General features: G+C 64.3%; 100 protein-coding genes and 1 pseudogene (2 of these 101 only partly in view). 52 read left to right on the top strand and 49 right to left on the bottom strand.

All coding sequences use genetic code 11. The features are described from left to right. The 5 genes and pseudogenes from PCA31118_RS04175 to PCA31118_RS04155 all read right to left on the bottom strand — a co-directional run. Window positions 1-612, bottom strand: the 5' portion of a protein-coding gene (locus PCA31118_RS04175) for a glycosyltransferase family 9 protein (protein WP_150623180.1). The gene continues 579 nt to the left of window position 1, outside the view; the window shows 612 of its 1,191 coding nt (coding positions 1-612); its start codon is at window positions 610-612; the stop codon falls past the left edge of the window. After that, a complete protein-coding gene (locus tag PCA31118_RS04170) occupies window positions 609-1,235 on the bottom strand; it encodes a D-glycero-alpha-D-manno-heptose-1,7-bisphosphate 7-phosphatase (protein ID WP_246190044.1) in 627 nt (208 codons plus the stop codon). Before PCA31118_RS04170 ends, PCA31118_RS04175 begins: the two co-directional genes overlap by 4 nt. Continuing rightward, window positions 1,226-1,999 carry an SDR family oxidoreductase gene (locus PCA31118_RS04165; RefSeq protein ID WP_150623178.1) on the bottom strand — a complete coding sequence of 258 codons (774 nt, stop codon included), beginning with the start codon at window positions 1,997-1,999 and terminating at the stop codon, window positions 1,226-1,228. The genes PCA31118_RS04170 and PCA31118_RS04165 overlap by 10 nt, the downstream gene beginning before the upstream one ends. Before the next feature lie 277 nt (window positions 2,000-2,276). Next, a complete protein-coding gene (locus PCA31118_RS04160) occupies window positions 2,277-2,774 on the bottom strand; it encodes a hypothetical protein (RefSeq protein ID WP_150623176.1) in 498 nt (165 codons plus the stop codon). Between the two features lie 46 nt (window positions 2,775-2,820). Further along, window positions 2,821-5,052 (bottom strand): annotated as a pseudogene (locus tag PCA31118_RS04155) (ABCB family ABC transporter ATP-binding protein/permease); the annotation flags it as partial. A gap of 300 nt (window positions 5,053-5,352) precedes the next feature. On the opposite strand from PCA31118_RS04155, the gene galE reads away from it, so the two are divergent. After that, the gene (galE, locus tag PCA31118_RS04150; protein WP_150623172.1) at window positions 5,353-6,372 is read left to right on the top strand and encodes a UDP-glucose 4-epimerase GalE; all 1,020 of its coding nucleotides are present in this window, start codon (window positions 5,353-5,355) and stop codon (window positions 6,370-6,372) included. Window positions 6,373-6,410: 38 nt separating this feature from the next. On the opposite strand, the gene mqo is transcribed toward galE, so the two are convergent. Beyond that, window positions 6,411-8,123, bottom strand: coding sequence for a malate dehydrogenase (quinone) (gene mqo / locus PCA31118_RS04145; RefSeq protein WP_150623170.1), 1,713 nt, complete (start codon window positions 8,121-8,123; stop codon window positions 6,411-6,413). Window positions 8,124-8,490: 367 nt separating this feature from the next. Then, window positions 8,491-9,393 carry a LysR family transcriptional regulator gene (locus PCA31118_RS04140; protein WP_150623167.1) on the bottom strand — a complete coding sequence of 301 codons (903 nt, stop codon included), beginning with the start codon at window positions 9,391-9,393 and terminating at the stop codon, window positions 8,491-8,493. Between the two features lie 99 nt (window positions 9,394-9,492). On the opposite strand from PCA31118_RS04140, the gene PCA31118_RS04135 reads away from it, so the two are divergent. From PCA31118_RS04135 to PCA31118_RS04125, 3 genes are all read left to right on the top strand, one after another. Continuing rightward, a complete protein-coding gene (locus PCA31118_RS04135; RefSeq protein WP_150623165.1) occupies window positions 9,493-10,797 on the top strand; it encodes a CitMHS family transporter in 1,305 nt (434 codons plus the stop codon). A gap of 89 nt (window positions 10,798-10,886) precedes the next feature. Continuing rightward, the gene (locus tag PCA31118_RS04130; RefSeq protein ID WP_150623163.1) at window positions 10,887-12,284 is read left to right on the top strand and encodes an acyclic terpene utilization AtuA family protein; all 1,398 of its coding nucleotides are present in this window, start codon (window positions 10,887-10,889) and stop codon (window positions 12,282-12,284) included. Further along, complete coding sequence (locus PCA31118_RS04125; protein ID WP_150623161.1) at window positions 12,271-12,627, top strand: AtuA-related protein; 357 nt, start codon at window positions 12,271-12,273, stop codon at window positions 12,625-12,627. Before PCA31118_RS04130 ends, PCA31118_RS04125 begins: the two co-directional genes overlap by 14 nt. Window positions 12,628-12,706: 79 nt before the next feature. On the opposite strand, the gene PCA31118_RS04120 is transcribed toward PCA31118_RS04125, so the two are convergent. The 3 genes from PCA31118_RS04120 to PCA31118_RS04110 form a co-directional block, all read right to left on the bottom strand. Continuing rightward, complete coding sequence (locus PCA31118_RS04120; RefSeq protein WP_246190042.1) at window positions 12,707-13,807, bottom strand: asparaginase; 1,101 nt, start codon at window positions 13,805-13,807, stop codon at window positions 12,707-12,709. Between the two features lie 90 nt (window positions 13,808-13,897). Beyond that, entirely contained in the window at window positions 13,898-15,343 is a 1,446-nt protein-coding gene (locus tag PCA31118_RS04115; RefSeq protein WP_150623159.1) for an NAD-dependent succinate-semialdehyde dehydrogenase, read from the bottom strand. 60 nt (window positions 15,344-15,403) lie between these two features. Further along, window positions 15,404-16,549 carry an iron-containing alcohol dehydrogenase gene (locus PCA31118_RS04110; RefSeq protein WP_150623157.1) on the bottom strand — a complete coding sequence of 382 codons (1,146 nt, stop codon included), beginning with the start codon at window positions 16,547-16,549 and terminating at the stop codon, window positions 15,404-15,406. Window positions 16,550-16,668: 119 nt separating this feature from the next. Between PCA31118_RS04110 and PCA31118_RS04105 the strand changes: the two genes are divergently transcribed. Further along, window positions 16,669-17,613 carry a LysR family transcriptional regulator gene (locus tag PCA31118_RS04105; RefSeq protein ID WP_150623154.1) on the top strand — a complete coding sequence of 315 codons (945 nt, stop codon included), beginning with the start codon at window positions 16,669-16,671 and terminating at the stop codon, window positions 17,611-17,613. Window positions 17,614-17,780: 167 nt separating this feature from the next. Then, entirely contained in the window at window positions 17,781-19,133 is a 1,353-nt protein-coding gene (locus PCA31118_RS04100; protein WP_150623152.1) for an MFS transporter, read from the top strand. 92 nt (window positions 19,134-19,225) lie between these two features. Here PCA31118_RS04100 and PCA31118_RS04095 read toward each other — a convergent pair whose 3' ends face one another. Further along, on the bottom strand, window positions 19,226-19,912 hold the full coding sequence (locus tag PCA31118_RS04095; RefSeq protein WP_150623150.1) for a hydrolase: 687 nt from the start codon (window positions 19,910-19,912) through the stop codon (window positions 19,226-19,228). Between the two features lie 158 nt (window positions 19,913-20,070). Then, the gene (locus tag PCA31118_RS04090) at window positions 20,071-21,303 is read right to left on the bottom strand and encodes a GGDEF domain-containing protein (protein ID WP_150623148.1); all 1,233 of its coding nucleotides are present in this window, start codon (window positions 21,301-21,303) and stop codon (window positions 20,071-20,073) included. Between the two features lie 200 nt (window positions 21,304-21,503). Between PCA31118_RS04090 and PCA31118_RS04085 the strand changes: the two genes are divergently transcribed. Further along, window positions 21,504-21,947 carry a MarR family winged helix-turn-helix transcriptional regulator gene (locus tag PCA31118_RS04085; RefSeq protein ID WP_044455816.1) on the top strand — a complete coding sequence of 148 codons (444 nt, stop codon included), beginning with the start codon at window positions 21,504-21,506 and terminating at the stop codon, window positions 21,945-21,947. A gap of 37 nt (window positions 21,948-21,984) precedes the next feature. Here the strand turns inward: PCA31118_RS04085 and PCA31118_RS04080 are convergent, their stop codons facing one another. The 5 genes from PCA31118_RS04080 to PCA31118_RS04060 all read right to left on the bottom strand — a co-directional run bounded on the left by PCA31118_RS04080 (window position 21,985) and on the right by PCA31118_RS04060 (window position 27,871). Further along, window positions 21,985-24,264 carry a xanthine dehydrogenase family protein molybdopterin-binding subunit gene (locus tag PCA31118_RS04080; RefSeq protein WP_150623146.1) on the bottom strand — a complete coding sequence of 760 codons (2,280 nt, stop codon included), beginning with the start codon at window positions 24,262-24,264 and terminating at the stop codon, window positions 21,985-21,987. 121 nt (window positions 24,265-24,385) lie between these two features. After that, window positions 24,386-25,030, bottom strand: coding sequence for an isochorismatase family protein (locus PCA31118_RS04075; protein WP_150623144.1), 645 nt, complete (start codon window positions 25,028-25,030; stop codon window positions 24,386-24,388). A gap of 72 nt (window positions 25,031-25,102) precedes the next feature. Then, window positions 25,103-26,137, bottom strand: coding sequence for a 2,5-dihydroxypyridine 5,6-dioxygenase NicX family protein (locus tag PCA31118_RS04070; RefSeq protein ID WP_150623142.1), 1,035 nt, complete (start codon window positions 26,135-26,137; stop codon window positions 25,103-25,105). Window positions 26,138-26,232: 95 nt separating this feature from the next. Further along, window positions 26,233-27,075: an alpha/beta fold hydrolase gene (locus PCA31118_RS04065; RefSeq protein WP_150623140.1), complete on the bottom strand. Its 843-nt coding sequence runs from the start codon at window positions 27,073-27,075 to the stop codon at window positions 26,233-26,235. A gap of 43 nt (window positions 27,076-27,118) precedes the next feature. Further along, window positions 27,119-27,871, bottom strand: coding sequence for a maleate cis-trans isomerase family protein (locus tag PCA31118_RS04060; protein WP_150623138.1), 753 nt, complete (start codon window positions 27,869-27,871; stop codon window positions 27,119-27,121). A 289-nt stretch (window positions 27,872-28,160) separates the two neighbouring features. On the opposite strand from PCA31118_RS04060, the gene PCA31118_RS04055 reads away from it, so the two are divergent. The 3 genes from PCA31118_RS04055 (at window position 28,161) to PCA31118_RS04045 (ending at window position 32,392) form a co-directional block, all read left to right on the top strand. Further along, entirely contained in the window at window positions 28,161-29,330 is a 1,170-nt protein-coding gene (locus tag PCA31118_RS04055; protein WP_150623136.1) for an FAD-dependent monooxygenase, read from the top strand. Window positions 29,331-29,409: 79 nt separating this feature from the next. Further along, complete coding sequence (locus tag PCA31118_RS04050) at window positions 29,410-29,913, top strand: (2Fe-2S)-binding protein (RefSeq protein WP_150623134.1); 504 nt, start codon at window positions 29,410-29,412, stop codon at window positions 29,911-29,913. Between the two features lie 121 nt (window positions 29,914-30,034). Further along, window positions 30,035-32,392: a c-type cytochrome gene (locus PCA31118_RS04045; RefSeq protein ID WP_150623132.1), complete on the top strand. Its 2,358-nt coding sequence runs from the start codon at window positions 30,035-30,037 to the stop codon at window positions 32,390-32,392. Window positions 32,393-32,577: 185 nt separating this feature from the next. Here PCA31118_RS04045 and PCA31118_RS04040 read toward each other — a convergent pair whose 3' ends face one another. The 3 genes from PCA31118_RS04040 to PCA31118_RS04030 all read right to left on the bottom strand — a co-directional run bounded on the left by PCA31118_RS04040 (window position 32,578) and on the right by PCA31118_RS04030 (window position 39,260). Beyond that, window positions 32,578-33,894 carry an MFS transporter gene (locus tag PCA31118_RS04040; RefSeq protein ID WP_150623130.1) on the bottom strand — a complete coding sequence of 439 codons (1,317 nt, stop codon included), beginning with the start codon at window positions 33,892-33,894 and terminating at the stop codon, window positions 32,578-32,580. A 333-nt stretch (window positions 33,895-34,227) separates the two neighbouring features. Further along, a complete protein-coding gene (locus PCA31118_RS04035) occupies window positions 34,228-35,973 on the bottom strand; it encodes an ABC transporter ATP-binding protein (RefSeq protein WP_150623128.1) in 1,746 nt (581 codons plus the stop codon). 197 nt (window positions 35,974-36,170) lie between these two features. Next, window positions 36,171-39,260 (bottom strand): hypothetical protein, encoded by a 3,090-nt coding sequence (locus tag PCA31118_RS04030; protein WP_150623126.1) that lies wholly within the window; start codon window positions 39,258-39,260, stop codon window positions 36,171-36,173. A 453-nt stretch (window positions 39,261-39,713) separates the two neighbouring features. Here PCA31118_RS04030 and PCA31118_RS04025 point away from each other — a divergent pair, with 453 nt between their 5' ends. Then, the gene (locus tag PCA31118_RS04025) at window positions 39,714-39,905 is read left to right on the top strand and encodes a hypothetical protein (protein WP_150623124.1); all 192 of its coding nucleotides are present in this window, start codon (window positions 39,714-39,716) and stop codon (window positions 39,903-39,905) included. Next, window positions 39,902-41,158, top strand: a complete 1,257-nt coding sequence (gene chrA, locus PCA31118_RS04020) for a chromate efflux transporter (protein WP_425495313.1) — start codon at window positions 39,902-39,904, stop codon at window positions 41,156-41,158. The genes PCA31118_RS04025 and chrA overlap by 4 nt, the downstream gene beginning before the upstream one ends. A 20-nt stretch (window positions 41,159-41,178) precedes the next feature. Here the strand turns inward: chrA and PCA31118_RS04015 are convergent, their stop codons facing one another. Continuing rightward, on the bottom strand, window positions 41,179-43,842 hold the full coding sequence (locus PCA31118_RS04015) for a penicillin acylase family protein (protein WP_246190041.1): 2,664 nt from the start codon (window positions 43,840-43,842) through the stop codon (window positions 41,179-41,181). 246 nt (window positions 43,843-44,088) lie between these two features. Here PCA31118_RS04015 and PCA31118_RS04010 point away from each other — a divergent pair, with 246 nt between their 5' ends. Then, entirely contained in the window at window positions 44,089-45,132 is a 1,044-nt protein-coding gene (locus PCA31118_RS04010; RefSeq protein ID WP_150623120.1) for a MerR family transcriptional regulator, read from the top strand. A 55-nt stretch (window positions 45,133-45,187) separates the two neighbouring features. Here the strand turns inward: PCA31118_RS04010 and epsC are convergent, their stop codons facing one another. Next, on the bottom strand, window positions 45,188-46,129 hold the full coding sequence (gene epsC, locus PCA31118_RS04005) for a serine O-acetyltransferase EpsC (protein ID WP_150623118.1): 942 nt from the start codon (window positions 46,127-46,129) through the stop codon (window positions 45,188-45,190). A 155-nt stretch (window positions 46,130-46,284) separates the two neighbouring features. After that, window positions 46,285-47,745, bottom strand: a complete 1,461-nt coding sequence (gene pdxR / locus PCA31118_RS04000) for a MocR-like pyridoxine biosynthesis transcription factor PdxR (protein WP_150623116.1) — start codon at window positions 47,743-47,745, stop codon at window positions 46,285-46,287. A 128-nt stretch (window positions 47,746-47,873) separates the two neighbouring features. Here pdxR and PCA31118_RS03995 point away from each other — a divergent pair, with 128 nt between their 5' ends. Beyond that, window positions 47,874-48,305 (top strand): carboxymuconolactone decarboxylase family protein, encoded by a 432-nt coding sequence (locus PCA31118_RS03995; RefSeq protein ID WP_150623114.1) that lies wholly within the window; start codon window positions 47,874-47,876, stop codon window positions 48,303-48,305. Between the two features lie 67 nt (window positions 48,306-48,372). Here PCA31118_RS03995 and PCA31118_RS03990 read toward each other — a convergent pair whose 3' ends face one another. Then, window positions 48,373-49,335, bottom strand: a complete 963-nt coding sequence (locus tag PCA31118_RS03990) for a LysR substrate-binding domain-containing protein (RefSeq protein ID WP_150623112.1) — start codon at window positions 49,333-49,335, stop codon at window positions 48,373-48,375. A 267-nt stretch (window positions 49,336-49,602) separates the two neighbouring features. On the opposite strand from PCA31118_RS03990, the gene PCA31118_RS03985 reads away from it, so the two are divergent. From PCA31118_RS03985 to PCA31118_RS03975, 3 genes are read left to right on the top strand one after another with little or no spacing between them, the layout of a single operon-like run. Next, window positions 49,603-51,021 carry a 2-hydroxycarboxylate transporter family protein gene (locus PCA31118_RS03985; protein WP_150623110.1) on the top strand — a complete coding sequence of 473 codons (1,419 nt, stop codon included), beginning with the start codon at window positions 49,603-49,605 and terminating at the stop codon, window positions 51,019-51,021. Between the two features lie 51 nt (window positions 51,022-51,072). Beyond that, window positions 51,073-52,260, top strand: a complete 1,188-nt coding sequence (locus tag PCA31118_RS03980) for a CaiB/BaiF CoA transferase family protein (protein ID WP_150623108.1) — start codon at window positions 51,073-51,075, stop codon at window positions 52,258-52,260. Between the two features lie 3 nt (window positions 52,261-52,263). Next, window positions 52,264-53,088: an HpcH/HpaI aldolase/citrate lyase family protein gene (locus PCA31118_RS03975; protein ID WP_150623106.1), complete on the top strand. Its 825-nt coding sequence runs from the start codon at window positions 52,264-52,266 to the stop codon at window positions 53,086-53,088. A 68-nt stretch (window positions 53,089-53,156) separates the two neighbouring features. On the opposite strand, the gene PCA31118_RS03970 is transcribed toward PCA31118_RS03975, so the two are convergent. Continuing rightward, complete coding sequence (locus PCA31118_RS03970; protein WP_150623104.1) at window positions 53,157-53,633, bottom strand: MerR family transcriptional regulator; 477 nt, start codon at window positions 53,631-53,633, stop codon at window positions 53,157-53,159. Between the two features lie 92 nt (window positions 53,634-53,725). Between PCA31118_RS03970 and PCA31118_RS03965 the strand changes: the two genes are divergently transcribed. Then, window positions 53,726-55,012, top strand: a complete 1,287-nt coding sequence (locus tag PCA31118_RS03965) for an NADH:flavin oxidoreductase/NADH oxidase family protein (RefSeq protein WP_150623742.1) — start codon at window positions 53,726-53,728, stop codon at window positions 55,010-55,012. A gap of 76 nt (window positions 55,013-55,088) precedes the next feature. On the opposite strand, the gene PCA31118_RS03960 is transcribed toward PCA31118_RS03965, so the two are convergent. Together PCA31118_RS03960 and PCA31118_RS27485 are read right to left on the bottom strand one after the other, a co-directional pair. Continuing rightward, window positions 55,089-55,481 (bottom strand): carboxymuconolactone decarboxylase family protein, encoded by a 393-nt coding sequence (locus tag PCA31118_RS03960; protein ID WP_150623102.1) that lies wholly within the window; start codon window positions 55,479-55,481, stop codon window positions 55,089-55,091. Window positions 55,482-55,544: 63 nt separating this feature from the next. Beyond that, complete coding sequence (locus tag PCA31118_RS27485) at window positions 55,545-57,158, bottom strand: methyl-accepting chemotaxis protein (RefSeq protein ID WP_150623100.1); 1,614 nt, start codon at window positions 57,156-57,158, stop codon at window positions 55,545-55,547. A 537-nt stretch (window positions 57,159-57,695) separates the two neighbouring features. On the opposite strand from PCA31118_RS27485, the gene PCA31118_RS03950 reads away from it, so the two are divergent. Further along, window positions 57,696-58,964 (top strand): phosphatidylserine decarboxylase family protein, encoded by a 1,269-nt coding sequence (locus PCA31118_RS03950; RefSeq protein WP_150623098.1) that lies wholly within the window; start codon window positions 57,696-57,698, stop codon window positions 58,962-58,964. Further along, window positions 58,965-59,240, top strand: a complete 276-nt coding sequence (locus PCA31118_RS26950; protein WP_174990317.1) for a hypothetical protein — start codon at window positions 58,965-58,967, stop codon at window positions 59,238-59,240. 139 nt (window positions 59,241-59,379) lie between these two features. On the opposite strand, the gene PCA31118_RS03945 is transcribed toward PCA31118_RS26950, so the two are convergent. Next, window positions 59,380-60,270, bottom strand: a complete 891-nt coding sequence (locus tag PCA31118_RS03945) for a LysR family transcriptional regulator (RefSeq protein ID WP_150623096.1) — start codon at window positions 60,268-60,270, stop codon at window positions 59,380-59,382. Window positions 60,271-60,392: 122 nt separating this feature from the next. Here PCA31118_RS03945 and PCA31118_RS03940 point away from each other — a divergent pair, with 122 nt between their 5' ends. Next, complete coding sequence (locus tag PCA31118_RS03940) at window positions 60,393-61,694, top strand: aspartate aminotransferase family protein (RefSeq protein ID WP_150623094.1); 1,302 nt, start codon at window positions 60,393-60,395, stop codon at window positions 61,692-61,694. A 78-nt stretch (window positions 61,695-61,772) separates the two neighbouring features. Here the strand turns inward: PCA31118_RS03940 and PCA31118_RS03935 are convergent, their stop codons facing one another. Next, window positions 61,773-62,633 carry an alpha/beta hydrolase gene (locus PCA31118_RS03935; RefSeq protein ID WP_150623740.1) on the bottom strand — a complete coding sequence of 287 codons (861 nt, stop codon included), beginning with the start codon at window positions 62,631-62,633 and terminating at the stop codon, window positions 61,773-61,775. Between the two features lie 415 nt (window positions 62,634-63,048). On the opposite strand from PCA31118_RS03935, the gene PCA31118_RS03930 reads away from it, so the two are divergent. From PCA31118_RS03930 to PCA31118_RS03910, 4 genes are all read left to right on the top strand, one after another. Then, window positions 63,049-63,465, top strand: coding sequence for a hypothetical protein (locus PCA31118_RS03930; protein ID WP_150623092.1), 417 nt, complete (start codon window positions 63,049-63,051; stop codon window positions 63,463-63,465). A gap of 227 nt (window positions 63,466-63,692) precedes the next feature. Then, complete coding sequence (locus PCA31118_RS03925) at window positions 63,693-65,228, top strand: glycosyltransferase family 39 protein (RefSeq protein ID WP_150623090.1); 1,536 nt, start codon at window positions 63,693-63,695, stop codon at window positions 65,226-65,228. Window positions 65,229-65,340: 112 nt separating this feature from the next. After that, a complete protein-coding gene (locus PCA31118_RS03920; RefSeq protein ID WP_150623088.1) occupies window positions 65,341-66,318 on the top strand; it encodes an aliphatic sulfonate ABC transporter substrate-binding protein in 978 nt (325 codons plus the stop codon). Window positions 66,319-66,645: 327 nt separating this feature from the next. Beyond that, complete coding sequence (locus PCA31118_RS03910; RefSeq protein WP_150623086.1) at window positions 66,646-67,938, top strand: MFS transporter; 1,293 nt, start codon at window positions 66,646-66,648, stop codon at window positions 67,936-67,938. Window positions 67,939-67,959: 21 nt separating this feature from the next. Here PCA31118_RS03910 and PCA31118_RS03905 read toward each other — a convergent pair whose 3' ends face one another. Then, window positions 67,960-68,913, bottom strand: coding sequence for a LysR family transcriptional regulator (locus tag PCA31118_RS03905; RefSeq protein WP_150623084.1), 954 nt, complete (start codon window positions 68,911-68,913; stop codon window positions 67,960-67,962). Between the two features lie 121 nt (window positions 68,914-69,034). Here PCA31118_RS03905 and PCA31118_RS03900 point away from each other — a divergent pair, with 121 nt between their 5' ends. From PCA31118_RS03900 to PCA31118_RS03885, 4 genes are all read left to right on the top strand, one after another. After that, the gene (locus PCA31118_RS03900) at window positions 69,035-69,715 is read left to right on the top strand and encodes an HAD-IA family hydrolase (RefSeq protein WP_150623082.1); all 681 of its coding nucleotides are present in this window, start codon (window positions 69,035-69,037) and stop codon (window positions 69,713-69,715) included. Window positions 69,716-69,726: 11 nt separating this feature from the next. Beyond that, complete coding sequence (locus tag PCA31118_RS03895; RefSeq protein WP_150623080.1) at window positions 69,727-70,884, top strand: DSD1 family PLP-dependent enzyme; 1,158 nt, start codon at window positions 69,727-69,729, stop codon at window positions 70,882-70,884. 182 nt (window positions 70,885-71,066) lie between these two features. Beyond that, window positions 71,067-72,155: an LLM class flavin-dependent oxidoreductase gene (locus PCA31118_RS03890; RefSeq protein WP_150623078.1), complete on the top strand. Its 1,089-nt coding sequence runs from the start codon at window positions 71,067-71,069 to the stop codon at window positions 72,153-72,155. An 88-nt stretch (window positions 72,156-72,243) separates the two neighbouring features. Beyond that, the gene (locus PCA31118_RS03885; RefSeq protein WP_246190040.1) at window positions 72,244-73,299 is read left to right on the top strand and encodes an ABC transporter substrate-binding protein; all 1,056 of its coding nucleotides are present in this window, start codon (window positions 72,244-72,246) and stop codon (window positions 73,297-73,299) included. 20 nt (window positions 73,300-73,319) lie between these two features. On the opposite strand, the gene PCA31118_RS03880 is transcribed toward PCA31118_RS03885, so the two are convergent. Both PCA31118_RS03880 and PCA31118_RS03875 read right to left on the bottom strand, forming a co-directional pair. Beyond that, window positions 73,320-74,216 (bottom strand): LysR substrate-binding domain-containing protein, encoded by an 897-nt coding sequence (locus PCA31118_RS03880; protein WP_150623076.1) that lies wholly within the window; start codon window positions 74,214-74,216, stop codon window positions 73,320-73,322. Window positions 74,217-74,224: 8 nt separating this feature from the next. Then, window positions 74,225-74,524 (bottom strand): hypothetical protein, encoded by a 300-nt coding sequence (locus PCA31118_RS03875; protein WP_150623074.1) that lies wholly within the window; start codon window positions 74,522-74,524, stop codon window positions 74,225-74,227. Between PCA31118_RS03875 and PCA31118_RS03870 the strand changes: the two genes are divergently transcribed. From PCA31118_RS03870 to PCA31118_RS03790, 17 genes are all read left to right on the top strand, one after another. After that, the gene (locus PCA31118_RS03870) at window positions 74,492-75,418 is read left to right on the top strand and encodes an ABC transporter permease (RefSeq protein ID WP_150623073.1); all 927 of its coding nucleotides are present in this window, start codon (window positions 74,492-74,494) and stop codon (window positions 75,416-75,418) included. The two genes, PCA31118_RS03875 and PCA31118_RS03870, sit on opposite strands and share 33 nt — an antisense overlap. Further along, window positions 75,415-76,452, top strand: a complete 1,038-nt coding sequence (locus PCA31118_RS03865) for an ABC transporter ATP-binding protein (protein WP_150623071.1) — start codon at window positions 75,415-75,417, stop codon at window positions 76,450-76,452. The genes PCA31118_RS03870 and PCA31118_RS03865 overlap by 4 nt, the downstream gene beginning before the upstream one ends. Window positions 76,453-76,511: 59 nt before the next feature. Then, the gene (locus PCA31118_RS03860) at window positions 76,512-77,675 is read left to right on the top strand and encodes an extracellular solute-binding protein (RefSeq protein WP_150623070.1); all 1,164 of its coding nucleotides are present in this window, start codon (window positions 76,512-76,514) and stop codon (window positions 77,673-77,675) included. 47 nt (window positions 77,676-77,722) lie between these two features. Continuing rightward, on the top strand, window positions 77,723-78,628 hold the full coding sequence (locus PCA31118_RS03855) for an ABC transporter permease (RefSeq protein ID WP_150623068.1): 906 nt from the start codon (window positions 77,723-77,725) through the stop codon (window positions 78,626-78,628). Further along, window positions 78,606-79,181 carry a TIGR00725 family protein gene (locus tag PCA31118_RS03850; protein ID WP_246190039.1) on the top strand — a complete coding sequence of 192 codons (576 nt, stop codon included), beginning with the start codon at window positions 78,606-78,608 and terminating at the stop codon, window positions 79,179-79,181. The genes PCA31118_RS03855 and PCA31118_RS03850 overlap by 23 nt, the downstream gene beginning before the upstream one ends. 93 nt (window positions 79,182-79,274) lie before the next feature. Further along, on the top strand, window positions 79,275-80,480 hold the full coding sequence (locus PCA31118_RS03845; protein WP_150623066.1) for a porin: 1,206 nt from the start codon (window positions 79,275-79,277) through the stop codon (window positions 80,478-80,480). Window positions 80,481-80,797: 317 nt separating this feature from the next. Further along, window positions 80,798-81,553 carry a histidine utilization transcriptional repressor HutC gene (gene hutC, locus PCA31118_RS03840; RefSeq protein ID WP_150623064.1) on the top strand — a complete coding sequence of 252 codons (756 nt, stop codon included), beginning with the start codon at window positions 80,798-80,800 and terminating at the stop codon, window positions 81,551-81,553. Between the two features lie 117 nt (window positions 81,554-81,670). Continuing rightward, entirely contained in the window at window positions 81,671-83,350 is a 1,680-nt protein-coding gene (hutU, locus tag PCA31118_RS03835) for a urocanate hydratase (protein WP_150623062.1), read from the top strand. Between the two features lie 59 nt (window positions 83,351-83,409). Then, complete coding sequence (gene hutH, locus PCA31118_RS03830; RefSeq protein ID WP_150623060.1) at window positions 83,410-84,942, top strand: histidine ammonia-lyase; 1,533 nt, start codon at window positions 83,410-83,412, stop codon at window positions 84,940-84,942. 209 nt (window positions 84,943-85,151) lie between these two features. After that, window positions 85,152-86,531 (top strand): amino acid permease, encoded by a 1,380-nt coding sequence (locus PCA31118_RS03825; protein ID WP_150623058.1) that lies wholly within the window; start codon window positions 85,152-85,154, stop codon window positions 86,529-86,531. 7 nt (window positions 86,532-86,538) lie between these two features. Then, window positions 86,539-87,756 carry an imidazolonepropionase gene (gene hutI / locus PCA31118_RS03820; protein WP_150623055.1) on the top strand — a complete coding sequence of 406 codons (1,218 nt, stop codon included), beginning with the start codon at window positions 86,539-86,541 and terminating at the stop codon, window positions 87,754-87,756. A gap of 25 nt (window positions 87,757-87,781) precedes the next feature. Then, window positions 87,782-88,780, top strand: coding sequence for a formimidoylglutamase (hutG, locus tag PCA31118_RS03815; protein WP_150623053.1), 999 nt, complete (start codon window positions 87,782-87,784; stop codon window positions 88,778-88,780). Between the two features lie 182 nt (window positions 88,781-88,962). Then, on the top strand, window positions 88,963-89,925 hold the full coding sequence (locus PCA31118_RS03810) for a LysR family transcriptional regulator (RefSeq protein WP_044455851.1): 963 nt from the start codon (window positions 88,963-88,965) through the stop codon (window positions 89,923-89,925). Window positions 89,926-90,017: 92 nt separating this feature from the next. Continuing rightward, window positions 90,018-91,022 (top strand): ABC transporter substrate-binding protein, encoded by a 1,005-nt coding sequence (locus PCA31118_RS03805; RefSeq protein WP_150623051.1) that lies wholly within the window; start codon window positions 90,018-90,020, stop codon window positions 91,020-91,022. A gap of 68 nt (window positions 91,023-91,090) precedes the next feature. After that, window positions 91,091-91,858, top strand: coding sequence for an ABC transporter permease (locus PCA31118_RS03800; protein ID WP_174990316.1), 768 nt, complete (start codon window positions 91,091-91,093; stop codon window positions 91,856-91,858). Between the two features lie 98 nt (window positions 91,859-91,956). Continuing rightward, on the top strand, window positions 91,957-92,724 hold the full coding sequence (locus PCA31118_RS03795) for an ABC transporter ATP-binding protein (RefSeq protein ID WP_150623732.1): 768 nt from the start codon (window positions 91,957-91,959) through the stop codon (window positions 92,722-92,724). A 71-nt stretch (window positions 92,725-92,795) separates the two neighbouring features. After that, window positions 92,796-94,124, top strand: a complete 1,329-nt coding sequence (locus PCA31118_RS03790; protein ID WP_150623049.1) for an NAD(P)/FAD-dependent oxidoreductase — start codon at window positions 92,796-92,798, stop codon at window positions 94,122-94,124. A 107-nt stretch (window positions 94,125-94,231) separates the two neighbouring features. On the opposite strand, the gene PCA31118_RS03785 is transcribed toward PCA31118_RS03790, so the two are convergent. Beyond that, window positions 94,232-95,074, bottom strand: a complete 843-nt coding sequence (locus PCA31118_RS03785) for an oxidoreductase (RefSeq protein WP_150623047.1) — start codon at window positions 95,072-95,074, stop codon at window positions 94,232-94,234. Between the two features lie 93 nt (window positions 95,075-95,167). Here PCA31118_RS03785 and PCA31118_RS03780 point away from each other — a divergent pair, with 93 nt between their 5' ends. Further along, window positions 95,168-96,151: an AraC family transcriptional regulator gene (locus PCA31118_RS03780; protein WP_150623045.1), complete on the top strand. Its 984-nt coding sequence runs from the start codon at window positions 95,168-95,170 to the stop codon at window positions 96,149-96,151. Between the two features lie 52 nt (window positions 96,152-96,203). On the opposite strand, the gene PCA31118_RS03775 is transcribed toward PCA31118_RS03780, so the two are convergent. The 5 genes from PCA31118_RS03775 to PCA31118_RS03755 form a co-directional block, all read right to left on the bottom strand. Further along, the gene (locus tag PCA31118_RS03775) at window positions 96,204-96,437 is read right to left on the bottom strand and encodes a hypothetical protein (protein ID WP_150623043.1); all 234 of its coding nucleotides are present in this window, start codon (window positions 96,435-96,437) and stop codon (window positions 96,204-96,206) included. Between the two features lie 295 nt (window positions 96,438-96,732). After that, window positions 96,733-98,079 carry an ATP-binding protein gene (locus PCA31118_RS03770; RefSeq protein ID WP_150623041.1) on the bottom strand — a complete coding sequence of 449 codons (1,347 nt, stop codon included), beginning with the start codon at window positions 98,077-98,079 and terminating at the stop codon, window positions 96,733-96,735. Continuing rightward, window positions 98,076-98,816, bottom strand: coding sequence for a response regulator (locus tag PCA31118_RS03765; protein ID WP_150623039.1), 741 nt, complete (start codon window positions 98,814-98,816; stop codon window positions 98,076-98,078). Before PCA31118_RS03765 ends, PCA31118_RS03770 begins: the two co-directional genes overlap by 4 nt. An 8-nt stretch (window positions 98,817-98,824) precedes the next feature. Further along, on the bottom strand, window positions 98,825-99,022 hold the full coding sequence (locus tag PCA31118_RS03760; RefSeq protein WP_150623037.1) for a hypothetical protein: 198 nt from the start codon (window positions 99,020-99,022) through the stop codon (window positions 98,825-98,827). Then, window positions 99,019-99,453 (bottom strand): GFA family protein, encoded by a 435-nt coding sequence (locus tag PCA31118_RS03755; protein ID WP_484549323.1) that lies wholly within the window; start codon window positions 99,451-99,453, stop codon window positions 99,019-99,021. Before PCA31118_RS03755 ends, PCA31118_RS03760 begins: the two co-directional genes overlap by 4 nt. Window positions 99,454-99,688: 235 nt before the next feature. On the opposite strand from PCA31118_RS03755, the gene PCA31118_RS03750 reads away from it, so the two are divergent. Both PCA31118_RS03750 and PCA31118_RS03745 read left to right on the top strand, forming a co-directional pair. Beyond that, window positions 99,689-100,222: a thioredoxin family protein gene (locus PCA31118_RS03750; protein ID WP_150623033.1), complete on the top strand. Its 534-nt coding sequence runs from the start codon at window positions 99,689-99,691 to the stop codon at window positions 100,220-100,222. Between the two features lie 111 nt (window positions 100,223-100,333). Then, complete coding sequence (locus PCA31118_RS03745) at window positions 100,334-101,011, top strand: hypothetical protein (RefSeq protein ID WP_150623031.1); 678 nt, start codon at window positions 100,334-100,336, stop codon at window positions 101,009-101,011. 35 nt (window positions 101,012-101,046) lie between these two features. Here the strand turns inward: PCA31118_RS03745 and PCA31118_RS03740 are convergent, their stop codons facing one another. Continuing rightward, a complete protein-coding gene (locus PCA31118_RS03740; protein ID WP_150623029.1) occupies window positions 101,047-101,490 on the bottom strand; it encodes an Rrf2 family transcriptional regulator in 444 nt (147 codons plus the stop codon). A gap of 55 nt (window positions 101,491-101,545) precedes the next feature. After that, the gene (locus tag PCA31118_RS03735) at window positions 101,546-102,238 is read right to left on the bottom strand and encodes a class I SAM-dependent methyltransferase (protein WP_150623027.1); all 693 of its coding nucleotides are present in this window, start codon (window positions 102,236-102,238) and stop codon (window positions 101,546-101,548) included. Window positions 102,239-102,535: 297 nt separating this feature from the next. Between PCA31118_RS03735 and PCA31118_RS03730 the strand changes: the two genes are divergently transcribed. Both PCA31118_RS03730 and PCA31118_RS03725 read left to right on the top strand, forming a co-directional pair. Beyond that, window positions 102,536-104,140: a hypothetical protein gene (locus tag PCA31118_RS03730; RefSeq protein ID WP_150623025.1), complete on the top strand. Its 1,605-nt coding sequence runs from the start codon at window positions 102,536-102,538 to the stop codon at window positions 104,138-104,140. A gap of 129 nt (window positions 104,141-104,269) precedes the next feature. Further along, window positions 104,270-105,766: an MFS transporter gene (locus tag PCA31118_RS03725; protein ID WP_150623023.1), complete on the top strand. Its 1,497-nt coding sequence runs from the start codon at window positions 104,270-104,272 to the stop codon at window positions 105,764-105,766. A gap of 13 nt (window positions 105,767-105,779) precedes the next feature. Here the strand turns inward: PCA31118_RS03725 and PCA31118_RS03720 are convergent, their stop codons facing one another. The 9 genes from PCA31118_RS03720 to PCA31118_RS03680 all read right to left on the bottom strand — a co-directional run bounded on the left by PCA31118_RS03720 (window position 105,780) and on the right by PCA31118_RS03680 (window position 115,014). Next, on the bottom strand, window positions 105,780-107,189 hold the full coding sequence (locus PCA31118_RS03720) for an amino acid permease (protein ID WP_150623021.1): 1,410 nt from the start codon (window positions 107,187-107,189) through the stop codon (window positions 105,780-105,782). 39 nt (window positions 107,190-107,228) lie between these two features. Further along, a complete protein-coding gene (locus tag PCA31118_RS03715; protein ID WP_150623019.1) occupies window positions 107,229-108,605 on the bottom strand; it encodes a porin in 1,377 nt (458 codons plus the stop codon). 6 nt (window positions 108,606-108,611) lie between these two features. Beyond that, window positions 108,612-109,589, bottom strand: coding sequence for a dihydrodipicolinate synthase family protein (locus PCA31118_RS03710; protein ID WP_150623017.1), 978 nt, complete (start codon window positions 109,587-109,589; stop codon window positions 108,612-108,614). Window positions 109,590-109,699: 110 nt separating this feature from the next. Then, window positions 109,700-110,653, bottom strand: coding sequence for an alpha/beta hydrolase (locus PCA31118_RS03705; protein ID WP_150623015.1), 954 nt, complete (start codon window positions 110,651-110,653; stop codon window positions 109,700-109,702). Then, window positions 110,653-111,531 (bottom strand): ABC transporter ATP-binding protein, encoded by an 879-nt coding sequence (locus tag PCA31118_RS03700; RefSeq protein WP_246190037.1) that lies wholly within the window; start codon window positions 111,529-111,531, stop codon window positions 110,653-110,655. The genes PCA31118_RS03705 and PCA31118_RS03700 overlap by 1 nt, the downstream gene beginning before the upstream one ends. Then, complete coding sequence (locus PCA31118_RS03695; RefSeq protein WP_150623013.1) at window positions 111,528-112,271, bottom strand: ABC transporter permease; 744 nt, start codon at window positions 112,269-112,271, stop codon at window positions 111,528-111,530. Before PCA31118_RS03695 ends, PCA31118_RS03700 begins: the two co-directional genes overlap by 4 nt. A gap of 98 nt (window positions 112,272-112,369) precedes the next feature. Continuing rightward, window positions 112,370-112,945 carry a VOC family protein gene (locus tag PCA31118_RS03690; protein ID WP_150623011.1) on the bottom strand — a complete coding sequence of 192 codons (576 nt, stop codon included), beginning with the start codon at window positions 112,943-112,945 and terminating at the stop codon, window positions 112,370-112,372. Between the two features lie 49 nt (window positions 112,946-112,994). Beyond that, window positions 112,995-114,020, bottom strand: coding sequence for an ABC transporter substrate-binding protein (locus PCA31118_RS03685; protein ID WP_150623009.1), 1,026 nt, complete (start codon window positions 114,018-114,020; stop codon window positions 112,995-112,997). Window positions 114,021-114,057: 37 nt separating this feature from the next. Next, window positions 114,058-115,014, bottom strand: a complete 957-nt coding sequence (locus tag PCA31118_RS03680) for a fumarylacetoacetate hydrolase family protein (protein ID WP_150623007.1) — start codon at window positions 115,012-115,014, stop codon at window positions 114,058-114,060. 157 nt (window positions 115,015-115,171) lie between these two features. Here PCA31118_RS03680 and PCA31118_RS03675 point away from each other — a divergent pair, with 157 nt between their 5' ends. Further along, window positions 115,172-115,343, top strand: the beginning of a protein-coding gene (locus tag PCA31118_RS03675) for a 2-hydroxyacid dehydrogenase (RefSeq protein ID WP_150623005.1). The gene runs 842 nt beyond the window's last position; the window shows 172 of its 1,014 coding nt (coding positions 1-172); its start codon is at window positions 115,172-115,174; its stop codon lies beyond the right edge, outside the window.

Here is a 115,343-nt window from a genome sequence, read left to right as displayed (position 1 = left end):
CGCTCCCGGGTGAATGACCAGCCACCGCCCGCGGGCGTGGCGGTTGCCCGCCGTGGCAAGCAATTGCGATACGGCGCGTCTGTCCTGACGCTGCACGTCGAAGCCCAGTCGCTCGTCGGAGGCGAGCGCGCCGACCGACTGCACCAGCGCAAGCTGGCGAACGACCTCGTGCCGTGTGCCCGCGTGCGGCTCGCTCTCGACGATACGGTCGGTGAGCAAGGCGTATGGATTTTCCCGGCAATGCGCGAGCCGCAGCGGAATCCCGGCAAGACGACACATCATCGCGGCGGGCAACGGGCTTTGCGAGTAGACGGTGAAAATCACAGCCGCGTCGAAGTGCCCTGCCCTGAGCTTGTCGATCATCGAGAAATCCGCCTCCGATGTCGTTGTCAGCGCGTGTTTGACCCACGGCGCGTCATAGGCCCAGACATCGTCGACCATGTTCAGGTACGGCGCCAGCTTGGCGGCGGACGACGACGTCAGCAGCGTCAGATGCCGGTCGGTGCCGGATTGTTTGAGGGCTCGCATTGCGGGTGTCGTCATCAGGACGTCCCCCATGTTGTCGAGCCTCACGCACAGAATGCGTCGTGCCGCGCGCCAATAGCTCATCATGATTTCCCCAGAGGTAGCAGAGGTGACGGCGCCGCGTCGCGCACATAGGTCAACACCAGCCGGGCTGCGGCGTCGACACTGCCCACGGTGTGGTCCGGCGTTCGATGGGCGCCGCTGCGCCACATCGTTTCGTTGCCGCAATCGACGAGGATGGTCCGGCATCCCGCGACATTGCCCGCCTCGACATCGTCGAGAATGTCCCCGATCATCCAGCACGACGACAGCGGCACGCCGATGTGTCGCGCCGCGGCCTGCAACAGTCCCGGGGCAGGTTTTCGGCAGGTGCAGGCCGTCCGATAGGCGGCGTCGCGTCCTTCCGGATGGTGCGGACAGTAGAAGAAGCCGGCGAAGTCGACGCCGTAATACGTCATCGCGCGAGACAGGTAATCGCGCACGTCCCCGAGCGACGTTTCCGCGAAATAGCCGAACGCGACCCCCGGTTGATTGGAGACGACGGCAACGGGCCACCGGAGCGTCGCGAAATCGCGCAGCGCCTGCTCCGCGCCAGGCGCCAGACGGATTCGGTCGGCGTCGACGTTGAACGGCTCGTCGTCGATGAGCGTGCCGTCCTTGTCGATCAGAATGGCGCCGGTCATGGCGGGCGCCCCGCCGATCACGGCCATGAGGTTTCGCGCATGGGCAGCACCATCACCTCGGGGATGACCGTGCCTTCGGGTTGCGTGAGCACGAAGCGCACGGTATTCGCCACGTTCTCGGGTGGTTGCAGGGTCGACTCGTCGATGTCCGGAAAGCGATCGAGCAGGAACGGGGTGCGCATGCCGCCGGCGACGATGGCCGTCACCTTGATGCCGGCCTCACGCAATTCGGCGTGCAGCGCGTGCGAGAGGCCCAGCAGGCCCCACTTCGTCGCGTGATAGGCCGAAGCGTTGGGCCATGCACGTTTGGCTGCCGTCGAGGCGATATTGACGATATGTCCGCCCCCGCTTGCCCGCATCATCGGGACGGCCGCGTGGCACATCAGATACGGGCCGAACAGATTGGTCATGAGGACGTCGTGCCACGCGCTCGCGCCGACTTCATCGACCGGCGCGGTAATGTCGATGCCCGCGTTATTGACGATGACGTCGAGGCCGCCCATGCGCGTGCGGGCGTCGTGAACGGCCTCGGTCACGGATGCTTCGTGGCGCACGTCGAAGCACTGAAACGCAACGTCGAGCCCTCGCGCGGCGAGCGATTCGCACGTGTTCGATGCGCTGGCGCGATCGACGTCCGCAAGCGTCACGCGAGCGCCAGCGCTCGCGAGGTTTTCACAGATGGCCGCGCCCAACCCTCTCGCGCCGCCCGTCACGAGAACATGCTTTCCACGTAACGACGCGTCGAGGGGCGTTGCGACATGACTCGTGTCGCGGTTTTCCTTTGCTGACATGCTGGCTCCTGAGAGACATGAGATAGTGAGCGACGCTTGATTCGACAAGCGTATGTCTGTCATAGAGCGAATTACGTGCCACATCGCACAGGGGAGCCGCTGCACTAGGGAGCTACATGTGCAACTCGTTGTTTCATAACGCCTTACGACGAATGAGTCGTGAGCGGGGACGGGCTCGGCAATGGGCAACGTTGGCGGATCTGGCGGCGGTCCTCTGCCTTTCTGCCAGCCGCATGTAATTTGGCGTCGACGCGACAGCGTGCGGCGCACGCGCCCCTCAGTCTCCGTTCAGCGCCAAGGTCTCCACGGTTCCGTTGGCGCGGTGCTGCGCCATCGCGCGCAGACAATGGGCGACGCATCCGGCGAGCGCTTCGTCGAAATGCGGCAGCGCGCCGGAGACCCCCACGACGATGCCGTGCTGCGCGACACTGCCCCAGAGATTGGTGTCACCGCAGCGCAGGCGATAGGGCTCGCAAAGCTGCACCACCCGGCTGTCCTTGCCTGTCAGCCATGAGACGCGAGCCTTCGCGCGCGCATACGCACCGTAATCGGCATCCCACTGCTTCGGGTCCGGCAATGACAACTCATAGAGGATGGACTCCTCGAACGTCGCCACGTCGGGCCCCATGGCGGGGTCCATGACGACGATGTGCAGACAACCGCTTTGCCCGACGATGTCGTTTTGCATGGCATTGAGCAGCGTCGGCATCAGCAGTTCCAGGGCAGCGATGGCCGCTGCGCGATTGGCGAAGTGACTTCCTTGGTAGCGTGTCATATCAGCGTCGGTGAGGTTCAGTGGGATGTTGGGCAACAGAAGGTGGAGGTGGGCGTGCAGGCGCAGGCGCGTCGATGAGGGCGTCGGGACGAAGCGGCAGCGTGATGCGCAGGGCGACACCCACGTCGTCGTGCGAGCGGGTGAGATAGGCGCCGTGATGCTCGAGACTTGCCTGTATCGACGCAAAGTCGAGCAAGGAGAGCTCCGGCGCATCGAACAGCGGACTGGCGAACTCGATCAGTGCGTCGTCGGCGTCGCGCCGCACGCGAACATCGAGCTGGCCGCCCTGCCCCATCGTTTCCACGCCGAGCCGACAGAGTTCCCACAGCACGTGGTGCAGGCTCGGCGCATCGACGTTCACGACAAGGTCCTCGGTCGTCATTTCCCGGTGGACTTGCGTGCCGTGCGCGGCAATGGACTCACGCAAGGCGTCGAGCACGCCATCGACGAGCGGCACCAGCGACACCGGTCGCATGACGACACGGCGCTCGATTTGTTCAAGCGCACGTTGTTGCTCCTGAAGCTGCCACATCTGGGCGTAGACAGTGCCTCGCGCGAGCAGATCGTCGTGACGACCTTGTTCGACGACCCGGCCCCGCTCCATCACCAGTATCCAGTCGGCCCCCACGACCGTGGACAAGCGGTGGGCGATCAGCAGGCTCGTTCGCTGCGCCGCGAGTTGCATCATCTCGTCCTGGATGGCGCGCTCGGTTCGCGTGTCGAGGGCAGACGTCGCCTCGTCGAACACGATGATCGGCGGGCTCTTGAGCAGCGCGCGGGCAATGGCGATACGTTGTCGCTCGCCGCCGGAGAGCCGCATGCCCCGCTCCCCGACGCGTGTTTCGTACGCATCCGGCAGCGATTCGATGAACGGGGCGAGCTGCGCGCTGCGAGCGGCCTTGACGACATCGGCGCGGGTCGCGCCGGGGCGTCCGTAGGCAATGTTGTAGGCAAGCGTCTCGTTAAACAGGATGGTGTCTTGCGGCACGATGCCGATGGCGTCGCGCAGGCTCTGCTGTGTGACGTCACGCAGATTCTGGCCATCGATGCTCACGGTTCCCGCATCCGGTTGATAGAGGCGAAACAGCAGACGCGCGAGCGTCGATTTCCCCGAGCCGCTGCCGCCGACGATCGCGACCGTCTGACCGCTGCCTACGCGAAACGACACGTCGTGCAACAACTGGCGGCCCGGCTCGTAGCTGAAATCGACGCCCGCAAACTCGATGGCGCCCCCTTCGATCTTCAATGGATGCGCACCCGCTGCGTCGTTGTCCTCGTCGTCGCGCCCCTTCGCGAACAGCAGCGCGAAAAGGCGTTCGATGTTGGTAATGGCATCGTTGGTCTCGCGGAACACGAAACCCAGCGCGTTGAGCGGCAAGCTGACCTGAATGATGTAGGCGTTGATCAGCACGAGATCGCCGATGGTCATGGCGCGCGCCATGACATGTTGCCCCGCGAGCAGCATGACGGCCGCGATGCCCGCGCCGATGCAGGCGCTCTGTCCGATGTGCAGCGCGGAGAGCGCCGACTGGTTGGCAACGCCCGCTTTGGCCCAGTCGTCCGCGACAGTGCGAAGCCGCTCGGTCTCGAACGACTCCCTTGCGAAATACTTGACGGTATCGGCGTTGAGCAGACTGTCCACGATCCGGCTGCTTTGCGCGGCCTCCAGGGCATTGACCTGCATCTGCATGCGCATGCGGCGCCGGGTCGCATAGGCGGTCCAAGCCGCGTAAGACAGAAATGTCGCGGCGATGATGGTGAGGAAGCCCGCGCCGTAATTGCGCACGATGATGACCAGAATCAACCCGATCTCGACGAGCGTCGGCACGATCGCGAACAGCGATACACCGAGCAGAAAACCAACGGCAGTCGTCCCTTTTTCGATGTCGCGAATGACCGCACCGGTCTCGCGCTGCGCATGAAATCGGGCGCTCAGCCGATGCAGATGCGAAAAGGTGTTGACGGTGAGGTCGGCGACCGTGCGCTGCGTGACCTCCGAGAACGCCACGTCCCGGACTTCATTGAAGGCGTTCGAGAGAAACCGTACGACGGCATAGCCGAGGATAAGGAACACGGGGAGCATGGCAACCGTGGGCGCGCCCAGTTCGTCCACGATGCCTTTGAGCAGTACCGGGACCGACACCGACGCAAGCTTGGCCGCGACCAGCAGGCTCAGGGCGATGACCACACGCCAGCCGTGGGCGCGTACGGCCTGCCAGAGATAAGTGGCTATGCGCCATCTCGCGGTGGCGGAAGCGGGTTTCGTCGTCAAGCGCATGACCTCCCGGGTTGCCGGGCGTCGCCCCGCAGGTGCGGGATCGCGACGCGTGGCGAATGCTCTCGAAGCCAAGTGACCTGCAAGAGCCGTACCACGGCGCAATCCTCCCACCCTCAATACTCGCAGCCCTCCGACAGCCGCAAGGAACTGGCGGATTCTGCAAACGGATGCAAATTGGCAGTGCGCTGTGCCGCACGCGCCGTTCGATTGCACAGCGACGCGCGACTTGCGTGAGCGGCACGATATTTGCGAGACGGCTCGCAACGTGACGCCAGTCGTCCGCAGCCAGGGAAATCAGCGATGCGTCGACATACCGTTCTGGTGACGGGGGGTACCGGTTATATCGGCTCGCACACTTGTGTGGCGTTGCTTGAGCGCGGGTTCGACGTGGTCATCGTGGACAACCTCGTCAACAGCCGGCGTGGGGTCGTGGCCAGAATTGCCGAGATTGGCGGGCGCTCGCCGGTGTTCGTGGAGGCCGATGTGTGTTCGCCAGGGGCGCTCGACCGCATCTTTGCGACGTTCGACATCTCGGCGGTCATTCACTTTGCCGCGCTCAAAGCCGTCGGGGAGTCCGTCACGCGACCGGTCGATTACTACTGCAACAATGTCGGCGGCGTGTTGGCGCTGGTTCGCGCCATGCAGGCGCACCGCGTAAGGCATCTCGTCTTCAGCTCGTCCGCTGCGGTGTACGGCCAACCCGAGCGCGTGCCCATCGACGAATCATGTGCGCTGTGTGCCGCCAGTCCCTACGGACAAACGAAGCTGGTCGCAGAAGCGTTGCTTCGCGATGCGGCCCGAGCGGATCCCGCATGGCGCTTCGCCGTGCTTCGCTACTTCAATCCGGTGGGCGCACACGAGAGCGGGCGCATCGGTGAGGACAGTGTCGGGGCGCCGAATAACCTCATGCCGCGGGTAACACGCGTTGCGCTCGGTCAGGAACCGCGGCTGAAAGTGTACGGGAGCGACTGGCATACGGCGGACGGCACGGGTATGCGTGACTACGTGCATGTGATGGACGTTGCACACGGCCATGTGATGGCGCTTCGGGCATTGGACCGCCTCGATCGCGGCTTCACGGTCAACCTGGGGGCGGGACGCGGCTACACCGTTTTGGAGGTGATCCGGGCGTTCGAGGCGAGTTGCGGTCAGCGCGTGCCGTATGAACTCATGCCTCGGCGCGAAGGCGACGTCGCATGCTGTTACGCAGCCACGTCGCTCGCACGCGAACTGCTCGGCTGGGAAGCCAGCCGAAGTCTGGAGCGCATGTGTATCGATCACTGGCGCTGGCAGGTCCGAAATCCGAAGGGGTATGGATAGTCGGATCGTCGGACTTGCCGGCGCGATAAGATTCACTCTTAGAGCGCGATGTCCGGCACCTTCTTCACCACGCCGGGGGTCGCCACGGGAGCGGCGGGAACCACGCCATCGAGGCTCGGCGGCGCGATCGCCAGCTGCAGCGTCTCGGCCGTGCTTGCCCATTGCGCAGCAAGCAGTTCCGGATGCTCGTTGAGCTTCTTGCCATAGCTGGGCACGATCTCGCGGATCTTTTGCTGCCAGGCCGGCGTCTTCATCTGCTCGGGAAACACGCGCTCAAGCAGCGAGAGCATGATCGCCGGCGAGGTCGACCCGCCCGGCGACGCGCCGAGCAGTGCCGACACCGAACGATCGCTGGACACCACGACTTCGGTGCCAAGCTTCAGCACACCGCCCTTTTCGGGATCGTTCTTGATGATCTGGACGCGCTGTCCCGCTTCCCAGAGACGCCAGTCTTCGTCCTTTGCCTGCGGCATGTAGTGACGCAGCGCGGCCATCTTTTCCTCACGGGACAACGCCAACTGCTGCGCGAGATACTTCACCAACGCAAATTCATGGACGCCGACCTGCAATTGCGGAACGATGTTCGACGGCGTAGCCGCCTTGGCAAGATCGAAGTACGAGCCGTTCTTGAGAAACTTGCTCGACCAGGTGGCAAACGGCCCGAACAGAATGACCCGCTTGCCGTCGAGCACTCGCGTATCCAGATGGGGCACGGACATGGGGGGCGAGCCCGTATCGGCCAATCCGTATACCTTCGCTAGATGGCGCGAAGCGATCTCGGGGTTCTCCGTCACGAGGAATTCGCCGCCGACCGGGAACCCGCCGTACTGCTTCGCCTCGGGGATACCGGAGAGCTGAAGCAGCGGCAACGCCGCCCCACCCGCGCCGATGAACAGATTGCGCGCGTCCACCGTCTGGATCTTCGTGCTGTCGTTCATGTCGAAGGCCGACACGCGCCACGTGCCGTCTTCGTTGCGCGTGATCGAGCGGACTTCGTACCCGGTCGTGACCTTGACGCCCGAATTGCCGGTGAGATGCTTGTAGAACTGGCGCGTGATTTCGCCGAGATTCACGTCGGTGCCCAGGGGCGAACGCGTCGCGGTCACCACCTCGTCCGCCTTGCGCCCTTGCATCATGATCGGAATCCATTCGGCGATTTTCGCCGGGTCGGTCGTCATTTCCATACCGGCGAACAGCGGCGAAGCCTTGAGCGCCTCGACGCGCTTGCGGATGAATTCCCGATTCTCTTCGCCGAACACCAGATTCATGTGCGGCGTGGCGTTGATGAATTCGCGCGGATTGCCCAGAACGCCCTTGCGCACCTGATGCGCCCAGAACTGGCGGGAGATCTGGAAATTCTCGTTGATGTTGATCGCCTGCGTAATGTGGACGTTGCCCTTGTCGTCCATCGGCGTGTAATTCAGCTCGCAAAGCGCCGAGTGGCCGGTGCCGGCATTATTCCAGCCGTTGGAACTCTCTTCGGCGACCTTGTCCAGACGCTCGAACACCTCGCATGTCCAATTCGGTTCCAGTTCCTTCAGGTACACACCGAGCGTTGCACTCATGATGCCGCCGCCGATGAGGAGCACGTCGACGGTGCGATCGGCCTTTGCGGCGCGATACTGACTGCCGAAGAAATACGAATATCCGCCCCAGACGGCTGCGGCACCCACAGCGGTGGCCAGGAATTTGCGTCGGGTGAAAGGCTTGCGGCCGCGTCCGGGCGCCGTGTTCTTGTCCGTTTGGGTCATGAGAGTCACCCTAAAAAAATGGCGTTGGGCGTCACCGGATCGTTCAGAACCGGCCCGAGGGGCACTGGACCAGTCTCGGTCGACGCCATCGTGTCTGTGCGTCGGCGGTCGAGGTCCAAGCCGGTTGCCGAGCGATGCGAAGCGCGGATTGTAACGCAGACCGGCAAAAACGTAAGTGAAAACCCTAATGCCGACAGTCCCGAAATGGGGCACGCCGACACCGGGCAAGCGCGCTATCTCCGTTATCGCCGTTATCCTCGTCGTTGCAGGCCAACGCATTATGGATGGGGCTCCCGCACGACTTTTCGTCGTTCCCAAGACCTCGCGTGGCGGCGGCAAGGCTCCGCCAAATCAGGCACCTCGGGACTCAGGCGATCTCTTGCGCGGCCAGACGGTCCAACAACATTTCCACAAACGTCTGGGTCACCGGCGGCAGCGTCCGCCCACGCTTCTTGATCAGCGCGATTGGCCGCAGGAAGTCGTCGTGATGGATCGGACGCACGCGTAATTGCGGCTCTGCCCTGACCTCCCGGGCGGAGGCTGGCAGGATCGTCACGCCCAGTCCGGCACGGACCATCGCAACGGCCGTCATCATGTAGGTCGGCTCGCACGCGATATCCGGCACGACACCGCTGCGAGCCAGCGCGGCGTCCACCACGGCCCGAACGCTCGTGCCCTGCGCGGTCAGGACCAGGGGCACGTCGGCGAGGTCATGCAGCGTGAGGCGTTTGCGTCTCGCGAGCCGGTGAGCGGGCGGCAAGACAGCAACGAGATGGTCCGCACCGGTGTACAGAACATCGAAGTCGGCGGCGTTCACCTCGCCACCGGTCATCCCGATATCGACGTCTTCGTTGCGAACCAGTGCATCCACGACCCCGGCCACGGCATCGCGCACGTGAAAGCGCGCACGCGGCACCGCTGCGTTCATTTGCTGGATCAGCTCGGGCAGCACACTCGCGGCAAACGTCGGCAAACAGGCCACGCGTATGGTGCCGCTCGACCCATCGCCCAACGCACGCGCGTCGATCAGCACATGCTCCATGTCATGGAGCGACTTCTGGAGCAGCGGCAGCAATTCGCGACCCGTGGGCGTCAATGCCACGTTTCGACTGTTGCGGTCGAACAGGCGTACCCCCACGGTTTCCTCCAACCGCCTGATTTGCACTGTCAGCGCCGGTTGCGACAAATGCAGCCGCGCGGCCGCTCGCGTGAAGCTGCCGTTGTGCGCCACCGCGATGAACGCCCGAATGTCTCGTAAGTTCAGATCCATTATGGTTTGTGATCGCTGCAATCAAATCATTTCAATTGCGTTATCGAAAGTCAGAAATTACGCTCCATCGCATTAAAAAACAACATCGGAGACAAGCACATGCTTCCGCTATTGGGGCTGGCTACCATCGTCGTGCTGCTCGGCGCGATTCTGTCCAAGCGCATGTCGCCGCTCGTGGCGCTGATCCTCGTGCCGATTGCCGCATCGCTGATCGGCGGCTTCGGCTTCCAGACCAGCAAGTTCGTGCTCGACGGCCTCAGGGGCCTCGCGCCGGTCGTGGGCATGTTCGTATTTGCCATCCTGTACTTCGGCACGATTACCGACGCCGGCACGCTCGACCCGATCATCGACCGTATCCTCAAGGCAGTGGGAACGCGTCCAACGCGCATCGTCATGGGCACGACCCTGCTCGCCCTGCTGATCCATCTCGACGGGTCAGGTGCCGTCTGCTTCCTCGTGACGATTCCCGCCATGCTCCCGCTCTACGATCGTCTCGGCATGGACCGGCGCGTGCTGGCCGCCGCCGTGTCGATGGCCGCCGGCATCAACTTCCTGCCATGGACCGGCCCGATGATCCGCGCATCGGCGTCGCTGCACTTGCCGATCTCGAGTCTCTTCAATCCGTTGATTCCGGTGCAGGCCGTCGGCCTGGTGTTCGTCTTCGGCGTGGCTTACTGGCTGGGCCGACGCGAAGAAAAGCGGCTGGGACTGGCGTCGGTCGACGGCTCGATTCCCATGCCCCAGCGAGCGCTGTCGCCGGAGGAACAGGCGTTGCGACGCCCCAAGCACTTCTGGTTCAACATCGTGCTCACGCTGGTCGTGCTCGGCACCATGGTCGTGATGGGGGAAAAGATCCCGCCCGCGATTATGTTCATGGTCGGTCTGTGCGTCGCGTTGATGGTGAACTACCCGGACGTCGACATGCAGCGCAAGCGTATCGATGCGCATGCGCGCGCCGCCCTCATGATGGCCGGCATCCTGCTTGCTGCGGGTGTCTTCACCGGTGTCATGCAAGGTAGCGGCATGCTCAAGGCGATGGCGCAATCTGCCGTCGGCTTCGTGCCACCGGGCATGGCCGGCCACATCCCGGTCGCGCTCGGTCTGGTATCCATGCCGCTGAGCATGCTGTTCGATCCCGATTCGTTTTACTTCGGCGTCTTGCCGGTCATCGCGGAAGTCGCGGGACAACTCGGCGTGCCGGCGGTTCACGTCGGTCAGGCAGCGCTGCTGGGCCAGATGACGACCGGCTTCCCGGTCAGTCCGCTCACGCCGGCAACGTTCCTGGTGGTCGGTCTGTGCCGCATCGATCTCGCCGATCATCAGAAATTTACCTTCCCGCTGCTGTTCGGCGCGTCGGTCGTGATGACGATCGCCGCGGTCGCGCTCGGCGTATTCCCGCTTTAAGCCTTCACGAAACGGCGCGATTTGGAGCGCGTCTTCGACGCCCCATTGAACGCCTCGTTGAGTGCGATTTGGAAATCAAGGATGAACGTATGACAGGCACATCGACGCCGTCTACACCCACGACAGCCACGCCGCGCGCGATCCGTATCGGCGCAGGCGCCGGTTATTCCGGCGACCGGATCGAGCCCGCAGTCGAACTTGCCGAGCATGGCGCGCTCGACTATCTCGTCTTCGAATGCCTCGCCGAGCGCACGATCGCCATCGCACAGCAGACCCGCCGCCAGTCGCCGGAGCTCGGTTACGACCCACTGCTCGAAGCGCGTATGACGGCTGTGCTACCCGCAGCGATTCGCAACGGCGTGCGCATCATCTCCAACATGGGAGCGGCCAATCCACTGGCTGCGGCGCGCAAAACGGCGCAGATCGCGCATCGCCTGGGGCTTGGCGAGCTCAGAATCGCTGCCGTGACCGGCGACGACGTGCTCGATGTCGTACTGGCGTCGGACACGACCTTCGAAGAAACGGGGGATCCGGTGGCGTCGTATCGCGAGCGCATCGTTTCTGCGAACGCCTATCTTGGCGCAAGCGCCATCGTCGACGCGCTCGCCGCTGGCGCACACATCGTCCTGACGGGCCGCGTCGCCGACCCTTCGCTGTTCGCGGCGCCGTTGATTCACGAATTCGGCTGGCGGATGGACGATTGGGACACGCTCGGACAAGCGACCGTCGTGGGCCATTTGCTCGAATGCGCGGGCCAGGTCACCGGCGGCTACTTCGCTGACCCCGGTTACAAAGACGTCCCCGATCTGGCCCGGCTCGGTTTCCCGATTGGCGAGGTGTCGCCGGACGGATCGGTCGTGATCACCAAAGTCTCACACGCGGGCGGACACGTGACGCCGGCCACCTGCAAGGAGCAGTTGCTCTACGAAATCCATGATCCGCAACGCTATTTGCAGCCGGACGTCGTTGCCGATTTTTCGCAAGTGAGCGTGGCAGCCGATGGTCCGGATCGGGTGAAGGTTCAAGGTGGGCGCGGCACGCCTCACACCGGCAAACTGAAGGTCTCGGTCGGCTACATCGACGGGTTCATCGGCGAAGGCCAGATCTCTTACGGCGGCCCGGGCGCCGTGGCGCGTGCGCGCCTTGCCATCGACATCGTGCGCGAGCGACTCGCCTTGACTGGTGTACAAACGAGCGAGTTGCGCTGCGATCTGATCGGTATGAATTCCCTGCACGGTGAGACGGCCGGCGCACGTCACGGCGATCCGTACGAAGTGCGGGTGCGCGTGGCGGGGCGTACAGCCTCGGCGAGCGAGGCCCTGCGCATCGGAAACGAGGTCGAGACCTTGTACACCAATGGCCCGGCGGGCGGCGGCGGCGCGAGCAAATCGGTTCGCGAAGTGCTGGCTGTCCAGTCGGTCTTGCTCGCGCGCGAACACGCGCGACCATCGTTCACTTTTGTGGAGCGTGAGCATGAAGCTGCGTGAACTTGCGCACTCGCGTACGGGCGACAAGGGCAATACGCTCAATGTCTCGCTCATCTGCCATGACCCCCGCCATTACGAACGGCTTCGCCGGGAAGTCACCGCCGAGCGGGTCAAGGCGTTTCTCGGCGATGTCGTGCGAGGCGCCGTCGTGCGCTACGAACTGCCGCGCATTGCTGCCTTCAACTTCGTGTTGAGCGATGCACTGGGCGGCGGTGTCACTCGTTCGCTCGCGCTCGACGCCCATGGCAAATCGCTCAGTTCGGCGTTGATGGAACTCGAGATCGACGATAGTGCCAATATCGTCGAATCCAACGATAGTGACGATACTGCTGCCCCCGGCTAACGCGCAGCAGCCTGCGGATTGCTGGATGGCGCAATCCGCAGGCGGAGGCGACGCGTCGATCAGTGGATGACGCGGGGCATCAGTAAGTGGCGTCGAACGCCTTCTGCACCTTGTCCGGGGTCGTGACGCCGTTGCCGATCAGCAATTGCGTGAGCACCCGGGCTTTTTGCGGGTTCAGGTCGTAGGAGACGACAAAGCCGGTCTTGTCGTCGGAGACTTCGACGTTGCGATTGACGAAGCCGCTGCCCACGCGCGAGGCGCGAACGACGACGACCCCCCGTTTGGCTGCCGCCTCCAAGGCATCGAGCGCTGCCTTGGACGCGTTGCCGTCGCCAACGCCCGCAAGCACGATTCCCTTCGCGTTATGCCGCACGGCGTCGTCGATCTGTCCGGCGTCCATATCGGCGTGGGCATACACGATGTCCACGCGTGGCAAGCCGCCATTGGGCACGTTCAGGCGCGCGTTGCGCGCGGCGGCAGGCGGCGAGAGATAGCGGACCGACGCCGGATCGACGTAGCCCAGCGGCCCGCCATTGGGATTGCCGAACGTTTGCACCGACGTCGTGTTGGTCTTCGTAACCCAGCGCGGCGCGTGAATCGTATCGTTCATCACGACGAGCACACCGCGATGGCCCGACTGCGGGCTGGCGGCCACCTCCACCGCTTCGTAGAGATTGCCCGGACCGTCTGCGCTCACGGCGGTGCTCGGTCGCATGGAACCGACGAGCACCACTGGCTTGGGCGTGGAGAGCACGTTGTCCAGGAAAAAGGCCGTCTCCTCCATCGTGTCGGTACCGTGCGTAATCACCACGCCGTCGGCTTCATTGCGCTCGAATGCCTGCTTGATTCGGGCTGCCAACTGGTACCAGACCTTGCTGTTCATGTCCTGCGAGCCGATATTGGAGATCTGCTCGGCTTTGATGCTCGCGAGCTTGTCCAGTCCCGGCACGCTGGCCGTGAGCTGCTCGCCCGTCACACCGCCCGCGTTGTAGCCGATGGCCGATCGCGCATCGCCGGTGCTGGCAATGGTGCCGCCCGTGGCGAGCACGAGAATTCGCGGTTTGGCCGTACCGACGTCTGCTGCATTGGCTGTGAAGGCGTAGCCGCCCGCGCCCAGGGTGAGCGCGGCCACGGCCGTCGTATGCATTGCAACTTCACGAAGGGTCTTCGACGTTGTCATCGTTCGCTCCATTGTTGTCGTTTGTCGAACATCGCGCGTACGGCAGGCGCGATGTCCGACATATTGACAAACTTTGAAGCGAAGCGCCGATCAACTCGCCATCACGGACACCGCCTTCGTCACGAGATACGCTTCCATGGCCTCAGGCCCGCCTTCCGAACCGTAACCCGAGTCCTTCACGCCGCCGAACGGCATTTCCGGCGACGGCGCTGCCGGCTGGTTGATCCAGAGCATGCCGACTTCCATTTGCTGCGAGAGCAGATGCACGTTGCGGAACGACTGCGTGAACGCGTAGCCCGCCAGCCCGTACGGCAGGCGGTTGGCTTCGGCAATGGCGTCTTCGAGCTTGTCGAAGCCGCGAATCGCCGCGACCGGGCCAAACGGTTCATTGTTGAAGACGTCGGCATCGAGCGACACGTCGGTGAGCACCGTCGGCGCGAAGAAGTTGCCGGACGTGCCCACGCGCTCGCCGCCGGTGGCGACCGTCGCGCCCGTCTTGCGGGCGTCGTCGATCACACGGCTCATGGCCGTCAGACGACGCGCGTTCGCCAGCGGCCCGAGCGTCGTGCCCTCCGCGAGACCGTCACCCAGCTTGAGGCTTTCGGCGTGTTTCACAAGCGCCTTGGCGAACTCGTCCTTCACGCTGTTGTGCACAAGGAAACGCGTCGGCGAAATGCACACCTGACCGGCGTTACGGAACTTGGCGCCCCCCGCTGCCTTGACGGCGAGCGCGAGGTCGGCGTCTTCGGCGACGATCACCGGTGCGTGGCCACCGAGCTCCATCGTCGCGCGCTTCATATGCAGACCGGCGAGCGACGCGAGCTGCTTGCCGACCGGCGTCGAACCGGTAAACGTCACCTTGCGAATGATCGGGTGCGGAATCAGATAGCTCGAAATTTCCGCCGGGTCGCCGAAGACGAGACCGACCACGCCGGCGGGCACCCCCGCGTCGACGAACGCCTGGAGCAGCGCAGCGGGCGACGCCGGGGTTTCTTCCGGCGCCTTGACCAGGAACGAGCAGCCGCAGGCCAGCGCAGCGCTCAGCTTGCGCACCACCTGATTGACCGGGAAGTTCCACGGCGTGAATGCAGCGACCGGCCCGATCGGTTCCTTGAGGACCGTTTGCTGAGCGTTGAGATTGCGTGACGGGACAACGCGGCCATACACGCGCATCCCTTCGTCGGCGAACCATTCGATGATGCCGGCGCCCGAGAGCACTTCGATACGCGCCTCGGCGAACGGCTTGCCCTGCTCCTGCGTCATGAGACGCGCGATCGCGTCAGCGCGCTCGCGCACCAGCGCCGCCGCCTTGCGCATCGTCACGGCGCGCTCGGCGGCCGGCACCTTGCGCCAGGCAGCGAAACCGCGTTGCGCGGCCTCCAGGGCGCGGTCGAGATCGGCGATGCCCGCATGGGATACCTTGCCGATGACATTGCCCGTTGCCGGGTTGACGACGTCGAGCGTTTTGCCGCTGGCGGCATCGCACCACTCGCCGTTAATCAGAAGCCGGGTATCTGTATATCCTGATGTAACCATTTGAATTTCCTGAGAACGATTGGCAATGGGCGAGGCGCAGCCCCTGCGCCTCGCCGCGCTTTAGCTTGACATCGACGCTTCGAGCATCTCGCGATAGTCCTCTGCCGAGGCCTCCCGCGGATTGGTCTTGTGGCTGTGATCCTTGAGCGCACCCTCGATAATGCGCGGGAACTGCTCCCGAGTCACGCCCAGTTCCGCAAGACCGCCCGGAAGTCCGAGTTTCGCCGTCATATCGGCAATCGCCGGGCCGACGTCGTCGCCGTGCGCCAGGCCCATCGCCTGCGCGAGTCGGTCCAGCTTGGCCGCTTCCTGCATCGACGGCGCGCTGCGGTTAAAGGCGATCACCGCCGGCAACAGAATAGCGTTGAGCGTGCCATGGTGCAGCCGAGGATTGATGCCGCCGAGCGAGTGGCTCAGGCTGTGCACGCAGCCCAGCCCTTTCTGGAACGCGAGTGCGCCCTGCATCGATGCACTCATCATATTCAACCGCGCCTCCCGATCCGAAGGCTCGCGCGTGGCGCGCTCGATATGACGCCACGCGCGCCAGAGTCCGTCGAGCGCGATGCCGTCGGCCGGCGGGTTGAATGCCGGCGCCATGAACGTCTCCATGCAATGGGCGATGGCGTCCATGCCGGTGGCCGCCGTCAGACCTGCGGGCAGGCCAAGCGTCAAGGCAGGGTCGCAGATCGCCACGCGCGGCACCACATACGGCGAGATCACGCCAACCTTTCGCCCGTCGTCGAGGATGAGGATGGCACCGCGTCCGACTTCGCTGCCGGTTCCCGCCGTCGTGGGAATGGCGATGACCGGCGCGGTCGCTGCGGTAATGCGCGCGAGGCCGCCTTCGATGACCGCGAAGTGCTGAAGCGGGCCATCGTGCGTTGCGCACACCGCAACGCCCTTGGCCAGATCGATGGACGAGCCACCGCCCAGCGCGATCACGCCATCGCACACGTGGGACTTGTACATCGCCACCGCCTCGCGTACTACGGACTCGTTCGGGTTCGGGGGCGTCCGGTCGAACACCGGCACCGGTTGCGTTGCGCCCAGCGCGTCGAGCACAGTGTCGAGCAGCCCCGCCGCGCGAATACCGGCGTCCGTCACGATCAGCGGGCGGGAAATGCCGATCCGGTCGCATTCACCGGCGAGCAATCGAATCGCGTCGTAACCGAACTGGATCTGGGTGATGTAGTTGATGAGGGACATGGCAGATGACGAAAAGTTATAGGAAGGCTATGCTCACGCAGAGATTTCGCAGTGTATGGCCCATGCTGGCGCGGCGATATTGAGAGCATTTGATAGCGATATAACTTTTCATCAAGACAATGACGCCTCCCTCGCTCAATTCGATCATCTCCCGTCTGCATGTCAAACAGCTCCGGCTGTTGATTGCCATCGAGGAGCACGGCTCACTCCTGGGGGCGGCGACACAGTTGGCGATGACCCAGCCGGGCGCCAGCAAGGCGCTTCACGAAATCGAGACAACCTTCGGCACGGCGCTTTTCGAGCGCTCGAACCGGGGGTTGGCGCCCAATGCCGTCGGGCATTGCGTGATTCGCTACGCGCGGCTGATCCAGTCGGATCTTGCGCATCTTCGCGAAGAAATGGTCGGCATCATGCGCGGACATGGCGGACGTGTGTCCGTGGGCGTGATTATGGGCGCGGTGCCTTTGCTCACCGATGCCATCACCTCGGTGAGCGAGGCCCAGCCCGACATGTCGATAGAAATCGTGGAGGACACCAGTGCGGCACTCCTGAGTCAGATCGACGCCGGTCGTCTGGACCTCGCCATTTGCCGCACGAGCGTGAGCCAGACGCCCTATCTGTATGACAGCGTGTTCGTGCAGGACGAAACGCTGGCCGTGATCGCCAACGTCGCGCATCCACTGGCGAGCGCAGTGCGGGTCTCGCTAGGCGATCTCGCGCAATACCGCTGGGTGGTCTACCGGGCGAACATGCCGATGCGACGTCTGCTGGAGCGCGAATTCCACGACGCCGGGCTGCGATTCCCCGCCCATTTACTGGAAACGACGTCCGCGTTCGCGACCGTTTCCCTGTTGCAGAAGAATCCGTCGCTCGTCGCACTGGTCTCGATCGACGTCGCGCGCTTCTACACCGAGCACGGCGTGGCCTGCACACTGCCGCTCACGCTGTCGTCGCTGAGCGAGCCCTACGAACTGGTGACGCGCCGCAGCGCCCCGCTATCCCACGGCGCGCAGATGCTCATGCAGGCCATCGTTGCCCGTGGCGCCAACGACACGAAAGGGTGAGCCCCCCCCCTTGAGCGTCGCGGATATGCCTTTCGGAAATGACGATCGATTGCGCGAGCGCCATCTGGCTTGAGAAAAAGTTATAGCGCTAACGCCAACGTTCAGTGTACTGGCGCCCCCCACCTTTGTAGACTTCGTCCGGTCATCAAAAAAACAAGGTGGAGACAATGAGCGGAATAGCGCCCAATAGCGCGGGTAGCGCAGGCACCCCCGGCCTGACTTCGGCGATGAAAGAAACGATGGTTCCGGAGGCGGAGCGCCGACGCGCTCTGCTCGGCAGCGCCGTCGGCAGCACCATCGAGTGGTACGACTACTTCCTGTACGGCACGATGGCATCGATCATCTTCGCCAAACAGTTCTTCCCGAGTACCGACCCGCTCGTCAGTAATTTGCTTGCGCTGGCGACCTTTGCGCTGGCCTTTATCATTCGTCCGCTGGGCGGGGTGATCTTCGCCCACATCGGGGACCGGGTCGGTCGCAAAAAGACGCTGGCGATCACGCTCAGCATGATGGGGATGTCGACCGTCCTCATGGGATTGCTGCCCAATTACGACCAGATCGGCGTCTGGGCGCCCATTCTTCTGTCGTTGCTGCGTCTGATGCAGGGGCTGGCACTCGGTGGCGAATGGGGCGGTGGCGTGCTGCTCGCCGTGGAATACTCACCGCGCCATCGTCGCGGCTTTTACGGTGCGGTGCCGCAAACGGGTGCGGTGCTTGGGCTCGCGCTCGGCAACATCATCACTTCCGTGCTGAGCAACTCCATCAGCGACGCCGACTTCCAAAGCTGGGGGTGGCGCATTCCGTTCGTCGGCTCGATCGTGCTCGTGCTCGTCGGCATGTGGATTCGCAATGCGGTGGGCGAGACGCCATCGTTCAAGAAGATCATGGCGAACCGCACGGAAACCCGTATTCCGCTGAAGGAAACGTTGCAGGATCACTGGCGATCGGTCCTGATTGCCATCGGTGCAAAGGTGGTAGAGACGTCGACCTTCTTCCTGTACGCGACGTTCACGATCTCGTACATGATCGGTCACGGTTTCCAGCGCTCCGACATCCTGAATATCGTGCTGGTGTGCGCCCTGATCGCGTTCCCGTTCATGCTCTATTTCGGGCATCTGTCTGACAGGATCGGCCGCAAGAAGGTGTTCCTCTGGGGTACGTTTGCCTTCATCGTCTGGATCGGCCCGTACTTCTGGCTGTTGAATCAGAAGTCGATCCTCCTCGCGTCGGTGGCGGTGGGCGTGGGGCTGAGCGTGATCTGGACGACGTACGGTTCGATGATCGGCACGTTGCTTGCAGAGGCGTTCCCGCCGTCGATTCGATACACCGGCATGTCGCTCGGCTACCAGATCGGCGCGGCGCTCGTGGGCGGCCCGATGCCCCTCATTGCGACCGCCCTCGTCGCCTACTTTGGTGGCAGCTATGTGCCGGTCGTCTTCTTCATGATCGCCTGCGCGCTCGTCTCGGTGGTCGCCGTCGCACTCGTCAAGGATCGCAGCGGTCTGCCGCTCGACGATTGAATCTCGACGATTGAATCGACGGCGTCCCGCAGGCACGGGCGAAACATGCGACGAGGCGGCCACCGCCTCGTCGTGACATGCGCTTCCCTGCGTCAGCGTGCCGGCACCGGCGCCACCGATTCGTGCGGCGTGGCCGTGCGTTGGGCGGCCTTGTGAACCATGGTGTAGGCATAGTCGACCCCCATGCCGTAGGCACCGGCATGTTCCTTGACGAGCTTCATCACGGCGTCGTAGGTATCGCGGTGCGCCCAGTCGCGCTGCCATTCGAGCGTGACCTGCAACCAGGTCACTGGCACAGCGCCCGCCTGGACCATACGCTGCATCGCAAAGTCGTGGGCTTCCTTGCTGGTGCCGCCCGAAGCGTCGGCAACCATATAGATTTCGTAATCGCCTTCGAGCATGGCACACAGGGCGAAGGTCGTATTGCAGACTTCCGTCCAGAGGCCTGCGACCACGACCTTCTTGCGGCCGTTGGCCTTGAGGGCATCACGCACCTTCTGGTCGTCCCACGAGTTCATCGACGTGCGCTCAAGCGTCCTGGCGTTCGGAAAGACGTCGAGAAGTTCCGGATAGGTATAGCCGGAGAACGACTCGCTCTCGACCGTGGTGATCGTCGTGGGGATGCCGAAGACCTTTGCGGCCTTGGCCAGACCCACCACGTTGTTCTTCAGCGCCTGGCGATCCATCGACTGCACACCGAAGGCCATTTGCGGCTGATGGTCGATGATGATGAGCTGGCTGTTCTGAGGGGTCAAAACTTCAAGTTTGGGATTCGACATGGTCCGGGTCCTGAGGTCCTAGGGGCGTGAGGTACATGAGGTGCCTGATGGGTATTGGGGTATTGCGCTGCGCAACCCAATGAAAGACTAGTCGACCCGGTCCCCGCCGGAACATCACCTGATGGTATTAGTCGGCGCCCCCGGTCTTGCGAGACCGATTACCTCGCCGCCGCCGTGGCGCCAAGCGTTGGCACCTGCCATTCATCGCCCTGCCCCGTCGGCGTTTGCCGGTCGGGGGCGAGAACGACACAATTCCGGCCATTGGCTTTCGCGGCATAAAGAGCCGCATCGGCCCCTGCCATGACCGTCGCCAGGGTGTCGCCGGGCGCAAAGGTATCGACACCCGCGCTAAGCGTCGGCACAACGTCCCGGTTCGGCACGCAGGTGCCCGATTCCGCCACTGCGGCGCGCACGCGCTCGACGAGTCGGCCGGCTTCTGCCTTCGAGGCGTCCGGCAACAGCACGGCGAATTCCTCGCCACCGATCCGCCCGACAACGTCGCCCGCGCGCACCGAACGGGCAATCAGCGAGGCCACATGGGCAAGTGCGCGGTCGCCCGACGCATGGCCGTACCGATCGTTGACGCTCTTGAAATTATCGATGTCGAGAATCGCGACGGACAGCGGCGCGTTCAGCGGCGTCTTCAGCGGAGCGTTACCCGCCGTCCCCAGCGCGAGCGCTTCGGCACGCGCAATGAATGCGCGCCGCGCAAGTACCCCCGTCAGGTCGTCGTACGTTGCCAGACGCTCCATGCGATCCACCAGCCGGTCATGCGCGAGCAGCACCATGCCCACGGACAGGCAGGGCAACGTCAACGTCGCCATGCCGAGGAACAGAACATTGAGAGGCGTGGGCTGGAGAAACACGGTTTCGTGCGCGAATCCGAACGCGTAGGCGAACGAGCGCACTGCGTGAACGACCGCGCCCAGCGTCGCTGCGATCGAGACAAAGTAGTAGGCATATTTCGGGCGGCCCGGCGGCCGGTGCTTGAGCACCATCGCGCCGATGTAAAAGCGTGCGTAGGCAATGACGCCCGAAATCATCGCGCTGCGTGCGTCCACATGCGGTGAGACGAACGTCCAGTGAAGCAGCAGCGCGAGGATGCCGACGATCGCCACGTATTCCCATACGTAGCTCGTCCGGGTGTTCAGAAATTGCCGGAACCCCTGCACACCGAGGAGCGACGCGATGACGAGCAGACTGCTCGACGTTGCGACCACGGCGTCCGAGTTGCCAGTGAGCAGCAATGCCGATGTCACCGCCAACAGCCCGCTCGCCGCGCTCCATCGCCGAACCCCGGGGACATGCGCCTGAAACAGTGAGCCGAGAACGGCGACGCTCATGACGCACGAGAGAATCGCAATGCTGATGAAAACAGCCGGGATAGACATGGCGCGTGACGAGGTATCTGGTGCGTTTTTGAAGCCGCCAGCATAGCCGAATTCAAAGACCAGGCCGCAGCAATGTGTCCCGCCAGCCTGTCGCCGCGACAATGCCTTGATGTGGCTCACGCCGCGTGCATACCCGTCGCTCATTCCCGCCGCTTCCGATGCTATGCTCGTGGACATACTTCCATCGCTCATGCGCAGCCATGCCCAGTAAAACTGCTTACGACTTCCACGACCAGATTGGTCACCTGCTTCGCCGCGCCTACCAGCGTCACGTTTCGATCTTCCAGAGCGCCATTCCCGACTCCGACCTGACGGCCGCCCAATTCGTGGCGCTTTGCACCGTCAAGGAAAAGCGTTCGTGCTCGCTCAACGACATTGTGAAGACGACCGCGATCGATCAGGCCACCATACGCGGCGTGGTCGAGCGTCTCAAAGCGCGAAACCTGATCGAAGTCGAACCGGATCCGACCGATGGCCGCAAGCTGCTGGTGCGCGCCACGCCCGCCGGGCTGTCATTGATCGAGCGGACCGTGCCGTTCGCGGAGGAAGTCACCGAACGCACCTACGGCGCGCTCAACCCCGCGGAACGTGTGGCGCTGATGTTCCTGTTGCGCAAGATGATGGACACCGATTCGGCAGAATGAACGGGCAGTCCCCGAGCCAACGCCCGGCGTGTTCGCCTCACGCCGTTGTTGCTGCCTGTCGGAGCAAACGCCCCTGCCGCGCGAGCGCTGCGCGTACCGTCTCCGGCGTGAACGGCGGCGCGTAGAGCCGAACGCCCGTGGCATCGAAAATCGCATTAGCCAGTGCTGCCGGCCCGGGCACCGACGCCGACTCTCCTGCCCCCATGGGCGGCTCGCCCTGTCTCGGCATCAACACGACATCCAGTTTCGGTAATTCGGCGAAGGTCAGGATCGGGTAACCGCCCCACTCCCGGCTGGCGGGTCGGCCGTCGACGAACCGCACACGCTCCTTGAGCGAGCGACTGAGGACTTGAACCACGTTGCCGTGCAACTGGTGACGCACCCCGTCGGGATTGACCATCGTGCCGGTGTCTTGCCCCACGGTCACGCGCTCGACACGCACCTCGCCCGTGACCCGATCCACGACCACGTCCGCAATCCACGCCGACCAGGCCGCGCCGAACCCCGGGAAACGGCTATGCACATAACGCGCATAGGCAACGCCACGCCCCCGCGCGAAGCGTTCGTCGCCATCCCATCGGGCGGTGTCTTGCACGCGAGGCGTCCACCCGGCACGGGCGGCCACCGCATCGAGCAGTTCGACGGCACGCGCGTCGTCGAGATGCCGAAGCTTGAACGCCAGCGGATCGACGCCCGTCGACCATGCCATCTCGTCGGCGAAACTGTCATGGGCAAACGAGTTCGGTAACGCCGACACGCCCCGGAACCACGACGCGCGCACCAACGGCGCCATGTCGTCGCAGGCAAAGCGCCGGTGGCGGCTCACGTAGGGCGACACTGCCGTGCGGTCGCCCATCTCGAATACGCGCGCCTGGGGCGCCACCACGCCGATGAGCAGCGAGGCGAGTAACGGGGCGTCGTTGGACGGATAACGCGTGGAAAAATCGTATGCCAGGAGTTCGCCCGCCGGCGTGGCGGCCCCGCGTACGGTCATGACCTGCCCGGTGCCTTTCGGCTCCCACAGGTGTTCGTCGGCGCGCGACAACTGCACGCGCACCGGTGCGCCAACCGCCCGCGAGAGCAGCAAAGCGTCTCCACAAACGTCGTCTGCGCAATTGCGCCCATAGCAACCGGAGGCTTCCATGCGCACGATATCGATATCGGCTTCCTCCCTGCCGATCAGTTGCGCGAGGTCGAAGCGCAACGAGACAGGGTTTTGCGTGCCCGACCAGACGGTGATGCGTCCCTCGCCCTGCGCCCGGTAATCGGCAACGGCACACGACGGTCCGATCGAGCCGTGCATCTGATACGGCCATGCATAGGTTCTCGACAGCGTCACGACGTCGTCGCGAGCGAACACGGTATCGACGTCACCTTCGGTCAATAGCGGCCGTCTCACGGCGGGTGCCGCAGCGATGGTCGACGCAGGGTCGTCCATCGCGGGCAGCGACGGCAACGGCTTCCAGGTGACGCGCAACGCCTGGGCCGCGCGTATGGCCTGCTCCTCGCGTTGCGCCACAACACCGATGAAGTCGCCGATGACCACGACCGCCCGAACGCCAGGCAAGTCTTCAACGGACGCCTTGTCGACCGACGCCAGCAAATTGCCCACGAAACCGCCGGCGTCAATGCCGCTGTATGGGGGACGCACCACACGCGCATGCAGCATGCCCGGCACCCGCACGTCATGGACGAACGTCAGTGCGCCGGTCGCCTTGGCCGGCAGGTCCACGCGTCGTGTCGACTGGCCCACGACCCGGTAGGTCGACGGATCCTTGACCGGTGTGTCGAGATCCAGCGCAAGCGCAATCTTCTGTCCCCGCACCAGTTCGGCGAACGTCGCCTTGACGACTTCACCCTGCGGGCCGTTACCGAAGATTTGCCCGCCATCGCAGTGCAAATGGCTGACGTCGATACCGAAACGCCGCGACGCCAACGCCATCAACGCGGTGCGCGCCTGCGCCGCCGCACACCGCAACGGCGTCGCCGAGATCTGGATGGTGGCACTCGCAATCGTCGGCCCCTGATTTGGCGTCGCAGCCGTGTGCCCCAGTTCCATGCTCACGTCTTGCGCAAGCACGTCGAGCTCTTCCGCAACGATCTGCGCAAGCGAAGTCCGGATCCCCGTGCCCAGATCGACATGCCCGTTGAAACCCAGAATGCGGCCGTCATCGAGGATCGCAACGAAGATCTCGGCAACGTCGGGGACGAACGTCGAATGACTGCCCGGCTGACCGGGTGCCGGTTTCACTGGCGTGACGGGTTGCCGCACGACGGTCAGACAACCGTGGCGTGCAAGCAGAGCGGAGCGATTCACGAGAAGGAGTTCCTGAAGTTCCGGTGCGCCAGGCGCACCGCCAACGACCAACGATAGGAGGACAATTTCGGGGCGTCAACCGAGACCTGCCACGATGCACAACCCTCGCCTCCCGTCCTGCTCAGCGATGCCGGGCCTCGATGGCTTGCACCGCCTGCGCCAGCGGCATGACGGCGGCATACTTCTGCTGCATGTCGAACAGACTCGCCTCGTGCGGACCGATCGCGCGGTCCCCCACACAGTCGGACAACACGAGGGGCCGCAAGCCGAACGACATGGCGTCCACGACGCTTGCGCGAACGCATCCGCTCGTCACCGCGCCCGCGACGAGCAACGTCTGAATGCCGCGCTGCGCCAGCCAGGGGGCGAGTTGCGTGCCGAAGAAGGCGGACGGAACGACCTTGCGCACCACAAGCTCGCCCTTGGCCGGTGTCAGCTCGGGCACGATGGCGCTGTTCGGATTCGTCTCCGTCAACGTTGCCATGCCGGGCACCTTGATCGAGAAGATGTTGTCGTCGCTGCCGTCGTCTGCGTAGACAATGCGGCTATGCGCGACCGGCCAGCCCTGACGTCGCGCAATGGCGAGCGCATCGACCGTACGTGCGATCGCCGAGGCGATGTTGCCGCCACCGAACACTTCAGGGTCCGCGAAACCGACGACCAGATCCACGATCAGCAGCGCGACGTTGCCCTGAGGCGCAAGGGACGTGCCGAATCCCTGGCGTTGATAGACGCCTGATTCGGCGTGTTGCGAGATGTCAGTCATGGTGAATTGAGCGTTTCGGAATTGGTAGACGTTGAGCGAGGTCGGCAAGATCGCGGGGAGGGTGCACCGCCGTCATTCGTAGACGACGCGCCCGTCCCGGACCATGATTTCGTCGTCGAGCGAGACGGTGCAATGACGCAGCGGAATGTCGATGTGGCATGTCGTCGTGCGCGTGCCGCCGCCTTCGTTGTTCGGGCCGAGCGAGAACAGGAAGTTGCCTTCGAAAGCCCGGGCGTCCATGCCGATGGTGGCTTCACGGTCGTACAACCCCAACGTCGACCAACGCGCCCGTGGCTGCAACCCCCAGCCGATGTGCGAGATCGCGTAGCCTTCCGGATCGCGGAACGTCTCCATGTAGTCGCGCAACAGGTCGGCGTCGACACCGCCTTCGATGCGCGTGGCATAACCCTTTTCCACGGTCAGCCGGATCGGCTCACTCACGTAACGCTTCTGCGGCAGCAGAATATCGCCGCGGTCGATCACGATCGTGCCGTACGCCGTGTGATCGTTCGGATATGACAACGCAAACCCGCTCGGCCAGTGGTCCCATCGCCCCGGCTCGTCGACAAACCCATATTCGGCAGTAGGCCCGAACTCGCCCATCGGGCAGACGAGCGACGTGCCGGCGGGCGACGTCACACGCATCTCGCGCGCTGCCCCCAGCTTGGCGGCAGCCGCCATCACGCGGGTCTTGTCGCCCGGCGTGGGCACCATGCGCGCCAGCACTTCGGGCGGCTCGACCGCCAGAAGAATCTTCGTGCCCCCTTTCAATATGTCGTGCTGCTCCGGCGAGAACAGCAGCGTCATGAGGTCGAGCACGAGGTCGCTCGCCTTGAGTGCGGCGATAGCGGCGCGGTTTCCGGTCAGCGGCGTGGTGCCCAGATACGACAGCGAATCGCGACTGAACGCCTTCTCGCCATTGACGGGCTGAAGATCGAGCTGGTTCGTGATCGCGCCCATCGACTGCGCGGCGATCAGCGCACAGCGAAGCGTCTGCGGGTGCGTGGAAGCGCTGGTCAGCACGGTGACGTTCTGCCCGCGCGACAACTTCGATAGCGTGAGCACTTCGCGCCACGCTTCGATCAACTGGAAATCACTGATGGCCATGGCCGTCTCCCTTACGTGTCCTGCTCATGTTCGTGGCGATACGTCCTGCCAGCATGTCGCCCAGGTCGCTTGCCATTCAGGTCGTTCTGCGCCGCTCAGGCGCCCGACGTCTGCCCCACGGGCGCGCCGAGAAAATCGCCGAACGCCGCGTAGAACCCTTCGGGGTTGTCCCACGGGATCATGTGACCGGCATTGGGTACGCGAACGTGTTGCATCGACGGCGTGGCCTGCTGAAGCTCGGCCACTTCCTCGTCTCGCACGACGTCGCCGTTCTGCGCGGTCATGAGCAGCGACGGCACGCGCAGCCCTGCGGCATCCGCAAAGAAATCGTCCTGATGGAACCCTTCGTACGAGGCGAGCACCGCGCGCTCGTCGCACGTGTGCAGCCATTCGGCGCGCAGCGCCAGTTGCTCCTCGGTCCACGTCGGACAGAAGGCTCGCATGCCTTCGGCGTCGATTCCCGCGCGCGCCAGCGCCATCGAGTCGACGTACCACGGCAACTTGCCCGGGTAGGCACGGCGGCCAGGCCCGGAGACCGGCGGATCGACGAGCACGACCGACGTGAGACCTCGCGGTTCGCGCAGTGCCGCACGTGCGGCGATGCGCGCGCCCATCGAATGTCCGACCAGCGCGAACCGTTCGAGCCCAAGCGCCGCACACAGCGCCACGACGTCGTCCGCCTGCGCATCGAGGCTGTAGTCGAGTTCGGACGACGCACTGGACAAGCCCCGGCCCCGAACGTCGAGCACGTAGGTGTCGAATTCGCGGCCGAAGACTTCACCGACGAATCCCCACGTCACCGCCGGGCTGGTGATGCCCGGGATCACGATTACCGCAGGACGCGACGCTCTCGCCCCGCCCTTGCCACCGTACCGAAGGAAATGCTGACGAATGCCGTTGGCCGCGACGTTCGCACCGTATTGAAATGTCGAAGTCATGCGATGCACCTCAAGGATGTCGGGAGATCGGGAGATCGGGAGATCAATACGCGCCGGAGAGCAACGCCCCCGCACCGGGCACCACCGGTTCGAGATCGAGCGTGCGCAACATGGCGTAAGTCGTAGCGATGGCGGCGGTAATCACCGGCTTGCCGGTCATGGCTTCGACCTTAGCCACCGCAGGAAGGGACGGCATCTGCACGCAGGCCGACAGCACGATGGCATCGGCGTCCTGATACGGCAGCGTCTTGACGATCTCCGGCAGACGCATCGGGTCGTGACGGCCCACGTCGAGATTGTCGGGAATTTCCAGCGCGCGGTAAGCGATGACGTCGTAACCCTCATTGCGGATGTAATCGACGACCAGTTCCGTGAGCGGCTTCATATAAGGCGCCACCACAACGATGCGCTTCGCGCCGATGACCCGCAGGGCATCGACCAGCGCACCTGCGCTGGTGAGCACCGGGGCTTGCCCGCCATTTGCGATGGTCTGTTCCGTCAGACGCTTCTGCGACACGCGGTGATAGCCGTGGCCCATTGCCATGATCGCCACGAGACATGCGTAGCCCAATACGTCCACGCGCGCATCGCTCAACTCGACGGCGCAGCGGTCCGACTCGGCGTCCATGGCCGCCAACTCTTCCTTCACGACCTTCTTCATGCGCATGCGGCTCGAATGGAAGGTAAAGCGCTCGGGACGGATCGTTTCGCGAAGACGCAGCATCGCGGGAATCTCGGTTTCCATCGTGGTGTTCGAACTCGGCACGATCTGGCCGATGCGGTAGTGCTGGGTCATGAAGACAGTCTCCCGAAAGGTGGGTCTGGTGATGATTTGATCAAAGTCTAGTGCATACGCTATATGCAGGCAACCCTGAAAAAATACGCCTTCTCAGAATTTTTCCGAAACAAATCAGCGAAAATTCCGCGATATTCAGATTTAATAGGGGCAAACCCTAGATCGATTGTTTTGTGGTTGCGACGGATTTTTATAATGTGTACGCTACAAATCACTGACCTCACTCACCCCCGGCGGCTACCTCGTCACACGCATTGAAGGTATGTCGACCACACGATCAGGAGCCACCATGAGCAAACCCCGCATCGCCATCATCGGCGCAGGCCTGGGCGGCACGGCCGCCGCAGGTCTTTTGCAGCGCAGCGGATACGACGTCGCGCTGTACGAGCAGGCCCCGGCCTTTTCCCGACTGGGCGCGGGGATCCATCTGGGGCCCAACGTGATGAAGATCATGCGCCGCCTGGGCATCGAGAACGCGCTCAACGTCATGGGCTCGCACCCCGATTATTGGTACAGCCGCGACTGGAAGACCGCCGAAGCCATTTCGCAGATTCCCCTTGGCGACTACGCGCTGAAGACTTACGGCGCCACGTATCTGACCGTGCATCGCGGCGACTTCCATGAACTGATGACGAAGGCCGTCACGCCGGGCACGATCCGCTTCGGCAAATGCCTCAAGTCCGTGGAGGACACGGGCAACGAAGTGCGTATGACCTTCACCGATGGCAGCATCGAAACGGCAGATATTCTGATCGGCGCCGACGGCGTGAACTCGAAGATCCGCGAGCACTTGTTGGGCGCCGAGCCGCCCCGCTACACCGGCTACGTCGCGCATCGCGCCGTATTCCCCGCGTCGCTGCTGGGCAACAAGCCTTACGACATGTGCGTGAAATGGTGGTCGGGGGATCGTCACATGATGGTGTACTACGTCACGGAAAAGAAAGACGAGTATTACTACGTCACCGGTGTGCCGCAGAAGGACTGGCCGGAAGGGGTATCGATGCTGCCGAGTAGCCGCGAGGAAATGCTCGAAGCCTTCGATGGCTATCATCAGGACGTTCAACACCTGATCGAAGTGTCGCCGACGATCACCAAATGGCCTCTGCTCGAACGCGACCCGCTGCCGGTGTGGAGCCGCGGTCGACTCGTGCTGCTCGGCGACGCCTGCCATCCGATGAAGCCGCACATGGCGCAGGGTGCCGCCATGGCCATCGAGGACGCCGCCATGCTTACCCGCTGCCTCGACGAAGTCGGTGTCGGCGACTACGCCGACGCGTTCGGGCTGTACGAGGCGAATCGTGCGGCGCGCGCCTCCGAGGTGCAGCGTGTCTCTCACAACAACACGTGGCTGCGCACGAACGAAGACCCGGCGTGGGTATTCGGCTACGATGTCTTCTCGATTCCGCTCGTTCCCGCGTCGTCCCGCACGGTCGCGCCGCCGCTTACGGCTGCCGCCTGAGCCGCCGGGGTACGAGACTTGCATTAGCCTGAGGGGGTGACGCATCCGTCACCCTCGTAATCATTTTGCGAGTCAGTTGATGGCACTACCCAGCTCGCCTTCGGGCCCCACCACGTTACGCGTGAACGGTGTGACGCACACCGTCCGCGATGCGACGCCGCAAACGCCACTGCTTTACGTGCTGCGCAACGATCTCGAACTCAACGGGCCAAAGTACGGCTGCGGCCTGGGTCAATGCGGCGCATGCACCGTGCTGGTCGACGGACAGCCCACGCGCTCGTGCGTGGTGCCGGTGAGCGTGGCGCGCGAGCGCGAAGTCACGACCCTGGAAGGCCTTGGCGACACGACATCGCTGCATCCGATTCAGCGCGCCTTCATCGACGAACAGGCGGCGCAATGCGGCTATTGCCTCAACGGCATGATCATGAGCACGAAAGCGCTGCTCGATCGCAACCCGTCGCCCGACGACGACGCCATTCACGACGCGTTGCGCTTCAACCTGTGCCGCTGCGGCACGCATTACGAAATCGTCAAAGCCGTGCATCGCGCGGCGCAATACCTCCAAGATGACAAGAATCGATGATGCGCCAGACGGAGACGCGCACGCCGGTGCGTCTACACCAACGCCAACGCCTGCGTCGCAGACGGTCTCCCCTCGACACCCTGGGCAGATAGCGCAAAGCCCCGCCTCGCCCGACGCGGCGATGCGTCATGCCACCTATGCGTGGCCGACGCGTCAGGGCGACGCGTCGGCACACCTTGACGTCTTTGCCCAGACCCGGGACGATGGCACGCTGCGCAGCTGGCGTTACCGCGCCGCAGTGGACGGTCCGGCATGGGTTGCCGACGCCACATCACCTGCATCGCCCCCGTCGACGCCAGAGGCCGTCTCGCATCACCTGCCGCCATATCGCCACGAACACGTGGCCACCGAGGTCGTCGACCCCGGGCAGCGCATTCCCGCCACGGCTCACGCTTTCGCGCGCGAGTCGTTTATCGACGAAGTGGCAGCGCAAGCGGCCCAAGACCCTGTCGCCTATCGCCTGCGCCATCTGACGCCGGGCAGCGACGACGGTCCTCGCGAAGTCATTCGCATGGTCGCGCAGCGTGCCGCGTGGGGATTGCCGTGCGGCTCGGATGCGGATGCACCGCCAGACGGCTGGCAACGCGGCCGCGGTTTCGCCTTCGACGCACAATCGGCACGGTCAGCACAGTCAGCACGATCGTCGAGTCCGGGCGCCCAAGCCGACCCCGACACCTGGTCCGCCTGGATCGTCGACCTCGACGTGAATCCCGCTTCCGGCGACATTGCGCTGCGACGCGTGGTCGCCGGACAAGCCACAGGAAAACCCGGCGAGGCGGCGGAGGTCAACGGGCTCCCGGCACAGCAGATTGCCGACGCCGTACGCCATGCGCTCGGCAGCCGATGGCGTCTCGCTCCGTCTCACGATGAGACGGGAGGCGGGCCCGCCGAGCACCCCGTCATGCTCAACGTCGATGCGGCGTCGAACGGCGACACGCTGCCGGTCGAGCCAAACGCCGCAAACGGCGCCAATGCCGAGAATGCCGAGAATGCCGGTCGACTCATCGGCGCCGCTGCGCCTGCGGCGGCCGCCATTGCCAATGCCCTGTTCGACGCCACGGGGGTTCGCCTGCGCCAACCGCCCTTCACGCCGGAAAATCTGCGCACCGCGTTGCGAACGCCGGGCAACGCGATACCGCCCAAACCCGCCGGCAAGAAGCAAAAGCGTCGCGCCAAACGGCTATCCCGATGGCTTACCGGTGGGGTCGTCGGCAGCATCGGTGGACTCGCCGGGCTTGCGGGCGTGATGCTCTTCGGTGCGGCGGAAATCGCCCCGATCACGGCGCCCGACAACACCCTGTGGTCCGCAGCGACACTGGAGCGAGGGCGACAGATCGCGCTGGCCGGCGACTGCGCCGTGTGTCACACCGCCCCGAAGGGCGCGACCAACGCCGGCGGTTTGGCCCTCGAAACTCCTTTCGGCACCGTCTACTCGACCAACATTACGCCCGACCCCGAGACGGGGATCGGCAGCTGGTCCTACGCAGCGTTTGCGCGCGCGATGCGCGAAGGCATCTCGCGCGACGGATCGCACCTGTACCCCGCCTTTCCCTACACGGCGTTCGCCAAAATGAGCGAGCCGGACATGCTGGCGCTATATGCACATCTGATGTCCGCGCCCGCCGTGAAGCATTCGCCGCCAAAAACGTCGTTGCCGTTTCCGCTCAACCAACGACGTCTGGTCGCCGGTTGGAACTGGCTCTATCACGACAGCACCGAATATCGCCCTGACCCGTCGCAATCCACGCTCTGGAATCGCGGGCGTTATCTTGTCGACGGCGCGGGGCATTGCGGCGCCTGCCACACCCCGCGCAACACGCTCGGCGCTGAGCAGTCGAAGCAGTATCTCAAAGGCGGGGAAGCCGAGGGCTGGCGTGCGCCGCCGCTCGTCGCGTCGAAAGACTCGCCGGTGCCCTGGACCGAGCCCGCCCTGTTCGATTATTTGCGCACGGGCTTCTCGTCGGAACACGGCGTGGCGGCCGGCCCGATGGCGCCCGTCGTTGCCGGACTCGCCGCCTTGCCGGAATCGGATGTGCGTGCTATTGCGCACTATCTGGCGTCTCTGTCGCCGAAGACCGACGCCGCCGCTGCGACCGAGATTGCGCGAGCGCGCGCCAAGGGCGCGGACATCACCACGACCCTGGGGCTCGAAAACGGTCGCCGCACGTTCGAGGCGGCCTGTGCCGTGTGCCATACCGACAGCGGTGGCGTCGGGCACTTTGGCGTTCGCCCGCTCATGGGACTGAATACCAGCGTAAGTCAGGCAACGCCGGACAATCTGATGCATGTGCTGATGAACGGCATCGATCAACCGGCCACCGAGGCGCTCGGCTATATGCCGGGCTTCCGTGACTCGTTCGACGACAAGCAAATGGCCGAGCTCGCCGCCTTCATTCGCGCCCGATATGCGCCTGACCAACCATCCTGGCAAGACCTCGAGGCTTCCGCAGCGCGCGCACGCAACACCCAGCCTCACTGACCCTCATCATTGACACTAATCAGGCAGGCCGGGCGTTGACGCGCCCAGTCCGTCCGCTCCCTCCAACTTCCCCGCTTCCCCAGCGTCCCATCTCCGTTGCGCTGCCAATGAAAAAAGGCCGACATCCTCTGTCGGCCCTTCCATTGCGCACACTGCCGTCATGCGCCGGTCGCCCGGCGCGACGACTAGCGGTTCACCAACTGCTTCGGATACGCAAGCGCAAGCGCGCAGCCGATCAGCATGCATACCCCGAAACCGTAGATGCCAGCGGACTGCGTGTGAAACGTATCGCGCAGCCACCCGATGAAATACGTGCTGCCAAAGCCGCCGAGGTTGGCCAGCGAGCATGCAAACGCGATACCTGCGGCAGCGGCGGACCCCTTGAGAAACGTGGAGGGCAAGGCCCAGACCACCGGCATGGCCGCTGCGGCACCCAGATTGATGAGCGAGAACAGCACGACGGTCATGACGGTGCCGTGCTGCCCCGTCGCGAAAACAAACATCGCAACGGCCGAGAGCATGAACGGCAACACGATGTGCCAGCGACGCTCGCGACGCTTGTCCGAGCTGGCGCCCCACACGAGCACACCGACGACCGCGATCGCGTTCGGAATGGCCATCAGCCAGCCGATGGTGTACGGATCGCGCACCCCCGTGTCCTTCAGGATCGTGGGCAGCCAGAAGCTCACGCCGTACAGGCCGAGCAACACGCAGAGGTCGATCAGGCCGAGCGCCCACACCTTCAGATCGGTGAATGCCGCACTGAGGTTGTGCCGCTTGTGCGCGCTGGCGTCCTTGTCGAGGTTGGCGCTCAGAATGGCCTTTTCCTCCGCACTCAACCAACGGGCCGAGGCAATGCCGTTGGGCAAGTACATGAAGATCGCCACCCCGAGCAACACCGACGGCAGCGCTTCGAGCACGAACAGCCATTGCCAGCCGCCAAAGCCATGCGCGCCATCGAACATCGACATGATCCAGCCCGAAATCGGGCTGCCCACCATGCTGGAGAGCGGAAGACCGACCATGAACAGCGCGATGATGCGCGCGCGGCGCTCGTCCGGATACCAATGGGTCAGATAGAGCAGCACGCCTGGCAGGAAACCGGCTTCGGCCACGCCGAGCAGGAATCGAAGGACATAGAACTGCGTGGGCGTCGTCACGAACGCCGTGGCGCCTGACAGCAGCCCCCACGTGACCATGATGCGGGCGATCCACAGCTTCGCGCCCACTCGCTGAAGAATCAGATTGCTCGGCACCTCGAACAGGATGTAACCGGCAAAGAAAAGTCCGGCGCCGAGGCCATACACGGTATCGCTGAACTGGAGCGCATTGAGCATTTGCAGCTTGGCCAGACCGACGTTGATCCGGTCCAGATAGGCAGCGAAATAACACAGACAAAGAAATGTGATCAGACGGATGGTGACTTTTCGGTAAAGCGCATCGACATTGCTACCGTGCAAGGCAGGCTGCGCGACCGAGTTGGGTGTGGCGGTGTAGGACATGGCGACTTCCCGTGGCGTGAGCGACTGGATAACGGTGACGCAAGCGGCGCTCGCGTGATACGCAGGTGCATGCGGCTTGCTTATGTGCATGTATAGCACAAACAAAAAAGCGTACACACTACAAATTAATGGGCGACGAACAAAGGGAAAACCCGAACATTTCGAATTAACTCTTATTTTTTATGAGTTTTTGTGGTTTTCCATCGTTCGCTCATAACAAGTGAATCGCTGATTTATAGTGTTAACGCTATGAATTAAGCAAATTGCGAAGACGCACACGTCAGCGTATCTCAAGTCAGCCGCTCTCGTCAGCGCAACAAAAAAGCGCAGCACTCAACTGCCCTGGCGTCTGGCCAGCACTTCGTCACGCGGTCCGGCATCGACGATTCGACCGCTCTCCATCACGACGACGGTATCGAAGCGTACGAGCAGGCTCGGTCGATGGACGGAGGCGACGATACACGCCGTGGGAAATGCGTCGTACATCCGATCGAACACGCGCCCCTCCGCCAACGGATCGAGCGCACTCGTGGGTTCGTCCAGCAGCAGCAACGAACTGCCCTGCGCAGCCAGCGCACCGCGCGACAGGGCGAGCCGCTGACGCTGACCGCCCGACAGGTTGCTACCCCTTTCATTGAGCAGACTCGCCAGGCCATCGGGCATCGTTTGCAGCACGTCGTCGAACACGCCCGCATGCACCGCTGCGCGTAACGCCTGGGCGTCGGCCGGTTCACCGAACGTCAGATTCTCTTCGACGCTCGCCTCGAATACATCCGCCTCCTGCGGAATCAAGGTGGCCAGCGTGCGCAACTCGGACCATGCGATCTGCGCGTCGTCACGACGCAATGTGCCTTGCTGCGGGAGATAAAGCCCCGCCAGCGTTCGCAGCAACGTGCTCTTGCCGCCGCCGCTCGGGCCGATGAGTGCCACACGCGAGCCGCGCCGCAACACCAGATCGATGCCGTGAAGGCCGCCACGCGCATCTGCCGCGTAGCGCCACGAAACGTTGTGCAGGGTCAGTGTTTCCCAGGGGGCATTCGGAACCACAGCGGGCACGGCAGCGTCTGGCTCGCCGGGGGCGGCCCAGATCGGCTCGGCGCTGCCGTAATCGGTATGCATGCGCGCGAAGCTCTGGAAGTTCGACGCCATCGCACCCACGACCGTGGCCGCCTGTTGCGCGTATTGGTAAATCATGAAGACGGTGCCGAGCATGACCGCCTGACCCGGCTCGCGTGACTGCAATACGTAGACCACGACCAGAATCCACGTCAGCCCCATGCCCAGAATGTCGACGGCGAACCACTTCCCTTCATTGACCGTGACGGCGCGCCGCAATGGCGCCATCACGGCGTCCATGCGATGCCCCAGCAGCTTGCGCGAGGCCGCCTGCAAGCGCAAACCGATGACCGTACCGGCATTGCCGACGAAGTCGAGCAATGCCGCTGCATAGCGGCGCTCGGCGTCGTTCTCCGCTCGGGCCAGTTGCATCAGCACGCGGTCGAAGCGCAGGATGATGACGGCGATGACGACGTACCCCGTCACCGCAATCGCGCCACTCGTGCGAGACAGCAAGGCCAGCGCGACGAGCGGGCCGACGAAATTGAAAACGCTTTGCAGATAGCCGAACTGATTCTGCGCGAAGTCGGACAGGGCACGGCTCGACTGGACGATGCGATGCTGCAATTCGCCCGAATGCCGCCCGTCGCGCCATGCCAGTGGCGCGGCCGCGATGCGGGCATACAACTGATCGGCCAGACGTACGCGCACGCGCACACCGACATTGCGCTCCAGGATCCGCCCGGGACCGTGAATCAACCAGGAGAGCAGATAGATGCCCACCAGATACGCGATCCAACGCCCCGCGACAGCCATATTCCCTTGCTGGAGCGCGTTGATCGCCTGTGCCGCCAGCCAGGGCATCGTCAAGCGCAACAACTGGGCCGCCGACAACAACGCGGCCGCACCGAGCAAGTGACTTCGCGCACCTTGCGCGTGACGCCATAGGGCCCGATAGAGATCGCGCGCGGCACTGCCAAGGCCGACCGCAGGTTCGCGCGAGGAAGCGTCTGACGCCGTCATGGGTTCGTTGGTCCTCTGTTGACGTTGCGAACGTCGTTGTGAATGTCATTTTGAAGCGCGTGGTGAAGCACGCGATGAAGCAACACAGCGGCCGGGCCGCTGCGATGGCGTCGGCCCGGCCTCCGCCTCATGAGGTCATGCCCATGGCGTGACCTCGAGAGCGGTCAATATAGGGGAAAACCGCGGCATCGTCCTGGTCAGAGCGTCGAATGTACGTGTGGGGGCTCGTGCGCGACGCCCGCTGGCGAGCGAGTTCCCGGCGCGGGCTGGCCCGTGGGGATGACGTCAACCACGTCGGGCACCGCCGTGACCGGCGTCTTGTCGCGAGGCGATGGCGCGACGTAGTAGAAGCGCAATTCGGCATCGGGATAGTGATACGGGGCCATCGCCAGATTCACCGCGCACGAGTCGCAAAACGGCATGCGCGAGCACATCACGATAGACCGCACGACACCTTCACCCGCCGGATGATCCGCATAGATCTGCGCGAGAATCAACCGTTCGGTGTCCAGCGCGCGCGATTTGGCTTCGCCGGCCCTTGCGTTGTAGGTCGGCAGATTGGCGTCCGCCACGACATAGCGCAACGCCGGCGGCTCGGTCGCATCGCCCGACTGGCTTCCTTTCGTTAACTTCGTCGACGCCGTCACCTTCGCAGCCTTCGCAGCCTTCGCGGCCTTTGCCGCTTTTGCAGCACTGTTTCGCTGGTGGATGACGCTCATCTCGCGTTGCGCATAAGCTGCCCCCGCGTCGACGAAGCGCACACCCGGCGAGGTGGGACTCAGCGTCGGGAGTCGCGAGCGCTGAAGCCCGGACAGGCAGTAGTACAAGGTGCGCGATCCGTCTGCGAGCGTGACCTCGGCAAGCGCAATGTTTGCGTTGCCGGATAAGCCCCGCAACCGGTCCTGAACCGCACGCGCCGCGCGGGCGTTGCCCGTGACCAGCGCCTGGAGGCCCGACATTCCCGGAAAGACTTCTTCGAAGTGCGCCAGCACGTCGCGCGTCGTCTGAACGTCGCCCGTAAACGGCAGTTGAGACCACACGGCCAACGGCGACGGACGCGACACGAAGTCCCGCGCGATCGCATTCACGAAGGCATCGGACTGCGCCGGATATTGCTGCCAATGGGCCCATAATCGATCGAACGTTGGCAGCAACGCCGGATCGACCTCGGGCGTGGCACTCGCGCCGGCGCCATCCACTTCGTCCATGCCGCCTCTTGCGACGGCGATCCGATGCTCGATGGCGCGTGTGATCCGATCGAGTGCGCGCCGCGCATCGACGACCGACAACGGCACGTCTTCCAATCCCCGCCACACGTCCGCGGGTGACGGCGCGCGCTCCCACATGCGCAGGTACAACTGCAACAGGGTGCGCGTCTCACCGTAAGAGATCGCGGGCAGCACGATAGCGTTTTCTGCGGCGGCGCGATGTTGCTGGGCGACCCGGTATTCGCGAATATCCCGATGTTGTGCGTCGCGACGATGCAGTCGCACGTGCTGCGACGCGCTGCCTCCCGGGTGCTGCGGCAGAGCGAACCGATAATGGATGTCGTGCGTGACCTGAATCACGCCGCGCAAAACGCCATGGCGGTCCCGATAGGTGCCGAAGGGGGCCGCGAACCGCATGTCGCCCAGCGTGAGATGCACCCGACGGCCACCGACCGGGCCATCCGTCGTGGCCTGCTCGAAGAACGTCAGTTCCCCGTCCACCGTCGGCGCGTAGACCGACGCGTCCACCACCGGCGAATCCGCGCCGACGTGCGGCACGCCGTCCTCATCGAACTCACCGAGCCGCCCGAAAGCAAAGAAACGCTGGCGACCGTCTGCCGCCGCAAACGGCTGCGCATAGACTGCGAGTCGCAACCGCAGCACCGGCGAGGCCTCGATGGCCTGATGCTGCGACACCGTCGCGCCCTGTTCGGTCACGCTTACCTGCCCCGGGCGCTCCACATGGCATTCGAGACACATGCCGTCGACGTCGGCCCCAAGGCCACGCGAGATGCGACATAGGGAATCCGCCCCCCCTTCTGCACGCAGTTCGTCCAGCGCTCGCAGATTGGACGCGTGCTTGCGTGTGCGCGCGACGGTCGTACCGTAAAGCACGCCGTCGATTTCGAAAACCTGAACCCCGTTACGGGTCAGATCCGGTCGGTATTCGACGTAGGTATTCGGGGGCAACGACCACTGCACGCCACGCCCGAGTGCGCCGTCGAACGACTCGTGTTCGTATGTGGCACGGCCGGGGCGTTCCACCGAGACCGCGGGGGCGTTGTGTGAATTGTGACGCGCGTCTTGCGGCCACAAGTGCGAAAGCAAGGCGAGCACCTCGTGCCGAAGCGTATCGGGACGAACGACTGCCGCGAGGCATCCGAAACCGGACATCGCCATACGCGCGGCCAGTCTGCGCGTGGGATCGAGCACCGAATCCTCGCTAAACACCACATGACGGCGTGCGCGAACCGGCATCGCATCGTCCGAAGCGCGACGCCGATCGCGAGGCAAATGCCGTTGCACCGTGTCCAGCAGCAGTTCGACGACTTCCTCGAGATCGGGCGAATCGAGCACCGTCGAGTCGGGCGAAGGCCAGCCCGGCGAAATCGACGCCCCTGCCCGCCGGTCCCAGAACCGCAATTCGTCGTCCTCGGCAATGCGTGATTCGATCGTCGGCCAGGTGTCGCCCCAGAAGGTCGGGCCGTGCGTGCGCGCGTAGCAGCGAGGCCAAAACGTGTGACGGGGCACGCAGTTCAATACGGGAGAGACGAGTTGCGGGGCCTGGTCAGACAGCGATAACGCATATTGGCGCCAGTCGCCGTCCGGATCGCGAAGGGCCAGCAAGATCGCATGGGTCGCGTCGTACATTACGCGCTGCGCGGGCGAACCCGGATGAGCGGCATGGTCCACACCGTGTTCCACAATCAACGAGGTTCGAAATGGAATCAGCAGGTCTGCCCGAGCGAACGCCTCGCGTGTCTCACGGTCCGATGCCGCTACCGATTCACGGATCAGCATCACCAATGCCCGTTGGAGGTCTTGGCGGTACGTCGCGCGTCCCGTGCGCAATGCAGCGGCGCTGTCGCGCGGCAGCGGCGTGACACCGAGCGGACGGTGCTCGGCGGGCGGCAGGCACGCGGGAGACACGTCATGTGCGTCGCGGCTTGCCGGTCCCATGCTCAGCAACCCGAACACGCCCTGACTGAGGCTCGATTGCGGAAGGAGCCCGGGCGCGATTTGCCTGCGGCTCGGCGTGCGTGGCACAAACACGCGAGGGGCGAGAGCGGCGACAGGCATGGCCGGTATCATCGCGGCAGACGCTAGTCCGGCCACGCTCATCAAGGTCAGGGCGAATACGGCGCCCGCCCGGTTCGATGCGCCTGGTACGCGCGAGCGGACCGATACCTCGTGCGGCGCCGTACTCGACGCTGTCTCTGACGCTGCACCCGACACCCCACCGCGAGTGTCCACAACGCGGCGGGTTCGTGGGCGAGCGCCACTGTGCGCGCTGTGTCGATGGGATGACCGGCCCGCGCGCCAGTCGTCGGCGAACGCGTGGCGCTGGCGGCGATGCGGTGCGTCGTGAACATGCGACGCGGGGCGATGGGCGTGGTGCGGGATCGACTGATGCATTCGGGTCATGACGCGTGTCTCCGGGGTAAGTCGCTGCGAACGGCCGTCGCGCATATGCCCGTCGAGTCGCCAATCGCAGCCACACGGCGAACGCTAGCGCGGCTGGCAGTCTCATGATTGCTGAAACGAACCGGTGTTTGTGCCAGCGTTGACGGCAACGGCAACGACAACGAGAACGACAACGAGAACGGCGACGAGAACGACGAGGACAACGACGACGGTGCGGCGCGTCGCGTCATGCCCGCGACACCGCTTCGCTGCTATGCTCGACGCATCGTTACCCAGGAAAACGCACGTTGGATCCCTTGAAGACTGATCTCCCGCCTGACGCAGACACTCCCTTTGCGCCGCGCGCCGCACTCGATGTGTTGCGTGCCTTTCTCATCCTCGGTCTGACGAGCTTTGGGGGGCCGATCGCGCATATTGGATATTTCCGCCGCGAGTTCGTGGAAAAGCGTCGTTGGCTCGACGACGCGAGCTTCGTCGATCTGGTCGGGTTGTGTCAGTTCCTGCCGGGGCCAGCGAGTAGTCAGGTCGGCTTTTCGATCGGCTTGCTGCGCGCCGGCTGGCTTGGCGGGCTCGCCGCATGGTGCGGGTTCACGTTGCCGTCGGTGCTTTTGCTTCTCGCGTTTGCTGTAGTTGCGCCACATCTTGGCGGCACCGTCGGCGACGGTATCGTCCATGGCCTGAAGCTGGTAGCGGTCGCCGTGGTGGCGCAGGCTGTTTGGGACATGGCGCGCCGACTCTGCCCCGACACACGTCGCGCCGCTATCGCGCTGGCCTCGGTGGCCGTGCTCGCGTTCACGACCACTGTCTACGCCCAACTCATCGTCATCGTGCTCGGCGCGGCACTAGGATGGGGGCTGTTGCGCGGGGCTGACTCGCCAGGCGTTTCGTCCAACGTCCTGCTTGACACGCCGACGCAAACCGCCCTTCTGCGCTTTCGGATCTCCCGCACGGCCAGCGTCATCGCGCTGGTGCTCTTCTGTGTCCTGCTGGCCGGACTTCCGGCACTTCGGCATCTCACGGATGACCGGGAGGCGGCCATCTTCGACGGCTTCTATCGCGCGGGGGCGCTGGTTTTCGGCGGGGGGCACGTCGTGCTCCCGCTGTTGCAAGCGCAAACCGTGACAACCGGATGGGTGACGTCGACCGACTTCCTTGCGGGCTATGGCGCAGCACAGGCAGTGCCGGGCCCCCTTTTCACGTTCGCGTCGTATCTGGGATGGCTGTCTGCGCGACAGGCAAGTCCGTGGCTGGGTGCCACGCTGGCCACTGTCGGCATCTTCCTTCCCGGCTTGCTGTTGGTCATCGCGGCGTTGCCGCATTGGCAGGCATTGCGAACGCGTACGTCGACCGCCGCCATGCTCGCCGGTGTCAACGCGGCAGTGGTCGGCATTCTGGCGTCGGCCTTGTACTCGCCGGTCTGGACGAGCGCCGTTCGCGGCCAGGCTGACTTTGCCGTGGCCGCGATAGCGTTTGCCTTACTGGTGCGCTGGAAAGCCCCGCCGCTGGCCGTGGTCGCGTTGTGCGCGATCGCCGGTGCGACGGGCCTTGCCTGAGCCGTGAAGCGCCGCCGACGTCACTGCGCTTCGGACAGACGTTCGACGCGCAGACGCTCCACCGATGTCGCCGCCCGATTCACGTCCGCGGGGTCGTGCCACAGCGGCTTGCGCCCAAACGTGGTGTACATCTCCACCTGATCGGCGTAGTGCGGCGAGCGTGTTCCGTCCGGCGCAATAAAACCGCTCTGGCCGGGGGCGACCACGTCAAATGCCGCCACCTTCGCGGCACTGCCCTTCGGACCGAACACGATCAGGTCGTTCTCGGTTCCCCGATTCATGTAGACAGGCGTGCGCACCGCTTCGCCCGCGCTCGCCTGTGGCACACCGAAGAAGTTGTTCGCGCGAAAGGTCAACGGGACGGTCGGTGCGCGCCACTCGGACATGTCCGGGCCGAGCTTCGTCTTCAGTGCTGCAATGGCGTCGTCGAGCGCGGCGAGAATCACGTCGTCCTGATGCTTGCCGTCGAAGATGTCGAATGCGGACGGCACACCCGACTTGTCGCCGCGCAATGCTTCATAGAGCACCTTGCTGCCGTTGGCGATATTGAGCGAGCCGGTGGGGCCGTCTTGCGGCGCGGCGTAGCCGCTTGCCAGGAACCACTTGTCATAGGGCGCCGGCACCACTTGCCCCAGGGTGCGCCTGAGCATGGCGCTCAACCAGGCTTCCATGACTGCCGGGCCTGCCGTGTCGTAGTGGCCCGTGCGCCCGGCGTCGTGACTCAACCCGTTCCACCCCGCCAGTTGCATGGCCAGTTGACGACGTGCGTCGGTAGCGGGCAGATTGGACGTGGCACGCTCGATGAACGGCAGGAAGTGCGTGCGGTTGACGTCCACGGCGCTGGTGTCCTTCAGGATCTGCCACATCTCGTCCACGCCGAGTTTGTCGTGCGCTTCGATTCGTTTGTCGATTTCGACGACACGGTCCGCCCCGCCCCACACGAACGCGAACAAATCGCTCGCCGGGTAGCCCTTCTGCGGCGAATTGTTCCAGTTGGCGATCCAGCCTTGCTTCGGGTTGTAGACCTTCGGATTGGTCGAGAACGGCAACAGCCCTTTCCAGTCCCACTCGCCGGTGCCCGGCACCGGCAGACGCGGATCATGCCCCGGCTGTCTTGCCGGGTATGCGCCAGTGTGAACATAGCCGATGTTGCCGGACACATCGGCGTAGTACCAGTTAATGGTTAGCGCGTGCCGGGCGGCCTGCGCGGTCCATGACTTCCAGTCCTGTGCCTGCGCCTGATGCGTCCACGCGAGCAGCGACTGCACTTCGAGGCCGTCCCATGCGCGCGCCTTGGCGTAGGCGACAGGCCGCTTCGCGTCGCGCTGCATCACCACGCCGTGTACCGTGCGATATACCTCCTGCACGACGGGTTCGGCGCCTTTTACCCGAATGATCTCGACACGCTTTTCCATGTCGCGCCACTGGCCGTTGTGGAAGTAGCGGTTCGGATTGGCCGGGTCCAGCTTTTCGGCGTAAATGTCGATATCGTCCCCGAAACCGGCCGTCGACCCCCACGAGATCTTCCCGTTGTGACCGAACAAAATGCAGGGGTAGCCGAACGGGGTGTTACCGACCAGATCGAAACCGGCGCCGTGCAGGCCGATGCCGTACGTGTACGCCGGTGCGAACCAGCCGAACTGCGGACCATTGAGCATGATGGCGCGGGCATCGCGCGCCTTGCTTTTGCCCACGATCCACATGTTGCTCGTCGTCGGAAATCCGGCCAGCCCCGGTTGTCCGGAGGCCTCGAACTGCGCAAGCATCGTGGCTGCGTTGGCCTCGGTGTCCAGATGCAGCAGCGCGCCGTCGCTGCCGCGCGCGAGCCGGGCAAACATGGGGGCCGGACCATCGTAACGGGCGAGCGGCTGCATCGCAGCGCCGGACGCCGGGCCTACCTTCACCGGGTACGCGCCCTCCGAAGCCGGCACCGTCGACGGTGCGTCCGGATTGGCGATCCACTTCAGTTCGTTGAACAGCGCCATGCCCCTTTGTTCGCCGTACTTGTCCTTGAGTGCGGTGACGAGCGCCAGATTGTCGATCTCGCTGGTGGCGTCCGAGAAGCGATTGGCCATCGTGCCGACGAAGACCATCGCCACATCGAAGGCGTCCCAGTTGACCGGTTGAAAGCCGAAGTCGTTGAATTGCCTGGGCATGCGCTTGTCCGGCTGCGCACGGATCTGCGCGATCCAGGCGTTCATGCCGGCGGCGTAGCCGTCGAGGATATCGCGCTCGCGTTGCGGCAGATCGGCCAGTTGGCGGCGAATCGATGCCGGCCAGTAGTTGCCGCGAATCGACTTGTCGAAGTCGACGAATTTCTCGCCGAGCACCTCGGCGACGGTGCCCTGTGTGCTGCGACGCGCCATCTCCATCTGGAACAGCCGATCCTGAGCGATGGCATAGCCGTAACCGTAGAACAGCGCGTAAGTCGTCGACGCGTAAATGTGCGGCACACCAAATTCGTCGCGCTTGATGGTCACGTCCGTGCGCCCGGGAACGGCGTTTGCGGCGGCGGCCGTCGGGGTCGCGGCCGACGCTTCCGGCACGGCAAGGGTTGCCAAGGGCCCCGTCAACGCCATCGCGAGCAATGAGGCCGCGACGCCTGCCGACATCCGAGGGCTGCTGCGCGTTACGTTGCGCGCGGTTGCATGGACCGAAACACGCGAGCGAGAAGTCAGGGTCATGAATGTCTCCGTAATTGTTATGAGCCAGCGTGTTTTCAGCCAGCGCATTGAAGCCTAACATGACAAAACCGACCGGTCGGTTAATTATTCCGAAAATAAATCGACAGGTGTGGAGCGCTTGCGTAATGTCATTCGATAACGTCGTTCGGTAGTGTCGTTCGCAACGATGATCGAAATGCCGTTGACCTGCCCCCTGGGGTCGACCTCACGATGGCCGCATCCGGTCAACCCACCACGAGGTGAGCAATGAAATCTGCGGCAACACGTCTGAACGCCTCCGACGCGGCACGTCGGCTTGGCGTGTCGAACAAAGCGCTTCGGCTCTATGAGCAACACGGGTTGCTCGCGCCAGGGCGCACATCGGCGGGCTATCGTCTCTACGATGCGAAGGAGATGGCCAGAGCGGCGGAAGTCGTGGCGTTACGGGCCCTGGGCCTTAGCCTCGCGCAGGTGGCGCGCGTGATGAACGGTGAGAATGGCGACAAATCAACGCTGGCGGACGCCCTTGCCGCACACGAGACGGTTCTCGATGCGGAGATTCGGGCACGGCTCCAGCGTTTGGAAACGGTACGGAGTCTGCGCGCCGGGCTGGCCCTCGGCAGAATGCCTGCGGCCGGTGCACTGCCCGATCTCGTCGAACAAGCCTCGCCGAGCGTCTCGTTCGATCTGCCATGGCCGTGGGGTGGCGAGCGGTTCGAAATGCGCGACATCCGCCCCTTGAACTACATCATCGGCGCCTTGGGCAGCGGCAAGACGCGACTGGCGATGCGACTGGCGCAAGCGATGCCCAACGGCACGTTCCTGGGACTGGATCGGCTGGACGCCGGACGCACGACTGCCCTTTCCGTTCCCCCGCTTCGCGCGCTCGACGACGCGCGTTTGCGTGAGCGTGTCGCACAGGCCGAGGCGTGGCTGACGGACGAAGGCGCACAGCCGTCCGACGCGCTCACTGTCCTGCTGAGCGCATTGGAGACCGAGCGCAGCGGTGCGCTGGTGGTCGACATGATTGAACAGGATCTCGGGCAGCCCACGCAGGAAGCCTTGATCCGATATCTGCGTCACCGTGCAAAGGGGCGTCTCCACCCGCTTTTCATGATGACGCGCTCGTCCTCGATTCTCGATCTGAGCGCCATTGGCCCGGACGAAGCCATCATCCTCTGTCCGGCGAATCATGGTCCACCGGTGCGGGTGGCCCCTTACGCGGGTGCGCCCGGTTACGAGGCCGTCGCCACGTGCCTTGCCTCACCCGACGTTCGGGCGCGCATCGCGGTGCCGCCTGCGATGGTGTGACCGGGGACGCTGACGCCCGAGGCGTGCCTGTCACGCGCGCCGGGCCGTTGGCGAACTACGAACGGTCGTTATCGCAACCGGAGACCGGCGGCGAGCCGGCTTCGGTGCGTGAGCGGGCCTGCGTGATGTTGCTGAACGGCGGAACGTCTTGCGTCAGCCACACATTCCCGCCAATGACCGAGCCTTCACCAATGGTGACACGCCCAAGGATCGTCGCGCCCGCGTAGATGACCACGTTGTCTTCCACGATCGGGTGACGCGCAAGCCCTTTGCGCGGGTTGCCGTCATCGTCTGCGGGAAAGCGTTTGGCGCCCAGCGTGACGGCCTGATACACCCGCACGCGCTGGCCGAGAATGGCGGTCTCGCCGATCACGACACCGGTGCCATGGTCGATGAAGAACCCCGCACCGATCTGCGCGCCCGGGTGAATATCGATACCGGTTTCCGAGTGCGCCTGCTCGGCGATGATGCGCGCGAGCAGCGGCAATTCGAGGCGGTACAACTCGTGCGCGATCCGGTGATGGATCATGGCGTGGATGCCCGGATAGCAGATCAGCACTTCGTCGACGCTGCCCGCTGCCGGATCGCCCTGATAGGCCGCGAGCACGTCCTGATCGAGCAAGTCGCGAATTTGCGGCAGTTTGGCGGCGAATTGCTGGATCGCCGAATGAGCGCGTTCGTCGATCAGTGCCGCAGTGATGGCCGCATCATGACGTGCCTTGTAGCGCCATTCGAGACGCGCCTGCTCGGCGAGCCCATTCAGGGCGCTCGTGAGCGTGTGGCCCACGTAGTAATTTTCGCCTTGCTGATGAAGATCGAGCGGCCCGAGCCGCATCGGGAACAGTACACCCTTGAGTTGCACCACGATGTCGGCCAACCGCTCGCGCGAGGGCAGATCGCGGCCACCGGGCTCGAGCAGGCGTCGCTGGCCGTCGCGCCAGCGCAAACGGGCGGCATGCAGTGAAGAAACGATGTCGTCGATGTCGAACGCTGCCACGAGGGGAACTCCTGAAAAGCAATGGGTGCCGACGCGTCTGTCGCCGCCGTCGGCACGGAACTTGGGGGGCGCGCGAGCGCCAATCCTCGAAGAATAGCGGGTTTCGAAAGCACCTGTCCCGAAGTGGTCTTATGAGGGCCTGCGCGTCGGGCACACTAAAGCGTCGCGATGGCCGCCTTCAGACGCTGACTCAATGCCATTGCCGTTGCCTGATCCGGGATGTTGGTAAAGCCCATGAGCAACCCAGATCGCGCAGGCTGCTCGCTGTACCAGCAACTCAAGGCGTGCACCGCCAGTCCTTGCGCGTGCGCCGCGTCCGCGATCGACACGTCGTAGGGTCGTGCGGCATTGAGGGTGGTGTTGGGTCCAGTGTTGTGCTTCAGATAGGCCAGCGTCTGAATGCCGCCGGCTTGTGGCTGAACGTAAAAATCATCGGGAAAGACACGGTCGAGCGCCTCGACGAGCCACTTGCGTCGCTCGGCGTAGAGCGTGCGCATCTTGCGAAGGTGCCGTGCGAAGTGGCCCTGCTCCATGAAATCCGCGACCGTCGCCTGAACGGGAACCGACGCCGGACCGCCCAACTGATCGGCAGCCGCGGCGAAGCGGTCGATGTGCGCGGCGGGTACGACCAGATAGGCCAGACGAAGGCCCGGGAACAGCACCTTGCTGAAGGTTCCCGTGTAAAGCACGCGGTCGTCGTGATCGAGACTCTTGAGCGCGGGCAATGGGCGGCCGTGATAGCGGAACTCGCTGTCGTAGTCGTCCTCCACGATCCACGATTGTTGTCGTGCCGCCCAATCCAGCAGGGTAAGTCGCCGGGGCAGCGATAACGTCGTGCCCATGGGGCTCTGGTGCGTCGGCGTGACGACGGCAAATCGCGCGTTGGGCGCGTGCCGCACGCCGTAGTCCACGTCGAGACCTTCCTCATCGACCGGGATCGAAGCGAGGCGCATGCCGATGCTCGTCAGGAAATGTCGCGCGTACGGATAGCCCGGGTCCTCGAACCAGCCATGCGCGCCCGGCGCAATCAACGTTCGGCATACGAGATCGAGCGCGGCCCGATAGCCGGGCGTCACGAACACCTGTTCCGCCGTGCAGGCGATACCGCGGGAGATGCCGAGATACGTCGCGATGGCATGCCGCAGCGGCAGATAGCCTGCCGGTTCCGGATAGGACAGCGACACGAGGTCCATCATGCGCAAGCGTCGCCCGGCCAGACGCACCCATGTCTTACGGGGGAACGCGTCGAGCGCGGGCAGTCCGAGTTGAAAGGGTCGCGGTGAGCCGCCCGTTGCCATGGCATCGCGATGCGCGCGAGCCCGAGGCGCCGGTGTGGTCGGGGAAGACGGGGTCTCTCCGACATGTTCCAGACGCGGCGACACGAACGTGCCTGCCGCCCCGCGCGGATCGAAATAGCCTTCGCTCGTGAGCATCTGGTACGCGAGCTCGACCGTTCCGCGCGCCAGATTCAGTTCGCTGGCGAGGCTTCGCACCGACGGGACGCGCTCGCCTGCCCTGAGCTTGCCCGTCGCGATGGCGTCTCGGTACCGCCGATAAAGCTGAAGATAGAGCGGTGCGTCGTCGCTCGGGCCGGGCTTCAGATAGGGATGGTCCATCCGCGATGTCCTATTGATTCGATCAATTCTTGCATCTGAACGCTAGGACATGATTCTCGTAAATTGGTGACGTTGCGACAAGCCCCCGCCATTCGCACATTGCATTCATGACTTTCTGGAGAGATTCGATGAGTACGCTTCGTCTATCGTATTGGACGTTGTCCAACGAGGCCTATCAAGGGTTCACGGCAACCAAGAAGGCGCTTGAGAAGAGCCCGCTGGGCAAACCACTGGTGGAACTGGTGTATCTGCGCGTGTCGCAGATCAATGGTTGCGCGTTCTGTTTGGAGATGCATGCGAAGGCGCTTCGCGCCGACGGCATGCCGGATCGCAAGATCGACAGCCTGGCTGGCTGGCGCGTGAGTTCGCATTACAGCGCCCGTGAGCGCGCCGCCCTGGAATGGACGGAGTCCGTGGTCGCCATCGACCGCACGCATGCGCCGGACGAGGATTATGCGCCGCTGCGCGAACACTTTTCAGACGCAGAAATCGCCGACCTCACTTTCGCCATCGCCTTGATGAGCGCATTCAATCGTCTGGCCATCGGGATGCGGCAGTGATCTGACGGTCCGGCGGTCCGACTGCCCGGCGGCCAGTGCAAGGCGCCGTACTCGTCGGCGTCCAACGTCAGACGGGTGCGGCGTCATGAGTTGCGGCACGCAGCGTAATCCCCTTCCAATGCCCGTCCGTCTGCAATTCGCGGATCAGGTCGGCGATGCATTGGCGCACCGCCAGCGTGGCGGAGCCCACGGGCAGTGAATTGGACCAGCACACGCTTGCCGGACGCTGCAGATGCGGAGACACGATACGGCGCGACGGCGGGCGCAAGGCCGGATCGCGCGATGCCAGCGCGGACACCGGCAGGATCGAGCAGGCATCGCCCAATCGCGCAATGTCGATCAACGTCGGCAACGAATCGATGTCCGCCACGATATTGAGCTCCGCATTCGCCGACGCAAAGCTCCGCTCAATAAGCAACCGCAATCCGTTCGACGCGCTCGGCACCACAATCGGCACGTTGGCAAGCACCTCCAGCGCGCACGTCTCGTCGTCCGCATAGATCGCCGGACACACACGATGCCCACCCAGCACGTATAACGCCTCGTCAAACAGCGGCATCACGGAAATGCCCCGCGTCTCGGAATCTCGAAAGAGCATGGCGAGATCCAGACGTCCGTTCGCCAGCAGTTCACCGATGTACCCACTCATGCTCTCGAAGATTTGCAGACGAATGCCCGGGTACTGTTCCCGCACACGCGTGAACAGCGGCACGGCCAGAATCGACGCGATCGTCGTCGGAAACCCCACTGCCACCGGCCCTGCCTCGCTCCCGCCGCCCTCGCGGACCTCCTGACGGATCTGCTCCATCTGACGCAACACCACACGCGCATGGCGATACAACGCCTTTCCCGCCTCGGTCGGTGTCACACCCTGTGCGCTGCGCACGAGCAACTGCGCCTGCAACTCGTCCTCCAGACCACGTAACTGCGCGCTCAACGACGGCTGCGCAATATGCAACCGCTCGGCTGCCTTGGAAACGCTGCCGCTGTCGACGATCGCGACGAAATTTCGAAGTTGTCTGACATCCATGACGCAACGAGGCACCCACCTTCAGCGGTCGATCCGCATCGGTTGGCATCCATCGGGAAGGAGAAAAGCCATAGCGTACCCCTATACAGCACCTGAAGAAACCCGGTTTTTCGACAAGTTTGCGCCGATCATCGGGCATTCCCGCCACCCAAGAACGGTCAGCCATAGTTCATACCTATACCCACATCCGAAATCGGTATTTCCTCCCGCGCGGTTCGCGCGCCTATAGTCCGGTCCATAAACCCATTCCAAGACGGAGACAGCAGGATGCGAGACGGACTCTCTGCCACTGCCGCGCAGGGCGGCAACGGCGCAGCTTCACAAGCAGTGCAACATCACCCGCTGCGCGAGCGCTGGTGGCGATTCATGGACCTGCGCGTCGGCATCGTGCCGTTGCCGGTCCATCTGGTGCTCATTGCCGCCATCGTCACGACAGTGCTCACGACCGGGAAGCTCTCCGCCGAGTTGTCCCCGATCATCGCCCTGCTCGCCGTGTGCAGCTTCACCTGCATGGAAATCGGTCAGCGCATTCCGATCTTCCGAAGCATTGGCGGACCGGTCATTCTCGTGACGTTCCTGCCCTCATGGCTCGTTTTCTCGAACGTGCTGCCGCCGTCCATCGTCACGCCCATCGTTGCGTTCTGGAAGCAAAGCAACTTTCTGTACCTGTTCATCCCCGGCATCATCGTCGGCAGCATTCTGAGCATGGACCGCAAGGTCCTGATCGGCGGGTTCGTCCGCATCTTCGTGCCTCTGGCCATCGGTTCGGTGCTGGCCGGTGTCGTGGGCACCGCGGTTGGCACGTTGCTCGGCATGGGGTGGTTCCACACCGTGTTCTTCGTCGTCATTCCCGTGATGTCCGGCGGACTTGGCGAAGGGGTGATCCCGCTCACCATCGGTTACTCCGAAGTCATGCATCAGGCCGCTGGCGACTTGCTCGCCCAGGCGCTGCCCGCCGTGATGCTCGGCAACGTCTGCGCGATCGTCTTCTCGGGGGTTCTCAACGCCATCGGCAAACGCTATCCCTCGTTGACCGGCAACGGCCAGCTCATGCGCACCGGCAGTGACGATCTCGGCAGCCGCAGTGCCCATGGCCCCCACGACGCTCACGACGCTCACGACGCCCACGATGCCCACGGCCAGGCCGCGAAAGCCATCGACGCCACCGACATTGCCGCCGCCGGCATGATCGCCGTGTGCCTGTACTTCGTCGGCATGCTCGCCCAGAACACGCTCGGCCTGCCGGGCCCGGTGATGATGCTGGTGCTGGCTGTGGCGGCGAAGATCGGTTTCATCTTCTCGCCAAAGCTCGAAGCCGGCGCCGGCGTCGTCTACAAGTTCTTCGCCACGGCCGTGACCTACCCGCTGCTGTTCGCCATCGGTGTCGTGATTACGCCGTGGCAAAAGGTGGTCGCTTCGTTCAACGTGCCGACGTTGGTCACGATCGTCGCCACCGTGCTCACGCTCATGGCAACGGCCTTCGTCGTGGCGCGACGCATGAACATGCATCCGATCGATGCCGCCATTGTCGTCGGCACCCACAGCGGCATGGGCGGTACCGGTGACGTGGCCATCCTCACCGCCGCCAACCGCATGCGACTCATGCCGTTCGCGCAAATCGCCACGCGTATCGGCGGCGCCATCACGATTACGCTGAGCCTCATCGTGCTCGCCCGGATCGTCTGATCTGGCCACGACTCGCTCACTTTGCCCATTGTTTTCTCGGAGATTTCTGTCATGAGGCCCCTGGACGGCATCAAGGTCATCGCGCTGGAACACGCCATTGCGGCACCGTTCTGCACCCGTCAACTCGCCGATCTCGGCGCACGGGTGATCAAGATCGAGCGCCCCGGCACCGGCGACTTTGCCCGTGCATATGACGCCCGCGTGAACGGCATGTCCTCCCATTTCGTGTGGACGAACCGCTCCAAGGAAAGCCTGACGCTCGACCTGAAGCAGGAAGCCGCGCAGTCCGTGCTTCACGATCTGCTCGCCGACGCCGATGTGCTGGTGCAGAACCTCGCCCCCGGCGCAGCGGACCGTCTCGGCCTGAGCTACGACGCCCTGTGCGCGCGCTATCCGCGCATCATCGTGTGCGGTATTTCGGGATATGGTCCGGACGGTCCGTACCGCGACAAGAAGGCTTATGACCTGCTGATCCAGAGCGAGTCGGGCTTTCTTTCGGTGACGGGTTCGCCCGAGGCGTCGGCCAAGGCCGGCTGTTCGATCGCGGACATCGCCGCCGGCATGTACGCCTACACCAACATCCTCTCGGCGCTGATCCAGCGCGGCAAGACCGGCAAGGGCTCGCGTATCGACATCTCGATGCTCGAATGCATGGTCGAGTGGATGGGCTTCCCGCTGTACTACGCGGTAGACGACCAGACACCGCCGCCGCGCGCGGGCGCCGCGCACGCCACCATCTTCCCGTATGGCCCGTTCGAGACCGGCGACGGCAAGACCGTCATGCTGGGGCTGCAAAACGAGCGGGAATGGAAAACGTTCTGCGAGAAGGTGCTGGAGCAGCCGTCGCTGGCCGAGGATCGCCGTTTCGCTTCGAACCCGCAACGCCTGGAGAACCGCGATGCCCTGCGCGCCATCATTCGCGACGTCTTCATGCACCTGAGCGCACCGCAACTGGTCGATCGCCTCGATGCCGTCGGCATTGCCAACGCCAACCTCAACGAAATGGGCGATGTGTGGGGGCATGCCCAGCTTGCCGCACGTCGGCGCTGGGCGGAGGTCGCAACGCCGAACGGCACGGTCAAGGCCCCGATTCCCCCCGGTATGCCGAGCGCGAGTGCGGCGTTCACGCCGCGCATGGATCCGATCCCTGCCCTGGGCGAGCACACCGACGCCATCCTCACCGAACTCGGGCGCACCCCGGCCCAAATCGACGCGCTGCATGCGGCGCAGGCGGTGTAATCCATGTCATCCCACCCCATCGTTCGCAGTTGGCTCTTCGTACCGGGCAATCGCCCGGAACGTTTCGACAAGGCGTGTGCCTCGGGCGCCGACGCCGTCATTCTCGATCTCGAAGATGCCGTTGCGCCTGCCGACAAGCTAACGGCCCGCGCTCAGGTCGCCGCGTGGATCGAGGCGTCGGGCGAGGCGATCTCGACGCCCGTGTACGTTCGGATCAACGCCGCATCGACCGCGTGGTTCGAGGAAGATGTCAGCGCACTGGCCGGATTGCCGAAGCTCAGTGGACTCGTCGTGCCCAAAACGGAAGCGGCGGCAACGCTCGTTCAGGCCGCGAAGGGTGCTTCGCCGACATTGCAGCTCGTGCCGTTGATCGAAACTGCCAAGGCGTTCGCGGCACTGGGCGAGATCGCTGCGGCGCCGCGCGTGGCGCGCCTGATGTTCGGCACCATCGACTTTCAGCTCGACATCGGGATCGAGGGCGATGCGGATGAACTGCTGTACTTCCGGTTGCAACTCACGCTCGCCTCGCGCGTCGCCGGTATCGCCGCGCCCATCGACGGGGTGACGACGGCGCTCGACGATGCCGCACTCATCGAAGCCTCGGCGCGCCGCGCTCGTGCGCTCGGCTTTCGCGGCAAGCTCTGCATCCATCCCCGACAGGTGGCGCCGGTTCACGCGGCGTTCGCCTGGCGTGACGACGAAATCGCGTGGGCGGAGCGTGTGATCGCGGCGGCCGACGCCAGTGGCGGGGCCGCCGTCGCGCTGGACGGCAAGATGATCGACGCGCCCGTAATCGCCAAGGCGAGGGAGATCCTTGCGAGCCGCTGACGATTAGCGATGTTGGCGGACGATGTTGGCGGGAACGGCGCCTGGTGAATGTCTCCAGGCGAAGGTCTTCAAGCGGACTTCCTTGCCGGGGCGCACACAGGCATCTCGGGGGTGGACGGCGACGCGCTGTCTTCACCGTCTTCACCGCCCCGCACGCACGCGAGCACGCGCTGCGACGCTGCCTCGCAATCTTCGCCCTCCTGGCGATGTTCGATGGCATCGATCAGCGCGATCAGGCTACGTTTCGATGCCGCCAGATTTCGCTCCAAGGCGTCGATTTCCCCGACCTTCCGACGCAGTACCTCAAGCAGTTTGTCGTGCGGCCATGCCTTGAGATCCGGCGGCAGGATGGTGCGGATTTCATCGAGCGAAAATCCGGCGTTCTGGGCTCTGCGGATCAATCCCAGCCGCGTCAGCGCGTCGTCGTCGTAGTCCCGATATCCATTGGATTGCCGCTGCGCGTTCGGCAGCAATCCCTGCGCCTCGTAAAAGCGGATACGCGACGCCGCCACCCCGCTCGCCTGCGCCAACTCACCGATCTTCATCTTTCCGCTCCCGCCACTTGACATTAAAGTGAACTTTAAGGTTATGGTCCTGCTATCGTCAACGGAAGAATCGAGGCAAGAACATGACCTCCATGCCCCCCAGCCCCTCCACCCCCGCCGCCGTTCTCACCCTCCCACAGGCAACAACCCTCTTCACACCGCTCACGCTGCCCAACGGCGCGTCGATCCCCAACCGCATTGCCAAGGCGGCGATGGAGGAGAACATGGCCGACGCCGATCACGCGCCGTCGGACGAGCTCATTCGCCTGTATGACGCCTGGGCACGGGGCGGTGCCGGGTTGATCATCACGGGCAACGTCATGATCGATGCCCGGGCGATGACGGGACCCGGCGGGGTTGTCCTTGAAGACGCCGAGCACTTGCCCCGCTTCCGCCAATGGGCGCAAACCGCCCGGCAAAACGGTGCGCAGGTCTGGATGCAACTGAATCACCCGGGACGCCAGATGCTCTCGGCGCTGGGGCAACAGACCGTTGCCCCGTCGGCGGTCGCCCTCGACCTCGGCAAGCTCTCCAAGAGATTCGCCGTACCGCGTGAGATGACCGAGGCAGACATTGCCGATGTCGTCGAGCGGTTCGCACGCAGCGCCAGGCTGGCAGAGCAAAGCGGATTCACCGGTGTCGAGGTCCATGCTGCGCACGGGTATCTGCTCAGCCAGTTCCTGTCGCCGTTGACGAACCAGCGAGGCGATCGCTGGGGCGGCAGTCTCGAGAATCGTGCGCGGTTGTTGCTGGACGTTGTGCGTGCGGTGCGCGGCGTGGTCGCGTCGGACTTTGCCGTTGCGGTAAAGCTGAACTCGGCCGACTTCCAGCGCGGCGGCTTCGGGCCGGACGATGCCCGTCGCGTCGTCGAAATGCTCGGCTCACTCGGCGTCGACCTCGTCGAGCTTTCCGGCGGGAGTTACGAAGCGCCCGCCATGCAGGGAGAAGCGCGTGACGGACGAACGCTGGCGCGCGAGGCGTACTTTCTGGAATTCGCGCGTGAGACGGTCGCCGTGGCGCGCATGCCACTGATGGTGACCGGCGGCATTCGTCGGCGTGCGGTGGCCGAGGAGGTGGTGGCAAGCGGCACGGCGATGGTCGGAATGGCCACCGCGCTTTCCATCGAACCCGGCCTGCCGAATCAATGGAGGACGGGGCAGACGTCAGCCCCGAAGCTCAGGCCGATTCAGTGGAAAAACAAAGCCTTGGGATCGTTGGCCAACATGGCCGTCGTGAAGTTTCAGCTCAAGCGCCTGAGCGCCGGGCGCGCGACCGACCCCGAGGTGTCGCCCCTGCGTGCGCTCATCGCCCAGCAGTTGGGAGCGGCGTGCCAGACGCGACGGTATCGTCAATGGATGGCCCGCAGCGTCCCGCAATAGCGCGCAATAGCTCAATAACGGGCAATAACGCGGCACGTGCAGGCGTGCAGACATCGATCTCGCTTGTTCCCCCACTTTATTCGAAAGCGGGATCGATCGGCACACGGTACCCGACGGCGAGCCGATTGGTCTCGTTGGCCATACCGACGACGGCCAGCAATTCGCCGAACATTTCGTCCGTCATCCCGGCCCGACGCGCGCCTGCCGTATGACTCGCTACGCAGTATCCGCAGTTGTTGGTGACACTGACGGCCACGTAGATCATCTCCTTCACGAGGGGATCGAGCGCTCCCGCAGACATGATGTCCTTGAGACTGCCCCACGTGCGCTCGAGGGTCGGCGGATGCTGGGCAATGTATTTCCAGAAGTTGTTGACGTCCGGGACGCCGCGAGTCGCCTTGATGTCATCGAAGACGGCTTTGACTTCAGGCGAGGCGGCGGCGTATTCGACAGGCGTTTGCTGGCTCATGAGAGAAATGCGCCGTAGCGGCGTTCGTGGAAAGTGAGACCGTAGGTTACAAGCTTTCGCCGCTCAGGAGGTCACCGCGTGCAACCGGGCGCGGGCCACTCCGGCGGTGCCGGCCATCGATCCCGCGTCTTCCTCCCCCTGTGTCAGACGAAACACCGCGACGGCGGCCTTGAGCGACTCGGCCTGTTCCGCGAGCGACTGCGCGGCGGCCGACGCCTGTTCGACCAATGCGGCGTTTTGCTGGGTGACCTCGTCCATTTGCGTCACCGCGCGTGCTACCTGATCGATGCCCGCCGTCTGCTCTTCGGACGCCGCCGAGATTTCCGCCATGATGTCCGTCACGCGTTGCACGCTGGCGGCGATGGTGTGCATCGCGGCGCCCGCCTCACCCACGATCCGGCTTCCTGCCGCCGAACGCTCGGCGGACGATTCGATAAGCGTCTTGATGTCGCGCGCCGCGCTGGCCGAGCGCTGCGCCAGCGTGCGGACTTCGCCGGCGACAACGGCGAAACCACGCCCCTGCTCGCCCGCCCTCGCGGCTTCCACCGCCGCATTGAGCGCCAGAATGTTGGTCTGAAATGCAATCCCGTCGATGAGCGCGATGATGTCGCGAATCTTGGCAGAGCCGGCATCGATGGCCCGCATCGTGTCCGTCACTTCGCTCATGGCCGCATCGCCAGCCCCCGTCTGCTCGCTCGCCTCGCGGGCCAACTGGTTCGCGGCACGCGCGTGCTCCATGTTCTGCCGCACCGTGCTCGTCAGTTCCTCCATGCTTGCCGCCGTTTCTTCGAGCGAGGCCGCCTGTTGTTCGGTCCGGGCCGACAGGTCGAGGTTGCCCGCCGCGATCTCGCGCGCGCTGGCGGCAATGGCTTCGCCGCTCTTTCGTACCTTGGCTACCGTGTCGTTGAGCTGCGCCTTCATGTTGCCGAGCGCGCCCAGCAGGCGCCCCATCTCGTCACTCGACGTGACGTGCACCGGGCGTTGCAGATCGCCTCCGGCCATTTCCTCGAAGTGTTCGAGGACATCGTCGAGCGGACGCGTAATCGCGCGGTTGAGCGAGCGCGCGGTGAGAATAGCAGCGACGATCGCAAAGCCGATCGCGCATAACGTCAGCGCGAACAACCGGTCGTAGGTCGCCACGGCCGAATCGAAGCTCGATCTGGCGCGCGTGTCGTAGAGCGTCTTGAGCGCGTCGTTGGCGTTGACGTACGACGTGTAGCGCTTGCCGAGCACGGCGGCCTGCGCGTAGTACACGTCGGTCTGCCCGGCAGCAATGCTGTTCTGGGTGGACGTGAACGCATCCTTGAGCGCCTGGCGCGCCGCCGTCACCTGTGCCGCGAGACGCTGCTCCTCGCCGTCAGACGGCAGCGCCAGATACGCCTGCCACGCCTTCGCCGATTCGCCCCAGTATTCGGTGCCCTTCCTGACGTCGGCGGACTTCACGTCTTCACTCGGCGCCTGCGGCGCACGCAGCACCACGGCCCGTGCGCGACCGATGTGAATCTCCGACTCGCCGAGCAAGCGGGTGCTGGCGAGTTCCTTGTCGTATACCTCGCGCAAACTCCCCACAGTATCTCTCAGGCCGAGCAGCGCAAGGCCCCCGATGATCAGCACCAGGGCTGCCAGACCGGCCACGGCCATACGCAGTCGCCAACGAATCGTCCAATTTTTCAACATTTGCGCTTCCGCCTTTCTTTCCTGTTCGTGGCCGCCGACAGCGGCAGCCACCTTACGTCACCCGGCACGATACACGTTCCGGTGCGACAGTATTAGCGGCTCCAACGGCGTGAACGCAAAAAACTTGAGACGGGACGTCCGACACGGCGTTTGTTCCGGTAATTGCCCGCAATATCGGCGGATATCGGCGACGACTGCGTCACATTGGTGCGGGATTAGCGTCCGTCAGCCGCCATTCGAAGGGCGGACGAAATGCGATGAAATGCGATGAAAGGCGATAAACCGGGCGCGGCGACCGGCCATGACCATCGCCACCGTCGCGACTGTCCGGTTGTGGCGAAAACTACATCGCTTTGTACGAAATGCACCCGCTGCGGCCGACATACGACATCGTGCACGCCACGACCAACCGCCGTAGCAGACCGACGCAACCGGCCGACGCAACCGGCCGACGCCACAGGCGAACGTCGCGCGCACGGAATTTGCATGGAGACGGACTTCGGACCCACGTCCTTACCCGAGAGGATCGTCAACGTCATGACGTCAGCCGCCCGTTCTGCTTCGCGTGCCGCTGCCACGCCGTCGTCCCGTCGTCGCCTTGGCGCATGGATCACCGAAAACGAAACGGCCATCGCCGATCTTCGCGCCGAGTTCGTTCGACACGCCCGCCATCGCAGCATGACAGAGCCATTGAGTCCGGCCGTCGGTCGCCTGCGGGCCTGCATCATGGACGACCCGGTACGCCGCATGGATCTGAACCGGGCCATCGTGCAAGCGCTGGACGACGGGCATCGACTCGGATTCACGGATATCGACACGCTCATCCAGGCCCTCGATTTCGTCGTGACCACCGCGCCGGCGTTCGACAACAAGAGCCTGATCGTGTGTCCGGTCAACGCGCTGCTCGACTGGCTGATGTGCATGCCGTCGGGCTACGCGTTCTTTCGCGACCCGGAATTCAACCGGTGCATGCGCGACGTGCTCACGCAGTGGTGCCAATTCCTGAGCAGTCCCGAGTCGCGCACTTTTCTCAACACGCGCGCGCCCGACGGGTGGTTAAGCGCCGCCGCACAGGAACGCCTGAAGCTCCACGAGTTCGACGTCGATCTGTCACAGCCGTTTGGTGGCTTCGACTCATGGAACGCCTTCTTCACCCGACGCTTCAAGCCGGACGCCCGCCCCGTCGCCGCGCCGGACGACACGCGCGTCATCGTAAATGCCTGCGAGAGCACGCCTCACCACGTCCGGCGCGACGTACGCATGCGCGACAGCTTCTGGATCAAGGCGCAGCCCTACTCGCTGATCGACATGTTCGGTGCGTCGCACAAGGCGTTGGCGGCGCCCTTCGCGGGGGGGCTCGTGTATCAGGCGTATCTGAGCGCATACGATTACCACCGCTGGCACGCGCCCATCGACGGGACGATCGTCGCGGCGTACCGGCTGCCCGGCACGTACTTTTCGGAAACGGAATCGGAGGGAGACGATCAGGCGGGGCTCAACGACTCGCAAGGCTATCTGACGGCAACCGCGACGCGCGCCGTCGTCGTCATCCGGGCGGACGACCCCGCCATCGGCACGCTGGGGTGCCTGTTCGTCGGAATGGGAGACGTGTCCTCCTGCGTGCTTCAGGTGGAGCGGGAGCGCCGCGTGAAAAAGGGCGATCCGCTGGGACACTTTCAATATGGCGGCTCGACGTACTGTCTGGTGTTCGAGCCGGGGGTGGTGCAGTCGCTGATGGTCGATGAAGCCCGGTTGCCCGGCGAAAAACCCGTCAAGGTCAACGCGGCCATTGCGACGATCGGATGATTGCCGCAAACGCGCGGGTCGCCGGGCGAATCATCCGAGCCGGGTCCGCCCGACGCCCGGCGTCCGACGGACCTGCCACGCTTACAGCGCGCGCTTGACGGTGCGCGCAGCCCCGGAAATATCCTGCCCGACGCCATCGACGGTATTGCAGCCCGCCAGCGCGAACAACGAACCGACTACCAGAAAAAACGCCACGAAACGCGCCAACATATCGACCTCGATACAAAAAAGCTGAATAACCCCGGGTTTGCGGCCATTGTTGCCCCCAAAGCCTGAAACCCGAATTCTTGTGGATGACGCTCCACCGACGCGCAGGCACGCAACCGTGCGCCGTGAAGCAACGCGCAATTGTGCTTCAATTTCTCTCCGACGGGAACGACAGCGTACATCCGGCTTGCCAGCCCCGTCCTGCGTCCTAGATCACCGCCAACGTCTGCCGGATTTGCTCGGCGAATGCCGTGCACAGGTGGGCAGGACGGGCGCGATCGAACTTTACCGTAATTCCGACGGACGGCAACGTCGGCAAGGTATCACCTGTAACAATGCGTAAATCCGCCGGCACCGCCGTTTGCGTCATCACGGCGAACGCCTGACCGGAACGCGCCAGAGCCGTAAGTCCGGCGAGATTGCTGCTCGCGTACGCAATCCGATAGGCGCGTCCCGCTTTCGCCAACGCCTCGCATGCGGCGATGTGGTCCAGCGTATCGGGGTCCGAGAGCGCGAGCGGCAAGGGTTCGTCAGCGTCGGACAACAGGGCGTCGAGCCCAGGATTTCCGATCCACACCAGCGGCTCGCGCCGGATCACGCTGCGCTCGTCCACCCCTTCCGGCACAGAGATCAGCGCAAGGTCAATGGCGTGCCGCGAGAGTTGTTCAAGCAGGCGTGGCGTCGGTTCGCAAATGACCTCCACCAGCGCTTGCGGGTGCACCACGGCGAATTCGCGCAGCAGATGGGGGAGAAACGCCGCCGCATAATCGTCCGGGCAGCCGAACCGGATCGTTCCGGCGAGGCCTCGTCCCGACATGTCGGCCATGGCTTCATCGTGCGCACGCAGTATGCGCTGCGCGTGTCCGAGCAGACGCTCGCCCGGCCCGGTCAGCACCACCCCGCGCCCGGTGCGCTGGAGCAGTGGCTGATCCACGATCTCTTCCAGGCGCTTCATCTGCTGGCTCAGCGCCGATTGCGTTCGCGCAATGTGCTGCGCTGCCCGACTTAACGACCCCGCCTGCGCGATCGCCACGAACGAGCGCAGCAAATCGATTTCCAGAGACAAGCCCAAGATATTAGCTCCGCTTCTATCTTTCATTAGCACTATTCGCTTCTATGAAATCAGAGCGCTGCTTAGACTGCAAGCGGTAGTTGTTCTGCCTTCTTTTTTTGCGTCCTTTCGCGTCCCTTCATTCCTGCCCGACCTCTGGAGATTCGCCTGTGTCCAAGAACCAAGACGCCGACTTCTGGCGCAACGCCCATCAGCATCTGATCCGCTACGGCGGCACCTTCGAGCCGATGATCGTCGAGCGGGCGCAAGGCAGCTTCGTTTATGACGCCGACGGACGCGCGATTCTCGATTTCACCTCAGGTCAGATGAGCGCGGTGCTCGGGCACTGCCATCCCGAGATCGTCTCCGTCGTGACCGAATCCATCGGCAAGCTCGATCATCTCTTCAGCGGCATGCTCTCGCGCCCTGTCGTGGATCTCGCGACGCGTCTGGCCGAAGTCACGCCCGACGGGCTGGACCGGGTGATGTTGCTGAGTACGGGGGCCGAGTCGAACGAAGCGGCCATCCGGATGGCCAAGCTGGTCACAGGCAAGTACGAGATCGTCGGCTTCGCGCAGTCGTGGCACGGCATGACCGGCGCTGCAGCGTCCGCAACGTACAGCGCCGGACGCAAAGGCGTTGGCCCGGCCTGCGTCGGGTCCTTCGCCATTCCCGCCCCGTTCACGTACCGCCCCCGTTTCGGCCCCGCCGATCAGTACGACTATCTGGCGGAACTGGACTACGCGTTCGATCTGATCGACCGACAGTCGAGCGGCAATCTGGCCGCGTTCATTGCCGAGCCGATTCTCAGCTCCGGCGGCATCATCGAACTGCCGCCCGGGTACCTCGCTGCGCTCAAGCGCAAATGCGAGGAGCGCGGCATGCTGCTGATTCTGGATGAAGCGCAGACGGGCATCGGACGCACGGGCACCATGTTCGCGTTCGAGCGCGACGGTGTGACGCCGGACATCCTCACGCTGTCGAAAACACTCGGTGCGGGGCTCCCGCTGGCCGCCATCGTCACGTCGGCGCAGATCGAGGAGCGCGCGCACGAACGCGGCTACCTTTTCTACACCACACACGTTTCCGATCCGCTGCCCGCCGCCGTCGGCCTGCGGGTGCTGGATGTCGTCGCGCGCGACAACCTCGTTGCGCGCGCGAACGTGATGGGCGAGCGTCTGCGCAATGGCCTGCTGGGGCTGATGGAGCGCTTCGAATGCGTGGGGGACGTGCGTGGGCGCGGGTTGCTGCTCGGCATGGAGATCGTGACCGACCGTCGCACAAAAGCGCCTGCGGAGGGGCTCGGTGCCCGGATCACGCGCGAATGCATGAACCTCGGCCTGAGCATGAACATCGTGCAGCTGCCCGGCATGGGCGGTGTGTTCCGCATCGCACCGCCGCTCACCGTCAGCGAGTCGGAAATCGATCTGGGCCTGTCATTGCTCGGACAGGCCATCGAGCGTTCGCTGTAGTTGCCACCCGGCCCCGCGAAAGCCCTTGTCGGCGATCGCGGGGCCGCACGGGCGCCGCCAGTGGTGGCCTAGCGAACGTCAGTCGTTTCGCTGCGGGCGCTGAACGTCGCGGAAGATGTACTTCAGCGCATCAGCGAGCGTGCTGGACCAGACCGACCACTCATGCTTGCCGTCGACGATGCGCAACTCGGCAGGTTGCTTGTTCGCACGCAGCAACTCGTAGAAGCGCGTCGCTTCCATTTCGATGTTGAAATCGTCGTCGTCGCCCGAATTGATGTACATCGGCACCTTGATGCCCTTTTTCAGGAACTCGTCGAAGTAAGCCGGATAGTTGTTCTGCTGCCAGACACGTGCGCTGTACTCGCCGTTGGTATTCGGCTCCGCAAACACCTTCACGAAACGGGCCGATGAATCCCTGGGCGGCTCCGGGTTGTAGATGGCCGGACTGAGCAGCGCCGCTGCCTTGAACTTCTCCGGATACTTGAGCGCGTAGCGCATCGCACCGTAGCCTCCCATCGACAAACCGCCGATCAGACGACCGTCGCGAGTCTTGATCGTGCGATACGTTTTCTCGACGTGCGGGACCAGTTCGCTGAAGAACGCGGTCTCCATGCGTTCCTTCAGGTCGACGTACCAATTGGTATTGGCGTCGGGCATGATCACGATGGCGGGCGGAATGTCGCCGTGGCCGATCAGCTTGTCCATGGTCGACTGCATATGTCCCTTGACCACCCAGTCGTTCTTCACGCCGTCATTGCCATGCAGCAGATACAGCACCGGATAGGTGGTCTTGCCGCTGGTTTCGTATCCCGTCGGGAGATACACGTTGTAGGTCAGCGGGCGCGACAGGTTCTTGCTGTAAACCTCGCTCGACACCACCTCGCTCGCGTGGGCGGGCGCGCCGGCCAGCGCGACCGCCGCCATCACGCCCGCTGCCATCCCCCCTGCTACCAGCTTCGGCACCTGCCGGGTCAGACCCATACCGTATTGACGGAACATTTCGAACACATACCCTCCTGATGAAATCATTGTCTTGTTATCCGTACCATCCGCGGCAAGCAAAGCGGCAAACCGGCGGACGCGAAAGATTAACATCTGAAGTGTCTATACGGTGCAACCAATATCAGGGGTCAGAACAAAAGAACGGCATGACCGGCGCCGCGTTCAGCGCAGTCCCCCAATGCGCGCAACGGCGTCGCACGGGCGTTGCGGTACCCCTACGAAATCCAATGGCTTATCGTGGTCGGACGTGCCCCATGGCGGACATCGCGCTACCATGTCGAACGCCGTCGCCGCGCCGCACGATTCCTCCGACCCATGGCGATGACGGCACCACGCCAATCCCATCATCCCCATGAGCGATCTTCCTTACCTCGACCCCGCTGCCTTCCGCGCCCTTGCCGTGTCCGCCGGCACCCTGTCCACCGAATGCCAATGCACGAAGACCCCGCTCGACGGCTGGGCGACGCTGCCCAACTCGATGCCCGACGCGCAACTGGAAGTCATCGGCACGTTGCTCGATCCGCAGGAAATCCAGGCCGGGCGGGAACCGACCTTCGTCGAATATCACCCGAACGGCACGTCTTACTGGCATGCCGACGCGCCTATCGCGCCGCGCTACTTTCCGTACAACCGCGCGAACGTATGCCGGTGCCGGGAATGCGAGCGCCTCTACCTTCGCTATCAGGAAGGCGGCGGCTACTTCGTCGATCAACGAATCCGGCAGGTGAACCCGGCGCTGATCGTCGACGCAACGCCGGATCCGGCGTGACGCATGTCTGGCTCGCGCCGAAAAAATTGTTGTCTTCCGTTTTCATTCGTTTTCGTTTGTTCGCGTTTGTGAACGAGTGTGGCCGAAAGGCGCCCCTTCGCCACCTGAAACTAGGCGGAAATCCTTATAAAAACAATTAGATAGCGAGTATTTTCGATCCATTGCCATTGGTTTGGATTGCAAAATGATGCGAAGAACATGCGCGCCTTCGGCCAGTCGAAGCGCGCATGCAAAAACACGACGCCTCCTCTGCTCCCGCCTCCGGCCCTACGTTCGCCCCCACCCGGCGCCCCACCTCCGCACGGGCCATCTTCCTGCGCACGGCGGCTGCCGTTCAATATTCGCCTTCGCTCTACGTCGCGATCTACGCGCTCGTGTGGGCGCTGGTGAGCGCAACGCTCGACCCCACCGTTCCGTTCGACGCCGTCGAAGCCTTCAACTGGGCGCGTAACGCGCAATGGGGAACGCCGAAGAATCCATGGCTGGTCGGCTTTTCGATGTGGCCCGCGCTGGGATTGCGCCCCGAAGCGCTGGCGTTTTATTGGTACGCATCGCACTTCGCTGCCGTGGCGATCGGCATGCTGGGAGTGTGGCACCTTGCCCAACGCCTCTCGGGCAACGCGCGTCTCGCATGGCTGGCCATGCTCAGCCTGCATCTGAGCGGCGCGATCAACATCGACATCCTGCCGTACAACGACAATTACCTGCTGGTCATGCTCTGGCCCTGGATGCTCTGGCTGTTCGTGCGCGCGATGTGCGACTCGCCGCGATTCTGGCCGGCGTTCGGTACCGTGGCCGGGTTGGCCGCCATGACCAAGTATTCGACGTTCGCCTTGCTCGGCGCAATTTTCATCATCACGCTATGGACCCCGTGCACGCGCCGCCACTATCGACAGCCCGCCTTCGTGCTGGGGGTCGCAATCTTCGTCGCGCTTGTCGTCCCCAACGTGCTCTGGCTGACGTCCCACGACTTTGCGGCTTTCCGATGGGTCGACGATCAGATCCAGCAGCGATTGAACCTGCGGGGCCTGCGTGGCGCCCTTGCCGCGTTCTATCCGGTGGCCACGCTCGCCGTCGTCATGCATCTGGCCGGCATCCGATTCAAGGCGCCGCCGTTGCCCGTGTGGCTATCGGCCTGCGTCGTGCTGCCTCCTCTGCTTCCGATCCTCGTGTATTTCACGGTCCATGAGGGCGGACGCATCTCCGAATGGCTGCAACCGTTCGCCGTTCCGCTGCCCGCGCTCCTGGTCGCCTGTGCCGCCCCGCAGACAGCCAGACGCGCCTGGCGAATTTCCCGCTGGCTGCCGGCCGTCGGCCTGATGGTGCTGGTCGGTTACACCATGGCGCTCAGCATGAACCTGCGCAACGCCGGGCAAAAGTTCGCCGGCATCAAGGCCGCCAGCTTCGGCCTCGAGCAACGATGGCAGGCGCGCTACCAGACGCCGCTGGCTTTCGTGGGACACGACCACCTGGCCACCTGGCTGACCTTCTATGCCCCGGGCAACCCGCGCCTGCTCGCACGCTGGTCGGCAACGCAGCGCCCGAACATCTATACGCGAGATATGGACGAATCCGAGGTGCGCGCCCGCGGCGCGCTCCTGCTCGAGCGCCCCGGCCGGTCATGCCGCGAGGCGAACTTTTCGCGCACGCTGGCCTTGTGGCCAACGCTGAGCATCGAGGCCCAGGAAACCGTGCCGTTTGCGTATCACGGCGGCGCATCGCCCATTCCACTTTGCGTCGCATACATCGCACCGCAACGCTGAATATCTAAAGCACAATCGCTTCGTTGCCCCGTTCGGACCGGCCCGGATAATCGACGTCAATCAAATCGATTGACGCATTCGGCCAATTTATCGGGGCAACGTCCCAACGTCCATGAAACCGCTCAACTCACGCTCACGTCGTCATTTCCTCTCCGTACTCGGCGCCGGCGCGGCCAGCGTCGCGCTGCCCCCACTCACCGCCAGGGCAGCGTACGAGCCGGGCAAATTCCGCATCGGCTATCAGAAGGCGGCAAGCACGCTGGTGCTCGCCAAGGCGAACGGCTCGCTCGAAGCGCGCCTGCGCCCGCTCGGCGTCGAGCTCACATGGGCCGAGTTCGCCGCCGGGCCGCAATTGCTCGAAGCCCTCAATGTGGGCGCCATCGACTTCGGCTACGTGGGCGAAGCGCCCCCCGTGTTCGCGCAGGCCGCCGGGGCCGACTTCGTCTACAGCGCCTACGAAATTCCGACGCCGCTCGCCGAGGGCGTCGTCGTCGCAAAGCAGTCGGCCATCCACACGGTCGCCGACTTGCGCGGCAAGCGCGTTGCCTTCAACAAGGGCTCGGACGTCCATTGGTTCCTCGTTGCGTTGCTGCGCAAACACGGGCTGGATTACGGCGACATCAGCCCGGTATTCCTCGCGCCGGCCGACGCACGCGCCGCGCTTGAACGGGGTGCAGTCGACGCCTGGGCGATCTGGGAACCGTTCCTCACCGCCGTGCTCGACCAGAGTCCCGTGCGCCTGCTCGCGAACGCCGAAGGGGCCGCCGATCATCATCAGTTCTTCCTGAGCCAGCGCGCGTTCGCGGAAAAACGGGGTGACGTCGTGAAGGCCACGCTGGAATCGCTGGGCCAGACCGGGCAGCAGATCCGCGCGAACTACGCGGCGGCAGCGGCACAGCTGGCCCCCATTCAGGGTCTCGATGCGAAGATCATCGAGAAAGGCCTGCGCCACTACGCGCACATCTACAAGCCCGTGTCGGAGCCCGTGCTGGCCGCCCAACAGAAAATCGCAGATACGTTCCTGCAACTGCGACTGATTCCGAAACAGATTCGCGTGGCCGACGCCACGCTGCGCCAGCCGCTCGCCTGAGCCGTCACCTGTCACCCGAAACGTTTCGCGTTTCGCGTTTCGCGTTTCGCGTTTCGCGTTTCGCGGCTGACCGCCGGGCGCCTCGTCGAAGTCCGTCCCGACCATGCGGGACGGTCCCGCCCGGTGAGTCTCCTATTCCCGCACGGCAAGACGCTGCCGTCGCGTGCACGGGTTTTCGTCGATTTTTTGATAGAGACACTTGCGCATTCGTCCGACACGCGCAAGAGTGACGTACGCGCCGCGACCGTACTCGTCACACGGCGACCGGGCTAGACTGGCGGTTGCTGCGGCATCGCGCCGCGCACTTCCCGCGAATCAGAGGTTTTTGTGAGCCCCCCGTCTCCTTCAGACGCCGGCACCGGTGCCGGCGACACGACTGTCGGCTATGCCGAACGCAACCGTCCGTACTGGCAGCGCAATCTTGCGATCTGCGTGTTCGGCTCGTTCACCACGCTGGCGGGCCTGAGCATGTTGCTGCCGTTCCTGCCGCTTTACGTCAAACAACTGGGCGTCGCGCCCGAGTCGGCCGTCATTCAGTGGTCGGGGGTCGCCTTCAGCGCAACGTTTCTCGGCACCGCCGCGACTGCGCCAATCTGGGGGCATCTGGCTGATCGCTTCGGGCGTCGCCCAATGCTCATCCGGGCCGCCGTGGGCATGGTGATCGTGACGTCGCTCATCGGCATTGCCCACAATGTCTATCAGCTCGTCGCGCTGCGTCTGCTCACCGGCCTGATCGGCGGTTTCGCGTCGGCGTCGACCGTCATGATCGGCACGCAAGCCCCCCGCGAGCGCGCGGGATGGGCGTTGGGCGTGTTGTCGACCGGCGCCCTCGCCGGCAATCTGACCGGCCCCCTGATCGGTGGCCTGCTTCCGCCGTTGATCGGCATTCGCGGCACCTTCTTCGCCTGCGCCGGCATGATCTCGATCACCGCCCTGCTGACGATTTTCGGTGTGCGCGAAGATTTCGACCGCGCACGCGACGGCAAACGTCGCACCGCGACAAACGGCGACGCGCGCATGCCGACGGCACGGGCCGGCATCATCGCGGCGATATTGTTCACCGGCATGATGGTGCTGCTCGCCAACATGTCCATCGAGCCGATCATTACCGTCTACATCGGCCAGTTGGGCGTCGATGGCCCGCATCTCACGCGCGTGGCGGGTGTGGTCATGGCGAGTTCCGCGCTGGGCAGCATGCTGAGCGCAGCGAAGTTGGGGGCGCTGGCCGATCGCATCGGCAGCTGGCGCGTGATCGTCGGTTGTCTGATCGCGACGGCGCTGGTGATGGTGCCGCAGGCGTTCGTGACCGAGTGGTGGCAGTTGGCGGTATTGCGCGTATTGATGGGCATGACGCTGGCCGGTCTGCTGCCTGCCATCGGCAAGCTGGCGCGGCAGGCCGTCCACGAGCGCAACACCGGCAAGCTGCTCGGCTATCTCCAGTCGGCGCAGTTCAGTGGGCAAGTCATAGGCCCCATCATCGGCGGTCAGGTCGCCGTGATGTTCGGACTGCCCGCCGTCTTCTTCATGACGGCCATCCTCCTGATCCTGTGCAGCGTGCTCGCCAACCGCGCCCGCATCGTCAGCGCTCGGCTCGACCCTCAGCCCGTTCAGCCCACTTAGCACTTAGCCCACTTAGCCCACTCAGCCTTCCTGACGGCGCCCGCGACGCGCCGGCGGCGAAGCGGCGAGCGCGTCTTCCACGAACGCCATGAGCGCCTGCAGCCGCGCGGTGCGACCGCGCCGCGTGGGCACCAGCAACGTGACCGGTGCGCTGTCGAATTCCCAATCGGTTAGCACACGCACGAGTCGGCCCGCCGCGACAGCGTCACGGGTGTCCCATTCGGAGCGCAACACCAGTCCCAGCCCCTGCTCGGCCCACTCGCGTGCGACGCTGCCGTCGTTCGTCGTGTAGGCCGCGACGACACGCACGCTGTCGCGCGCTATCGCCCGTTTGCCTGTTGCTGCGCCTGCCGTTGCACGCCGGCGGAACCGCCACAACGATGCGTCTTCATCGTTCTCCCGAATGCAAATACAGCGGTGTTGCAAGAGCGCGTGCGGATCGGACGGCACGCCGTGCCGCTGCAAGTACGCGGGACTGGCGCACAGCCAGCGATCGTTCGGTGCCAGCGGCCGGGCGATCCACGACGAGTCCCTGACCGCGCCAACGTGGACGACGGCGTCCGAATCATGTTTGTCCGGCCACGGCGTCTCGCGCAGGTCCAGTTGAAGGTTCAGCGCCGGATGCAGTAGACCGAAGCGCGCCAGCACCGGCGCCACATGATGTCGGCCATAGCCGAACGGCGCCGCAACCCGCAGGGAACCCGTCAGACGCTTGTCTTCCCGTCGGAACGACTCGGGCAACGCATCGAGTTGCGCCAGCAATGCCGAGCCTTCGCGCGCCAGCCGCTCGCCCTCGGCCGTGAGGCTGAGCTGCCGGGAGGTCCGCGTGGCCAGCGCCAGACCCAACGTGGCTTCGAGCTTGCGCAGTCGGGCAGAGAGCGCAGGCGGCGTCACGTTGAGCATGCGCGCTGCGGCACTGAGCGATGGCGAGAGCGAAAGCGCCTCGATCAGGCGCAGGTCTTCGATCTGGATCATTCACCTGAGATTAATGTTTGATGTGCGGTTATTTAACCACGGCTTACACAGTTCTTCCTAAACTGCCTTCTATCGCTTCACCCAACGTCACGTCTCCCAACAACGCACCGTCAAAACCACCATGTCCGACACCGCCCCTTCGCGCGACGCCTGGCCGCGCGCCGTACTCTTCGATCTTCTGACGGCATTGCTCGACTCCTGGACCGTATGGAACCGCGCCGCTGGCAGCGAGACGGCCGGACGCGCATGGCGTGCCGAGTATCTGCGGCGCACCTATGGTTGCGGCGCTTACGTCAGCTATGAACAATTGGTGCGCGAAGCCGCCGAGCATGTGGGGTTGCCCGCATCGGCCCCACAAGCCCTCGAAGCCGAATGGCTGACGCTGCCCGCATGGGACGGTGCCCGCGAACTGCTTCAGGCGTTGCGCCCGCATTGCAAGCTCGCGGTCGTCACCAATTGTTCGAAGGCGCTCGGACATCAGGCGGCGTCATTGCTCGGCGTCGAGTGGGATGTCGTCGTCACGTCGGAGGAAGCGGGCTTCTATAAACCCGATCCGCGCCCGTACCGCATGGCGCTCGACAGGCTCGGCATATCGTCCGCCAACGCGGCCGAGGTGGCGGAGGCGGCCTTCGTGGCGGGCTCCGGTTACGACCTGTTCGGCACGTCGGCGCTCGGATTGCGCACGTTCTGGCATAACCGGGTCGGCCTGGCACGCCCGGAGGGCGCCCCCGCACCCGACTGCGAAGCCCCCACCCTCGCACCGGCCCTCGACTGGCTTCGTCATTTCCGTACACACGCCTGAGAACCACCGCCATGACCTCGACCCACCACCTCGCGCTCGCCACGTTGCAGACGCTGGACACCCCAGCGGCCATCATCGATGTGCCACGCATGCAGCACAACATTGCGCGCATGCAGTCGCGCATGGACGCGCTCGGCGTGCGTTTTCGCCCTCACGTGAAAACCAGCAAATGCGTGGAAGTCGCGCACGCGCAGATCGCGGCAGGCGCGTCGGGCATCACCGTCTCCACCCTCAAGGAAGCGGCGCGCTTTTTCGACGACGGGGTGACCGACATCCTCTATGCCGTGGGCATGGTCGCAAGCAAGCTGCCCGCGGCACTGGCGCTGCGCCGTCGCGGCTGCGACCTGAAGATCATCACGGACAGTGTGGCGTCGGCGCAGGCCATTGTGGCGTTCGGCGCCGAGCACGGCGAGACGTTCGACGTGTGGATCGAGATCGATACCGACGGACACCGCTCCGGCATCCGCCCCGAGGAAGACGCCCTGCTCGACGTGGCTCGTGTGCTGCACGACGGCGGCGCACGGCTCGGCGGCGTGATGACACACGCGGGCTCCAGCTACGACTTCGACACCCCCGAAGCGCTCGCCGCCATCGCCGAGCAGGAGCGCGCGGGATGCGTGCTCGCCGCCACGCGGCTGCGCGACGCCGGTCTGCCGTGCGCTGTCGTGAGCGTCGGCTCGACGCCAACGGCGCTTGCCGCCGAACACCTCGAAGGGGTGACGGAAGTGCGCGCGGGCGTCTATGTGTTCTTCGATCTCGTCATGCATAACGTGGGCGTATGCACCACGGACGAACTCGCGCTGAGCGTGCTCACGACAGTGATCGGGCATCAGGCGGACAAAGGCTGGGCAATCGTCGACGCCGGATGGATGGCGATGAGCCGCGATCGGGGCACGCAAAAGCAAAAGCGGGACTTTGGCTACGGGCAGGTTTGTCGCGTCGACGGAAGCCTGGTGCCGGGCTACGTGTTGAGCGGCGCGAATCAGGAGCACGGCATTCTCTCGCGCGAGGGCGAGCCGGACCCCGACATCGTGGCGCGTTTTCCCATCGGCACGCTGCTGCGCATTCTGCCCAACCATGCCTGTGCCACCGGCGCGCAGTTTCCCGAGTACCACGCCATCGATCCGGCGCGCGATCTCGCGACCTGGCCGAGACTGCACGGCTGGTAAGCCGCCGCGCCAGCCGAGGCAATCGAACGCAGAACGTCACATCGCAGGCGCGCGACGCTTGCGATGCTTGCGTTGCTTGCGTTGCTTATGCCGCGGCACAACATAACGTATCCCGATTTGCTTCGTTCACGGCGCGCCGCGCGCCCGCTACGCTCGCGCTTTGCCTGTACTGGAGTGCACTCATGAGCGTAGAAATCATCGGGATGATCACGGCCGCGCCGGGATCCGAAGTCGATCAACCCACCGGCGCCGCCGTCGATCCGACGTTCATCACGCGCATGGCGCAGGCTCATGAGACGGCAGGCTTCGACCGCGCCCTGATCGGCTATTTTTCGAACGGCCCCGAAGGCAGCCTCGTGAGCAGCCATGTCGCTGCCGCGACGCAACGGCTGGGCATTCTGCTCGCTTATCGTCCGGGGGTCATCGCTGCCCCGCTCGCCGCACGCCAACTCGCCACACTCGACCAGTTCTCTCGCGGGCGCCTCGCGCTCAACGTCGTCTCCGGCGGCAATGACGCCGACCTGCGCCGCGACGGGGACTTCCTCGATCATGACGCGCGATACACGCGCACCGACGAGTATCTCGACGCCCTCAAAAGCATCTGGACCGCCGACGCGCCGGTCGACTTCCACGGCGAGCACTATCGCTTCGAGCAGGCGTCGCCTGCCGTGCCGACGTGGCAAAAGCCCCATATTCCCATCTATTTCAGTGGCGCGTCCGATGCCGCCATCGATGTCGCAGCGCGTCACGCCGACACGTACATGCTGTGGGGCGAACCGCTCGACGCCGTCGAGTCGCTGGTCACGCGCGTGCGCGCGGCGGCGCAACGTCACGGTCGCAAACCCCGCTTTTCGATCTCATTTCGCCCGATCGTCGCCGACACCGAAGCACAGGCATGGGAGCGCGCCGAGGACGTGCTGCGTCAGGTCAAGGCCACGCGCGCGAGCCTCGGGCTGCGCGCCGAGGCGCCGGAGAACGTCGGTTCGCAGCGTTTGCTTGCCGCCGCCCAACGGGGCGACGTCGTCGACGAGCGGCTCTGGATGGGCGTGGCCAAAGCAACAGGCGCGCGCTGGAACTCGACATCGCTCGTCGGCACCCCCGAACAGGTCGCACGGGCGTTGGGGCGCTATTACGAACTCGGTGTCGACACGTTCCTCATTCGCGGCTTCGACCCGCTGGGCGACACCATTCGCTACGGCGAGACGCTGATTCCCGCGATCCGCCGTCATGTCGCGGAACTCGATCGTCAACGCACGCCCCGGGCGGCCTGAAGATCTCGTCGAGCCATCTGGCCAATTGATTCGACCCTTTCATCCGTTTCTCTCAAACGTCTCTTCAATCGCTTTTTAGACAGGTGTCATGATGTTGCTGCGCTGGATTCGTCGCGCCCGCTTTACCGTTCCCGCCCTTTCCTTTTCGTTTTCCCTTTCCCCCTCCTTCCGGGCTTTCACTGTCTTCACCGCCATGTCTGCGCTTGGCGCGCTCCATGCCGGCGCGGCCAATGCGCAAGGCGTGACGCTGCGCGTGGGGGATCAGAACTACTACAACGTGCGCGCGTCGATGGAGGCCTCCGGCGCGTTGGAAGGGGCGAACTATCAGGTCGAGTGGAAGCACTTCCAGTCGGCGGCACCGGTCGCTGAAGGTCTGAACGCCGGCGCACTGGACCTTGGCTTTCTCGGTGACTCGGGCTTTCTTTTCCTCGCCGCGAAAGGCGCGCCCGTCAAGCTGATCGCCGTCTCGCGGCAGAACCCGGACACGATCGCGCTGCTCGTGCCGAAGGACTCCCCCGTGAAGTCCATTCAGGACCTCAAAGGCAAGAAAGTCGCCTACTGGCCCGGCGCATGGAGCCAGCAACTGACGTTGCGCGCGCTGGAAAAAGCCGGTTTGCCGACGGACTACGTACAGTTCGTCAAGCTCATGCCTGTGGACGCCGCGGTCGCCCTGCCCAACGGCGCCATCGACGCCTTCCCTGTGTGGGAGCCCTATATTTCGCAGCAAGTCGTGCATAACGGCGCGCGTCCGATCATCACCGCACGCAATCTGATGCCGGGTCTGAGCAGCGTTGCCGCGTATGCGCCGTCGGTCAGCGCGAAACACGCCGCGATCTCCGACTTCCTCGTGCGACTGCAAAAAGCCCGCGCGTGGGTCGAAACGCATAAGGACGTATATGCCGATCAGTGGGCGAAGAAAGCCGGACTGGACCGTGACGTGGCACGTCACTGGATCGGACAGGCAGGGATGACGATCGACCCAGTCGACAAGCAAGCCGTCGCCGACTATCAAGGCACGAGCGACTTCCTCACGCAAACGGGCGCGCTGCCGACTCGCTTCGATGTCAGCAAGATCGTCGATACCTCGTTTGCGCCGGTGCTTGAGGCGAAGGGACAGGCGACACGTCAAAGCGCCTCGCGCTGAGCCTGCGGCAGGCCGATACTTCATCCCTGCGACGCCTGACGCAGCATCCACTCGCGGAACTGCCGGAGCGCAGCGCGCTGTTGCAGGCGCTCTCGCGGATAGCACAGGTAATGACCGTGACGTGGCACATCCACCCCGGCATCCACGGGCACCACCAGACGCCCTGCCTCTACCGCCTCACGCGCGAGAAACGCCGGCACGAGACCCACCCCCATGCCCGCCTCCGCGGCCTGCAGTAGTACAGCGTACTGCTCGAATCGCGGCCCGGGGCGCTGGGCGTGTGGCGCGGCGTCGTAGCAAGCCGCCCATGTGCCCCACACATCCTCCGCCTGGTTGTGCACCAACCTCGGCGCGAATGCGATGTCCGCCACGCCCGGCAGAGGATGACGTGCAAGGAACGATGGCGCACACACCGGCACGAAACGGCGTCCGTCGAGATACTCGCTCACCACGCCTTCCCAGGTGCCGTCGCCGTATCTCACCGCAGCATCGAGCGTGAAGGGAAACGCATCGCCGTGCGAGAGGTGACGGCTGAAGCTGAGCGTCACCCCAGGCGTGCTCGCCAGAAAGTCCGGCAGACGGGGAATCAGCCACTTGGTCGTAAACGTCGGCACGCTGGCAATCGTCAGCAAATCGCTCTCGCCGCGCGAGGTCATCAATTCCAGCGAGGCGTTGCCGATCTCACGCAGCGGCGCCGCCACCCGGTCATGATAGCGACGCCCCGCCTCGGTCAGCGCCAGATGGCGTCCTTCGCGCACGAACAGTGTTGTGCCCACCAGCGCCTCCAGCGCCCCGATCTGACGGCTGACCGCGCTCGGCGTGAGCCCAAGTTCACGGGCAGCACGAGAAAAATTCAAGTGTCTTGCCGCACTGGCAAAGGCGAGCAGTTCGGCGATGTTGGGATAGCAGTGTCGCATTGGAGAGATCAGGACAGGCGTGGGTTGTCGTTCGCTTGGATTCGTTCGATTCGTTCGACAGCGGCATCGCGCCCCCTTGTGTATGCGGCGCCAACTGTTCCGTTTTCGCACAGCACGATGCCCGATTCGTGTGTTTTCTTCATGACGATGACATGTCGGCCCTCGAAACTCTCGCCCAACGTCGATCTGCCCGCCTGCTTTGTGCCGTAAGGAATGGCAAGAGATCGGGTCGACCGAAGCGAATTTTTCATCGTATGCCGTTCAGGTTTCCCCAGATGTCCAACGCCCGCGCCGATCACGCCGATCATGTCGATCACGCCGACCGTTTTGCCCCATCTGTGCCATCGCGGCACAGTCCGGCGTCGGCCGACGCGGCCGCCAATGGGCATTCGCAGTCACGTCGACACGCCGGCGTTCTGGTCTGGGTCGTGCGCGCCGTTGCCGCGCTGTTCCTGATCTATCTTTGCCTGCCGGTACTTCTGCTGCTCGTGGGCGCCTTTGGTCAGACCTGGACAAACACTGTCTTGCCGACCGGCATCACCGGACAGTGGTTTGTCGACCTCGCCGGCGATCCGTCGTTTCGCCGGGCATTCTCCACGAGCCTCATCGTCGCGGTGAGCTGCTGTGCGATGACCGCTGCCGTCGGCCTTCCCCTCGCCTACACGCTGCATCACCGTGCGCGCAACGGCCGCGGGACGATTGCGCGGCTGGTGACCCTGCTGCCCGTGGCGGTGCCGGCGCTCACGCTCGGCTTCGGCTACATCGCCGTGTTCAGCGGCGACACGCTGCCATGGCTCGGCTCGCTCTGGTTGCTGGTGCTGGCGCATGTCGTACTCACGCTGCCGTACCTCACGCAGACGCTGCTCGCCGACCTCCGGCATCTCGATATCGCCAGACTGGAAGATTGCGCCGCGACGCTGGGCGCCTCGCCGCTGCGTCAGTTTCTCAGCATCGCGGTGCCGAATCTCAGCCATAGCCTGGTCGCCGGCCTCGTCATGGTGGCGGCACTATCGATCGGCGAGTTCCAGATATCCAACCTCATCGCCGGCTTCCGCTATCGCAACTATCCGGTCGTCTTGCTGCAGGCGTTCTACGGCGCCACCGGCTTCGCCTGCGCAGCCACCGTCGTACTGCTCGTGCTCGCACTCGCCGCGACCGGCGTGTCGATCGTTGCCGCTTCACGTCAGAAGGTCAGTTCATGAGCCTCACGCTAGAAAACGTCAGCTTCCGCTATGCCGGAGCCGCCCATGGCCTCGATGACGTCAGCCTGCAAGCGCGTCAGGGCGAATTGCTGGCGGTCATGGGTCGCAGCGGTTCCGGCAAATCGACCGTGCTGCGCCTTGTCGCCGGCCTGCTCGACGGCTATCACGGTCGCATCGCCATCGGTGGCCAAGACGTCGGCGGCGTGCCTGTGTGGCGCCGTCACGTGGGCATGGTCTTTCAGCAATACGCGTTATTCCCGCATTTGAGCGTGGTCGATAACGTCGCCTACGGATTGCGCATGCAGGGCGTGCGCCCGGCCCAGCGCCAACAGGCCGCGCTCGCCATGCTCGCCCGTGTCGGACTGGAGGCATTCGCGGCGCGCCGTCCCGCTTCGCTCTCCGGCGGTCAGCAGCAACGCGTGGCGCTCGCTCGCGCGCTGGCGGTGTCGCCACGCGTGCTGTTGCTCGACGAGCCGCTGGCCGCGCTCGACGCGGGCATTCGCCAGCAGTTGCGCGATGAAATTCGCGCACTGCAACAGGCCAGCGGGGCCACGACGCTCATCGTCACGCACGATCGCGACGAAGCCCTGAGTCTCGCGGATCGCGTCGCGGTCATCGACAACGGACGCCTGCTGCAAATCGATACGCCGCAACGCCTGTACGACGCCCCGGCATGTGCAACGGTGGCGAGCTTCACGGGCTTGTCGACGGTCTTGCCCGCCCGTGTGGCAGGCCCCGGCGTGGTCGACACCGGTTTTGCCGAACTGCACGCAGATACCGGTGCGTGGCCTGCGGGCGCCGCCGTCTCGCTGCTGGTGCGGCCCGAACACATTCGGAGCGATCCGCCAGTGGGCACGATCAACCGGCTGGACGGACGCCCCGGCGCAGTGCGCTTCTTCGGCGCGACCTGCCGCTTCGATTTTCTGCCCGATGGCGCAAGCGCACCGTTACTGGGCGAGAGCCGCACACCCGCTTCGTTCGCGATCTCGCTCGATCCCGCGCAGTTGCGGGTACTGCCGCCGCCCGGTGCTTAACCCTTGTTCCGCTTGTTCCATCGCACTTCTTAACTGACGCCCCTCACGGAGCCATGTCGATGATTCACCCCGCATCTGCCTTGCCCGCGCGCGCCGTGTCGGCACTCGCCACGCTCACCGCCTCACTCACCGCCTCACTCGCCGCCTCACTCGCGCTACTCGGCGGCACGGCCTCCTTCGCCTTCGCCCAATCCGGCGCGCAGGCCAATGGACAAGCCGGCGCTGCCGCACCGCTTTATGCGGGCGAAGCCGAGCTGTACGCCAAGGCCGCCGAGGAGGGTCTCGTCGTCTCGTTCGACACGGGACCGGAATGGGCCAACTGGAAAGCCCTGTTCGCCGAATTCCGGAAGCGCTATCCGAAGGTCGAGATTACCTATAACGACATCGGCTCGGCCGCGACGGTCACCGCGCTGGACAAATCGCGCCGTCGACCCCAGGCCGACACTGCCTATTACTTCGCCGGCTCGGCACTGGACGCTGTGCAGAAGGACGTCGTCGCGCCATTCAAGCCGGTCAACTTCGACACGCTGCCCAAGGTCTTCCGCGACAACGACGGCCGCTGGTTCACGATTCACTCGCTCAACATCGCGTTTCTCGTGAACACGAAGCTGGTCAGGCACGTTCCGCAGATGTGGGCGGATCTGCTCAAGCCGGAATACAAGAACTCGGTGGTCTACCTGGACCCACGCTCGACCGGTCAGGGGCAGGTCGCCGTGTTTGCCGCCGCCTATGCGTTTGGCGGCAGCGTCGACAATCCGAAGCCGGGCGCGGAGTTCTTCGGCAAGTTGCGCGATGCCGGGAACGTGATGCGTGTGGAGGGCACCACGCCCTACGCCAAGTTCCTCAAAGGCGAAATTCCGATTCTCATCGGCTACGAGAACGACGGGTTGAAGGCAAAGTACACCGACGGCATGGGCGACGCCGCACAGGTCGTGATTCCGAAGGACGCCACCGTGTCGGCGCCTTACGCCATCAGTCTGGTCAAGAACGGCCCGAATCCGGAAGCCGCCAAGCTCTGGCTGAACCTCATCATGAGTCCGGTCGGTCAATCGCTCTTCGCGCAAGGCTACGTTCGCCCGGCCGTACCCGGCACGCCGATGAGCGCCGAAATGCGCGCCCGCATGCCGGACGCCCCGCAGGTCCACCCGCTCGACGTCGCCCGCGCCGCGGCGCAGAAGGCGGAAGTCGACCGTCTGTGGGCCGCAGCCGCGCTCGCCAAGTGAGCCGGGGCACCTCGGGCACCTCGGGCACCTGGGACACCCCGGACACCATGAATTCCGTGCACGCATCGACGCGCCGCGACGACACGCCCCGGACCGGCGGATCGAACGAGCCGCCGGCCACCCGACGGGCCGGCGTCGCGCCGCGCGGCTGGGTTCGTCGCTTCGGCGGCTTGCCTGCGGCCCTGGTGCTCACGCTCGGCTTCGGCTTGCCGCTGGCCGCGCTGGTGGTCGCCGCATTCGAGCGGCACGGCGCTGCATTTCGCGCCATCGCCCTCGATCCGCTGATACGTGACGCCTTCGTCAATTCACTGGCATTGGCGGTGGGTGCGGGCACCGCTTCGCTGGTCGTGGGTGCATTCATCGCGATCACGCTGGCACGCCAAACACCGCGCCGTCGCCGACTTTGGCTCGCCGCCATGGGGGTGCCGCTAGCCTTCTCCGGGCTCGTGATCGCCTATGGCTTCATTCTGGCGTTCGGACGCTCGGGCTTCGTCACGATGACCCTCGCCCCGCTCGGTGCCGATCCGGTGCGCTTGGGCGCCCTGATCTACACGGCGCCGGGTCTTGTCGCGGCGTATGCGTACTACCTGATTCCGCGCGTGGCGCTGATGGTCTACCCCGCCATCGCCAACCTCGACCGTCGCCCCATCGAAGCGGCGCTCACGCTGGGTGCGACACCGCTGCGTGCAATCGTGGACGTCGCTCTGCGCGAACTCTGGCCCACGCTCGCGGCGGCGTGGTGCCTCGTCACAGCGATTGCGCTGGGCACGTACGGCACGGCGCTCGCGCTGGCCGGCACGCAGATCAACATTCTGCCGTTGCTCATGTTCCTGAAGATGTCGGACGGGCAAACGGATTTTCCACAAGCTGCCGCACTGTCGCTCGTGCTGATGGCCGTGTGCAGCGGTGTCCTCGCTCTTGGAGAGTGTCTTGTACGGCGTCATCCCGAATGAGTGGTCGGCTGCGGCCTGCCACGCCCTCGATCAACTGGCGGCGCGGCAAGCGGGCGCGTCGCGTCACGTCACGCCCGTCGGCCTGATCGGTCCGCGCGAAGCCACGTCCGCTCAGCTCCATGCGGCGCAACGCATCGGCCACGCGCTGGCAGCAGCCGGTATCGCGCTGGTGTGCGGCGGCAAAGGCGGCGTGATGGAAGCGGCATCGGCCGGGGCAAGCGCTGCCGGCGGCATCGTGATCGGTCTGCTGCCCGAGGACCACGCTGCCGACGCCAACCCGCATCTGAGCGTTGCCCTGCCGACCGGGCTGGGCATTACGCGCAACGCCCTGATCGCGCGCGCCTCGGTCTGCCTCGTCGCCGTCGGCGGGGGGTTGGGCACGCTCTCTGAAATCGCGCTGGGCCTTCAGTGGCGCAAACCGGTCTTTACCGTCCTCGATGCGCCTGCCGTGCCGGGCACCGAGAGTTTCGACGATATCGACGCGCTGGTCGTGGCCGTGGCCACATGGCTCGCCGTCGCCGGACTTCCCGGAGGTGACACCCCCGGCAAGTGACACCGGCAGTTCCACAAAAACCGACCCACACCGGGGAACTGCCGGTGCGATTTCGTGACGTTCCTGCAATATAAATTTAGGATCACTAATATTATGAAACGCATTCTTCTCGCTGCACTCGGCCTGGGCGGTATGGCCGGATTCATGGCTCCCGTCTACGCACAAAGCAGCGTGACCCTGTACGGCATCGTCGATGCCGGCGTGGGCTACGCGAGCGGTCAGCGCACGGCCAACTCCAAGGGTGGCGTCGGCGCACCGATCAACTACACCAACGGTTCGGTATGGGGTTTTGCCAGCGGCACGTGGTCCGGCGACCGTTGGGGCCTGAAGGGCTCGGAAGACCTGGGCGGCGGCAATTCGGCCATCTTCCAGCTGGAAAACGGCTTCAACATCGGTAACGGCACGTCAGGCCAGGGTGGCCGACAGTTCGGCCGTCAGTCGTGGATGGGTCTGCAAAGCGCAACCCTGGGCAAGCTCACGTTCGGTCGTCAGTACGATCCGATCGTCGATTATGTCGGCTCGCTGAGCGCAGGCACGTTCGTCACCGGCATGGGCGCTCACCCGGGCGATATCGACAACCAGGACAACCAGTCGCGCGTGAACAACTCGGTGAAGTGGGCAAGTCCGGTCTACGCCGGCTTCCAGTTCGGCGCGATCTACGGCTTTGGCGGGCAGCCGGGCAGCGTCAAGAACCAGAACACCTGGGGCTTCGGCGGTCAATACGCCAGCGGTCCGTTCGCGATCGGCGTGGGGTACCTGCAAGCCACGAACGCCTACGGTGCGGCCGGCACGTGGACCGGCTCGTACGACGGCACGTTCTCCTCGTCGATCAACGAAGGCTTCGCCTCGGCCGCGAGCCAGCGCATCATCTCCGCAGCCGGTACCTACACGTTCGGCGCCACGCAGGTCGGTATCCAGTACGGCAACGTGCAGTACACGCCGGGCTCGCTCTCGACGTTCGCCAGCAGCTTCACGTTCAATACGGTCGGCGCGACCTTGGCCTATCAGGTCACCCCCGCCCTGCGACTGGCCGGCGCGTACAACTACACGCAAGGCAGCGACGTCAAGGGCGCAGGCGGTCCGAAGTATCACACGGTGAACTTCGCGTCGTACTACGCGCTGTCCAAGCGCACGTCGCTGTACGGTCTGGTCGGCTACCAGAAGGCGTCGGGCAGCACGCTCGACACGTTCGGCAACGTCGTCGCGGCCACGGCGTCGGTCGGCGACGTGGGCAACGGCATCTCTTCCGCCACGGCGACGCAGACGTTTGTGCGCGTGGGTGTGCGTCAAACGTTCTGAGCGTCTGCGCGCATGCGCGTGGAACCGTTGATGTCTTAGGGTCACACTGAACGGCCCTCCGCCGCCCCACGGCGGGGGGATCTGAGTTGCGCTTCGGGGACTTCGCGAGAACCGGATCGGCACGCAACGTTGTGGACGTGGTGTGGCGTTGCATGACGGACCGGCTCACCCTTGGGCACGCTTTCGCACATCCCTCGCACGGCCTTGCCTCAAGCCGTGCCGTGCGCCGGCGTGCCGTTTTTTTCCTCTGCGGCAGACGATTGGCTTATCCTTCAGGCTTTCCCACCCGCACATACGTGACCGGAGAGGCCAACAAGGTGCCACGTCAAACCGCCCAGACGACTGTCGAAACACTTACCGATCAAGGGCCTGCGCCACGCTACCTGCAGTTAAAGCAGTTCATCTGCCGCCAGATCGACACCGGCGCGTGGCCGCCGCATCATCGGGTGCCGTCGGAAAACGAACTCGTCGAGCAATCCGGTGTGAGCCGCATGACCGTCAATCGCGCATTGCGTGAGCTTACGGCCGAAGGGCGGCTCGTGCGCATGCAAGGCGTGGGCACTTTCGTCGCAGAGCCGAAGTCGCACTCGCCGCTGCTTGCCGTGAACAACATTGCCGACGAAATCTCCGGGCACGGGCATCGGCATCGCGCCGAAGTGAAACTGCTGCGCGAAGAACTCGCCGGCCCGGAACGCGCGCTCGCCATGGGGTTGCAGGAGCGCGAAAAGCTGTTCCATTCGGTGATCGTCCACTATCAGGACAACATTCCGGTGCAGATCGAAGACCGCTTCGTGAACCCGGCACTCGCACCGAACTACCTCGAGCAGGATTTCACCAAGCTCACGCCCAACGCCTATCTTCAGCGCACCTCGCCGCTCAGCTCCGGCGAGCATGTCGTCGAGGCCGTGACCGCCACGCCGGACGAAGCGCAGATGCTCCAGATCCAGCGCACCGAACCTTGCCTGCTGATTCGTCGACGCACGTGGTCCGGCAAGCGGATCGTCTCCGTCGCGCGTCTGCTGCACCCCGGCTCGCGCCATCGCCTCGAAGGTCGTTTCGGCGACACCGAGTAACCGCGTCAAGGCTTCGGTTCCGGCGTCACCGCGCGCCCCGTGAAAACCCTAGTTCACGGCTAGTTGTATATACAATACTGTACAAGCCATTCAACGCTCAGAACCAAGGGAATCACAGTGAGCCAATTCACCCGATATCGCGACGTCACCCTGCGCGCCCCGCGCGGCACGCAACTCAACGCCAAAAGCTGGCTGACCGAAGCCCCGCTTCGCATGCTGATGAACAACCTCGATCCGGACGTGGCCGAGAATCCGAACGCCCTCGTGGTGTACGGCGGCATCGGCCGCGCCGCGCGCAACTGGGAGTGCTTCGACAAGATTGTCGAGACGCTCAAGACCCTGAACGACGACGAGACGCTGCTGGTGCAATCCGGCAAACCGGTCGGCGTGTTCAAGACCCATGCCGACGCACCGCGCGTGCTCATCGCCAATTCGAATCTCGTGCCGCACTGGGCAACGTGGGAGCACTTCAACGAACTCGACGCCAAGGGGCTGGCCATGTACGGCCAGATGACCGCAGGTTCGTGGATCTACATCGGCAGCCAGGGCATCGTGCAAGGCACCTACGAGACGTTCGTGGAAGCCGGTCGCCAGCATTACGGCGGCAACCTGAAGGGGCGTTGGGTGCTCACCGCCGGCCTGGGTGGCATGGGCGGCGCACAACCGCTGGCCGCCACACTCGCCGGCGCCTGCTCGCTGAACATCGAATGCCAGCAGACCAGCATCGACTTCCGCCTGCGCACGCGCTACGTCGACGAACAGGCCAAGGATCTCGACGACGCCCTCGCCCGCATTGCCCGATACACCGCCGAGGGTCAGGCCGTCTCCATCGCGCTGTGCGGCAACGCCGCCGAGATTCTGCCGGCGCTGGTGCGCCGTGGCGTACGCCCGGACATGGTCACGGACCAGACCAGCGCGCACGATCCCCTCAACGGTTATCTGCCGATCGGCTGGACTTGGGACGAGTACCGCGAGCGTGCCCGCTCGACGCCGGCCGAAGTCGTGAAGGCCGCCAAGCAGTCGATGGCTATCCACGTCAAGGCGATGCTGGACTTCAAGGCGATGGGTGTGCCGACCTTCGACTACGGCAACAACATCCGGCAGATGGCCAAGGAAGAAGGCGTGCAGAACGCGTTCGATTTCCCCGGGTTTGTGCCGGCGTATATCCGACCGCTGTTCTGCCGTGGCGTCGGCCCGTTCCGCTGGGCGGCCCTCTCGGGCGATCCGCAAGACATCTACAAGACCGACGCGAAGGTCAAGGAACTGATTCCGGACGACGCCCACCTGCACCGCTGGCTCGACATGGCGCGCGAGCGCATCAGCTTCCAGGGCCTGCCGGCTCGCATTTGCTGGGTCGGCCTCGGTCTGCGCGCCAAGCTCGGCCTGGCGTTCAACGAAATGGTACGCTCGGGAGAACTCTCGGCGCCGGTCGTCATCGGCCGCGACCATCTGGATTCCGGCTCGGTGGCGAGCCCGAACCGTGAAACGGAAGCCATGCGCGACGGCTCCGATGCCGTCTCCGACTGGCCGCTGCTCAATGCGCTGCTCAACACCGCCAGCGGCGCGACGTGGGTCTCGCTGCATCACGGTGGCGGCGTCGGTATGGGCTTCTCGCAGCATTCCGGTGTGGTGATCGTGTGCGACGGCACCGACGCCGCCGCGGCGCGCATCGCCCGCGTGCTCAACAACGATCCGGCCACGGGCGTGATGCGTCATGCCGATGCCGGATACGAAATTGCGATCGATTGCGCCCGCGAGCACGGCCTGAACCTGCCCATGCTGGGCACCGCCAAGTAAGCAATTTACAGACACAAGACAAGACACCCCCGACTATGTCGAATCAAGGAACTCCGTCCATGGCCCAACTGTTCGTGACGCCCGGCACCCTCACGCTGGCGCAGCTGCGCGACGTCTATCAGCATCCGACTATCGTTACGCTCGACGAGAAGGCTTACGCCGCCATCGACAAGAGCGTCGCCTGTGTCGAAGGCATCGTGGCCGAGGGACGCACCGCCTACGGTATCAATACCGGTTTCGGCCTGCTCGCCTCGACGCGCATCGCCCACGAGGACCTCGAAAACCTGCAACGCTCGCTCGTGCTCTCGCACGCTGCCGGTGTGGGCGCCCCACTGGACGACGCGCTCGTGCGTCTGATCATGGTGCTCAAGATCAACAGTCTGGCGCGTGGCTTCTCGGGCATTCGCCGCAAGGTGATCGACGCGCTCGTCACACTCGTGAACGCCGAGGTCTACCCGCGCATCCCGCTCAAGGGCTCGGTCGGCGCCTCGGGCGATCTGGCGCCGCTTGCCCATATGTCGCTGTTGTTGCTCGGTGAGGGGCAGGCGCGCCATCGCGGTCAGTGGATGAACGCTCGCGAAGCGCTCGCCGTCGCCGGTCTGGAACCCCTCACGCTCGCCGCCAAGGAAGGATTGGCGTTGCTCAATGGCACGCAGGTGTCGACCGCCTACGCGTTGCGCGGCTTGTTCGAAGCCGAAGACATGTACGCCGCGGCAAGTGTGTGCGGGGCGATGACCGTCGAAGCCATGCTCGGTTCGCGCGCTCCCTTCGACGCGCGCATTCACGCCGCACGCGGACAGCGCGGCCAGATCGATGCGGCAGCGGTCTTCCGCCACCTGCTGGGCGAGACGAGCGAGGTCGGTCAGTCGCACGCCAATTGCGAAAAGGTGCAGGACCCCTATTCGCTGCGTTGTCAGCCGCAGGTCATGGGCGCATGTCTGACGCAGATCCGTCAGGCAGCCGAGGTCCTCGCCGTCGAAGCCAACGCCGTGTCGGACAACCCGCTCGTCTTCTGGGAACAGGGCGACGTGATCTCCGGCGGCAACTTCCACGCCGAACCGGTGGCGATGGCCGCCGACAATCTTGCGCTGGCGCTGGCCGAGATCGGCGCGCTGAGCGAGCGGCGCATCTCGCTGATGATGGACAAGCACATGTCGCAGTTGCCCGCGTTTCTCGTGGCCAACGGCGGCGTGAATTCCGGCTTCATGATCGCGCAGGTCACGGCCGCAGCGCTCGCCTCCGACAATAAGGCCTTGGCACATCCGGCCAGCGTTGATAGTCTCCCGACCTCGGCCAACCAGGAGGACCACGTGTCCATGGCCCCGAACGCCGGAAAGCGGCTTTGGGAGATGGCCGATAACGTCAAGGGCATTATCGCGATCGAATGGCTGAGCGCCGCTCAGGGCCTGGACTTCCGGGAAGGCGTAAAAACCACGCCGGCCCTGGAACGCGCCCGCGCCCTGCTGCGCCAGTCGGTTCCGTTCTACGATAAGGATCGTTATTTCGCGCCGGATATCGAGGGCGCAAGCGAACTCATCGCACAGCGGACATTGAGCGCGCTCGTGCCCGCCGGCACGTTGCCGAGCCTTTGAGTCGCGTCTGAGCATCGCCCGCCGGGGCGAAACGGACAGTGATTCGCGCTCCGGCTTTGTGGCGTACCGGGTTACCCCCGCATTCGCCGGTCTCTCAGTTCGCTGACTGGACCGGCGCACGGACGACCCGATTTTCTTTGCCGACCGCGTCTACGTGTAAGTGTGCATGCGTGCATGCGAGTCGGCTCGTCATGGATTCAGGAGACAGCTTGAAAACCCTGCAACGCAATCTGAGCGCGCGGCACATCCGCTTTCTGGCGCTCGGCTCAGCGATCGGCACCGGCCTGTTCTACGGCTCGGCGTCGGCCATTCAACTCGCCGGTCCGGCGGTCATTCTCGCGTACATCCTCGGCGGTGCCGCCGTCTATATGGTGATGCGTGCGCTCGGCGAGATGGTCGTGCGTCAACCGGTATCGGGATCGTTCGGCCGCTACGCGCGCGACAATCTCGGGCCGCTGGCCGGCTTCCTCACGGGCTGGACGTACATCCTCGAAATGGTCATCGTCTGCCTGGCGGACGTCACGGCCTTCGGTATCTATATGGGCTTCTGGTTCCCGGACGTTGCGCAATGGATCTGGGTGCTGGGCGTCGTGATGCTGATCTGCGGCCTGAATCTGTGCAACGTGAAGGTATATGGCGAGCTGGAATTCTGGCTGGCGCTGGTGAAGATTCTCGCCATCGTCGCCATGATCGTGGGCGGGGGCGTCATTCTGTTCTCCGGCGTGCAGATGCACAGCGAGCATGCGCCGGCAGTGAGCAACCTCTGGACGCATGGCGGCTTCCTGCCGAACGGCTGGGGCGGTCTGGTGGCGTCGCTCGCCGTGGTGATGTTCGCCTACGGCGGCATCGAGATCATCGGCATTACCGGTGGCGAAGCGAAAGATCCGGAGAAGGTGATTCCGCGCGCCATCAATGCCGTACCGGCTCGCATTCTTCTGTTCTACGTGCTCACGATGTGCGTGCTCATGGCGATCTTCCCGTGGACCGGCATCGGCCGCCAGGGCAGCCCGTTCGTGCAGATTTTCTCGGGGCTGGGCATCAAATCTGCGGCCGCCATCCTGAATGTCATCGTGATTTCCGCGGCCATCTCCGCCATCAACAGCAACATCTTCGGTGCGGGTCGCATGATGTTCGGCATGGCCGAGCACGGACAGGCGCCGGCGATGTTTACGGCGACCTCGCGGCATGGCGTGCCCTGGGTCACGGTACTGGTGATGACCGCGGCACTGCTTGGCGGCGTGGTGCTCAACTACCTGATTCCGGAAGGCGTATTCCTGATCATCGCGTCCATCGCCACGTTCGCCACGGTGTGGGTGTGGCTGATGATCCTGCTCTCGCAGGTGGCCATGCGGCGTCGCTTGTCGACCGAGGAAGTCGCCGCATTGAAGTTCAAGGTGCCACTGTGGCCGGTGGGCCCGGCGCTGGCCATCGCGTTCATGCTCTTCGTGATCGGGGTGCTCGGGTACACGGAAGACACGCGCATCGCGCTCTACGTCGGTGCGGGCTGGATCGTACTGATGTCGATGGCCTATCGATTCGGTGTCAAACCCAAGGAAGTGCAACTGCGCGCGCAAATGCGCCCGGAATGAGCCTCACATGAAACGTACCTACTGGAAGCACTGCCATGTCGCGACCATGCGCGACGGCCGATACCAGGCGATCGAAGACGCCGTGATCGTCACGCACGGCAAACAGATCGAGTGGGTCGGCCCGCGCGGCGAGCGCTCGGCGTCTGGCGTGGATGAATGCATCGATCTGAACGGGGCGTGGGTCACGCCCGGTCTGATCGACTGCCATACGCATCTGGTCTTCGGCGGCAATCGCAGTCTCGAGTTCGAGCAGCGCTTGCAAGGCGTGAGCTACGCCGAAATCTCGGCAGCGGGCGGCGGCATCAAGCACACCGTGCGCCACACCCGCGACGCGACCGAGGACGCCCTCTTCGCGTCGGCTCGCAAACGCCTGCTCGCGCTCATGCGCGACGGCGTCACCACGGTGGAAATCAAGTCCGGGTACGGGCTCGACCTGAACAGCGAGCGAAAGATGTTGCGCGTCGCCCGCCGCCTGGGCGAAGCGTTGCCCGTGACGGTGAAGACCACGTGTCTGGCGGCGCACACCGTGCCGTCCGAGTTTGCGGGCAAGGCCGACGAGTATGTGAATTACGTCTGCTCGGAAATTCTGCCGACGCTCGCCGAGGAACGTCTGGTGGACGCCGTCGATGCCTTCTGCGAGACCATCGCGTTTTCGCCGGCACAAGTCATGCGTGTGTTGCTGCGCGCCCAGAAGCTGAAGTTGCCTATCAAGCTGCATGCCGAGCAACTCTCGCCGCTTGGCGGGTCGAGCATGGCGGCGGAACTGGGTGCGCTGTCGGCGGACCATCTGGAGTACATGACCCCGGAGGACGCTGCGGCCATGGGCCGTGCGGGTACGGTCGCGGTACTGCTTCCCGGCGCGTTCCACATGCTGCAGGAGACGCGTCGTCCGCCGGTCGATCTGTTGCGTCGGCATGGCGTGGATATCGCGGTGGCCTCCGATCTGAACCCGGGCACCTCGCCTGCGCTGTCGTTGCGGCTCATGCTCAACATGGCCTGCACGCTGTTCGGGCTGACGCCGGAGGAAGCCCTTGCCGGTGTCACGCGCAACGCTGCGAAGGCGCTCGGCATGCTCGACACACACGGCACGATCGAAGCCGGGAAGACGGCCGACTTCGTGGCGTGGGAGATCGAGCGCCCTGCCGAGCTGGCTTACTGGCTGGGCGGCGAGCTGCCCTCGCGTACCGTGCGCCATGGCGTGTGGCGCGACCTCGCAACCGCTTGAGTCGGCGACGATCAGGAGACTTTGCATGGTGACGCAAATCCAACCGCTACAGCCGCTACAGCCGCAACAACGGGCGCAGCCGGCGTCAGGCGACACGCCAGTCTGGCACGGACGTACGGACGTCGGTGAGCGCGGCGATACGCGGCGTCTCTTCAACATCGTGCGTGAGATCGATGTGCAAGCCGAGGCGCCGGGCGTCGGTGTCCCGGTACTGCTCGGCTTTGCCTGCGATGCGGGCGTCAGGCGAAATCAGGGACGTGTGGGCGCCGCCGAAGGGCCGCAAGCGATCCGTCGTGCGCTGGCGAATCTGCCGGCGCATGACATGACCTGCCTGTATGACGCAGGCGATGTCACGTGCGACGGCGACGATTTGGAAGCGGCTCAGCAGGCGCTGGCGGACGCCGTTCGCCGCCAGCTCGATGCAGGCGCGCAACCGGTGGTCCTCGGCGGGGGGCACGAGGTGGCATGGGGAACATGGCAAGGTCTGAGGGCGCATCTCGATGCTCAGGGCGACCGCTCACCCGTGCTGATTCTCAATCTGGATGCGCACTTCGATCTTCGAACGGCGCGCCCGGGCACCTCCGGTACGCCGTTCGACCAGATCGCGCTGGCCTGCGAATCGGCGGGGTTGCCGTTCGATTACGCCTGTCTGGGCGTGAGCCGACTGAGCAACACGGCCTCGTTGTTCGAGCGCGCCCGGGGGTTGAAGGTGACTTACGTCGAAGACACGGAGATGCAGGACCGCCACCTGGACGTACGTCTTGCGCAGATCGATGCGCTGATCGCCGATGTCTCACACGTCTACCTGACCATCGATCTGGACGTGCTGCCCGCGCCGGTCATGCCCGGCGTGTCCGCCCCGGCGGCGTATGGCGTGCCACTGTCCGTCGTCGAGGCCATCGTCACGCACGTGCGCCACTCAGGCAAACTGCTCGTGGCCGATCTCGCCGAGTACAACCCGCGATTCGACGCTCAGGGCACGGCAGCCCGGGTCGCCGCCCGTCTCGCCTATCGGTTGCTTTGAGCCTCCCCAAATTCCCACCGTCTAATACAAAGTATTAGTTTTTCTTAACATGGTTTTGTTTTAAGGCCTCGCGTCCCTACAATCTCCAGAAATTCTTATACCGATGTGTCGCTGTGTGTCGGCAAGGACCGCATCACGTCCTTGCGCACTTTAGACGCGGCGCACGTTCTGGAGACATGCCGATGAAGAAACGCGCAGACCTCGACGTCAGATCGTTGCGGATCTTCGAGGCCGTCGCCTCGGCCGGCAGCCTTTCCGGCGCTGCCGAAACGCTTGGCGTCACGCAGTCGGCTATCTCGCAGGCCATCGCACAGATCGAGCAGACGGTCGGCACCCGGGTCCTCGACCGCTCGCGCCGTCCGCTCAAACTCACGCCTGCAGGTCTCGCCCTGTCGCGCCATGCGCGCCAGATCGTGGACGACATGGATCGGCTCATCGCTCAGGTGCAGGACGCCGACGTTGCCAGCCGCGCCGCCGTTCGTGTCGGCATGATCGACTCGTTTGCCGCGACGGTCGGACCCTCGATCGTTCGCCAGATGTCGGGCAGCACCAGCGAACTGCTGCTCTGGTCCGGCCTGGCCAACGGCCACGCGCAGGCGCTGCTTGCCCGCCAGCTCGATCTCATTGTCACCAGTGATCCGATGCACGACATGGAGCGCCTGGTGCGTCGTCCGATTTTCACCGAGCCGTTCATCGTCGTCGTTCCGAAGTCCCGGGAAGCCGACCTCGCGAACGCCGATCTGAGCGAACTGATTCGCGCATTGCCCCTGATCCGGTTTTCCGGACGCTCGCATTTCGGTGCCGTCATCGAACGTCACCTGCGCCGCACCGGGCACTCGCCGCGCATGCACCTCGAAATCGATACGTCTGACGTGGTGATGTCGATGGTTGCCGCCGACCTCGGGTTCACCATCGCCACGCCGCTTTGTCTGTTGCAGGGACGCGCGTCGCTGCCGCAGGTCGCCGCGCTCCCGCTGCCCGGCCCCGCCCTCTCACGCACGATTTATCAGGTGTCGCGCGAGGGCGAGGTCTCGGAGATGGCGTCGCAGTGTTTCCTGGCCGGTCGTCTCGCGCTCGCGCAGGAAGCCTTCCCGGAACTGCGTCGCCTCATGCCCTGGGTGGGCGAGCGTCTGGCGCTTTGCTGATCCACCGCCCCGGGGCGCCGGGCCGGATGACTCTCACCTGAAGTGCGCCCACCGTTCAACGCGAATAACACATACCTACATAGGAGACACGCATGAACCTCTCACGACGAAAATTCCTCCACACCAGCGCCGCCATGTCGGCGCTCGCAGCCGCAGGCGGTTCGTCCTTCGCGGGCCTGGCACGCGCAGCAGACGCCACGACGATTCAGTACGGCGGCTCGGCGTGGCTCGGCCACTATCCGGCGTATCTCGCCATGAAGTCGGGGGCGCTCGCCGCGGCCGGCATCGACCAGCAATGGCAATCGTTCGGTACGTCGTCCGCGCGCATGAGCGCCGTGCTCTCGGGGGGCATCGACATCGCCTGCACGGGCATTGTGTCGGCCCTGGCTCTCATGGCGCGCGGCTCGAAGCACTTCTCGATCGTGGCGGTGCCGGAGAGTTTCGGCAAGGTCGAAGGGCTGTTCGTGCGTGACGGCGTGAACGCCTTGCAGGACCTCAAGGGCAAGAAGCTGGGTGTGACGTTCGCATCGAGCGCACATTTGCTCGTGCTGGACCTGCTGGGCAGCGCCGGCCTGTCGAACGACGTCACGGTGCTCAACGTTCCCGCGCCCGAACTCCCGGGGGCCATTCAGTCCGGTCAGATCGACGCCGCTGCAGCGTGGACGCCGCAATTCAACCGCATTCGCGCCATGACGGGGATGAAGCTGCTGGCCGACGACACCCAGTTCTCGCTCTACAAGAAGTACAACGTGACACCGGGCCCGGACGTGCTCATCGTGCGCAACGCCTGGGCGGAGAAGAATGGCGATGCCGTGCGCAAGTACCTCAAGGTCTACTTCGACGCCTGCCAGACGCTGCGCGACAAGCCGGACGAGGCCGCGCGTACGCTGATCGCCCTGACGGGCATGTCGGCACTCGACCAGATCGAGACGATCAAGGGCGCCGACTGGTACAGCCTCGCGCAACAGACGCAACTGCTGAAGTCGCCCGGCAGCTATGTCGACGGTCTGCAACGGCTGGCCGAAATGCTCGTGACCTACAAGCAGATCGACAAGGCACCGGCCGTGCGCCAGTGGATCAACACGTCGTACCTGTAAGCCATCGTGCGCCGGTACGCCCGCCCAACGTTCGATCCCGTACCGGCATGCGCCTGAGGAGTCTGATTGTGAATCATCGCCAACCGTCCCGCGCTACGCTGCTGAGCGTGGGATTCGCTTCCGTGGTCGTGTTCCTTCTGGCCTGGGAAGCGGCCTGCCGCACCGGGATCATCGATCCCCTGTTTCTGCCACCGCCATCCGCCGTCGCGGAGAAAATCGTCGCCATGCTGGCCGACGGCACGTTGCTCTCCAATGTCCTCGCGTCCACCCGGCGCGTCATGACGGGCTTCATCGCCGCCACGGTCGTGGCCATCCCGCTGGGGATCATGCTTGGCACGTCGAGCTATGCCCGCGCCGCGTTCGATCCCATTCTGTCGTTCCTTCGCCCGCTGCCGTCGATGAGCTGGATTCCGCTCTCGCTGCTGTGGTTCGGGATTTCCGAGACGCAGAAGTACAGCATCGTGTTCATGGGCACGTTCGCCCCGGCGCTCGTCTACGTGATCGAAGCAACTCGCAACGTCGATCCCCTGCTCATCCGTGCAGCGAAGAATCTGGGGGCCAGCAACTGGCAAGTGATGCGTGAAGTGATCTTGCCCGCCAGCCTGCCGCAGATCCTGTCCGGCCTGAAGATCATTCTCGGTCTGTCCTGGACGTGCGTGATCTCGGCGGAACTGGTTGCCGCGCGCGAGGGACTGGGCTTTCTCATCATGAACGGCAAGGAGTTCTTCCAGACGGAAGTCGTCGTGCTCGGCATGGTGATGATCAGCGTCACGGTATTGGTGACGGATATCGTATTTCGCGCCATCGAGCGCAAGGTGTTGAGGTGGCAAGCATGAACGATCGCATCGATTCCCACGCAGACGAGCAGGCCGAACGAATCTCGACGGCCTCGACCCACACGCCGGGGGCTGCGCAGGCCGGCAGGTCAGACACGATGATCGCCATCGACGGCGTGTCCAAGCGTTACGGCGAATTCCAGGCACTGGAGCGCGTGGACATGAACATCGCCCGTGGTGAGTTCGTGGTGTTGCTGGGGGCGTCCGGGTGCGGCAAATCCACGCTGCTCAATCTGATTACCGGCTTCGACGAACCGACGACGGGCGTGATTCGTGTGAACGGCCGCGAAGTCAAAGGTATCGATCCGCACTGCGGCATGGTCTTCCAGCAGTACGCGCTCTTTCCCTGGCTAAGCGTGCTCGATAACGTTGCCTTCGGCCTGAAGATGAAAGGCATCGATAAAACGACCCGCTACGCCACGGCACGGCGCTACATCGATATGGTCGGCCTCAAGGGCTTCGAGGACCGCTATCCCAAAGCGCTCTCCGGCGGCATGCGCCAGCGCGTGTCGATTGCGCGTGTGCTGGCCAACGATCCGGACGTCATCCTGCTCGACGAACCGTTTGCCGCACTCGACGCGATGACGCGTCAGGTGCTGCAGGAGGAGCTGCTTCAGATCTATCAGAAGAGCGGCAAGACGATCGTTTTCATCACGCACTCCATCGACGAGGCGCTGATGCTCTCGACCCGCATGGTGATCATGAGTGCCCGCCCGGGCCGGGTGGCGTGCGACCTGCCCAACGATCTGCCGATGCCGCGCGACGCCCAGGTCCAGCTCTCCGCGCGCTATAACGAACTCAAATCGCAAATCTGGAACACCGTACAGACCGAGGTGATGCGCAGTCTCGAGAGTCAGGCCGCATAAGGTCTTTTCAATAAGGTCTTCTCAGTTCGTCATCCGCCGATCCGCCGGTAAGCCCCTGCATTTCTATCGTCATGTCCAATCAACTCAACACTCCCCGCCCGGTGCGGGACACTTTCCCCGTCTATCAGGCGGGTGCCGGCTGGAACGCCCTGCTCCCGGCGCGGGCGCCGCACACGCAAGCGCCCGCCGAGCGCAGTTTCGACGTCATCGTCATCGGTGCGGGCTTCACCGGGCTGGCGGCGGCGCGGCGCGTGGCCGAACTTCGCCCCGAGGCCTCGGTGCTGGTCGTCGACGCCACCACCGTCGGCAACGGCTCGGCGGGACGCAACTCCGGCTTTCTCATCAACCTGCCGCACAACACGGGCATGGGCGGACATGGCAGCCCGGTGGAAGTCGCCCGCAAACAGATCCGGCTGTACGACATCGGATTGAAGTGGCTCCACGCGCTGGTCACCGCAAACAGTATCGATTGCGGATGGAATCCGGTTGGCAAGTACCACGCAGCCGCCACGGCAGATGGCGAGCGACGCTTGCGCGACACGCTGGCGCAATACCGCGAATGGGGTGTGACGTACCGCGAGCTCTCGCGCGACGCACTGCATCAGGAAATCGGCACCGACTACTACGGCTACGGTTATCACTCCGAGAACAATGTTTTCGTGCAACCCGCCGCCCTCGTTCGTGGTCTCGCGGACAGCCTGCCGGCCAATGTCCGGTTGTGGGAAAACGAACCGGTGGTGGCGCTCGAGGGCACCGGTCCGTTCACGGTGCGCACGGCGTCGTCGGAGTTGCGCGCGGCTCAGGTCATCGTCGCGAACAATGGCTTCGCCCGCCAGTTGGGCCTGGCCCGCGATCGCGTCTTCACGATCTACACGTATGCGGCCATGACCCCCGTGCTGGCTGCCGACGAGCTGGCCAAGCTCGGCCCTGCGCGCGAATGGGGCGTGATCCCGGCAAACCGCCTGGGCACGACCCTGCGCAAGACACTCGGCGGACGCTTCGTGGTGCGCAGCGCCTACTCCTACGAGAAGGAGCGCCCCATGGCGGACGTCAATGCCATGCTGAGCGACGCGTATCGTCGTCGCTATCCGGCTATGGCGTCGCATCGGTTCGAACACGTCTGGGGTGGAGTGACGGCGCTCACACGCAACGGCGCCCTGTACTTCGGCGAGATCCGCAAAGGGTTGTTCGCCTCGCTCGGATGCAACGGCGCCGGCGTGCTCAAAGGCAGCATGTTCGGCAAGCTGCTCGGCGAGATGGCCTGCGGCGTTGCATCGCCCGAACTGACCGATGCGCTGGGGTTCGAGCGTCCGACCTGGTTACCGCCCGAGCCGATCCGGCGCGTGGCCATCGTCTCGGCGATTCAGTACCAGAAGCACCGGGCCGGGCGGGAACGCTGAGCCATCCGCATACCGCCGAACGGTCCCATATGTGGCTTCCGGTGAGCGAGCATCACCCCGCACGTTGGCGTGTGAGCCAGCGGACGGGGTTTTTTTTTTGATGTACCTCAACCGTCGGTCGACACCGTCAACGTCTCCCACGCGTTGAACTCGTCCTCCAGCGCACCGAGATGCGCGCGCACGAGTGTGAGCGCGTCGCTGCCCAGTAGCAGATGGGCTGGCGGATGTTCCGAAGCTATCGCGACGAGCATGGCGCGCGCGGCCTTGACCGGATCGCCGAGCTGTTTCCCGCTCTTGGCTTCGCGCGCGCGGCGCACGGGGTCGAATGTCGCGTCATAATCGGGAATCGATCGCGGCGTACGCGCCATGGAGCGCCCCGCCCAATCGGTGCGGAATGACCCCGGCGCCACCGCCGTCACCGAAATGCCGAACGGCCCGACCTCTTTGCCCAGGCTCTCGGAGATGCCTTCGAGCGCGAACTTGCTGCCACAGTAGTAGGCGATGCCCGGCATCGTGATATGGCCGCCCATCGATGTGATGTTCAGGATATGCCCGCGCCGACGCGCGCGCATGAACGGCAACACTCCCTTGATCATCGCGACCGCGCCGAATACGTTCACATCGAACTGACGACGCATTTCCGATAGCGGCGACTCCTCGAGAATGCCCTCGTGACCATAGCCGGCATTGTTGACCAGCACGTCGATGGGCCCCACGGCAGATTCGATGTCGGCAACCACACTGTCGATGGCATCGAAGTCGGTCACATCGAGCAACCGTCCGAAGGCGGCCGTCGGCGACATTGACTCGAACGCTTGCTTTGCCTGCTCGCTCCTCACTGTCCCCACGACGGTGTACCCGGTGGCCAGCGCTTCCTGCGCGAGCGCACGTCCAAATCCGCTGCTCACACCGGTGATGAGCACAATCTTGCCATTTGCTTTCGCGTCCATATTCGTCACTCCGAAATTGCATCAGAGCATGCATACTAGTCTTCGATGCAACGGGCTTTAAGCCGAATTCCGCTATTTTTCTTGCATAAAACTATGAGCACGAAGACTGACGCCGATCTGAGCTCCTGCGTCGACCGCCAAACCCGAACGCGCACGATCGCGCTGTTGCGCGCGCTGGCGCCCGATGAGGGCTACAACCTCACGCCGCTGCCGAGTGTTCGTATCCTGCGCGCGAACCGAACGCTCGCGCGCACGCCGGTGCTGTACGACCCGGGCATCGTGATCGTTTGTCAGGGTCGCAAGCGCGGGTATTTCGGCGACAGGCTCTACCAGTACGACGAAGACCATTACCTTGCGGTCTCGGTCCCCGTTCCGTTCACCATGGAGACAGATGCGACGCGCGAGCGCCCGCTGCTGGCCCTGTATCTGCATCTGGATTTCGCGATGGCAGCCGAACTTGCGGCACAGATCGACCGGACAGTGCATGAAGGGGCGAGTGTTGCGCGCGACGGCGCACCGCAGAGCATGATGTCCACGTCGATGGATCCGCGCATGCGCGCCTGCGTGCTGCGCTTTCTGGAAGCCATCAGTCAGCCGCTCGAAGCGGCCGTGCTCGGTCCGGGCCTGCTGCGTGAGTTGTACTTTCGTGTGCTGACGGGCGCACAGGGCGCTGCAATGCGCGAAGCGCTGGCGATGCGCGGACAGTTCGGCAGAATTGGCCGATCGCTAAGTCTGATTCATGCCGCATACGCCAAACCGCTCGATGTCACACAACTCGCCGAAGCAGCGGGCATGAGCGTGCCGAGCTTTCACAGTCACTTCAAGGCGATTACGCATGTGTCGCCCATGCAGTACCTGAAGTCGACACGTCTGCATCAGGCCCGTTTGCTGATGGTGCGTCAGGATCTGACGGCAGAAGCGGCATGCCACGCCGTGGGCTATACGAGTCCGTCGCAATTCAGTCGGGAGTTCAAGCGTCTGTTCGGACTGACGCCCGCCGCCGAAGCGAAACGCATGCGCGCGAGCTTCGCGATTCCGGCCGCTTTTGCCGACGCCGCGTATGTGTCGTCCCATTAGTGCGCGCGGACGACACATGCCCAGCCGGGCATCTCTGCCCGGCATCGCGCGGTCATGCGCCTTTGTACAGCGTCTTGTTCAGGTAATCGATTTCGCCCGAAGCGAGGGCGCTTTTCAGTTCGCGCCCGACGTCTGCCGTCGAGAGCGACGGACCGTTGTCCGGCGTCCAGTGTGCAGCTGACACGGCGTTGCCGGTACTGGTGAGGATTTCATCGGTCCCTGCGGCGTAGGCAGCGCCGGCGGTGCCGAGGGTGGCGAGCGAAACAGCGATCAAAAGGGCTTTCATGGTAAGGCTCCAGAGTCGATAAGTCGGTAAAGTCGCTAAAGGTAAAGCTTGTCAACGTCGGGTAACGCGCCGGGGCTTCAGGTGAAGTGAAGACGCTTTTCTTCACTCCGGCTCCTGCCTCCCACCGGTTTCCCCCGCCGTTGAAACCATTAGACCCTCTGGACGTATCTGCCATTTGTCCGCCAATGCGCCGTGTGCAATCGCAAGTACCGGCCGCGCCGTTGGACAAACTCGGATACAAAACCCCACTGCAATTTCCGCTCACGGCACCGGCTACGCCGACGCATGAACGGCGCTACGCCTTCACGGAAAGCCGCGCCTCAAGTCCGCCCTCAGCACGATTGCGCAACGTCAACGTGGCGTCCATCGCCTGCGCGAGTTGACGCGCGATGGCCAACCCCAACCCCGTGCCGCCGGTATGGCGGTTGCGCGACGTCTCCAGTCGCACAAACGGTGCGAAGACCGCTTCGAGCATGTCCTCCGGAATGCCGGGCCCGCGGTCGGTGACGATCACGTCGATGCCGTCGTCACGGCCGACCACTTCGAGATGCGCTTGCTCGCCATACTTGAGCGCATTGTCGACGAGGTTCCCCACGATGCGACGCAGTCCCTGCGGGCGGGTCACGATCGGATGACCGACCCGACCTGCCAGCGTGACCGGCGAGCCGGCGTCGACATAGTCGTACACGAGGCTGTCGAGCAGCGCATCGACGTCCACCTTGCACGGGGCTTCCGATGCACCATGCAGGGTGCGCGCATAGGTCACCCCTTCCCTGACCAGCGACTCCATCTCCTTCAGATCCTGCTGCAAACGCACGGCCACCGCCTCATCGTCCATCGTCTCAACCCGCAAACGCATGCGGGTGATCGGCGTCTGCAAATCGTGCGAGATGGCCGCCAGAATCTGCATGCGCTCGGTCATGTAACCGCCGATACGGTCCTGCATCGCGTTGAACGCCCGCGCCGCGCGCGCCACCTCCGACGGGCCGTCTTCACGCATGCGCTGCGCACGCAAGTCGGGCCCGAGCGTGTCGGCGGCCTTCGCCAGGGCGTCGAGCGGACGCGTCGCCACGCGCACCGCGAGCCAGCAGCAGGCAGCGATCAGTACCAGTTGAAGCGCCAGCATGGCAGGCAACCAGCCCGACAGTGGCAGCGTCGGCGTCGGGAAGACATCGATGGTGAGCGGTGATCCGTCGCTTAGCCGCAGGTGGGCCTGAAGCCGGTCGGGATCACCGGGCACGCTGCTGACCGTTACGGGATACGACACTCCGATGGCCTCCTCGATCACGCGCGCGACCTGCGCTGCCGCACCCGCGTCGGGCTTTCCGCCGCTGGCTCCCGGGCCGAGTTCGAAGCGATAGCTGCGCCTGGCCAGACGCGCCAGCCACTGGGGCCGCTCGTTCGCGGGCAAATGATCGAGCAAGGCGACGGAACTGGCGACTTCGCTCTCGATGTAGACGCTCATCATGTTCGACGTCACGCGGTTGCGCTCGGTCATCGTCAGCCAGAACGAGAGTGTCTGTGTCAGCGCCAGTCCGACGAAGAGGATGAGGGCGAGACGCGCGAACAGCGAGCGCGGCCAGCGCCACGGCTGCCGTGGGGGCGACGGGGGCGGCAGGGGCTGCGTCTGCGTCGGGGTCATTCGGGGGCGGAAACCACAGTGACGGCCGCGCAAAACACGTAGCCTTCGTTGCGCAACGTCTTGATGTAGCGAGGCTCACGCGCACCGTCGCGCAAACGCTGGCGCAACCGGCTGATGAGCAGATCGATGGACCGGTCGAAGGCGTCGGCCTGTCTGCCCTGCGTGAGATTGAGCAACTGATCGCGCGTGAGCACCCGTTGCGGATGATCGAGCAACACGCGCAACAGGCGATACTCCGCACCGCTGAGCGCGACCTGCGTGCCGTCGGTATCGAGCAGATGGCGCGCCGTGGTATCGAGCTGCCAGTCGCCGAAGGCAAGCACTTCGGCCGTCTCGGTGATCTGCATGCCCGGGGGCAGCATGCGGGTGCGACGCAGCACCGACTTGATGCGGGCAAGCAACTCGCGCACGGCGAACGGCTTGGCGAGATAGTCGTCCGCGCCCATCTCCAGGCCGACGATCCGGTCGGTTTCCTCGCTGCGTGCCGTCAGCATCAGCACCGGTACCGCCCGGAACTTGCCCGACCGGAGCTCGCGGCAGAGCACGAGACCGTCATCGCCCGGCAGCATCAGGTCGAGCACCACCAGGTCCGGCGCACCGTCGGCAAGTACCGCGCGCATCTCACGCCCGTTGGCGGCCGTGCTCACTCGCATGCCGTTCTTTTCGAGATAGTCGGCGAGGAGTTCGCGAATGCCGCGATCGTCGTCGACGATCAGCACATGATCGATTTTTTCCATGCGAACGATTATAGCGATGCGCGTTGCGGCGCAAGGTCGCCGCCGTCCCCGTCGCCGGACCGAGCCGGATGGGTGCGACGCCGCAAGCGCTCCGCTTCGGGCAACACGCGACGACTCGCCGGGACCAGATCGCATTGGAGCGGGTGCACGACCTCCGTGCCGAGGCCGCCCGCCAGGAAGACCAGCAGACCGAGCAGGCGTCTCATGCATCCTCCACCACCGAGAGCGTCTTGCCGTCGGCAACCCCGTGATCGATCGCATACGGATCCGCGACGTCTTCCAGACAACCGACATTGGCGCGCCACATGCCGGGCATTGTGCGCGCCGCATGGAACGGGTAAATGCCGCAGTGCTTGCAGAAATAGTGTTGCGCCACGCGAGTGTTGAACTGATACAGCGTCAGTGCATCACGGCCGGCGAGGATGCGCAGATTCGCCTCAGGGAACGCCGGCGTCATCAGCGCGCCGCGCCGACGGCACAGGCTGCAATTGCAACGAGTCGCCGGTTCGACGGACGTGAGCACTTCGAAGCGCACCGCGCCGCAGTGACAGGAACCTCGATGGACCGCAGGCTGGGCCTCAGGTCGGTCTTGAGGTTGGGCCTGAGGTTGGGCCTCTGATTTGGCCCCTGACGAAATCTCGGACGACATGGATCGACTCCCGGTTAGCCCGCACCGTCGGTGCAGTCGCTGAACGCTTTATAGCCCAACCCCGCCCCCCGTTTGTATCACTGTGTATCTGGCGCCCGCTGCGATACACGACGTTGCCGAAATGCGGTGAAACGTACACACGGCAGATACGCGCGAACAGTGAAATACGGCTACCGACTCACCCAACCCCCAACCCGTTACACGGTTCACAGGAGATACCCCCATGCTGCCCCTGCTCAGAAGCGCTTTCGTCGCCCTCGCCCTTACCGGCCTCGCGGCTTGTTCCCCGTCTCAGGCGCGCCCGATTTCCGGCGTTGCCGCCCCGGAATTCACCGGCATCGATCAATGGATCAACAGCCAGCCGCTGACGATGCAACAACTCAAGGGCAAGGTCGTGCTCGTCGATTTCTGGACGTACTCCTGCATCAACTGCATCCACACCACGCCTTACGTGAAGCAGTGGTACGACAAATACAAGGATCAGGGACTGGTCGTGGTGGGGGTACATACGCCTGAGTACGCCTACGAGCGCGACTACAAGAACGTGCTGGAGGCCGTGCGCCGCGCTGGCATTCAATACCCGGTGGCGCAAGACAACCGCTACGCCACGTGGAAGGCCTACGACAATCTCTATTGGCCTGCGTTCTACCTCGTCGACAAGTCCGGCAAGATCGTCTACACGCATTTCGGCGAGGGAGACTACGACAAGACCGAGGCGGCGATCAAGGCGCAGTTGGCAGCCCCTCAGCCGCAATAGTGGTTGACCTGAGGGCGCTTGCGACACGCAAGAGCGATTCATACAAGCAGAGAACCGGTGGTGGCGAGACATTGAGGTTCGATGGTTCGCCACATTTCCTGGGAGATTGTGATGCCAAACTCGTTGTATCCGGCCGGTGCTGCGCCAACCGTGACTTATCCCGCGCACGCGGGTCCCGATATCGGTGTGCTTGCCCAACGCCTGCGCAACGCCATCACTGACCGACCGGCACCCGGTCAGGCGTGGGTGCCCGACCAGATCGCGTGGGACACGCTCGTCGAAATCGCCAGCGATGCCCGTGGATTGACTGAGGCCGAGGCGAACGTGTACCGAGCCACATTACGGGCCGCGTTGCCTGCGTTCGACATCGCCGATCCGGATGTCGTCTTGCTCTACGAAGTTGTCGACAACTGCCTCGGCCCGGGCAAACCCTCGATTGCCACCCATCTTGCCGGTGTGGTTTTCGAATTCCTGCAGCTGCCCTGTCTGGTCCTGCTCGAACCCGGCGAAGCGGCGCCGGGCACGCGCACGTTCAACAGCGTGCTCCCGTCGCTCGCTGCCGCCGCATACGACTGCGGTCCGTTCGGACGAACGCTGTACCTGGAAGGCGCCGCAACGATGTTGAAGGGCGTGAACGAGGCGTGCGACGAATCGCGCCGCGAAAGGTTGTGCACGACCCTGTTCGCGATACCCAATCCGCCCTTTGGCGGCGACGCAGCGCCGACGAATCTTTACGAATTCGATGCAGCGCTCACGCGCTTGGGCGTATACGAACCCCTGTCAGGATGACCGCAGGTCACGAAGGGCTGCCCCATCACGTCGTCCTAACGTGACAGCGCCTCGTGCTGAGCGCACAACGTGTCGAAGTTCTGCGCCAGATCGGCCAGCGAAACCGCGCCAAGGCGTGCGATGAGGATGGCTTCCGCCTCGCGCAATGCGCCGTCGAGCGCTGTATTCACGGCACGTTCGACAGCGCATTGCGGGTTGTCGCTTTGCACGCCGATCGCGAAAATGTTCGGCCCGCCGACGGCGCGATGGATGTCGAGCAACGTGACGTTGCCCAAATCGCACGCGAGCGTCCAGCCGCCCCCATGGCCCTTGTCGGAGCGCACATAACCCGCGTCGCGCAAACCCGCCATGGTGCGGCGAACGACCACCGGATTCGTGCGCAGCATCTGTGCCAGTTGCTCGGAGGTGAATGGAGCGTCGTGCCGCGCCATGTGCAACAGCACGTGCAACATCCTTGAGAGTCTGCTGTCGCTTCTCATCTGATCTCTATGCCTGCCTGAACTGCCTGAACTTCCTGAACTACCCGATCCATCGTCAGGCGCCGGGCGCCTGACGCGCAAACCACGCGTGAATCAACCCGGCCTGGAAACACCGCACCGGCTGATCGAATCCGCCTTGTCGGAGGATGTCGTCCATCGCCTCGGGCGGCACGACCGCCACCTGAGAATCGTAAATGGCGCTGGCACGCTCGCGCGCCTGTGGCGAGACAGACATCATGTTGAACCATACGTCCAGCAAACGCTTTCCGGCGTCCGATCTCATGTCGCAGGCCAGATCGGCGCTCACGAGAGGACCGCCCGGCACCAGCCGGTCGGCGATGCCACGAAAAAACGCCCGACGCTCGACCGGATCGGTGACGAACTGCGACACGAGAATCGACGTTGCCGCATCAAACGGTGCATCTGCCTGTAACGTGTCGAGAAATCCCCGATGGAAGACGCAACGCGACGCGATGCCCTGCGCTTCGGCCTTCTCGCGAAACACATCTAGCATGGGCCCCGAAGGCTCCACGGCCGTAAAGCGCCACCGCGCATGGCGCTCGGCCAGAGACAGGATCTCCGCGCCCGTACCCGCCCCGACACACAGCACGTTAGCGGTATCGGGCAGCGGCGCGAACACGTTGTCGAGCACCAGTTGCAACGCGTCGCGCAACGGCGCCAACGCGCGCCAGGTCTGATCGTAGGTCGCGGCGTGCTCATCGAACATGGCAATGGTGTCTTGCGGCATCGATTCGCTCCCATTCATGTAACTTTTGATGTTTCATCATTGCATGGAACCCACGGGGTGCGCAAGCCACGAACTTCGCAGGCTGGCTCGGCAAGCGCCGACGCATATCCCCACCCCCGCCCCCGCCATAATTGAGGGGTGTCGCTAAATATTGGCGTCTGGTGGTCGTTAATGCTCTTGATCCCCCGGTTCCTTACCGGGGCTTACAACAGCCACCGGACGACACGCCCCCCGATGACGTCTATCAATACCGCTTCCCCTCTCGCTTTTCCTCTCCTTCAGCCGGCGAATGCCGACTTGGCGTCTCGCGTCGTCCCTGGCCGTGCCGAAGGCACCCCTCAGGGCATCCTGCCGAGCGCCGATATTTCCGGGCTGACGAGCGCGACACGTGTCACGCTTACGCAAACGCCCCCTGTCGCGAACTGGCCAACGTACGCGCAGCCGGTCGCGGGCGGCGCAATGCTGAACTGGCAGCAAGTCCCGTCCGACCCCTTGTCACTGCTGATGTACGGCAACATGTCGACATCGTCGCTGGGTAACCGGCTCGATCAGCTTGGGTCGAAAATGATGTCCGCCATTGCCTCGGGCGCGACATCGTTCTCGCAGACGGTGCTCCGTTCGACGTCTGCAGCACCGGCAACCGATGCCGCGACCGGCACCGATTTGGCCGCGCAACAAGCGAGATTGCAGTCGAGCGCAGACGACCGCTTCGCCCTGTCGGTGACAACGGCAAGCGGCGCGCAGGTGACGGTGAGGATCGCGAGCAGCGGCACCGGCGGGGGCAACGGGGGCGACGTGAGCGGCCTGTCCCTCGAATTTTCCGTGACGAAAGGCACGCTCACCGACGCCGAACGCGAACAACTCGGCAAACTGGGCGATGCCTTCCAGAAGGCCATCAACGGTCTGGCGAAGCAGCCGCCCGTCGTCGACTTCGGCGCACTGACCGGGTTCGACACGTCCGTGCTGAGCTCTGTCGACCTGTCGGCCACGCTCAATGCCAATGGCGCCTCGCCGCAAACCTTCGCGTTCCATGCGGATGCGACGCAGCGCTCGATGCATGTGGATGGGGCAAGCGGCAAGTTCGACGTCAATGTCGATCTGAAAAACCTGCAAGCCATCGGCAGTCCGAAAGCGCAAAAGGCTGCACTCGACGCGTGGCTGGATCGATTCGACGCGGCAAAGACACGCGGCAACGGCGACGCCGCACTCATGGACATGTTCAAGGCTGCGTTCAGCGGTCTGAACGCAAACTATCCGCCCGCCACGACACTGCCGCGCATTGCGCTGAGCCACGCCGACCGATCGGTGCTGAGCGGACTGGCGGACTTCAGTGCGTCAATTTCCCAGACGCAAGCGTCACCGAACCCGATGCGTCCATCGGAAGTCGATGGTTTTGACTACCAGATCTCGCAGAGCACGCAGATCGGCGGGCCGGACCGCCTGAACCGCACGATCTCGCAGCAGTCGCAGGCCACGCTCAGCGCGAGTTTCCACCGGTCGCTCTGGCCCGGCGTGCCGCTCGTGCTGAAAGACGACCCGAAGTCACAGAACTACGAATACGTGAAGATTCAGGACTCGGCGAAAAGCTCGGCGGACGTGGGCTATCGCGACGGCCTGCTCGTCCGTGCGAAGGCAACCCGATCGGCGAGCCAGACGACGCAGGTGCAGCGCTACGAAATGGCCAAACTGGTGAGCGATGTGACGACGCCGGTGTCGTCAACGAGCAGTAGCAACCTGATGGCCCTGCTCCAGTCCATCATGCAAAACGATACGGCGCGCAACGCCGGGTCGTCCGACAGCCATCCCTTCGACGACGACACGGATGTGGGTGACGTGGCGAACGTGCGTCGCCGTACCGCGCTCGAAGTCGACCCGACGCGTCTGAACGCCGCTTCGCAATAAGTAGCCGCGCAGTCGACCACACCTCAACCCTGCTAGCCCCCGCGCCGCGCCGCTCTGGTCGTGTCGCGGGGTAAGATGTCAGGCAAATATTGACGAACCACGGGGATATCCGGCGTTCTCGACAGCCTGATGGCAGAGACAACAGACAATCCGAACCCTCCTTCCCACTCCTCCAACGCGGCGACGTCGCTCGTCGACACCGACTTGCCCGGCCGTCTCGACCGCCTGCCATGGGGGCGCTTTCATACCCTGATCGTCGTCGCGCTGGGCATCACGTGGTTGCTCGACGGTCTCGAAGTCACGCTGGCCGGTGCCGTTGCCGGTGCGCTCAAATCGAGTCCGACACTCGCGCTCACCAATGCGCAGGTCGGCCTTGCCGGCAGCGCCTACATTGCGGGCGCCGTGCTGGGCGCCCTCGGTTTCGGCTGGTTGACCGACCGGCTCGGGCGTCGCAGGCTCTTCTTCATCACACTGCTGCTGTATGTCGCGGCAACCGCCGCTACCGGACTGTCGTGGAGCTTCGCCAGCTTCGTCGTGTTCCGATTTCTGACGGGCGCCGGCATCGGCGGCGAGTACACCGCCATCAATTCGACGATTCAGGAATTCACGCCGGCGCGCGTGCGCGGCTGGACCGATCTCGTCATCAACGGTACCTTCTGGGCCGGCGCGGCGCTCGGCGCCGCGGGCTCGCTTGTCTTGCTCGATCCCGGCGTGCTTCCCCCGGACTGGGGCTGGCGAGTGTGCTTCTTCATCGGCGCCGCGCTTGGGCTCGGCATTCTGTTCATGCGAATGTGGGTGCCCGAGAGTCCTCGCTGGCTCATCCTTCGGGGTCAGACGCGTGAAGCCGAAGCCATCGTCGAGCGCATCGAACGCTCCCTGCGCGAGCGGGGACAAACCATCTCCGATGCGCCGGTGGCGCGCCTCCAGTTGCGTGCCCGACACGCCACCCCGTTGCGCGAGGTATGGCAAACCCTCCTGCACACGTACCGCCGCCGCTCGCTCGTCGGCCTCACGCTGATGATCGCGCAGGCGTTCTGCTACAACGCGATCTTCTTCACGTACGCGTTGGTACTCACCGATTTTTACGATGTTCCGGCAGCGAGTGTCGGCTGGTATCTGCTGCCGTTCGCTGCGGGCAATGTTCTGGGGCCCATCGTGCTCGGTCACGGATTCGACGTGTTCGGCAGACGCGTGATGATCAGCGCGACGTACGCCATGTCGGGCGTACTGCTGGCCATGAGCGGCTGGGCGTTCGCGCAGGGATGGCTGAACACGCTCACGCAAACCCTCGCGTGGTCCGTCATCTTTTTCTTTGCATCGGCGGCGGCCAGTTCGGCGTATCTGACCGTGAGCGAGAATTTCCCACTGGAAATTCGCGCACTCGCCATTGCCGTGTTCTATGCCATCGGCACGCTGCTCGGCGGCGTGGCGGGCCCGGCCCTCTTTGGCTGGCTGATCGACACGCAGCGCCGGGCGGACGTGTCGATCGGCTACCTGGCCGGCGCGGGACTGATGGTGGTGGCGTCCGCCGTGGCGGCGCGCTGGGGCGTCGCGGCGGAACGCCGTTCGCTCGAATCGGTTGCCGCGCCGCTGTCGTTGCACTCGACCCGGCGCGACGCCCGCTAAACGGGCCAGTCCCTCAATTGCCCTGCCCTCGCGCGCCCGCCACGATCGCGCCATCGCGCCTGCGGTACCACGCGGCGTAGATGAGCGACAGCGCGATGACGAACGGCAGGCCGTAGACCAGCGTCATGCGGAATTCGTCCGTCAAGTAGGTCGTCACGAGCGTTGCGACCATCAGCAATGCTCCCGTCAGGCTCGCGTACGGATAACCCCACATCCGAAAGCGCAACGACTGCGCGTGGTGAGCGCGACGGAAATAGAGATGCGTGACGAAGATCATCAGCCAGGTGAACATCGCGCCGAACATCGAGACCGACATCATCAACGTGAACGACGCCTGCGGCGCAATCACGTTGAGCGCGACCGCCAGCGCAATCCCGATGGTCGAGAGCATGAGCGCGGCCACGGGCACACCGTTGCGACTCACCTCGCCGAAGCGGCGCGGTGCGTAGCCCGCGCGCGAGAGCGAGAACATCATGCGTGTGGTGATGTACAGCTGGCTGTTCATTGCGGAGAGCGCCGCCACCAGAATCACGAGATTGATGACGCCCGCCGCTCCGGGAATGTGCGTGGCGGCCATGACCTTGACGAACGGGCTGCCGTCTTCGCCCGCCGCGCTCCACGGTACGATGGCGAGCGTCAGGGCCAGCGTCAGCAGGTAGAAGAACACCAGACGGAACATCGTCGCCCGGAAGGCCCGTGTGATCGCGCGTTGCGGGTCCTGCGCCTCGCCCGCAGCGACCGCGATCATCTCGATGCTCAGATAGCTGAAGATCGAGACGATGACCGCCACCCACATGCCCCAGGCGCCTTTCGGGAAGAATCCGCCATGCGACGTGTAGTTCGCCAGACCGATCCCGCTGCCTTGCGGCGCGCGAAAGACGATGTACGCGCCCAGAATCAGGAAGGCGACGATGGCCACGATCTTGAGCATCGAAAACGCATACTCGACCGCGCCGAAAACCTTGACGCTGGCGGCATTGATCGCGATCAGGCCTGCGGAGAAGCCAACGATCCAGTACCAGCCCGGCACTGCCGGAAACCAGTACTTCATATAGACGGCGATGGCCGTGACCTCGGTGCCGACGGCGAACACGATCGACGACCAATAGGCGTAACGCACCAGAAACCCGGCCAACGGACCGATGTAGTGCTCGGCGTACGCACCGAAAGAACCCGAGGTCGGGTGAGCCACCGTCATTTCGGCAAGGCAGCCCATGAGCAGCAGCGCAATGGCGCCGCCGATCGCGTAGCTCAGCAGCACGCTAGGTCCCGCAAAGCCAATGGCGAACGCACTGCCCAAAAACAGGCCGGTGCCAATGGCGCCGCCAATGGCGATCATCGATAGCTGAGCGCTGCTCAATCCCCGGTGCAGTCCTTTTTCTCGCTCGACTATGGTGTCGAAGCCCGGTTGTGTCGTACTCAAGATCGTCTCCTGTGAATCTTAGGTAATGAAAATTCGTGCTCAGAATGTGTGTTCGATGCCGACGCCGACGCCGCGGTAATGCACGCCCGGCGGCGCGTTGCCGCCGGAAAAATTGGGCCGTGGCGAAAAGCCGTAGCTACCCCAGGCCCGATTGATGACCTGGTAGTAGGCGACGTACACGTCGGTACGTTTGGAAAAGTCGTAGCGGTAGCCCAGGTTGAGCTGCGTCGCGCCCAGGTCGTCCGTGTTGCAGGCCGCGCCCCCCACGCGCGAGCAGGCGCCGTTCATCGCATAGCCGCCGCCGAGCCAGACGGAGTGGCGTCCGCCGCCGAAGAAGTGCTGCACCATGGCGTAGAACGCATCGCGCCGGTAGCGATTGAGATTGCCGGACGTGCCGTCGTCCGTCCGATACGTCAGCCTGTCCCATCCCGCCACCCACTTCGTCTGCGCATAGGTGAAGACGATGAGGACCTTGTGTCCGTCGTCGGTCGAACCCGTGGCGCGCGAGCCGACGTTCGACGGGTTGGCGCTGGCGGGTGCGCCTAACCACGCGAGACCGAAGTAGTCCTTGTGCAGCTCATACGCATAACGCACGCGCAGCGGCCCGTTCAGATATTCCAGCCCCGCGCCGAAGACCTGCGGCGAGATGTCACCGGCGGGTGTCGCGACCGAGCCGTTCGAGAGCGAGTAGGAGAACTGCAATTGCAGGCCGGCCCACTCAGGAGTCCAGTACTGAATCGTGTTGCCCTGCCGCCGGTTGAACGTGGCGTCCGACGCGTTATTGACGCGGCCCGACTGCGTCGTGGTGTTCGGCACGTTGAAGCCGGGATTGCTCAGGATCGTGCTCAGATCGCCCGTGTACGGATTGCGAACGGGCGAGCCGACGGAGAGCGTCGACCATTGATACGGCGTGTCCCAGTTGCCCAGAAACACGGTGCCGAACGGCCCCTTGACCCCGACGTTCGAATTGCGTGCGCCAATGGCGCCGGTGGCCTTGCCGTCAATGGACACCGGTGTCTCGATCTGCCAGATGGCCGCGTAGCCATCACCCAGGTCCTCCTTGCCGCGCATGCCGAAATACGAAATACTCGAGAGCATGCGCGCGCCGCTCATCTCGGGCGAGCGGATCGCTCCCGCAGGCGCTTGTGTCGGACGCGGCGCCGATGCCGGCGTTTGACGCTCGCTGACGCCGACCCAATCCGTCATCGGCGTGAGATGACCATAGATCTGCACCTGCGCCTGAGACGAGTTGCAAGCCGCCAGGCCAACAGCCATCGCCAGCATCGTGCCGGGCACGCGCGCACACAGGCGCACCGCCGCATGGTGCGCACGCGGCGCACGCGTGACACCCGCCACACGATGTGCATGGCGAGACGATCCCCGGCATGGCTCCAGATACCGCAACGCGCCGCGCATGGTCCGTCAGCCCGGCAAGGTGAAGCCGCAAGCGGCCAACTGCGCGTGCAGTCGCGCGTGCTGCTCGTCGGACAGCGGCGAGAGCGGCGGGCGCACGCGGGACCATGCGCTGTCGGTGCCGCTGCGGTTCCTGCTGTCGTTGTCGCTGTCGTCACCGCTGTCGTCGCCGCTGTCGTCGCCGCTGTCATTTCGATACGTCGCCAGCACGGCCTTGAGCGCCGCAATCATGGGGAACGACTGAACGATGCCCCGCACGGTGTCGGCTTGTGCCTGAAGCGCGGGGCCGGTGTCCTCAGCCCACTCGCGGCACAGACGTCCAATGCGCTCCGGGTTGATATTGACGGTCGCGGAGATGCACCCTCTCGCCCCCTTCGCCGACGCGCGCGAGACCAGCGATTCCGAGGCCGGAAAAATGCCGAAGTCGGGAAAGGCGTCGAGCATTGCACTCAGGTTGTTCCAGTCGCCCGAGCTGTCCTTGATGCCGACGACCGTGCGCGGGAAGTCGCGCACCAGCCGCTCGATGAGGGGCAGCGTAATGGGCACGCCCGAGAGCGCCGGGATGTGATACAGGTACAGACGCAGGCGGGCATCGCCCACTTGTTCGATGACACGCGCGTAGTACGCGTACAGTCCGTCGTCCGACAGTCCTTTGTAGAAAAACGGCGGCAGCATCAGCACGCCGGCGCAGCCGCGTTCGACGGCATGCCGCGTGAGCGCGACGGTTTCCGGCAACGAGCAGCAGCCCGTGCCGGGCATCATGCGGCGCGGATCGAGGCCGTTGTCGACGAGCACATCGAGCAACGTCATGCGCTCGGCCAGTCCGAGCGAATTCGCTTCGCTGTTCGTGCCGAACGGCGCCAGACCCACGCCGTGTGAAAGCAACCAGGCGCAATGCGAGACAAAACGGGGGGCATCCGGCGTCAGATCCGCGTGAAACGGCGTGACGACGGGCGCAAACGCCCCGGTCAATTCGTGATCGACCATGACAGTTCCTAAAAGGGAGAGAGAGAGGTTCGGCCCTGCCTGTGCCGCACGCGGCAGATCAGCGACTTCGTGACCTGACGACCTGCCGACTCAGGCGGGCGCGAAGCCCGTCAGGGCGACGGGTTGAGTTCGTGCAGAAATTGGAGAATTTCGCGACCGAGCGAATCGTCGCCGGTGTCCAGATGGGCGACGACCGACGTGTGGTTGTGATCGCGCACCTGAACGAAGCGCGGCGCGCGTGCGTCGCGCTGCGCCAGACGATGGCAGAACTCCAGCGCGTAAGTGTCGAGATGGGGATTCTCGAACTGCGCAATGACGGTCAGGACCGGCACCGGCATGGCCTCGGCATGCGCCATCGGCGCATCGGGTTCGTAACGCGCCGCATCGTCGCCGTAGTACGCGACCACCCCGGGAGCGTTCGGATTGTCCGGCAGAATATCGGCGCGCAGACGCGCACTGATGAGCACGGCGCCGGCGACCTCGGGGGCTGCCGGACGTATGCGCGGATCGCATAGATAACTCGCCACATGCGCTCCGCCCGCCGAGTGGCCGATCAGCAGCATGCGCGACAGGTCGACGTCGCTCCCGCCAGCATGTGCGCCGATATGCTCGCGAAGCCATCGCATGGCCAGCGCGACATCCTGCGCCCCGCCGGGGAACGAAGCCTCGGGGGCAAGGCGATATTCCACGTTCACGGCCACGCAACCGTGCCGCGCGAAGTATCGCGGCACGTTGCCGTAGATCTGCGCGTTGGCGTTCATGTCACCCCGCACGAAGCCCCCGCCATGCACGAAGACAACGACCGGCGCCCCACCGCTCACCGGCGCCACCGGACGATACACGTCCAGCCGGTGCCGCACGTGCGGACCGTACGCCAGATCCCGCTCAACGGCGACGGCCACGCCCTCGGCCGACGCCTTTTCCAGCAACGGCGTATAGACGTCGAGCACCGCACGGCGACCCGCCGCGATGTCGCTCGACCAGCGCGGGCCGAGCGTGCGCATCAGCGCGCGCGCGGACTCCCAATCGCGGGGCGCCGGCGCAGCAAACGTCTGCCTGTCCATCAATAGACTCCCATCAGCTGCGAGAGCTGCGCGATGTACCCGGCGTACCGGGGATGCTGCTTGATCGTCTGCGGCGAGCGCGGACGCGGCAGATCGATCACCACCTCCTGCTCGACCTTGCCCGGGCGCGCCGACATCACGATCACGCGATCCGACAGGAATACCGCCTCCTCGATGCTGTGCGTGACCAGCAACACCGTCTGCCGGTGCTCCTGCCAGATGCGCAGCAATTCGACGTTCAGGTTGTCTCGCGTGAGCGCGTCGAGTGCGCCGAACGGCTCGTCCATGAGCAGCACCTTGGGCTCGAGCGCCAGAATCTGTCCGATGGACGCACGCTGGCGCATGCCGCCGGAGAGCTCGTGCGGATGATGTTCGGCGAACTGCGCGAGTCCGAGCATTTCCAGCAGCGCCTGCACACGCGGTTCGCTCTTGTCTTTCGGAATCTTGCGCAGGCGCGTGCCTAGCATCAGGTTCTGTCGCACCGTCAGCCACGGCAGCATGTTGCTCGTCTGGAATACCACGCCGATCTCCGGCACGGGACGCGACACGCGCTGCCCGCCGACACGCACCTCGCCGCCGTCATGCGGCACGAGGCCCGCCACGATGCGCAGCAACGTGCTCTTGCCGCAACCGCTCGCGCCGAGAATCGACACGAACTCGCGATCGGCGATCGCCAGCGAGACGTCGTCGAGAATCCTGACGGGCGCGCCCTTGCGTTGCTTGGCGGCGAAGGTCTTGTCGACGTGACTCACTTCGATCATGACGTCGCCCGGCTTCGCACCGATGTCGGGCGTGTCGGCGCCCTGCGCAACCGAGGGCAGAGCGGACGCGGGAGAAGTCGGGAATGGCGTCACAGTGTTCGCCTTCAGGTGGCTCATACGTTGATCCCCCGCCACCAGACGAAGCGCGCCAGGCGCTCGATGACCCAGTAGAGCGCCACGGCCAGCAGCGTCACCATGAGAATGGCGGCGAACATGACATCGGTGCGTGCTGCCGCCGACGCGAACACGATCAGATGTCCCAGCCCCTCTTCCGACCCGATGAACTCACCGACGATCGCGCCGATGACGGCAAGCGGCATGGCGATCTTCAGACCATCCGCGAACGCCGGGAGCGCTGCGGGCAGATAAAGCCGCCAGAAGGTGTCCCACGGACTGGCGCCCAGCGCGCGGAAGTGCTCGTCGAGGTTGCGCGCCACCGAGGCGAGTCCGCCCATTGTCGCCACCACGACGGGGAAAAACGCGAACAGGAACGTGGACGCCAGCTTCGAAGCGAAGCCATATCCGAACCACACGATCATGAGCGGCGCGAGCGCGATCTTCGGCATGCTTTGCAGCGCGGTCACGAGCGGGTACAGCGTGCGCCGTGCCAATGCGCTGTAGCTGATGACCACGCCGATCACGAGGCCGCCCGCGACCGCCGCAACGAAGCCCGTCAGCACTTCGACGGTCGTCACCCAGGTGTCGGCCATCATCTGCGGATGGACCTCCCAGGCGGCACGAAAGATGGCGGACGGCGGCGGCATCAGGTACGACTGCACCTTGAAGTACGTCACGGCCATTTCCCACAGCGCGAGCAACACGCCCCAGAACACGATCGTCTGTGCGATGCGTTTCATTCGAATGTCTCCTCCGGTTGCCGATGCAGGGATCGGCCAGGGGTCTTTTGGCTTATTGGTTGGTTCGTTGTCTATTCATGGGCTGTGCGGCGTACGGCCTACGCCTTGCCGCCCGACTTTTCCTTGACCATGCCCGGCGGGGGCGGCACGACGAAGCGCTCGAACCGGAAACGGTCGAAGCTCTCGATATTGCGCTCCCACACCTTCGCCTCATAAGGATGCGCGGCATCGATCTGCGTCATCTCGCAATACAGCTCGACGTTGTTGCCGTCCGGATCCTTGAACACGAGGAAGTAGTTCGCGCCGGGGCCGTGACGTCCGATACCGCGCACGATCTCGACGTCGTGCGCACGCAGCACGTCGACGGCCTTCTCCATTTCCTCGACGCTGTCCACGAGGTAGGAGAAGTGCTCCATGCCGGGACGGCTGTATCGCGGCAGGTCGTCGATGTCCGGAGAGTTCAGCGGTATCTGCGAGAGCGCGAGATCGTGGTGGTCGCTGCCGGCGCGCAGGAACACCATCTGGTCGTCGATCCAGTCGGAAACGCTCAGGCCGAGGACTTCGGTGTAGAACTTCACCGACTTCTGAATATCGCGCACGACCAGCACCAGATGGCCGAGTCGCTTCGGGTTGAGCTTGGGCTTGGGGGCGAGGTTGGGGTTGGGGCTTGTCATCTCCACTCCTTGTATGGCGTCGGTTCGCGTCTCGTTGAGCGCTCGCTGCTCACTCGACGAACTGATTGGTATAGATGTCGGTCGCTTTGAGCGTGGGCGCGAGCTGGAAGGCCTCGCGCACGAACTGCGCGGTCGATTCCATACGCGGCACGGGCAGCCAGCCGGGCTTGTGTCCCTTCGTCTCCCGGTCGCTCTCGAGCGCGCCGATCTGGCGAATCTGTTCGACCATGACCGCCTTGTCGAGCATCGGATATTGCGAGACGATCACGCCGGCCGACTCTTCCGCGTGCTCACGCATCCACGCGTAGCCGCGATAGGTCGCCTGAACGAACCGGCGCACCACGTCGGGCTTCTGCTCGATCATCTTTTGCGTGGTGACGATGCCGTTGCCCACCATGTCCAGCCCGAAATCGCGATAGCGCAGCGAACCGATCTCGCGCCCCTGTTTCGCAGCAAGCGCCTTGAGCACCGGCAGGTTCGCGCCCTCCCAGCACTCGGTCAGATCGACGCGGCCCTGCAGGAACGACGGATTGATCGTCGACGGGTCAAGGCGCAGCAGCTTGACGGACGTCGGCGGCAAGCCGTTGGCTTTGAGCCATGCAGGCACGATGTTCTGCAACGGCGACGCGCCGCCACCGCCCATCGACAAGCCCTTGAGATCGGCAGGCTTTGCGATGGTCCGACCGGGTTTGGCGAGATAGCAGATGGCCCCCGGCCACACGGCGTTGATCGAGCCGACCATCTTCGTCGTGCCACCCTGCGCACGATTGAGCATCACGCTGATGGGATCGCCGTAACCGAACTCGAACAGACCCTGATCGACTTCATTGACGGTGCGTTGGCCGCCGTGCCCGACGACCGCCGACACGTCGAGCCCGGCCTCCCGGTAATAGCCCTTGTGGATCGCGACCAGCACGCCGCCGGTACTGCCTTGCGGCAGCCATGAGAGGTTGAACCTGACCTTGTCCTGTGCTGCGACAGGACTCGCCCACAACGCGCTCGCCCCCACGGTACCGAGCGTGCCGGCACACACGAGCGCCGTCCACCAGCGCCTGGTCCACTGCCACTGTTGCATTGCTGCCTCCTCCTGACCGCGACTCGGGCGGTCCTTGTTATTTGCGCTGTGCCACGACGCGGTTCTCGATAGCGCCAATGCCTTCGATGCCCGCCACCATCACGTCACCCGCCTTGAGATACACGCCACGCCCCATGCCCACGCCGGTCGGCGTGCCCGTGGCGATCAGATCGCCGGGCTTGAGCGTCAGGATTTCGGACAGATAGGCGATCTGCTCCGCCACGTTGAAGATCATTCCTGCCGTCGTGTCGTTCTGCATCATTTCGCCGTTCACTGAGAGCGTCATGCGCAGGTTCTGGGGATCGCGAATGACGTCGCGCGGCACAAACCACGGCCCCAGAGGAGCGAAGGTATCGAAACTCTTGCCGCGAAACCAGTCGTGCGTAAACGGATAGTCGGTGCGACGGTTCAGATCGCGCGCACTCACGTCGTTGATAACCGTGTAACCCGCGATCCACTCATGCGCCTGCTCCACGGCGATATGGCGCCCGGGGCGGCCGATCACCACGGCCAGTTCGACCTCCCAGTCCACGCGCTCGGCGTGCGGCGGCAGCACGACCTCCGTGCCGGTGGCCGTCACGCTGGTCTCCGCCTTCATGAAGATGTATGGCGAGCTTTCGCTGCGCGGCGCGAGCTTGGTGCCCATTTCGGCCGCGTGTTCGTAGAAGTTGGACGCCGTGGCGAAGATCCGGCCAGGCTCATACGGCACACACAGGCGATAGGTGTCGCTCGCCAGCGCGCCGACCCTGCCCGGTACGCCCGCATCGATAGCGCGACGCACGGCCGCGCAGAGTGCCTCGCCATGCACATACCAGTTCGAGAGCAGCGCCGTCAGATCCGGCGCGCTTGCGCGGCCGTCGTCCAGTCCCGCACCCGCGTGACTCAGTACCGCTTCCAGGTCGTACAGACGCCCGTGTTGCACCAATGCCGTACGGCGCGCTGCGACCGCGCCCGGGACCTGCGATTCATACGTTGCGATTCCAAACCAGCTCACACCTGTCTCCTTGTCTTCCATCGGGGAACCGATGTCGTAGTGACGCATCGGCTGTCTTTTTGATTGCTATGTTGAAACACAATACATAGCATATGTATACATAGCAACTGATTTGTATTTTATTTTTCAATCCATCCCAACGAGGCGATTAACGTCCATGCACGACGCTCCACTGCTACTCAATCTCATCCCACTCGAACCGCTTGCCCGCGCGCAATTGCGTGCGGCAGGACTGGATATTCATGACGTCGACGTAACCGCCAGCGGCCTCGCTGGACGCGGTACAGCAGGCAAGTCCGATATTTCCGGCCTGGCATCGCGTGCCCGGT

Source organism: Pandoraea captiosa, assembly GCF_902459775.1.
Taxonomy (GTDB): domain Bacteria; phylum Pseudomonadota; class Gammaproteobacteria; order Burkholderiales; family Burkholderiaceae; genus Pandoraea; species Pandoraea captiosa.
This window is presented reverse-complemented; position numbering and strand designations above follow the sequence as displayed.

Bases quoted from the DNA above. Each gene is read 5' to 3' on its own strand.
- PCA31118_RS04170 (WP_246190044.1), bottom strand. From the start codon at position 1,235: ATGGCCGTGATCGGCGGGGCGCCCGCCATGACCGGCGCCATTCTGATC.
- PCA31118_RS04165 (WP_150623178.1), bottom strand. From the start codon at position 1,999: ATGTCAGCAAAGGAAAACCGCGACACGAGTCATGTCGCAACGCCCCTC.
- PCA31118_RS04160 (WP_150623176.1), bottom strand. From the start codon at position 2,774: ATGACACGCTACCAAGGAAGTCACTTCGCCAATCGCGCAGCGGCCATC.
- galE (WP_150623172.1), top strand. From the start codon at position 5,353: ATGCGTCGACATACCGTTCTGGTGACGGGGGGTACCGGTTATATCGGC.
- mqo (WP_150623170.1), bottom strand. From the start codon at position 8,123: ATGACCCAAACGGACAAGAACACGGCGCCCGGACGCGGCCGCAAGCCT.
- PCA31118_RS04140 (WP_150623167.1), bottom strand. From the start codon at position 9,393: ATGGATCTGAACTTACGAGACATTCGGGCGTTCATCGCGGTGGCGCAC.
- PCA31118_RS04135 (WP_150623165.1), top strand. From the start codon at position 9,493: ATGCTTCCGCTATTGGGGCTGGCTACCATCGTCGTGCTGCTCGGCGCG.
- PCA31118_RS04130 (WP_150623163.1), top strand. From the start codon at position 10,887: ATGACAGGCACATCGACGCCGTCTACACCCACGACAGCCACGCCGCGC.
- PCA31118_RS04125 (WP_150623161.1), top strand. From the start codon at position 12,271: ATGAAGCTGCGTGAACTTGCGCACTCGCGTACGGGCGACAAGGGCAAT.
- PCA31118_RS04120 (WP_246190042.1), bottom strand. From the start codon at position 13,807: ATGACAACGTCGAAGACCCTTCGTGAAGTTGCAATGCATACGACGGCC.
- PCA31118_RS04115 (WP_150623159.1), bottom strand. From the start codon at position 15,343: ATGGTTACATCAGGATATACAGATACCCGGCTTCTGATTAACGGCGAG.
- PCA31118_RS04110 (WP_150623157.1), bottom strand. From the start codon at position 16,549: ATGTCCCTCATCAACTACATCACCCAGATCCAGTTCGGTTACGACGCG.
- PCA31118_RS04105 (WP_150623154.1), top strand. From the start codon at position 16,669: ATGACGCCTCCCTCGCTCAATTCGATCATCTCCCGTCTGCATGTCAAA.
- PCA31118_RS04100 (WP_150623152.1), top strand. From the start codon at position 17,781: ATGAGCGGAATAGCGCCCAATAGCGCGGGTAGCGCAGGCACCCCCGGC.
- PCA31118_RS04095 (WP_150623150.1), bottom strand. From the start codon at position 19,912: ATGTCGAATCCCAAACTTGAAGTTTTGACCCCTCAGAACAGCCAGCTC.
- PCA31118_RS04090 (WP_150623148.1), bottom strand. From the start codon at position 21,303: ATGTCTATCCCGGCTGTTTTCATCAGCATTGCGATTCTCTCGTGCGTC.
- PCA31118_RS04085 (WP_044455816.1), top strand. From the start codon at position 21,504: ATGCCCAGTAAAACTGCTTACGACTTCCACGACCAGATTGGTCACCTG.
- PCA31118_RS04075 (WP_150623144.1), bottom strand. From the start codon at position 25,030: ATGACTGACATCTCGCAACACGCCGAATCAGGCGTCTATCAACGCCAG.
- PCA31118_RS04070 (WP_150623142.1), bottom strand. From the start codon at position 26,137: ATGGCCATCAGTGATTTCCAGTTGATCGAAGCGTGGCGCGAAGTGCTC.
- PCA31118_RS04065 (WP_150623140.1), bottom strand. From the start codon at position 27,075: ATGACTTCGACATTTCAATACGGTGCGAACGTCGCGGCCAACGGCATT.
- PCA31118_RS04060 (WP_150623138.1), bottom strand. From the start codon at position 27,871: ATGACCCAGCACTACCGCATCGGCCAGATCGTGCCGAGTTCGAACACC.
- PCA31118_RS04055 (WP_150623136.1), top strand. From the start codon at position 28,161: ATGAGCAAACCCCGCATCGCCATCATCGGCGCAGGCCTGGGCGGCACG.
- PCA31118_RS04050 (WP_150623134.1), top strand. From the start codon at position 29,410: ATGGCACTACCCAGCTCGCCTTCGGGCCCCACCACGTTACGCGTGAAC.
- PCA31118_RS04045 (WP_150623132.1), top strand. From the start codon at position 30,035: ATGCGTCATGCCACCTATGCGTGGCCGACGCGTCAGGGCGACGCGTCG.
- PCA31118_RS04040 (WP_150623130.1), bottom strand. From the start codon at position 33,894: ATGTCCTACACCGCCACACCCAACTCGGTCGCGCAGCCTGCCTTGCAC.
- PCA31118_RS04035 (WP_150623128.1), bottom strand. From the start codon at position 35,973: ATGACGGCGTCAGACGCTTCCTCGCGCGAACCTGCGGTCGGCCTTGGC.
- PCA31118_RS04030 (WP_150623126.1), bottom strand. From the start codon at position 39,260: ATGCCTGTCGCCGCTCTCGCCCCTCGCGTGTTTGTGCCACGCACGCCG.
- PCA31118_RS04015 (WP_246190041.1), bottom strand. From the start codon at position 43,842: ATGACCCTGACTTCTCGCTCGCGTGTTTCGGTCCATGCAACCGCGCGC.
- PCA31118_RS04010 (WP_150623120.1), top strand. From the start codon at position 44,089: ATGAAATCTGCGGCAACACGTCTGAACGCCTCCGACGCGGCACGTCGG.
- pdxR (WP_150623116.1), bottom strand. From the start codon at position 47,745: ATGGACCATCCCTATCTGAAGCCCGGCCCGAGCGACGACGCACCGCTC.
- PCA31118_RS03995 (WP_150623114.1), top strand. From the start codon at position 47,874: ATGAGTACGCTTCGTCTATCGTATTGGACGTTGTCCAACGAGGCCTAT.
- PCA31118_RS03990 (WP_150623112.1), bottom strand. From the start codon at position 49,335: ATGGATGTCAGACAACTTCGAAATTTCGTCGCGATCGTCGACAGCGGC.
- PCA31118_RS03985 (WP_150623110.1), top strand. From the start codon at position 49,603: ATGCGAGACGGACTCTCTGCCACTGCCGCGCAGGGCGGCAACGGCGCA.
- PCA31118_RS03980 (WP_150623108.1), top strand. From the start codon at position 51,073: ATGAGGCCCCTGGACGGCATCAAGGTCATCGCGCTGGAACACGCCATT.
- PCA31118_RS03975 (WP_150623106.1), top strand. From the start codon at position 52,264: ATGTCATCCCACCCCATCGTTCGCAGTTGGCTCTTCGTACCGGGCAAT.
- PCA31118_RS03970 (WP_150623104.1), bottom strand. From the start codon at position 53,633: ATGAAGATCGGTGAGTTGGCGCAGGCGAGCGGGGTGGCGGCGTCGCGT.
- PCA31118_RS03965 (WP_150623742.1), top strand. From the start codon at position 53,726: ATGCCCCCCAGCCCCTCCACCCCCGCCGCCGTTCTCACCCTCCCACAG.
- PCA31118_RS03960 (WP_150623102.1), bottom strand. From the start codon at position 55,481: ATGAGCCAGCAAACGCCTGTCGAATACGCCGCCGCCTCGCCTGAAGTC.
- PCA31118_RS27485 (WP_150623100.1), bottom strand. From the start codon at position 57,158: ATGTTGAAAAATTGGACGATTCGTTGGCGACTGCGTATGGCCGTGGCC.
- PCA31118_RS03950 (WP_150623098.1), top strand. From the start codon at position 57,696: ATGACGTCAGCCGCCCGTTCTGCTTCGCGTGCCGCTGCCACGCCGTCG.
- PCA31118_RS03945 (WP_150623096.1), bottom strand. From the start codon at position 60,270: ATGAAAGATAGAAGCGGAGCTAATATCTTGGGCTTGTCTCTGGAAATC.
- PCA31118_RS03935 (WP_150623740.1), bottom strand. From the start codon at position 62,633: ATGGCAGCGGGCGTGATGGCGGCGGTCGCGCTGGCCGGCGCGCCCGCC.
- PCA31118_RS03930 (WP_150623092.1), top strand. From the start codon at position 63,049: ATGAGCGATCTTCCTTACCTCGACCCCGCTGCCTTCCGCGCCCTTGCC.
- PCA31118_RS03925 (WP_150623090.1), top strand. From the start codon at position 63,693: ATGCAAAAACACGACGCCTCCTCTGCTCCCGCCTCCGGCCCTACGTTC.
- PCA31118_RS03920 (WP_150623088.1), top strand. From the start codon at position 65,341: ATGAAACCGCTCAACTCACGCTCACGTCGTCATTTCCTCTCCGTACTC.
- PCA31118_RS03905 (WP_150623084.1), bottom strand. From the start codon at position 68,913: ATGATCCAGATCGAAGACCTGCGCCTGATCGAGGCGCTTTCGCTCTCG.
- PCA31118_RS03900 (WP_150623082.1), top strand. From the start codon at position 69,035: ATGTCCGACACCGCCCCTTCGCGCGACGCCTGGCCGCGCGCCGTACTC.
- PCA31118_RS03895 (WP_150623080.1), top strand. From the start codon at position 69,727: ATGACCTCGACCCACCACCTCGCGCTCGCCACGTTGCAGACGCTGGAC.
- PCA31118_RS03890 (WP_150623078.1), top strand. From the start codon at position 71,067: ATGAGCGTAGAAATCATCGGGATGATCACGGCCGCGCCGGGATCCGAA.
- PCA31118_RS03885 (WP_246190040.1), top strand. From the start codon at position 72,244: ATGATGTTGCTGCGCTGGATTCGTCGCGCCCGCTTTACCGTTCCCGCC.
- PCA31118_RS03880 (WP_150623076.1), bottom strand. From the start codon at position 74,216: ATGCGACACTGCTATCCCAACATCGCCGAACTGCTCGCCTTTGCCAGT.
- PCA31118_RS03870 (WP_150623073.1), top strand. From the start codon at position 74,492: ATGTCCAACGCCCGCGCCGATCACGCCGATCATGTCGATCACGCCGAC.
- PCA31118_RS03875 (WP_150623074.1), bottom strand. From the start codon at position 74,524: ATGATCGGCGTGATCGGCGCGGGCGTTGGACATCTGGGGAAACCTGAA.
- PCA31118_RS03865 (WP_150623071.1), top strand. From the start codon at position 75,415: ATGAGCCTCACGCTAGAAAACGTCAGCTTCCGCTATGCCGGAGCCGCC.
- PCA31118_RS03860 (WP_150623070.1), top strand. From the start codon at position 76,512: ATGATTCACCCCGCATCTGCCTTGCCCGCGCGCGCCGTGTCGGCACTC.
- PCA31118_RS03855 (WP_150623068.1), top strand. From the start codon at position 77,723: ATGAATTCCGTGCACGCATCGACGCGCCGCGACGACACGCCCCGGACC.
- PCA31118_RS03845 (WP_150623066.1), top strand. From the start codon at position 79,275: ATGAAACGCATTCTTCTCGCTGCACTCGGCCTGGGCGGTATGGCCGGA.
- hutH (WP_150623060.1), top strand. From the start codon at position 83,410: ATGGCCCAACTGTTCGTGACGCCCGGCACCCTCACGCTGGCGCAGCTG.
- hutI (WP_150623055.1), top strand. From the start codon at position 86,539: ATGAAACGTACCTACTGGAAGCACTGCCATGTCGCGACCATGCGCGAC.
- hutG (WP_150623053.1), top strand. From the start codon at position 87,782: ATGGTGACGCAAATCCAACCGCTACAGCCGCTACAGCCGCAACAACGG.
- PCA31118_RS03810 (WP_044455851.1), top strand. From the start codon at position 88,963: ATGAAGAAACGCGCAGACCTCGACGTCAGATCGTTGCGGATCTTCGAG.
- PCA31118_RS03805 (WP_150623051.1), top strand. From the start codon at position 90,018: ATGAACCTCTCACGACGAAAATTCCTCCACACCAGCGCCGCCATGTCG.
- PCA31118_RS03795 (WP_150623732.1), top strand. From the start codon at position 91,957: ATGATCGCCATCGACGGCGTGTCCAAGCGTTACGGCGAATTCCAGGCA.
- PCA31118_RS03790 (WP_150623049.1), top strand. From the start codon at position 92,796: ATGTCCAATCAACTCAACACTCCCCGCCCGGTGCGGGACACTTTCCCC.
- PCA31118_RS03785 (WP_150623047.1), bottom strand. From the start codon at position 95,074: ATGGACGCGAAAGCAAATGGCAAGATTGTGCTCATCACCGGTGTGAGC.
- PCA31118_RS03780 (WP_150623045.1), top strand. From the start codon at position 95,168: ATGAGCACGAAGACTGACGCCGATCTGAGCTCCTGCGTCGACCGCCAA.
- PCA31118_RS03775 (WP_150623043.1), bottom strand. From the start codon at position 96,437: ATGAAAGCCCTTTTGATCGCTGTTTCGCTCGCCACCCTCGGCACCGCC.
- PCA31118_RS03770 (WP_150623041.1), bottom strand. From the start codon at position 98,079: ATGACCCCGACGCAGACGCAGCCCCTGCCGCCCCCGTCGCCCCCACGG.
- PCA31118_RS03765 (WP_150623039.1), bottom strand. From the start codon at position 98,816: ATGGAAAAAATCGATCATGTGCTGATCGTCGACGACGATCGCGGCATT.
- PCA31118_RS03760 (WP_150623037.1), bottom strand. From the start codon at position 99,022: ATGAGACGCCTGCTCGGTCTGCTGGTCTTCCTGGCGGGCGGCCTCGGC.
- PCA31118_RS03750 (WP_150623033.1), top strand. From the start codon at position 99,689: ATGCTGCCCCTGCTCAGAAGCGCTTTCGTCGCCCTCGCCCTTACCGGC.
- PCA31118_RS03745 (WP_150623031.1), top strand. From the start codon at position 100,334: ATGCCAAACTCGTTGTATCCGGCCGGTGCTGCGCCAACCGTGACTTAT.
- PCA31118_RS03740 (WP_150623029.1), bottom strand. From the start codon at position 101,490: ATGAGAAGCGACAGCAGACTCTCAAGGATGTTGCACGTGCTGTTGCAC.
- PCA31118_RS03735 (WP_150623027.1), bottom strand. From the start codon at position 102,238: ATGCCGCAAGACACCATTGCCATGTTCGATGAGCACGCCGCGACCTAC.
- PCA31118_RS03725 (WP_150623023.1), top strand. From the start codon at position 104,270: ATGGCAGAGACAACAGACAATCCGAACCCTCCTTCCCACTCCTCCAAC.
- PCA31118_RS03715 (WP_150623019.1), bottom strand. From the start codon at position 108,605: ATGCGCGGCGCGTTGCGGTATCTGGAGCCATGCCGGGGATCGTCTCGC.
- PCA31118_RS03710 (WP_150623017.1), bottom strand. From the start codon at position 109,589: ATGGTCGATCACGAATTGACCGGGGCGTTTGCGCCCGTCGTCACGCCG.
- PCA31118_RS03705 (WP_150623015.1), bottom strand. From the start codon at position 110,653: ATGGACAGGCAGACGTTTGCTGCGCCGGCGCCCCGCGATTGGGAGTCC.
- PCA31118_RS03700 (WP_246190037.1), bottom strand. From the start codon at position 111,531: ATGAGCCACCTGAAGGCGAACACTGTGACGCCATTCCCGACTTCTCCC.
- PCA31118_RS03695 (WP_150623013.1), bottom strand. From the start codon at position 112,271: ATGAAACGCATCGCACAGACGATCGTGTTCTGGGGCGTGTTGCTCGCG.
- PCA31118_RS03690 (WP_150623011.1), bottom strand. From the start codon at position 112,945: ATGACAAGCCCCAACCCCAACCTCGCCCCCAAGCCCAAGCTCAACCCG.
- PCA31118_RS03685 (WP_150623009.1), bottom strand. From the start codon at position 114,020: ATGCAACAGTGGCAGTGGACCAGGCGCTGGTGGACGGCGCTCGTGTGT.